108 protein-coding genes, 3 tRNA genes and 1 riboswitch (1 of these 112 running past the window's edge) are annotated in these 112,686 nt (G+C 72.5%); of the genes, 81 read left to right on the forward strand and 30 right to left on the reverse strand.

Going from position 1 to position 112,686, the window contains the following annotated elements:
- Positions 1-407 carry the 5' portion of an MFS transporter gene (locus tag SLAV_RS23095; protein WP_391470831.1) on the reverse strand. Its footprint begins 898 nt before the window's first position, so 407 of the gene's 1,305 nt are visible here — the first part of the coding sequence; its start codon is at positions 405-407; its stop codon lies beyond the left edge, outside the window.
- 97 nt (positions 408-504) lie between these two features.
- On the opposite strand from SLAV_RS23095, the gene SLAV_RS23100 reads away from it, so the two are divergent.
- The 7 genes from SLAV_RS23100 (at position 505) to SLAV_RS23130 (ending at position 6,793) form a co-directional block, all read left to right on the forward strand.
- Positions 505-1,473 carry a LysR family transcriptional regulator gene (locus SLAV_RS23100; RefSeq protein WP_030239199.1) on the forward strand — a complete coding sequence of 323 codons (969 nt, stop codon included), beginning with the start codon at positions 505-507 and terminating at the stop codon, positions 1,471-1,473.
- A gap of 96 nt (positions 1,474-1,569) precedes the next feature.
- Complete coding sequence (locus SLAV_RS23105) at positions 1,570-2,958, forward strand: nitrate/nitrite transporter (RefSeq protein ID WP_030239198.1); 1,389 nt, start codon at positions 1,570-1,572, stop codon at positions 2,956-2,958.
- 140 nt (positions 2,959-3,098) lie between these two features.
- Entirely contained in the window at positions 3,099-4,241 is a 1,143-nt protein-coding gene (locus tag SLAV_RS23110; protein ID WP_030239197.1) for a uroporphyrinogen-III synthase, read from the forward strand.
- Positions 4,242-4,281: 40 nt separating this feature from the next.
- Positions 4,282-4,824, forward strand: coding sequence for a GNAT family N-acetyltransferase (locus tag SLAV_RS23115; RefSeq protein WP_030239195.1), 543 nt, complete (start codon positions 4,282-4,284; stop codon positions 4,822-4,824).
- Positions 4,825-4,925: 101 nt separating this feature from the next.
- Positions 4,926-5,504, forward strand: coding sequence for a CGNR zinc finger domain-containing protein (locus tag SLAV_RS23120; RefSeq protein WP_030239194.1), 579 nt, complete (start codon positions 4,926-4,928; stop codon positions 5,502-5,504).
- A gap of 609 nt (positions 5,505-6,113) precedes the next feature.
- Complete coding sequence (locus tag SLAV_RS23125; RefSeq protein WP_030239192.1) at positions 6,114-6,398, forward strand: hypothetical protein; 285 nt, start codon at positions 6,114-6,116, stop codon at positions 6,396-6,398.
- Positions 6,380-6,793, forward strand: coding sequence for a hypothetical protein (locus SLAV_RS23130; protein ID WP_030239189.1), 414 nt, complete (start codon positions 6,380-6,382; stop codon positions 6,791-6,793). The genes SLAV_RS23125 and SLAV_RS23130 overlap by 19 nt, the downstream gene beginning before the upstream one ends.
- Before the next feature lie 12 nt (positions 6,794-6,805).
- Here the strand turns inward: SLAV_RS23130 and SLAV_RS23135 are convergent, their stop codons facing one another.
- A complete protein-coding gene (locus SLAV_RS23135) occupies positions 6,806-7,558 on the reverse strand; it encodes a GntR family transcriptional regulator (protein ID WP_030239187.1) in 753 nt (250 codons plus the stop codon).
- An 816-nt stretch (positions 7,559-8,374) separates the two neighbouring features.
- Between SLAV_RS23135 and SLAV_RS23140 the strand changes: the two genes are divergently transcribed.
- The 3 genes from SLAV_RS23140 (at position 8,375) to SLAV_RS23150 (ending at position 13,164) form a co-directional block, all read left to right on the forward strand.
- Positions 8,375-10,681: a HelD family protein gene (locus tag SLAV_RS23140; protein WP_030239185.1), complete on the forward strand. Its 2,307-nt coding sequence runs from the start codon at positions 8,375-8,377 to the stop codon at positions 10,679-10,681.
- 434 nt (positions 10,682-11,115) lie between these two features.
- Entirely contained in the window at positions 11,116-12,540 is a 1,425-nt protein-coding gene (locus SLAV_RS23145; RefSeq protein ID WP_030239182.1) for an NAD-dependent malic enzyme, read from the forward strand.
- A 342-nt stretch (positions 12,541-12,882) separates the two neighbouring features.
- Positions 12,883-13,164: an HU family DNA-binding protein gene (locus SLAV_RS23150; RefSeq protein ID WP_007264399.1), complete on the forward strand. Its 282-nt coding sequence runs from the start codon at positions 12,883-12,885 to the stop codon at positions 13,162-13,164.
- Positions 13,165-13,440: 276 nt separating this feature from the next.
- Here SLAV_RS23150 and murA read toward each other — a convergent pair whose 3' ends face one another.
- Positions 13,441-14,778 (reverse strand): UDP-N-acetylglucosamine 1-carboxyvinyltransferase, encoded by a 1,338-nt coding sequence (gene murA, locus SLAV_RS23155; RefSeq protein WP_030239179.1) that lies wholly within the window; start codon positions 14,776-14,778, stop codon positions 13,441-13,443.
- Positions 14,779-15,064: 286 nt separating this feature from the next.
- Between murA and SLAV_RS23160 the strand changes: the two genes are divergently transcribed.
- The 12 genes from SLAV_RS23160 (at position 15,065) to SLAV_RS23225 (ending at position 30,799) form a co-directional block, all read left to right on the forward strand.
- On the forward strand, positions 15,065-15,625 hold the full coding sequence (locus SLAV_RS23160) for a YqgE/AlgH family protein (protein WP_030239177.1): 561 nt from the start codon (positions 15,065-15,067) through the stop codon (positions 15,623-15,625).
- 29 nt (positions 15,626-15,654) lie between these two features.
- Positions 15,655-15,939 carry a DUF3039 domain-containing protein gene (locus SLAV_RS23165; RefSeq protein WP_063760367.1) on the forward strand — a complete coding sequence of 95 codons (285 nt, stop codon included), beginning with the start codon at positions 15,655-15,657 and terminating at the stop codon, positions 15,937-15,939.
- A 218-nt stretch (positions 15,940-16,157) separates the two neighbouring features.
- Positions 16,158-17,798 carry a beta-N-acetylhexosaminidase gene (locus SLAV_RS23170; protein ID WP_030239172.1) on the forward strand — a complete coding sequence of 547 codons (1,641 nt, stop codon included), beginning with the start codon at positions 16,158-16,160 and terminating at the stop codon, positions 17,796-17,798.
- 432 nt (positions 17,799-18,230) lie between these two features.
- Positions 18,231-19,151 (forward strand): FAD binding domain-containing protein, encoded by a 921-nt coding sequence (locus SLAV_RS23175; RefSeq protein WP_078950624.1) that lies wholly within the window; start codon positions 18,231-18,233, stop codon positions 19,149-19,151.
- On the forward strand, positions 19,148-21,628 hold the full coding sequence (locus SLAV_RS42550) for a 2Fe-2S iron-sulfur cluster-binding protein (protein ID WP_051841380.1): 2,481 nt from the start codon (positions 19,148-19,150) through the stop codon (positions 21,626-21,628). The genes SLAV_RS23175 and SLAV_RS42550 overlap by 4 nt, the downstream gene beginning before the upstream one ends.
- 83 nt (positions 21,629-21,711) lie before the next feature.
- The gene (locus tag SLAV_RS23185) at positions 21,712-23,961 is read left to right on the forward strand and encodes a xanthine dehydrogenase family protein molybdopterin-binding subunit (RefSeq protein ID WP_234333866.1); all 2,250 of its coding nucleotides are present in this window, start codon (positions 21,712-21,714) and stop codon (positions 23,959-23,961) included.
- Between the two features lie 165 nt (positions 23,962-24,126).
- The gene (locus SLAV_RS23190; RefSeq protein WP_234333863.1) at positions 24,127-24,651 is read left to right on the forward strand and encodes a DUF2563 family protein; all 525 of its coding nucleotides are present in this window, start codon (positions 24,127-24,129) and stop codon (positions 24,649-24,651) included.
- Positions 24,651-26,075, forward strand: a complete 1,425-nt coding sequence (locus tag SLAV_RS41085) for a WXG100 family type VII secretion target (protein ID WP_158740878.1) — start codon at positions 24,651-24,653, stop codon at positions 26,073-26,075. The genes SLAV_RS23190 and SLAV_RS41085 overlap by 1 nt, the downstream gene beginning before the upstream one ends.
- 26 nt (positions 26,076-26,101) lie before the next feature.
- Positions 26,102-27,271, forward strand: coding sequence for a type VII secretion-associated serine protease mycosin (gene mycP, locus SLAV_RS23210; RefSeq protein ID WP_234333861.1), 1,170 nt, complete (start codon positions 26,102-26,104; stop codon positions 27,269-27,271).
- Between the two features lie 28 nt (positions 27,272-27,299).
- Positions 27,300-27,713 (forward strand): hypothetical protein, encoded by a 414-nt coding sequence (locus tag SLAV_RS23215; RefSeq protein WP_030239149.1) that lies wholly within the window; start codon positions 27,300-27,302, stop codon positions 27,711-27,713.
- Positions 27,714-27,722: 9 nt separating this feature from the next.
- The gene (locus SLAV_RS23220; RefSeq protein ID WP_030239147.1) at positions 27,723-30,071 is read left to right on the forward strand and encodes a hypothetical protein; all 2,349 of its coding nucleotides are present in this window, start codon (positions 27,723-27,725) and stop codon (positions 30,069-30,071) included.
- Between the two features lie 35 nt (positions 30,072-30,106).
- A complete protein-coding gene (locus tag SLAV_RS23225) occupies positions 30,107-30,799 on the forward strand; it encodes a hypothetical protein (RefSeq protein WP_030239144.1) in 693 nt (230 codons plus the stop codon).
- Between the two features lie 57 nt (positions 30,800-30,856).
- Here the strand turns inward: SLAV_RS23225 and SLAV_RS23230 are convergent.
- Positions 30,857-30,928: transfer RNA gene (locus SLAV_RS23230), tRNA-Cys, on the reverse strand.
- Positions 30,929-31,099: 171 nt separating this feature from the next.
- Here SLAV_RS23230 and SLAV_RS23235 point away from each other — a divergent pair.
- From SLAV_RS23235 to SLAV_RS23250, 4 genes are all read left to right on the forward strand, one after another.
- A complete protein-coding gene (locus SLAV_RS23235; RefSeq protein ID WP_051841378.1) occupies positions 31,100-32,596 on the forward strand; it encodes an MFS transporter in 1,497 nt (498 codons plus the stop codon).
- Between the two features lie 35 nt (positions 32,597-32,631).
- Positions 32,632-32,832: a hypothetical protein gene (locus SLAV_RS23240; RefSeq protein ID WP_030239139.1), complete on the forward strand. Its 201-nt coding sequence runs from the start codon at positions 32,632-32,634 to the stop codon at positions 32,830-32,832.
- Positions 32,833-32,837: 5 nt separating this feature from the next.
- A complete protein-coding gene (locus tag SLAV_RS23245; protein WP_030239138.1) occupies positions 32,838-33,215 on the forward strand; it encodes a type II toxin-antitoxin system death-on-curing family toxin in 378 nt (125 codons plus the stop codon).
- Positions 33,216-33,335: 120 nt separating this feature from the next.
- On the forward strand, positions 33,336-35,120 hold the full coding sequence (locus SLAV_RS23250) for a DEAD/DEAH box helicase (protein ID WP_030239135.1): 1,785 nt from the start codon (positions 33,336-33,338) through the stop codon (positions 35,118-35,120).
- A gap of 97 nt (positions 35,121-35,217) precedes the next feature.
- Here the strand turns inward: SLAV_RS23250 and SLAV_RS41575 are convergent, their stop codons facing one another.
- Entirely contained in the window at positions 35,218-36,357 is a 1,140-nt protein-coding gene (locus tag SLAV_RS41575; RefSeq protein WP_030239134.1) for a hypothetical protein, read from the reverse strand.
- 368 nt (positions 36,358-36,725) lie between these two features.
- Here SLAV_RS41575 and SLAV_RS23260 point away from each other — a divergent pair, with 368 nt between their 5' ends.
- Positions 36,726-37,367, forward strand: coding sequence for an IclR family transcriptional regulator (locus tag SLAV_RS23260; RefSeq protein ID WP_008742627.1), 642 nt, complete (start codon positions 36,726-36,728; stop codon positions 37,365-37,367).
- Positions 37,368-37,693: 326 nt separating this feature from the next.
- Positions 37,694-38,491, forward strand: a complete 798-nt coding sequence (locus tag SLAV_RS23265) for a S16 family serine protease (RefSeq protein WP_030239128.1) — start codon at positions 37,694-37,696, stop codon at positions 38,489-38,491.
- Here SLAV_RS23265 and SLAV_RS23270 read toward each other — a convergent pair.
- The 4 genes from SLAV_RS23270 to SLAV_RS23285 all read right to left on the reverse strand — a co-directional run bounded on the left by SLAV_RS23270 (position 38,421) and on the right by SLAV_RS23285 (position 41,188).
- Positions 38,421-39,722 (reverse strand): MFS transporter, encoded by a 1,302-nt coding sequence (locus SLAV_RS23270; RefSeq protein ID WP_030239126.1) that lies wholly within the window; start codon positions 39,720-39,722, stop codon positions 38,421-38,423. The two genes, SLAV_RS23265 and SLAV_RS23270, sit on opposite strands and share 71 nt — an antisense overlap.
- Positions 39,719-39,955, reverse strand: a complete 237-nt coding sequence (locus tag SLAV_RS23275) for a hypothetical protein (protein ID WP_030239123.1) — start codon at positions 39,953-39,955, stop codon at positions 39,719-39,721. Before SLAV_RS23275 ends, SLAV_RS23270 begins: the two co-directional genes overlap by 4 nt.
- Before the next feature lie 56 nt (positions 39,956-40,011).
- Positions 40,012-40,626, reverse strand: coding sequence for an ArsR/SmtB family transcription factor (locus SLAV_RS23280; protein ID WP_030239120.1), 615 nt, complete (start codon positions 40,624-40,626; stop codon positions 40,012-40,014).
- Positions 40,627-40,717: 91 nt separating this feature from the next.
- Complete coding sequence (locus SLAV_RS23285; protein ID WP_030239119.1) at positions 40,718-41,188, reverse strand: Lrp/AsnC family transcriptional regulator; 471 nt, start codon at positions 41,186-41,188, stop codon at positions 40,718-40,720.
- 129 nt (positions 41,189-41,317) lie between these two features.
- Between SLAV_RS23285 and hppD the strand changes: the two genes are divergently transcribed.
- On the forward strand, positions 41,318-42,472 hold the full coding sequence (gene hppD / locus SLAV_RS23290; RefSeq protein WP_030239116.1) for a 4-hydroxyphenylpyruvate dioxygenase: 1,155 nt from the start codon (positions 41,318-41,320) through the stop codon (positions 42,470-42,472).
- A gap of 60 nt (positions 42,473-42,532) precedes the next feature.
- On the opposite strand, the gene SLAV_RS23295 is transcribed toward hppD, so the two are convergent.
- Positions 42,533-44,134 (reverse strand): tetratricopeptide repeat protein, encoded by a 1,602-nt coding sequence (locus SLAV_RS23295; RefSeq protein WP_158740876.1) that lies wholly within the window; start codon positions 44,132-44,134, stop codon positions 42,533-42,535.
- A gap of 9 nt (positions 44,135-44,143) precedes the next feature.
- On the opposite strand from SLAV_RS23295, the gene SLAV_RS23300 reads away from it, so the two are divergent.
- Positions 44,144-45,601 (forward strand): FAD-binding oxidoreductase, encoded by a 1,458-nt coding sequence (locus SLAV_RS23300; RefSeq protein WP_234333859.1) that lies wholly within the window; start codon positions 44,144-44,146, stop codon positions 45,599-45,601.
- Positions 45,602-45,639: 38 nt separating this feature from the next.
- Here SLAV_RS23300 and SLAV_RS23305 read toward each other — a convergent pair whose 3' ends face one another.
- Positions 45,640-46,119, reverse strand: a complete 480-nt coding sequence (locus SLAV_RS23305) for an SsgA family sporulation/cell division regulator (protein WP_030239108.1) — start codon at positions 46,117-46,119, stop codon at positions 45,640-45,642.
- Between the two features lie 280 nt (positions 46,120-46,399).
- Here SLAV_RS23305 and SLAV_RS23310 point away from each other — a divergent pair, with 280 nt between their 5' ends.
- Positions 46,400-47,815 (forward strand): RDD family protein, encoded by a 1,416-nt coding sequence (locus SLAV_RS23310; protein ID WP_063760366.1) that lies wholly within the window; start codon positions 46,400-46,402, stop codon positions 47,813-47,815.
- 88 nt (positions 47,816-47,903) lie between these two features.
- Positions 47,904-48,632, forward strand: a complete 729-nt coding sequence (locus SLAV_RS23315) for an RDD family protein (protein ID WP_030239104.1) — start codon at positions 47,904-47,906, stop codon at positions 48,630-48,632.
- Between the two features lie 84 nt (positions 48,633-48,716).
- On the opposite strand, the gene SLAV_RS23320 is transcribed toward SLAV_RS23315, so the two are convergent.
- Positions 48,717-49,007: a hypothetical protein gene (locus tag SLAV_RS23320; protein WP_030239101.1), complete on the reverse strand. Its 291-nt coding sequence runs from the start codon at positions 49,005-49,007 to the stop codon at positions 48,717-48,719.
- 448 nt (positions 49,008-49,455) lie between these two features.
- Between SLAV_RS23320 and SLAV_RS23325 the strand changes: the two genes are divergently transcribed.
- Positions 49,456-51,813: an immune inhibitor A domain-containing protein gene (locus SLAV_RS23325; RefSeq protein ID WP_037688624.1), complete on the forward strand. Its 2,358-nt coding sequence runs from the start codon at positions 49,456-49,458 to the stop codon at positions 51,811-51,813.
- 112 nt (positions 51,814-51,925) lie between these two features.
- Positions 51,926-52,231, forward strand: coding sequence for a hypothetical protein (locus tag SLAV_RS23330; RefSeq protein ID WP_100660949.1), 306 nt, complete (start codon positions 51,926-51,928; stop codon positions 52,229-52,231).
- A 208-nt stretch (positions 52,232-52,439) separates the two neighbouring features.
- Here SLAV_RS23330 and SLAV_RS23335 read toward each other — a convergent pair whose 3' ends face one another.
- Positions 52,440-53,039: an isochorismatase family protein gene (locus SLAV_RS23335; protein ID WP_030239095.1), complete on the reverse strand. Its 600-nt coding sequence runs from the start codon at positions 53,037-53,039 to the stop codon at positions 52,440-52,442.
- Between the two features lie 103 nt (positions 53,040-53,142).
- Positions 53,143-54,471 carry a nicotinate phosphoribosyltransferase gene (locus SLAV_RS23340; RefSeq protein WP_030239092.1) on the reverse strand — a complete coding sequence of 443 codons (1,329 nt, stop codon included), beginning with the start codon at positions 54,469-54,471 and terminating at the stop codon, positions 53,143-53,145.
- Between the two features lie 81 nt (positions 54,472-54,552).
- Between SLAV_RS23340 and clpS the strand changes: the two genes are divergently transcribed.
- The 7 genes from clpS to SLAV_RS23370 all read left to right on the forward strand — a co-directional run bounded on the left by clpS (position 54,553) and on the right by SLAV_RS23370 (position 59,299).
- Positions 54,553-54,867 carry an ATP-dependent Clp protease adapter ClpS gene (gene clpS / locus SLAV_RS23345; RefSeq protein WP_030239090.1) on the forward strand — a complete coding sequence of 105 codons (315 nt, stop codon included), beginning with the start codon at positions 54,553-54,555 and terminating at the stop codon, positions 54,865-54,867.
- On the forward strand, positions 54,867-55,466 hold the full coding sequence (locus SLAV_RS23350; protein WP_030239087.1) for a DUF2017 domain-containing protein: 600 nt from the start codon (positions 54,867-54,869) through the stop codon (positions 55,464-55,466). The genes clpS and SLAV_RS23350 overlap by 1 nt, the downstream gene beginning before the upstream one ends.
- Before the next feature lie 318 nt (positions 55,467-55,784).
- The gene (locus SLAV_RS23355) at positions 55,785-57,239 is read left to right on the forward strand and encodes an amino acid permease (RefSeq protein ID WP_030239084.1); all 1,455 of its coding nucleotides are present in this window, start codon (positions 55,785-55,787) and stop codon (positions 57,237-57,239) included.
- Between the two features lie 138 nt (positions 57,240-57,377).
- Positions 57,378-57,800, forward strand: coding sequence for a M67 family metallopeptidase (locus SLAV_RS23360; RefSeq protein WP_030239081.1), 423 nt, complete (start codon positions 57,378-57,380; stop codon positions 57,798-57,800).
- Positions 57,801-57,877: 77 nt separating this feature from the next.
- Positions 57,878-57,985: a putative leader peptide gene (locus SLAV_RS43385; RefSeq protein ID WP_311736929.1), complete on the forward strand. Its 108-nt coding sequence runs from the start codon at positions 57,878-57,880 to the stop codon at positions 57,983-57,985.
- An 85-nt stretch (positions 57,986-58,070) separates the two neighbouring features.
- Positions 58,071-58,349, forward strand: coding sequence for a MoaD/ThiS family protein (locus tag SLAV_RS23365; protein WP_030239079.1), 279 nt, complete (start codon positions 58,071-58,073; stop codon positions 58,347-58,349).
- Entirely contained in the window at positions 58,349-59,299 is a 951-nt protein-coding gene (locus SLAV_RS23370) for a PLP-dependent cysteine synthase family protein (protein ID WP_030239077.1), read from the forward strand. Before SLAV_RS23365 ends, SLAV_RS23370 begins: the two co-directional genes overlap by 1 nt.
- A 157-nt stretch (positions 59,300-59,456) precedes the next feature.
- Here SLAV_RS23370 and SLAV_RS23375 read toward each other — a convergent pair whose 3' ends face one another.
- Together SLAV_RS23375 and SLAV_RS23380 are read right to left on the reverse strand one after the other, a co-directional pair.
- Positions 59,457-59,798 carry a DUF488 domain-containing protein gene (locus SLAV_RS23375; protein WP_030239075.1) on the reverse strand — a complete coding sequence of 114 codons (342 nt, stop codon included), beginning with the start codon at positions 59,796-59,798 and terminating at the stop codon, positions 59,457-59,459.
- Positions 59,795-60,214 carry a hypothetical protein gene (locus SLAV_RS23380; protein WP_030239073.1) on the reverse strand — a complete coding sequence of 140 codons (420 nt, stop codon included), beginning with the start codon at positions 60,212-60,214 and terminating at the stop codon, positions 59,795-59,797. The genes SLAV_RS23375 and SLAV_RS23380 overlap by 4 nt, the downstream gene beginning before the upstream one ends.
- 195 nt (positions 60,215-60,409) lie before the next feature.
- On the opposite strand from SLAV_RS23380, the gene SLAV_RS23385 reads away from it, so the two are divergent.
- Entirely contained in the window at positions 60,410-61,162 is a 753-nt protein-coding gene (locus SLAV_RS23385) for an MBL fold metallo-hydrolase (RefSeq protein WP_030239070.1), read from the forward strand.
- 79 nt (positions 61,163-61,241) lie between these two features.
- Here the strand turns inward: SLAV_RS23385 and SLAV_RS23390 are convergent, their stop codons facing one another.
- Together SLAV_RS23390 and SLAV_RS23395 are read right to left on the reverse strand one after the other, a co-directional pair.
- Positions 61,242-62,489, reverse strand: a complete 1,248-nt coding sequence (locus tag SLAV_RS23390) for a PTS transporter subunit EIIC (RefSeq protein ID WP_030239068.1) — start codon at positions 62,487-62,489, stop codon at positions 61,242-61,244.
- Positions 62,490-62,778: 289 nt separating this feature from the next.
- The gene (locus SLAV_RS23395; RefSeq protein WP_030239065.1) at positions 62,779-64,080 is read right to left on the reverse strand and encodes a PTS transporter subunit EIIC; all 1,302 of its coding nucleotides are present in this window, start codon (positions 64,078-64,080) and stop codon (positions 62,779-62,781) included.
- A gap of 215 nt (positions 64,081-64,295) precedes the next feature.
- On the opposite strand from SLAV_RS23395, the gene SLAV_RS23400 reads away from it, so the two are divergent.
- The 4 genes from SLAV_RS23400 (at position 64,296) to rdgB (ending at position 66,592) form a co-directional block, all read left to right on the forward strand.
- The gene (locus SLAV_RS23400; protein ID WP_030239062.1) at positions 64,296-64,529 is read left to right on the forward strand and encodes a PTS sugar transporter subunit IIB; all 234 of its coding nucleotides are present in this window, start codon (positions 64,296-64,298) and stop codon (positions 64,527-64,529) included.
- A gap of 95 nt (positions 64,530-64,624) precedes the next feature.
- On the forward strand, positions 64,625-65,359 hold the full coding sequence (gene rph, locus SLAV_RS23405; RefSeq protein WP_030239061.1) for a ribonuclease PH: 735 nt from the start codon (positions 64,625-64,627) through the stop codon (positions 65,357-65,359).
- A gap of 92 nt (positions 65,360-65,451) precedes the next feature.
- Positions 65,452-65,850 carry a hypothetical protein gene (locus SLAV_RS23410; RefSeq protein WP_030239058.1) on the forward strand — a complete coding sequence of 133 codons (399 nt, stop codon included), beginning with the start codon at positions 65,452-65,454 and terminating at the stop codon, positions 65,848-65,850.
- A 109-nt stretch (positions 65,851-65,959) separates the two neighbouring features.
- Positions 65,960-66,592: an RdgB/HAM1 family non-canonical purine NTP pyrophosphatase gene (rdgB, locus tag SLAV_RS23415; RefSeq protein ID WP_051841376.1), complete on the forward strand. Its 633-nt coding sequence runs from the start codon at positions 65,960-65,962 to the stop codon at positions 66,590-66,592.
- Positions 66,593-66,648: 56 nt separating this feature from the next.
- Here rdgB and SLAV_RS23420 read toward each other — a convergent pair.
- Together SLAV_RS23420 and bcp are read right to left on the reverse strand one after the other, a co-directional pair.
- A tRNA-Leu gene (locus tag SLAV_RS23420) sits at positions 66,649-66,732 on the reverse strand.
- Between the two features lie 140 nt (positions 66,733-66,872).
- Positions 66,873-67,340 carry a thioredoxin-dependent thiol peroxidase gene (bcp, locus tag SLAV_RS23425; RefSeq protein WP_030239052.1) on the reverse strand — a complete coding sequence of 156 codons (468 nt, stop codon included), beginning with the start codon at positions 67,338-67,340 and terminating at the stop codon, positions 66,873-66,875.
- A 117-nt stretch (positions 67,341-67,457) separates the two neighbouring features.
- On the opposite strand from bcp, the gene SLAV_RS23430 reads away from it, so the two are divergent.
- The 3 genes from SLAV_RS23430 (at position 67,458) to SLAV_RS23440 (ending at position 68,647) form a co-directional block, all read left to right on the forward strand.
- On the forward strand, positions 67,458-67,775 hold the full coding sequence (locus tag SLAV_RS23430) for a DUF3618 domain-containing protein (RefSeq protein ID WP_030239049.1): 318 nt from the start codon (positions 67,458-67,460) through the stop codon (positions 67,773-67,775).
- A gap of 46 nt (positions 67,776-67,821) precedes the next feature.
- Positions 67,822-68,163, forward strand: a complete 342-nt coding sequence (locus SLAV_RS23435) for a GroES family chaperonin (protein WP_030239046.1) — start codon at positions 67,822-67,824, stop codon at positions 68,161-68,163.
- Between the two features lie 65 nt (positions 68,164-68,228).
- Positions 68,229-68,293, forward strand: a riboswitch (guanidine-III (ykkC-III) riboswitch).
- 33 nt (positions 68,294-68,326) lie between these two features.
- Complete coding sequence (locus SLAV_RS23440; protein WP_030239043.1) at positions 68,327-68,647, forward strand: DMT family transporter; 321 nt, start codon at positions 68,327-68,329, stop codon at positions 68,645-68,647.
- Positions 68,648-68,653: 6 nt separating this feature from the next.
- Here SLAV_RS23440 and SLAV_RS23445 read toward each other — a convergent pair whose 3' ends face one another.
- The gene (locus SLAV_RS23445) at positions 68,654-71,155 is read right to left on the reverse strand and encodes a transglycosylase domain-containing protein (RefSeq protein ID WP_078950621.1); all 2,502 of its coding nucleotides are present in this window, start codon (positions 71,153-71,155) and stop codon (positions 68,654-68,656) included.
- A 319-nt stretch (positions 71,156-71,474) separates the two neighbouring features.
- Here SLAV_RS23445 and SLAV_RS23450 point away from each other — a divergent pair, with 319 nt between their 5' ends.
- The 5 genes from SLAV_RS23450 to SLAV_RS23470 all read left to right on the forward strand — a co-directional run bounded on the left by SLAV_RS23450 (position 71,475) and on the right by SLAV_RS23470 (position 76,479).
- Positions 71,475-72,260 (forward strand): ABC transporter permease, encoded by a 786-nt coding sequence (locus tag SLAV_RS23450; protein WP_030239039.1) that lies wholly within the window; start codon positions 71,475-71,477, stop codon positions 72,258-72,260.
- Positions 72,261-72,330: 70 nt separating this feature from the next.
- Positions 72,331-73,164: an ABC transporter permease gene (locus SLAV_RS23455; protein ID WP_391283644.1), complete on the forward strand. Its 834-nt coding sequence runs from the start codon at positions 72,331-72,333 to the stop codon at positions 73,162-73,164.
- Positions 73,122-74,126 carry an ABC transporter ATP-binding protein gene (locus SLAV_RS23460; protein ID WP_051841375.1) on the forward strand — a complete coding sequence of 335 codons (1,005 nt, stop codon included), beginning with the start codon at positions 73,122-73,124 and terminating at the stop codon, positions 74,124-74,126. Before SLAV_RS23455 ends, SLAV_RS23460 begins: the two co-directional genes overlap by 43 nt.
- A 52-nt stretch (positions 74,127-74,178) precedes the next feature.
- Positions 74,179-74,985: a DUF1707 SHOCT-like domain-containing protein gene (locus SLAV_RS23465; protein ID WP_030239032.1), complete on the forward strand. Its 807-nt coding sequence runs from the start codon at positions 74,179-74,181 to the stop codon at positions 74,983-74,985.
- A gap of 114 nt (positions 74,986-75,099) precedes the next feature.
- Complete coding sequence (locus tag SLAV_RS23470; protein WP_030239029.1) at positions 75,100-76,479, forward strand: DUF445 domain-containing protein; 1,380 nt, start codon at positions 75,100-75,102, stop codon at positions 76,477-76,479.
- A 350-nt stretch (positions 76,480-76,829) separates the two neighbouring features.
- Here the strand turns inward: SLAV_RS23470 and SLAV_RS23475 are convergent, their stop codons facing one another.
- Both SLAV_RS23475 and SLAV_RS41090 read right to left on the reverse strand, forming a co-directional pair.
- On the reverse strand, positions 76,830-77,129 hold the full coding sequence (locus SLAV_RS23475; protein WP_030239028.1) for a hypothetical protein: 300 nt from the start codon (positions 77,127-77,129) through the stop codon (positions 76,830-76,832).
- 76 nt (positions 77,130-77,205) lie between these two features.
- Entirely contained in the window at positions 77,206-77,382 is a 177-nt protein-coding gene (locus SLAV_RS41090) for a hypothetical protein (protein ID WP_158740874.1), read from the reverse strand.
- A gap of 200 nt (positions 77,383-77,582) precedes the next feature.
- Here SLAV_RS41090 and SLAV_RS23480 point away from each other — a divergent pair, with 200 nt between their 5' ends.
- Together SLAV_RS23480 and SLAV_RS23485 are read left to right on the forward strand one after the other, a co-directional pair.
- Positions 77,583-78,125, forward strand: a complete 543-nt coding sequence (locus SLAV_RS23480; RefSeq protein ID WP_037689428.1) for an N-acetyltransferase — start codon at positions 77,583-77,585, stop codon at positions 78,123-78,125.
- Between the two features lie 29 nt (positions 78,126-78,154).
- Entirely contained in the window at positions 78,155-79,156 is a 1,002-nt protein-coding gene (locus tag SLAV_RS23485; RefSeq protein ID WP_051841575.1) for a hypothetical protein, read from the forward strand.
- On the opposite strand, the gene SLAV_RS41095 is transcribed toward SLAV_RS23485, so the two are convergent.
- Entirely contained in the window at positions 79,150-79,431 is a 282-nt protein-coding gene (locus SLAV_RS41095) for a hypothetical protein (protein ID WP_158741056.1), read from the reverse strand. The two genes, SLAV_RS23485 and SLAV_RS41095, sit on opposite strands and share 7 nt — an antisense overlap.
- 746 nt (positions 79,432-80,177) lie before the next feature.
- On the opposite strand from SLAV_RS41095, the gene SLAV_RS23495 reads away from it, so the two are divergent.
- From SLAV_RS23495 to SLAV_RS23510, 4 genes are all read left to right on the forward strand, one after another.
- Positions 80,178-80,858, forward strand: a complete 681-nt coding sequence (locus SLAV_RS23495) for a KpnI family restriction enzyme N-terminal domain-containing protein (RefSeq protein WP_030242001.1) — start codon at positions 80,178-80,180, stop codon at positions 80,856-80,858.
- A gap of 82 nt (positions 80,859-80,940) precedes the next feature.
- The gene (locus SLAV_RS23500; protein ID WP_030241998.1) at positions 80,941-82,353 is read left to right on the forward strand and encodes a ParB N-terminal domain-containing protein; all 1,413 of its coding nucleotides are present in this window, start codon (positions 80,941-80,943) and stop codon (positions 82,351-82,353) included.
- Positions 82,350-84,182, forward strand: coding sequence for a DEAD/DEAH box helicase (locus tag SLAV_RS23505; RefSeq protein WP_030241995.1), 1,833 nt, complete (start codon positions 82,350-82,352; stop codon positions 84,180-84,182). Before SLAV_RS23500 ends, SLAV_RS23505 begins: the two co-directional genes overlap by 4 nt.
- A gap of 121 nt (positions 84,183-84,303) precedes the next feature.
- Positions 84,304-85,515, forward strand: a complete 1,212-nt coding sequence (locus tag SLAV_RS23510; protein ID WP_030241993.1) for a DNA cytosine methyltransferase — start codon at positions 84,304-84,306, stop codon at positions 85,513-85,515.
- Here the strand turns inward: SLAV_RS23510 and SLAV_RS23515 are convergent.
- The 4 genes from SLAV_RS23515 to SLAV_RS42555 form a co-directional block, all read right to left on the reverse strand.
- Positions 85,512-85,979: a very short patch repair endonuclease gene (locus tag SLAV_RS23515; protein WP_030241990.1), complete on the reverse strand. Its 468-nt coding sequence runs from the start codon at positions 85,977-85,979 to the stop codon at positions 85,512-85,514. The two genes, SLAV_RS23510 and SLAV_RS23515, sit on opposite strands and share 4 nt — an antisense overlap.
- A complete protein-coding gene (locus tag SLAV_RS23520) occupies positions 85,969-86,769 on the reverse strand; it encodes a NaeI family type II restriction endonuclease (RefSeq protein ID WP_158741054.1) in 801 nt (266 codons plus the stop codon). Before SLAV_RS23520 ends, SLAV_RS23515 begins: the two co-directional genes overlap by 11 nt.
- Positions 86,770-86,864: 95 nt before the next feature.
- A complete protein-coding gene (locus SLAV_RS23525) occupies positions 86,865-87,881 on the reverse strand; it encodes an SEC-C metal-binding domain-containing protein (protein WP_030241986.1) in 1,017 nt (338 codons plus the stop codon).
- A gap of 23 nt (positions 87,882-87,904) precedes the next feature.
- Positions 87,905-88,072, reverse strand: coding sequence for a hypothetical protein (locus SLAV_RS42555; RefSeq protein WP_244225301.1), 168 nt, complete (start codon positions 88,070-88,072; stop codon positions 87,905-87,907).
- Between SLAV_RS42555 and SLAV_RS23530 the strand changes: the two genes are divergently transcribed.
- From SLAV_RS23530 to SLAV_RS23545, 4 genes are all read left to right on the forward strand, one after another.
- A complete protein-coding gene (locus SLAV_RS23530) occupies positions 88,067-88,792 on the forward strand; it encodes a class E sortase (protein WP_341869041.1) in 726 nt (241 codons plus the stop codon). The two genes, SLAV_RS42555 and SLAV_RS23530, sit on opposite strands and share 6 nt — an antisense overlap.
- A 112-nt stretch (positions 88,793-88,904) precedes the next feature.
- Positions 88,905-89,240 carry a DUF6412 domain-containing protein gene (locus SLAV_RS23535; RefSeq protein ID WP_051840767.1) on the forward strand — a complete coding sequence of 112 codons (336 nt, stop codon included), beginning with the start codon at positions 88,905-88,907 and terminating at the stop codon, positions 89,238-89,240.
- Positions 89,241-89,398: 158 nt separating this feature from the next.
- Positions 89,399-90,166, forward strand: a complete 768-nt coding sequence (locus SLAV_RS23540; protein ID WP_051840770.1) for a membrane protein insertase YidC — start codon at positions 89,399-89,401, stop codon at positions 90,164-90,166.
- Between the two features lie 176 nt (positions 90,167-90,342).
- Positions 90,343-91,200, forward strand: a complete 858-nt coding sequence (locus tag SLAV_RS23545) for a fumarylacetoacetate hydrolase family protein (RefSeq protein WP_030229372.1) — start codon at positions 90,343-90,345, stop codon at positions 91,198-91,200.
- A gap of 97 nt (positions 91,201-91,297) precedes the next feature.
- Here SLAV_RS23545 and SLAV_RS23550 read toward each other — a convergent pair whose 3' ends face one another.
- On the reverse strand, positions 91,298-92,410 hold the full coding sequence (locus tag SLAV_RS23550; RefSeq protein ID WP_030229375.1) for a Gfo/Idh/MocA family oxidoreductase: 1,113 nt from the start codon (positions 92,408-92,410) through the stop codon (positions 91,298-91,300).
- 55 nt (positions 92,411-92,465) lie between these two features.
- On the opposite strand from SLAV_RS23550, the gene SLAV_RS23555 reads away from it, so the two are divergent.
- The 13 genes from SLAV_RS23555 to SLAV_RS23620 all read left to right on the forward strand — a co-directional run bounded on the left by SLAV_RS23555 (position 92,466) and on the right by SLAV_RS23620 (position 105,932).
- A complete protein-coding gene (locus SLAV_RS23555; protein WP_234333555.1) occupies positions 92,466-93,581 on the forward strand; it encodes an ROK family transcriptional regulator in 1,116 nt (371 codons plus the stop codon).
- Between the two features lie 442 nt (positions 93,582-94,023).
- Positions 94,024-94,932 carry a hypothetical protein gene (locus SLAV_RS23565; RefSeq protein WP_051840772.1) on the forward strand — a complete coding sequence of 303 codons (909 nt, stop codon included), beginning with the start codon at positions 94,024-94,026 and terminating at the stop codon, positions 94,930-94,932.
- Between the two features lie 49 nt (positions 94,933-94,981).
- Positions 94,982-95,752 carry a GntR family transcriptional regulator gene (locus SLAV_RS23570; protein ID WP_388095105.1) on the forward strand — a complete coding sequence of 257 codons (771 nt, stop codon included), beginning with the start codon at positions 94,982-94,984 and terminating at the stop codon, positions 95,750-95,752.
- A gap of 147 nt (positions 95,753-95,899) precedes the next feature.
- Positions 95,900-97,021: a TIGR03364 family FAD-dependent oxidoreductase gene (locus SLAV_RS23575; protein ID WP_030229385.1), complete on the forward strand. Its 1,122-nt coding sequence runs from the start codon at positions 95,900-95,902 to the stop codon at positions 97,019-97,021.
- 5 nt (positions 97,022-97,026) lie between these two features.
- Positions 97,027-97,737: a phosphonatase-like hydrolase gene (locus SLAV_RS23580; protein WP_030229387.1), complete on the forward strand. Its 711-nt coding sequence runs from the start codon at positions 97,027-97,029 to the stop codon at positions 97,735-97,737.
- Entirely contained in the window at positions 97,734-98,783 is a 1,050-nt protein-coding gene (locus SLAV_RS23585; protein WP_030229389.1) for an ABC transporter ATP-binding protein, read from the forward strand. The genes SLAV_RS23580 and SLAV_RS23585 overlap by 4 nt, the downstream gene beginning before the upstream one ends.
- On the forward strand, positions 98,776-99,741 hold the full coding sequence (locus SLAV_RS23590) for a 2-aminoethylphosphonate ABC transporter permease subunit (protein WP_100660953.1): 966 nt from the start codon (positions 98,776-98,778) through the stop codon (positions 99,739-99,741). The genes SLAV_RS23585 and SLAV_RS23590 overlap by 8 nt, the downstream gene beginning before the upstream one ends.
- On the forward strand, positions 99,728-100,525 hold the full coding sequence (locus SLAV_RS23595) for an ABC transporter permease (RefSeq protein ID WP_030229395.1): 798 nt from the start codon (positions 99,728-99,730) through the stop codon (positions 100,523-100,525). Before SLAV_RS23590 ends, SLAV_RS23595 begins: the two co-directional genes overlap by 14 nt.
- Before the next feature lie 53 nt (positions 100,526-100,578).
- Positions 100,579-101,664 carry a 2-aminoethylphosphonate ABC transporter substrate-binding protein gene (locus SLAV_RS23600; protein WP_030229397.1) on the forward strand — a complete coding sequence of 362 codons (1,086 nt, stop codon included), beginning with the start codon at positions 100,579-100,581 and terminating at the stop codon, positions 101,662-101,664.
- Positions 101,665-102,009: 345 nt separating this feature from the next.
- A complete protein-coding gene (locus SLAV_RS23605; RefSeq protein ID WP_030229400.1) occupies positions 102,010-103,596 on the forward strand; it encodes an alkaline phosphatase family protein in 1,587 nt (528 codons plus the stop codon).
- 133 nt (positions 103,597-103,729) lie between these two features.
- Positions 103,730-104,509, forward strand: coding sequence for an HAD-IIA family hydrolase (locus SLAV_RS23610; protein WP_030229401.1), 780 nt, complete (start codon positions 103,730-103,732; stop codon positions 104,507-104,509).
- 113 nt (positions 104,510-104,622) lie between these two features.
- Complete coding sequence (locus SLAV_RS23615; RefSeq protein ID WP_051840775.1) at positions 104,623-105,273, forward strand: hypothetical protein; 651 nt, start codon at positions 104,623-104,625, stop codon at positions 105,271-105,273.
- Positions 105,270-105,932 carry a class F sortase gene (locus SLAV_RS23620; RefSeq protein ID WP_030229406.1) on the forward strand — a complete coding sequence of 221 codons (663 nt, stop codon included), beginning with the start codon at positions 105,270-105,272 and terminating at the stop codon, positions 105,930-105,932. Before SLAV_RS23615 ends, SLAV_RS23620 begins: the two co-directional genes overlap by 4 nt.
- An 82-nt stretch (positions 105,933-106,014) precedes the next feature.
- Here SLAV_RS23620 and SLAV_RS23625 read toward each other — a convergent pair.
- Positions 106,015-106,088, reverse strand: a tRNA-Lys gene (locus SLAV_RS23625).
- Positions 106,089-106,316: 228 nt separating this feature from the next.
- Here SLAV_RS23625 and SLAV_RS23630 point away from each other — a divergent pair.
- From SLAV_RS23630 to SLAV_RS23645, 4 genes are all read left to right on the forward strand, one after another.
- On the forward strand, positions 106,317-107,645 hold the full coding sequence (locus tag SLAV_RS23630) for a peptidoglycan-binding protein (RefSeq protein ID WP_030229408.1): 1,329 nt from the start codon (positions 106,317-106,319) through the stop codon (positions 107,643-107,645).
- A gap of 11 nt (positions 107,646-107,656) precedes the next feature.
- Positions 107,657-110,137 carry an SPFH domain-containing protein gene (locus SLAV_RS43205; protein WP_263459222.1) on the forward strand — a complete coding sequence of 827 codons (2,481 nt, stop codon included), beginning with the start codon at positions 107,657-107,659 and terminating at the stop codon, positions 110,135-110,137.
- A 168-nt stretch (positions 110,138-110,305) separates the two neighbouring features.
- Positions 110,306-110,923 carry a lytic polysaccharide monooxygenase auxiliary activity family 9 protein gene (locus SLAV_RS23640; RefSeq protein ID WP_199922153.1) on the forward strand — a complete coding sequence of 206 codons (618 nt, stop codon included), beginning with the start codon at positions 110,306-110,308 and terminating at the stop codon, positions 110,921-110,923.
- A gap of 26 nt (positions 110,924-110,949) precedes the next feature.
- Positions 110,950-112,665, forward strand: a complete 1,716-nt coding sequence (locus SLAV_RS23645) for an AMP-binding protein (RefSeq protein WP_030229413.1) — start codon at positions 110,950-110,952, stop codon at positions 112,663-112,665.
- Positions 112,666-112,686: the final 21 nt, after the last annotated feature.

The raw sequence follows: 112,686 nt of genomic DNA on the forward strand, positions 1-112,686 counted from the left end.
CAGACGACCAGGCAGAGCGAGCCGAGGGCCGCGATCACGGTCGCCGGCACCGCGATCCGGGCCTGGCCGTGGCGGTCGACCAGCCGGGCCGTCCACGGCGCGACCACGGCGGTGGCGGCCAGCCCCGTCGCGGTGACCGCGCCGGCGAGGGCGTACGAGCCGCGCTGTCCGGCGATCATCATGACCGCGCTGATCCCGAACATCCCCATGGGGAGGCGGGCGAGGAGGTTCCCGGCGGTGAAGCCGCGGGTGCCGGGGAGGGCGAAGAGGCGGGCGTACGGGCCGCGGGTACGGGCGGGGGAGGGGCGGACGGGGGCGGGGGCGGAGGCGGAGGCGGGGGTGGAGGTGGGGGCGGCCAGGACCAGGGTGCTGCCGGTCACGGCCATCAGCGGGGTTCTCTGCGGCATGCCCCGATCCTGTGGCCGGGCCCGTACGGCGGTCCAACACCTGTTCCGGGGCCATTCACACACCCGTGTTGTCAATCCGCGTTGTTAGTCTCCGCGGGTGAACTCCCGTGACGTCGACCCCCGGCTGCTGCGCGGCTTCCTCGCCGTGGCCGAGGAGCTGCACTTCTCCCGCGCCGCCGCCCGGCTCTACGTCGCCCAGCAGGCCCTGAGCCGCGATGTGCGCCGCCTCGAACAGGCACTGGGCTCAGCGCTGTTCGTCCGCACCACCCGGGCGGTGGAACTCACCCTCGACGGGGAGAGGCTGGTGCCCCACGCCCGCGAGGTGCTGCGCGCCCACGAGGAGCTGGCCGCCGCCTTCGCGGGTCCGCCCCGGGCCCTGCTCGTCGACGTCAACACCGACGGGCCCGGCACCGGCCGCCGGGTCCTGGAGCACGCCCGCGAACTCGCCCCCGGCTGCGAGCTGATGGCCCGCTTCGAGAGCGGGCTCACCCACGCCGCCGCCGAGATCGCCGCCGGCCGGCTCGACGTCTCCTTCGGGTACGCGGCCGGGCTGGCCCCCGCGCTGCGCTCCCGCCTCGCCCACCGGCCCGTCCGCTACGAACCCCTCGCCGTACTGCTGCCCGAGGACCACGCCCTGGCCGGCCGCGCCGAGGTGCCGCTGGCCGCGCTGGCCGGGGAGAGCGTGTACGCGGGCGCCGGGAACCCGCGGACCCTGGAGTGGACCGGGCTGGCCCGCGAGCTGTTCGCCGGGCGGGGCATCGCGCTGGCGCCGCCCGCGCCGGTGGCGGTGGGCAAGGAGGAGTTCGGGCGGGTGATGGCCAAGACCCGTACCCCGGTCCTGGCGACCGTCGACTTCGTCGAACTGCCCGGCTGCGTGAAACGGCCCCTGGTGGACCCCGTACCGCTGTCCCCGCTCGCCCTGGTGTGGCGCCGGGACCTGCGCCATCCCGGCCTGGACGCCCTCCAGCGGGCGGCCGAGGGCCTCGCCGCCGCGCACGGCTGGCTGGACGTCCCCGCGGGCAGCTGGCTCCCGGCGGCGCTCACACCGGGCGCCGCCCCCGGGTGAGCGGGAGGTTTCCCGCCGGTCATCCGGCGGGGACCGGGGCCGAAACGGGCCGTTCCTACCGTCGTTCCCAGGACGCGACAGCCGGGGAGGCGTGTGATGACCCGTACCACCGCACCACGCGAGGGGGGCCGCTGGATCCAGCGGTGGGACCCCGAGGACGAGACGTTCTGGCGGGAATCGGGCGAGCGGATCGCCCGCCGCAACCTCCTCTACTCGGTCTTCTCCGAGCACATCGGCTTCTCCATCTGGTCCCTGTGGTCCGTGATGGTGCTCTTCATGGGCCCCGGCTACGGGATCGACCCGGCCGGCAAGTTCTTCCTCATCGCCACCGCCACCTGCGTCGGCGCCCTGGTCCGGATCCCCTACACCTTCGCCGTCGCCCGCTTCGGCGGCCGCAACTGGACCGTCGTCAGCGCCCTGCTGCTGCTCGTGCCGACCGTGGCCGCCCTGGTGGTCATGGAGCCCGGCACCCCGTACGGGACCTTCCTGGCCGTGGCCGCGCTCACCGGCGTCGGCGGCGGCAACTTCGCCTCCTCCATGACCAACATCAACGCCTTCTTCCCGCTCCGCAAGAAGGGCTGGGCGCTCGGCCTCAACGCGGGCGGCGGGAACATCGGCGTCCCCGTCGTCCAGCTCGCCGCGCTCCTCGTCATCGCCACCGCCGGGGCCGGACACCCGCGCCTGCTGCTCGCCGCCTACCTCCCGCTGATCGTGGCGGCGGCCGTGCTGGCCCTCGTACGCATGGACAACCTGGCACCCGTGCGCGCCGACGCGGGCGCCGTACGGGAGGCGGCCCGCCAGCCCCACACCTGGATCATGGCCTTCCTCTACGTCGGCACCTTCGGCTCCTTCATCGGCTACGGCTTCGCCTTCGGGCTGGTCCTGCAGACCCAGTTCGGGCGCACCCCGCTCCAGGCCGCCTCGATGACCTTCCTCGGCCCGCTGCTCGGCTCCCTGTCCCGGCCCGTGGGCGGGGCGCTCGCGGACCGGTTCGGCGGGGCGCGGATCACCCTCGCCGCCTTCGTGGCGATGGCCGCGGCCACCGGGGTGGTGGTCCTGGCCTCCGTACGCGAGTCCCTGCCCGTGTTCCTGGCCGGCTTCGTCGCCCTCTTCGCGCTCAGCGGGGCCGGCAACGGCTCCACCTACAAGATGATCCCGGGGATCTTCCACGCCAAGGCCCTGGCCCGGGGCCTGGAGGGCGAGGAGGCGGCCGCGTACGGGCGGCGGATCTCCGGGGCCGCCATGGGCCTGACCGGCGCCGTGGGGGCGCTCGGCGGGCTCGGCATCAACCTGGTGTTCCGCCGGGCCTTCCAGGACTCCGGCTCCGGAACGGCCGCCTTCGTCACCTTCCTCGCCTTCTACGCGGCGTGCTGCGCCGTCACCTGGGCGGTATACCTTCGCCGGCCGCGGCAGCAGACCCCGGCCGCCCCCGGAGCCCCGGGAGCCCCCGGCACCACGGCGAAGGCGCAGCTCACCTCCGTGTGACGCACCTGCGGTGCCGGGTGCGTTACGGCACCGAAATACGGCGGAACCGAGCCCGACACGACCCCTTGACAGGCTCGGTCCCGCGACGTGACACCCGCCCGGACCCCGGGCGGAACGGCAGCCGAGGCAGGTCACCCACGATGGACGAAGCAACGCACGGCCCCCTGGCGGGCTTCACCGTCGGCGTGACCGCCGCCCGGCGCGCCGACGATCTGATCGCCCTGCTGCGCCGGCGCGGCGCGAGCGTGGTGCACGCGCCCGCGCTGCGGATCGTTCCCCTCGCCGACGACGGCGAGCTGATGGCCGCCACCAAGGAACTCATCGACAGCCCGCCGGACGCGGTCGTCGCGACCACCGCCATCGGGTTCCGGGGCTGGATCGAGGCCGCCGACGGCTGGGGCATCGGCGAGGGGCTGCTGGAGCGGCTGCGCACCGCCGAACTGCTGGCGCGCGGACCCAAGGTGAAGGGGGCCGTACGGGCCGCGGGGCTGGTGGAGGACTGGTCGCCGGGGTCCGAGTCGCTCGCCGAGGTGCTGGACCGGCTGCTGTCCGGCGGGGTCGCGGGGCGGCGGATCGCGCTGCAGCTGCACGGGGAGCCGCTGCCCGGGTTCGTGGAGGCGCTGCGCGCGGGCGGGGCCGAGGTGGTGCCGGTGCCGGTGTACCGGTGGATGCCGCCGCAGGACCTCGCGCCGCTGGACCGGCTGCTGGACGCGGTCGCCGTCGGGGCGCTGGACGCCGTCAGCTTCACCTCGGCGCCCGCCGCGGCCTCGCTGCTGTCCCGGGCCGGGGAACGGGGGCTGCGGGAGGCCGTCGTGGAGGCGCTGCGCGGGCCGGTGCTCAGCGCCTGCGTCGGGCCCGTGACGGCGCTGCCGCTCCAGGCCGAGGGGGTACCCACCGTGGCGCCGGAGCGGTTCCGGCTGGGACCGCTGGTGCAGCTGCTCTGCCAGGAACTCCCCGGCCGGGCCCGGGTGTTGCCGGTCGGGGGCCACCGGCTGGAGATCCGGGGCCGGGCGGTGCTCGTCGACGGCGCCCTGCGGCCGGTGCCGCCCGCCGGGATGGCGCTGCTGGCGGCCCTCGCCCGGCGCCCGGGGTGGGTGGTGTCGCGGGCGGAACTGCTGCGGGCGCTGCCGGGGGCGGGGCGCGACGAGCACGCCGTGGAGACCGCGATGGCCCGGCTGAGGGCGGCGCTGGGGGCGCCGAAGCTGGTCCAGACGGTGGTCAAGCGGGGGTACCGGCTGTCGCTGGACGCCGGGGAGTGCGGAGGCGGTGCTTCCGCCCGCTGAGGGGGTGCGCCGCGCCGAGGGGGTCGGTTAGCGTGCTCGGATGATCATTGACGGAGTGGAGATGAGGGGCGTCACGGTCGACGACGCCGCCGCGCTGGCCGACGTGGTGACCCGCAACCGGGAGGCCATGAAGCCCTACGAGCCCTTCCGGCGCGAGGAGTTCTACACGGAGGCGGGCCAGCGGGCCCGGATCGAGGCGCTGCTCGCGGAGCGCGAATCCGGCCTCACCCTCCCGTTCCTGCTGGTCGCGGGCGGGACCCCGGTCGGCTCGATCAACCTCGGCTCCATAGCCCTCGGCCCCCTGCGCAGCGGCGGCATCGGCTACTGGGTCGACCGGGACTGGCACGGCAAGGGCCTGGCCACCGCCGCCGTCGAGGAGGTCTGCCGGATCGCCCGCGAGGAGGTCGGCCTGCACCGGATCGAGGCCGGGACCCTGCTCGACAACTACGCCTCCCAGCGGGTCCTGGCCAAGACCGGCTTCACCGAGTTCGGCGTCGCCCCCCGCTACCTCCACATCAACGGCGCCTGGCGCGACCACCGCCTCTTCCAGCGCCTCCTGCACGACGACCCGCCGCCGATGTAACGCACGGGGGCTTCGGTTCGGGGGGTTCCGCAACGCACGTGGCGACGGCACTCTGGGGAGGCGACCCACGGGGGCCCACGGCGACCGAGGCGGTGACCGGCATGTGGTTCGACTCCGGGCGGGTCTGTCTTGACCTGCTGGCCACCTCCGCGCCCCACGGGGACGCGGAGGGCATCGGTGACACCGACGAGCTGAGGCTGTGGCTGGTCGGCGCCGGACTGGTGCCCGACCGGACCCCGCTCGCCCGGCTGGGGCCCGACTGGGTGGCCGCCTTCCGCCGGCTGCGCGCCGACGTGGACACCCTCGTACGGGCCGCCCTGGCCGGGGCCGGCCCCGAGGAGGGCGCCCTCGCCCGGGTCAACGCGGCGGCCGCCGGGCCGCCCCCGGGCCTGTGCGCCGTACGGGACCGGGAGGGGCACCTGGTACGGGAGTTGTGCGGCGGGGTCGAGTGCGCGGGGCTCCTGGCGGCGGTGGCCCGGGACGCGGTGGAACTCCTCACCGACCCCGGCGACCTGGCCCTGCTGCGCACCTGCGAGGGCGACGGCTGCGCCCGCGTCTACCTCGACACCTCCCGGGGCCACCGCCGCCGCTGGTGCTCCAGCGAACTGTGCGGCAACCGCGAACGCGTGGCCCGCCACCGCAGGCGCGTCCGCACGGCGGTGGGCGCGGGGGAGGGGTAGGGCGGGGGCCGGGGTCGGGCGCCCGCGGCGCGGGCCCGCCATCTCCCCCTCGACCCCGCGTGGCCGCCCGGCGCCTGCCCACCGGCCTCCCGGGTGCGGGCGGGGGCTGGGGAGGGGCTCGGCTCTGGCGGCTCGCGGAGACCCGGCAGGGGCTGCGCTGCGGCGGGATCCGTGCTGGTCCGCGTCAGGGAGGGTTTGGGGGTTTCCCGTCAGTCTCATCGTCTCTCCGCGTCGGGCCGGTCCCTCAAGGGCGCTCCTTCGTCGCGTCGCTTCGCGATGGCCTTCGGCCACCCTTGACCGACCGACCCGCCACGGAAATCCGAAGACTGCCGGGAAACCCCCAAAAGAACGGTCCACGGGTTCATGAGCGAGGGACGGGCATCGCAGCGATGTGCGAGCCCTCTCCGCCCAGTCCCCCATACCGGCCCCGAACAGCCATCGGCCCGAGGCCCGGGGCGGCCCAGACCACCCGACACGACGACCACAACGACCAACGGACCCCAGGACGCGTCAGATCGCTACGCGCTTCGCACGGCATGGCGTCCGACGGCCGTCCGGGGCTGATATCCGCACACAGCGGCTTTCCCACTCCTTTGATACTTTGGAGGGGTGTCTGAGACGACGTACGGAATCGGCGAGGGCCCTGCCGCCAGGGTGAGCCTGTCGCTGCCCGAAGGCACGGCCGAGGCGATCCGCGCTCGCGTGGGCAAGCGGGAGTTCTCCGCCTTCGTCACCGCGGCGGTGGAACGAGAGCTGCGGGGCCAGATCCTGGACGAGTACCTGGCCGACTACGAGCAGCGGCGCGGCCCCCTGTCCCCCGAATCCCAGCAAGCGGCACGGCGGGTCTTCGACGAGGTCTTTGCGGAGGACGGGGAATGGCCCGCCGCAAGCTGACCCACGAGGGGACCTTGCTCCTGGACAGCGAGGGACTGTCGAAACTGCTGGACGACGAAGAACCGGTGGTTGCCCTCGTCGCCGAGGCGCGCAGTCGTGGCATGGAAGTCGTGATCTGCGCGTTGACGATCATCGAGGCCGTACACGCGTGTACGAACAAGGCGCGCTTGAGCTGGATCCTCTCCGGCGTGCGCGTCACCTCCGTGGGAGACGAAGAAGCCCGTGCCGCGTCCGCCCTCCTGATGGAGTCGGGCCTCCACGGCCACAAGTACGCCATCGACGCGACTGTCGCAGAAGCCGCCTTGCGCCAGCGCCGCCCCGTCGTCCTCCTGACCTCCGACGTCGACGACATGACGAAGCTGTGCGGCGACCGGATCCACATCGTCGGCGTCTGACACGGCGGCGGTCTAGGCGTCGAACTCGTACTCCAGGACGTAGGAGGCGGAGTCCAGGGTCATCTCGTTGACTTCGACGGCCCGACCGCCCTCGGCGAACGCGGTGCGGACGATCTGGACGACCGGTGTGCCCAGCGAAAGGGAGAGGCGCTCGGCTTCGTCGGCCGAAGGCATCCGACAGCGGATCTCCTCACGGAAGTGAACGGGCTCGTGGCCCAGTTCGGCCAGCCGGGCGTACGTTCCACCGGGGCCGGTGTCGGCCCGCGTGATGGCGGAGTCGGCGACCACGTCGGACGGCAGGTACGACGTCGCGAAGAGGACGGGCTTGCCGTCGAGCACGAAACGGCGGCTGCGCACCCACACCCGGGACCCGGCGGAGAGGCCGAGAGCGTCGGCGAGGCGGCCGACCGCCTCCTCCCGTACCTCGACCCGGTTGACGACGAGTTCCCGGTCCTCGGTGTCGGCGGACCAGACGGAGCGCCCCGAGCCCCACCGCTCCCGCGCCAGCCGCTCGATGCCCCGGCGCCGCAGGGGCTTGAACGTCCGCACGAAGACCCCTCCGTCCTGCGCTTGTGCGAGGCCTTCGCTCTGGAGCACTCCGAGGGCCTGACGGGCGGTCATCCTGGCGACGTCGTAGGTGGCCATGAGGTCGTTCTCACCCGGCAGGCGGTCGCCCGGGCCGTATTCACCCGACTGGACGGCCGTCCTCAGCGCATCAGCGATCCGCTGGTACTTCGGCTGGCCGGTGCTGCCCTGGCTGGTCATCGAACCGATCACTCCTTCCGCTGCCCGGCCGTGTGCCGGCCGGCTGGGAGCGGTTCCCCGACTCCTTCGAAACGGTGTCCCTTGATTGAGTACCCAGGACGGGCCGCAGACGCCGCGGAATGAGGAGCGCGTAGCGATCTGGCGCGTCCGGGGGCTCCGCAGGGCGCTCTGGTCGTCCTTTGGCGCGGGTAGCAGCCCCGGACGGCCGGCGGACGCCATGCCGTGCGAAGCGCGTAGCGATCTGGCGCGCGTGGGGCCCGTTGGTCGCTGTGGTCGTCGTATCGGGCGGTTGGGGCGGCCCGGGCCGAGGGCCGATGGAATGTCGGGCCGGAATGCGGGACTGGGCGGAGGCGGGTCTCGCTTCGCTGAGGTGCCCGCTCCTCCCTCTCCTCCCCGTGGACCGTTCTTTTGGGGGTTTCCCGGCAGTCTTCGGATTTCCGTGGCGGGTCGGTCGGTCAAGGGTGGCCGAAGGCCATCGCGGAGCGACGCGACCGAAGGGAGCGCCCTTGAGGGACCGGCCCGACGCGGAGAGACGATGAGACTGACGGGAAACCCCCAAGCCCTCCCTGACGCGGACCAGCACGGATCCCGCCGGGGCGCAGCCCCCGCCCGCACCCGGGAGGCGGGTGGGCAGGCGCCGGGCGGCCACGCGGGGTCGAGGGGGATGGCGGGCCCTCGCCGTGGGCGCCCCGTGCCCCCCCGCTCCGTACCCGTACGTATCCGTGCGATTCGTCCGGCGCGCGGAACCGGCGTGCGGACAGGGCCTGGGTTCGCGTACGGTTGACGGTCGCCCATGCACGTCAGAAGGGGGCCTTGGTGGCCGCGCAGAATGCCGCTGTCGACAGCACGGCGGATTCCGTCCGCGATCGGGAGATCGCGGCCGAGCAGACGCATCTCGATCAGGTGTACCGACGCCTTGAGGAGAAGATCCACGAGGCCGAGTTCCTGATGAACGACGCCGCCAAGCGGGGGCAGGTCGGTACACCCGGCGCCCTCGCCGAGCGCGACGCGCAGGTCTTCCGCGCCGGGATCCACCTCAACCGGCTGAACAACGAGTTCGAGGACTTCCTCTTCGGCCGCATCGACCTCGTGCTGGGGAAGGACGGCGAGCGCGGCCCCGACGGCGCGTACACCTCCGTCGAGCCCGCCGACGACGCGATCCGCCCCGACCTCACCGCCGAGATCGCCGAGACCCTGCACATCGGGCGGATCGGCGTGCTCGACACCGACTACGCGCCGCTCGTCATCGACTGGCGCGCCCCGGCGGCCGCGCCCTTCTACCGCTCCACCCCCAAGGACCCCGGCCGCGTCGTGCGCCGCCGGGTGATCCGCTCCAAGGGCCGCAAGGTGCTCGGCGTCGAGGACGACCTGATGCGCCCCGAGCTGACCGCCACCCTGGACGGCAAGGAGCTGCCCGCCATCGGCGACGGCGCCCTGATGGCCGCGCTCGGGCGGGCCCGTACGCACTCCATGCGGGACATCGTCTCCTCCATCCAGGCCGAGCAGGACCTGGTGATCCGGGCGCCCGCCGCCTCCGTCGCGGAGGTCGCCGGCGGGCCCGGCACCGGGAAGACGGCCGTCGCCCTGCACCGGGCCGCGTACCTGCTCTACCAGGACCGGCGGCGCTACTCCGGCGGCATCCTGATCGTCTCCCCGACCCCCCTGCTCGTCGCCTACACCGAGGGCGTCCTGCCCTCCCTCGGCGAGGAGGGCCAGGTCGCCATCCGCGCGCTGGGCTCCCTCGTCGACGGGGCCGAGGCGACGACGTACGACGACCCGCCGGTGGCGCGGATCAAGGGCTCCTCCCGGATGCTCAAGGTGCTCCGCAAGGCCGTGCGCGGCGCGCTGGAGCTCGGGAACGCCCCCGAGCGGCTGCGCGTCGTGGCCTTCGGGCGGCGCCAGGAGCTGGAGGCCCCCGAGCTGGAGCGGATCCGCCAGACCGTGCTCAGCGGCACCGCCCCGGTGAACCTGCTGCGCCCGCGCGCCCGCAGGCTGCTGCTCGACGCCCTCTACGCGAAGTCCGGCCAGTCGGGCCGGCACAGCGATCCGGAGCTGGCGGCGGAGCTGCGTTCCGCGTTCGACGAGGACATCTCCTCCGAGGACGACTTCATCTCCTTCCTGAACGCCTGGTGGCCGGAGCTGACCCCGCGCAAGGTGCTGGCCGCCATGGCGGACGAGCGGCGCCTGGGCCGCTGGTCGCGCCGGGACCTGAACCCCCGCGAGACCCGCCAGCTGGCCCGTTCGCTGCGCCGGGTGGGCCCGGACGGCAAGGGGCCCCTGTCGGTGCACGACGTGGCCCTGCTGGACGAGCTGCACCAGCTGCTCGGCGCGCCCGCGCGCCCGAAGCGCAAGCGGGAGATGGACCCGCTCGACCAGCTCAGCGGGCTGGAGGAGCTGATGCCGACCCGCGAGGAGACCCAGTGGGAGCGGGCCGAGCGGATCGCGGCCGAGCGCACCGAGTACGCGCACGTGATCGTGGACGAGGCCCAGGACCTGACGCCGATGCAGTGGCGGATGGTGGGCCGGCGCGGCCGGTCGGGCACCTGGACGGTGGTCGGCGACCCGGCCCAGTCCTCGTGGACGGACCCCGAGGAGGCGGCCGCCGCCCGTGACGAGGCCCTGGGGCGCCGCCCGCGCAGGCGGTTCACCCTGACCGTGAACTACCGCAACCCGGCCGAGGTGGCCGAGGTGGCCTCCCGGGTGCTGAAGCTGGCGGCGCCCGGCATGGAGCCGCCGACCGCGGTGCGCTCCACCGGCCTGGAGCCCCGTTTCGCGGCGGCCGGGGAGGACCTGGGCGCGGCGGTCCGGGAGGAGACGCGGCGGCTGCTGGAGCAGGTGGACGGCACGGTCGGCGTGGTCGTGGCCATGGACCGGCGCGCGGAGGCCGCGGGCTGGCTCGCGGACCTCGGCGGGCGGGCGGTGGCGCTGGGCAGCCTGGAGGCCAAGGGACTGGAGTACGACGCCACGGTGGTGGTCTCCCCGGCGGAGATCGCCGAGGAGTCCCCGGCGGGCCTGCGGGTGCTCTACGTGGCCCTGACGCGTGCGACGCAGCAGCTGACGGTGGTCTCGGCGGCGGGCGACCGGGCGGGCGAGGACGGCGTGCCGGAGCTGCTGCGGCCCTGACGGGTCCGGGTGGGGCCGGATGGCCCGCGGCCAGGCGCGTGAGCCGGGAGACCGACTCGTGGGAGGGGGGATCACATCCGGCGATCCTTTGTTAGCCTGGGTACGACACCGGCTCGATCCAAGCCCCCGGGCCCAACCTTCGTCGCCTAGAGCGACCACTTGCCGCGAGGCGAGCATGGCGGGTCGGTGTCATCAGTCTTAGCGGGAACACCAGGTCCGCGCCCTCCACCCAGTGGGGGGCGCGGACCTGTTTCGTATTAACCCACCATTCCAAGGGCCCCCGATATCTCGTATGGTGGAAGAGTTCTTCCGAAGTTTGTAGCTGGTTACCTCGTACCGGCTGGTAGGTGGGACGATCGGACAACGGGTCCGTCCACGCTTGCCGTGCGCGGGCCCCTGTACAGCGAAATCAGGGACAGAAGAGGAACACGGCCATGGCAACGGCGCCCAGCGTCTCGTATTCGATGACGGTCCGCCTGGAAGTGCCCGCGAGCGGAACCGCGGTCTCCCAGCTCACCACCGCCGTGGAGTCTTCCGGAGGCTCGGTCACCGGCCTCGACGTGACCGCATCGGGTCACGAGAAGCTCCGTATCGACGTCACCATCGCCGCCACCTCCACCGCGCACGCCGACGAGATCGTCGAGAAGCTGCGCGGCATCGAGGGCGTCAGCCTCGGCAAGGTCTCGGACCGAACCTTCCTGATGCACCTCGGCGGCAAGATCGAGATGTCGTCCAAGCACCCCATCCGCAACCGTGACGACCTCTCGATGATCTACACCCCGGGCGTCGCCCGCGTGTGCACGGCCATCGCCGAGAACCCCGAGGACGCGCGCCGCCTCACCATCAAGCGCAACTCCGTCGCAGTCGTGACGGACGGCAGCGCCGTGCTGGGCCTGGGCAACATCGGCCCGATGGCCGCGCTGCCCGTCATGGAGGGCAAGGCGGCCCTCTTCAAGCGCTTCGCCGGCATCGACGCGTGGCCGATCTGCCTCGACACGCAGGACTCCGACGAAATCGTCGCGATCGTCAAGGCCATCGCCCCGGGCTTCGCCGGCATCAACCTGGAGGACATCTCCGCGCCGCGCTGCTTCGAGATCGAGGCCCGCCTGCGCGAGGCCCTCGACATCCCCGTCTTCCACGACGACCAGCACGGCACCGCCATCGTCGTCCTCGCCGCCCTCACCAACGCGCTTCGCGTGGTGGGCAAGGCAGTTGGCGACGTCAAGGTGGTCATGTCGGGCGCCGGCGCGGCCGGTACCGCCATCCTCAAGCTGCTCCTCGCGGCCGGCGTCAAGAACGCGGTCAGCGCCGACATCCACGGCGTCGTGCACGCGGACCGCCCCGACCTCGTCGACGCGGCCCCGGACTCCCCGCTGCGCTGGATCGCCGACAACACCAACCCCGAGGGCTACACCGGCACCCTGAAGGAGGCCGTGGTCGGCGCCGACGTCTTCATCGGCGTCTCCGCCCCGAACGTGCTGTCCGGCGAGGACGTCGCCGCCATGGCCCAGGGCGCCATCGTGTTCGCGCTCGCGAACCCGGACCCGGAGGTCGACCCGGCCGTGGCCCGTCAGACCGCCGCCGTCGTGGCCACCGGCCGTTCCGACTTCCCGAACCAGATCAACAACGTGCTGGTCTTCCCGGGCGTCTTCCGCGGCCTCCTCGACGCCCAGTCGAGGACCGTGAACACCGACATGATGCTGGCCGCCGCGACCGCCCTGGCCGACGTCGTCGGCGAGGACGAGCTGAACGCCAACTACATCATCCCGTCCGTCTTCAACGACAAGGTCGCGGGCGCGGTCGCCGGAGCGGTCCGCAAGGCCGCCTCCGCTCCTGTGACGGCGCCCACGTCCGTCTGATCCGGCGCGTCGCGGGGTGTGGGCCGGGCAGGGCGCCTCTAGGGTTGCGGGGATGCCCGCGTGGCCCGCGGTCCGCATCCACGGCGGTCCGACGGGTCCACCCGACCCACGGGACCGCTGAAGCCTTCGATGCGGACGGAGCGTCACCGCGGCGTGACTGTGGCGCTTTTCGTGTGACCCTGGCGGGTGCCGGATTGGCTTTCCCGCCGCTGGTGGGGGCAGGATGCGTAACCGGGCGAGAGGGTCTGACGTTCAGACCCGGGTCCGGGGACTGTCCGAGGGCCCTGGCAGCATCGGCTTCGATCTCACGCCTCTAAGGCAAGTTGAACACGGGAGTACAACATGAACCGCAGTGAGCTGGTGGCCGCTCTGTCCGAGCGCGCCGAGGTGACCCGCAAGGACGCCGACGCCGTTCTGGCCGCGCTCGCCGAGACCGTCGGCGAGATCGTCGCCAAGGGCGACGAGAAGGTCACCATCCCCGGCTTCCTGACCTTCGAGCGCACCCACCGTGCCGCTCGCACCGCGCGCAACCCGCAGACCGGCGACCCCATCCAGATCCCGGCCGGCTACAGCGTGAAGGTCTCCGCGGGCTCCAAGCTCAAGGAAGCCGCCAAGGGCAAGTAGTACGCCCTTGTGCCGGGGGCCGCACAGGCCCCCGGGACGGCAGTAGTACGTACGACGAAGGGCGGCCACCCCACGGGGGTGGCCGCCCTTCGGTCGTGTCCGGGGCCCGTCCGGGGCCCGTCCGGAACCCGTCCGGATCCCGTCCGGGTCGTGCCCGGCCCTCGCATGGCCCCCAGGAGGGCCTCACGGGCCCTTCCAGGGCCCTGTGGGGCCCCGGAAGGGCCCGGTCCGGACCGGGACCCCCGTCGGGTCTCAGGATCCGGACCGGGAGCCGTCTCAGACGAGGTCGCCGTTCGGCAGCTCGACCTTGGCGCCGAGCTCGACGAGCTTCTCCATGAAGTTCTCGTAGCCGCGGTTGATCAGGTCGATGCCGTGCACGCGCGAGGTGCCCTCGGCCGCCAGCGCCGCGATCAGGTACGAGAACCCGCCGCGCAGGTCGGGGATGACCAGGTCGGCGCCCTGGAGCTTGGTCGGGCCGGAGACGACCGCCGAGTGCAGGAAGTTGCGCTGGCCGAACCGGCACGCGCTGCCGCCCAGGCACTCGCGGTACAGCTGGATGTGAGCACCCATCTGGTTGAGCGCCGAGGTGAAACCGAGCCGGGACTCGTAGACCGTCTCGTGGACGATCGACAGGCCCGACGCCTGCGTCAGGGCGACGACCAGCGGCTGCTGCCAGTCCGTCTGGAAGCCGGGGTGCACGTCCGTCTCCAGCGCGATGGCCTTCAGCGGGCCGCCCGGGTGCCAGAAGCGGATGCCCTCGTCGTCGATCTCGAACGCGCCGCCGACCCGGCGGAACGTGTTCAGGAAGGTCATCATCGAGCGCTGCTGCGCCCCGCGGACGTAGATGTTGCCGCCGGTCGCCAGGGCCGCGGACGCCCAGGAGGCGGCCTCCAGACGGTCCGGGAGCGCCTTGTGGTTGTAGCCGCTGAGGCGGTCCACACCGGTGATGCGGATGGTGCGGTCGGTGTCGACGGAGATGATCGCGCCCATCTTCTGCAGGACGCAGATGAGGTCTTCGATCTCCGGCTCGACGGCGGCGTTGCTGAGCTCGGTCACGCCCTCGGCCAGCACGGCCGTCAGCAGGACCTGCTCGGTCGAGCCGACCGACGGGTAGGGCAGGCGGATCTTGCATCCGCGCAGGCGCTGCGGGGCCTCCAGGTACTGGCCGCCCTCGCGCTTCTCGATGGTCGCGCCGAACTGGCGGAGCACGTCGAAGTGGAAGTCGATCGGCCGTCCGCCGATGTCGCAGCCGCCGAGGCCCGGGATGAAGGCGTGGCCGAGGCGGTGCAGCAGCGGGCCGCAGAAGAGGATCGGGATCCGGGAGGATCCCGCGTGCGCGTCGATGTCGGCGACGTTGGCGCTCTCGACGTGGGTCGGGTCGAGGATCAGCTCGCCCGGCTCCTCGCCGGGCCGCACGGTCACGCCGTGCAGCTGGAGCAGCCCGCGCACGACCCGCACGTCACGGATGTCGGGAACATTGCGCAGCCGGCTCGGCTCGCTGCCGAGCAGGGCGGCGACCATGGCCTTCGGCACGAGGTTCTTCGCGCCGCGGACACGGATCTCGCCCTCAAGCGGGGTTCCGCCGTGGACAAGCAGGACATCGTTGCCGGTCATGGATCTCGCGTTCCGGAGAGGATGGGCAGGGGATCAGTGAAAAGGGTAAGGGTCACTACCCCCTTGTTTGTATGGCCGACGTGGCCGTAGGACTGTCATGAATTCGGTACAGCACCCTGTGTGTGCGACAGGTGGCGGAGTGTCGCGTTCCGGGGGCTGTTCCGGGTGTCGTCCCGGGTGCTGTGAAGGCGCGCGCTCCTTCCTGCCGCAGTGCGCCCTGAGCTGCGCGTGATCGGTTGCCGCCGTCCGCTCCCCCTGGAGGGCGATTGTGCGAGATCATGTCCGCATGACCGAGGTGTCCTCCCTCACAGGGCGGCTGCTCGTGGCCACCCCCGCCCTCGCGGACCCGAATTTCGACCGTGCGGTCGTGCTGCTGCTCGACCACGACGAGCAGGGCTCCCTCGGCGTGGTCCTCAACCGGCCCACCCCGGTGGACGTCCGCGACATCCTGCTGCCGTGGGCGCCGCTGGCCGGAAACCCCGGCGTGGTCTTCCAGGGCGGCCCCGTCGCGCTGGACTCCGCCCTGGGGGTCGCCGTGATCCCGGGCGAGGAAGGGCCGCTGGGCTGGCGCCGCGTGCACGGCGCGATCGGGCTCGTCGACCTGGAGACCCCGCCCGAGCTCCTCGCCGCCGCCCTCGGTGGCCTGCGCATCTTCGCCGGCTACTCCGGATGGGGCCCCGGCCAGCTGGAGGCCGAGCTGGGCGACGGCGCCTGGTACGTGGTCGATTCCGAGCCCGGGGACGTCTCCTTCCCGGACCCCGAACGCCTGTGGCGGGCGGTGCTGCGCCGCCAGCGCAGCGAGCTCGCGATGGTCGCCACCTATCTGGACGACCCGTCGCTGAACTGACCCCGGCGGGGTTCAGTACCCTGGATTTCATGAGCACTCTTGAGCCCGAGCGCGGGACTGGTACGGGGACCCTCGTAGAGCCGACGCCGCAGGTGTCCCACGGCGACGGCGACCACGAGCGCTTCGCCCACTACGTCCAGAAGGACAAGATCATGGCGAGCGCGCTCGACGGCACCCCCGTCGTCGCGCTTTGCGGCAAGGTCTGGGTGCCGGGCCGCGATCCGAAGAAGTACCCGGTTTGTCCCATGTGCAAGGAGATCTACGAATCCATGGGCTCCGGCGGAGACAAGGACAAGGGCGGCAAGGACAAGTAACCGGGTCCCGGGTCCCGGGTCCGGTGGTTCCGGGTTCCGGGTCCGGTCGGTCCCGGGGCCGGAAGTCCCCACCGTCGAGGCGAAGGCCCTCGGTGCGCGTGATCGCGCCCGGGGCCTTTTGCGTGCCCCGGGGGCGGGCTAGGGTCGGCCCGAAGAGCACGCTGTGAAACGAGCGTTGCGCAGGGTGCAACAGGCTCGCTGCTGCGAAGGGCTGACGCATGGACCTGATCCCCGTACCCCAGCACGCCACCGTGGACGAGGAGGGCCGCCGCTACGCGTTCGGCCCGCGGCCGGTGCTCGCCGCCGGACCCGGCGCCGAGGGGGTCGCGCGCTGGCTGCGCCGCGAGCTCGGCGCCGCCACCGGGTGGGAGCTGCCGGCCGCGGGGGCCGGCGCGCGGGGCGACGTACGCCTGGCCGTCGACCCCGGGCGGGCGGAGGCCGACGGGCCGGAGTCCTACCGGCTGACCGTGGACGCGGACGGGGTGGAGCTGACGGGGGCCGACGCGGCCGGACTGCTCTGGGGCGCGCAGACGCTGCGTCAGCTGCTCGGGCCGGCCGCGTACCGCAGGGCGCCGCTGGCCGGCCCGGCCGGCTGGAGCCTGCCGTACGTCGGCGTCGCCGACGCCCCCCGCTTCGGCTGGCGCGGGATGCTGCTCGACGTGGCCCGGCACTTCATGCCCAAGGAGGGGGTACTGCGGTACATCGACCTCCTCGTCGCCCACAAGCTGAACGTGCTCCACCTGCACCTGACGGACGACCAGGGCTGGCGGATCGAGATCGCGCGCCACCCGAGGCTCACCGAGGTGGGCGCCTGGCGCCCGCGCAGCCGCTGGGGCCACCGGGCCTCGCCGCTGTGGAACGACACCCCGCACGGCGGCTTCTACACCCGGGACGACATCCGCGAGATCGTCGCGTACGCGGCCGAACGGCACGTGCGGGTGGTCCCCGAGATCGACATCCCGGGGCATTCGCAGGCCGCGATCGCCGCCTACCCCGAGCTGGGCAACCGCGACGTCGTGGACACCGCCGCGCTCGGCGTGTGGGACGACTGGGGCGTCAACGAGAACGTGCTCGCCCCCACCGAGGACGTACTGCGCTTCTACGAGGAGGTGTTCGAGGAGGTCCTGGAGCTGTTCCCGGTGGAGGTCTCGCCCTTCGTGCACGTGGGCGGCGACGAGTGCCCCAAGGCCCAGTGGCGGGCCTCCCCGGCGGCCCGGGCGCGGATCGAGGAGCTGGGGGTGGACGGCGAGGACGGGCTCCAGGCCTGGTTCATCCGGCACTTCGACGGCTGGCTCGCCGCGCGCGGGCGCCGGCTTGTCGGCTGGGACGAGATCCTGGAGGGCGGGCTGGCGGACGGCGCCGTCGTCTCCTCCTGGCGCGGCTACGGGGGCGGGATCGCCGCGGCCGAGGCCGGGCACGACGTGGTGATGTGCCCCGAGCAGCGGGTGTACCTGGACCACCGTCAGGCGGACGGCCCGGAGGAGCCGATGCCCATCGGGTACGTGCGCTCGCTGGAGGACGTGTACCGCTTCGAGCCGGTGCCGCCGAAGCTCTCGGCGGAGGCCGCCGCCCACGTGCTGGGGGCGCAGGCCAACGTGTGGACCGAGGTGATGGAGAACCAGGCCCGCGTCGACTACCAGGTGTTCCCGCGGCTGGCCGCCTTCGCGGAGGCGGTGTGGTCCCGGCTGCCGGAACCGGAATCGAGGGACTACGAGGGTTTCGAGGCCCGGATGGCGGCGCACTACGCACGGCTCGACGCCCTCGGCGTCGGCTACCGGCCACCGGCGGGACCGTTGCCGTGGCAGCGTCGGCCGGGGGTGCCGGGGCGTCCGCTGGAGGGCGCGCCCCCGATCGTGTGACCCGGGGGGCGTGCCGTCCGCCCGGCCGTCGTCGCGCCGTCGTTGACCGGAAGCGGAACTCTTCGGAAACCTTTGGAACTCTGCCTCTAATCAGAGCGATACGGGGGAAAACGGGCGTTCGGGAGGTAGGGGAAACAGGTGGTGCGAGGCCGGCGGCGACGGCGTCCGTGCGAGGTCCGGGCGAGGTCCGTGCGAGGTACGGACGGGGCGCGCGGCCGGGTGCGGGGCCCGGCCGGGTGCGGCACCCGCGGCCCCTCCCGGCCGCCGTACGGGCCGGACCGGGGGGTGCGACCCGGCGGAGGCGCCCGGGAGACCCTCGCGCGGGGCGGTCCCGAAGATGTGCCAGAGTTGCCACGTCCCGGCGGTGAGCACGTACCGTACGGCGGACAGGCGTGAGCGCCGGGACCGGGACATCGGGAAGGGGCAGCTGGGTTGACCACGCACGCACCGCACGCATCGCATTCGACTCAGGGGTCGCAACCACCGCAAGCGGCCCGGACGGCGCAGTCCGTGACGCTGCCGGTCTCGCTCGACGAGGCCGTGGCGGCGCTCACCGCCATGCCCGCGGCCGTGCCCGTGGCGGGCGGCACCGACCTCATGGCCGCCGTCAACGCCGGGCTGCTGCGGCCCGCCGCGCTGGTCGGCCTGGGGCGCATCAACGAGATCCGCGGCTGGCAGTACCAGGACGGGCACGCGCTGCTCGGCGCCGGACTGACGCACGCCCGGATGGGGCGGCCGGATTTCGCCGCTCTGATCCCCGCGCTCGCCGCCGCCGCCCGGGCCGCCGGCCCGCCGCAGATCCGCAACGCAGGCACCCTCGGCGGGAACATCGCGACGGCCGCGCCGACCGGTGACGCCCTGCCCGTGCTGGCGGCGCTGGAGGCGATCCTGGTCATCGTCGGCCCCGGCGGCTCGCAGCGCGAGATCCCGGTCTCCCACCTGCTCGCCGGCCGCGAGATGCTGCGGCCGGGCGAACTGATCGGCTTCGTGCGCGTCCCGCTGCTGCACGCCCCGCAGGTCTTCCTGAAGGCCACCGGGCGTACCGGGCCGGGCCGCGCGGTGGCGTCCGTGGGGCTCGTACTGGATCCCGCGCGCCGGGGCGTGCGGTGCGCCATCGGCGCGGTGGCCCCGATGCCGCTGCGGCCGCTGGAGGCCGAGCAGTGGGTGGCCTCGCTGATCGACTGGGACGGGGACCGCAGCCTGGCCCCCGAGGCGCTGGAGGCCTTCGGCGAGTACGTCGCGGCTGCCTGCGTGCCCGACCAGGGGGAACCGGTGTCCTCCGGAGTACTGCATCTGCGGCGGACGGTGGCCGTGCTGGCGCGCAGGGCCCTGGGGAGGGCGCTGACCTCATGAGTGAGAACGAGAACGTGAGCGGAACGACGGGGAACGCGGGCGGCGCGGGCAACGGCTGGGGCTGGGAGCCCGTACCGCAGGGCGGCGAGTACGACTCCGAGGCCACGGCCTTCGTGAAACTCCCGCAGGACATGCTGGACGCCCTCGACAACGGCGAACCCCTCGCCGCGCCCGGCCACGGGTACGTGCCGCCGCCGATGATCGTGCCGCTGGGCTCGGCCAGTACGGACCCCACCGCCACGGGCACCTGGACGATGCCGGTGCAGTGGCCCGAGGCGGGCACGGACCGGGCTCCGGCCGAACCCGCGCCCGCGCGGGGGCCCATCCCGGCCTCCATCCCGCTGCCGCCTTCGGTGGCGGCGGCCTTCGCGGAGCCCGCGGGCGGCGTGGGAGGCGGGGAGCAGGACCAGGGGGCGACGGCCGAGTGGCAGTTCCCCGAAGCGGTGCACCAGCCCGACGAGCGGGCGGCCACCGGGCAGTGGACCCTGCCGACGGCCGGTGAACCGCAGCAGGGGACGGGCGAGTTCCCGGCCGGCGCGTTCGCGGGCGACGGGTTTGCCGCCGGTGGGTTCCCGGCCGGCGGGTTCCCGGCCGACGGGTTTCCGGGCGACGGGGGCGTGGCGGCGGGCGACTGGAGCCAGGCCCCGGCGACGCTGCCGGGCGGGGCGGCGGCTCCGTGGGCGCAGCCGGGGGCGCTGGACGGTGGTTCCGGCGCGGCGGGCGCTGCCTTCGGGACCGAGACGCTGATGAGCTCCGGCGTGCTCCCGGGCGAGGGGCCCGGGGCCGGCGCGCTGGGACGCGGCCCGAGGGTGCTGGGCGGGCCCGGGGTCGGGACCCCGCTGCCGGAGGGCTACGCGCACCCCGGCACGGAGCCGGAGGGCGTGCTGCACGCCGCCCCGGACATCGACGCCGCCCACGGCCCGGCGCAGCCGCCGGTCGATGAGCAGCGGCCGCGCCCGGTGGAGGCCGAGACGGAGACCGGGCCCGGGGGGCACGGATCCGAAGGGCACGGGCAGGAGCGGGCCTTCGCGGAGCCGGCCGCCCCGGCCGCCGCCACCGAGCAGGCGGGCCCCGGTGCCGATGCCGATGCCGCTTCGGAACCTGATCCCGCATCCGATCCCGGTGCCGATCCCGATGCCGGTCCCGGTCCCGATGCCGGTCCCGGTCCCGATGCCGATCCCGTGCCCGTCGCCGAAGCGGGGGCCGCGGATGTGCCGGGTGAGGACACCGCCGACAGCGGTGTGACACCCCCGGCCGTGGGGGGCGGCGAAGGGGCGCCGGTGCAGGAGGAGACGTACGAGGAAGAAGGACTTCCCGCCGTCGCCCATCACGAGCACCCGGCGGCTTCCTACGTCCTGCGCGTCAACGGCGCCGACCGGCCCGTCACCGGCGCCTGGATCGGCGAGTCGCTCCTGTACGTGCTGCGCGAGCGCCTCGGCCTGGCCGGCGCCAAGGACGGCTGCTCGCAGGGCGAGTGCGGAGCCTGCGCGGTGCAGGTCGACGGGCGGCTCGTCGCCTCCTGCCTGGTCCCCGCGGCGACGGCGGCGGGCAGCGAGGTCCGCACCGTGGAGGGTCTCGCGACCGGCGGGCAACTGTCCGACGTACAAGAGGCCTTGTGCAGGTCGGGCGGCGTGCAGTGCGGCTTCTGCGTACCCGGCATGGCCATGACCATCCATGACCTGCTGGAGGGCAACCACGCCCCCAGCGACCTGGAGACCCGGCAGGCGCTGTGCGGCAACCTCTGCCGCTGCTCCGGCTACAAGGGCGTCGTCGAGGCGGTCCGCGAGGTCGTCGCGGAGCGCGAGGCGACGGCGGCCGAGGCCGCGGCGGCCACCGCTGCCGGGGACCCCGCCACGGCCGAACCCCGCATCCCGCACCAGGCACCGCCCGGCGAGGGCGGAGTCCACGGCGGCCCCGGAACGTACGGAGCCCACGACACGCTGGGCGGCGACCAGACCTTCCCGGGCGGTCACGACTCCCTGGGCGGCGGCCAGACCTTCCCCGGTGCCCACGACACCATGGGCGGCGGCCAGGTCCTGCACGGCGGTCACGACACGCTGGGCGGCGGCCAGACCTTCCCGGGTGTCCACGACTCCCTCGGCGGCGGCCAGGTCCTCCAGGGCGGCCACGACACCATGGGCGGCGGCCAGGTCCTGCACGGCGGCCACGACACGATGGGCGGCGGCCAGGTCCTCCAGGGCGGTCACGACACACTCGGCGGCGGCCAGCCCTTCCCCGGTGTCCACGACACCATGGGCGGGGACCAGGCCTTCCTCCCCGGTGTCCACGACACGTACGGCGGCGCCCAGGGCCTCCCCGGCCTCCACGACACCGTCGGCGGCCACGACCCCCACCACGGCGGTCACCACGACCCGCACCACGACCCGCATCACGACCCGCATCACGATCCGCACCAAGACCCCCACCACGGCGGTCAGGGCATCCACGGGATCCAGCACAACGGAGGCATGGCGTGAGCGGGCAGGACGCGGCCACGGCGACGACGGCCGTCACCACGGTCGGCGCGGCGGCGGAGGGGGAGCCGCCGACGTCGCCGCGCATGCGCGGAATCGGCGCTTCCGTCCCCTCCGCGGACGTCCGCGCCAAGACCGAGGGCACGTTCCCGTACGCCGCGGACCTGTGGGCCGAGGGCCTGCTGTGGGCCGCAGTGCTGCGGTCCCCGCACGCCCACGCCCGGATCCTGTCCATCGACACCTCCGCCGCGGCCGAGATGCCCGGCGTCCGGGCCGTGATCACCCACGCCGATGTCCCCGGGGCGACCACGCACGGCCGCCGGATCGCCGACCGGCCGGTCTTCGCCCACGACGTGGTCCGCCACCACGGCGAGCCCATCGCCGCCGTCGCCGCCGACCACCCCGACACGGCCCGCCTCGCCGCCGCCGCCATCACCGTCGAGTACGAGCTCCTCGACGCCGTCACGGACCCCGAGCAGTCCTTCGGCGCCGCCCCCCTCCACCCCGACGGCAACCTCATCCGGCACATCCCGCTGCGCTACGGCGACCCCGAGGCGACCGGCGAGGTCGTCGTCGAGGGCCTCTACCGCATCGGCCGCCAGGACCCCGCCCCCATCGGCGCCGAGGCCGGCCTCGCGGTGCCGCGCCCCGACGGCGGGGTGGAGATCTACACCGCCTCCACCGATCCGCACACCGACCGCGACCTCGCCGCCGCCTGCTTCGGCCTCGACCCGGACCGCGTCCGCGTCGTCGTCACCGGGGTGCCCGGCGCGACGGCCGACCGCGAGGACCCCGCCTTCCAGCTCCCGCTCGGGCTGCTCGCGCTGCGCACCGGCTGCCCGGTCAAGCTGGCCGCCACCCGCGAGGAGTCCTTCCTCGGCCACGCCCACCGCCACCCGACGCTGTTGCGCTACCGCCACCACGCGGACGCGGAGGGCCGGCTGGTCAAGGTCGAGGCGCAGATCCTGATGGACGCGGGCGCCTACGCCGACTCCTCCGCGGAATCCCTCGCGGCGGCGGTGGCGTTCGCGTGCGGCCCGTACATCGTCCCGCACGCCTTCGTGGAGGGCTGGGCGGTCCGCACCAACAACCCCCCGTCCGGCCACGTGCGCGGCGAAGGCGCCATGCAGGTCTGCGCGGCGTACGAGGGCCAGATGGACAAGCTCGCGGCCGCCCTCGGCATCGACGGCGCGGAAGTGCGGATGCGCAACGTCCTGTCGACGGGCGACCTCCTGCCCACCGGGCAGACGGTCACCTGCCCGGCCCCGGTCGCCGAACTCCTGCGGTCCGTACGCGACTTCCCGCTCCCCTCCCTCCCGAAGGACACCCCGGAGGAGGAGTGGCTGCTGCCCGGCGGCCCCGAGGGCGCGGGCGAGCCGGGCGCGGTGCGGCGCGGGGTCGGCTACGGCGTGGGCATGGTCCACATGCTCGGCGCCGAGGGTGCGGACGAGGTCTCCACCGCCACCGTGAAGGTGGTCGGCGGCACGGCCACCGTCATCTGTGCGGCCGTCGACACCGGCCAGGGCTTCGCGACCCTCGCCCGGCAGATCGTCCAGGAGGTCCTCGGCGTGGACGAGGTGGCGATGGCCCCCGTCGACACCGACCAGCCGCCGGCGGGCCCGTCGGCGCACGGCCGCCACACCTGGGTGTCGGGCGGGGCGGTGGAACGCGCGGCCAAGATGGTCCGCACCCAGCTCCTCCAGCCGATGGCCCACAAGCTGGGCATGTCCACCGAGCTCCTGCAGATCCAGGACGGCCGGATCACCTCCTACGACGGCGCCTTCTCGACGACGGTCGCGGAGGCGATCGAGGGCAAGGAGCTCTGGGCGACGGCCCAGTGCCGCCCCCACCCGACGGAGCCGCTGGGCGCGGACGGCCAGGGCGACGCGTTCGTGGGCCTCGCCTTCTGCGCGATCCGCGCGGTGGTCGACGTCGACATCGAGCTGGGCTCGGTACGCGTCGTGGAACTCGCCGTCGCCCAGGACGTGGGCCGGATCCTCAACCCCCGCCAGCTGGAAGCCCGTATCGAAGCGGGCGTCACCCAGGGCGTGGGCGCGGCGCTGACGGAGAACCTCCGCTCGGTCGCAGGCCTGGTACGCCACCCCGACCTGACCGGCTACGCCCTGCCGACCTCCCTCGACGCCCCGGCCGTGCGCATCGTCCGGCTGGTGGAGGAGCGCGACGTGGTGGCCCCGTTCGGCGCGAAGGCGGCGAGCGCGGTGCCGGTGGTGACCACCCCGGCGGCGATCGCGTCGGCGGTCCGGGCGGCGACGGGACGGCCCGTGAACAGGATCCCGATCCGGCCATCGGCGGCGGTGGCGGTGCCCAACTCGTAACCGTGTGACCCGCATTGCACGTGCAACCCGAGCTTGGGCCGGTCGCCGCCGATCGATAGAGTGATCGGCGGCACCCGGAACGTGCGGGTGCGAACGGGGACGGGGAGCGGCACCGGAGACGGGTGCCGCGCTACCCGCGGGGAGACGGGGAACGGGGAGGCCGGCGTGGCAGAGGACAACGGGCCGATGCTGTTGGGGGGCAACGTCAGCGCGAGCGTGGCGGACGCCATCATGAGCCAGGCGCAGGCCCTTCAGGTCGAGTACGAGTCGATGACCGGCTACAAGAAGCTGGTCGACGCCCTCCTGAAGAAGCTCGACGGCTCGGACGCGGACGAGAAGAAACTCGCCGACGGCACCCTGCCGGCAGGCACCCTCGGCACCGGCTTCGCCGAGGCGGACACCCTGTTCAAGGCGTACTCGACGGTCCACTCGGAGCTGCAGAAACTCTCCCAGGGCCTGGCATCCCAGATCGAGGCCCTCGGCATCGCGGTCCTCACGGCGGGCAAGGGTTATGCGGGGGTGGACGAGGACACGCAGGCGCGGATGCGCGCCATCATCCGGCAGTCGAAGCAGGACTACGTCCGGGACCGCGACCCGCAGGTCCGCGAGGACGAGCAGGCCCGCCAAAAGGCGGCGGCCCAGCAGGGCACTCCGACTCCCACCCCCAGCAAGTCGGGAGGTTCTTACTGATGGCGACGGACTTCGAGGCCTACACGCACGAGCAGTTGCTCGCGATGATCGCCTCTCTGGACTCGGCGACGGTCGTCGCGCGCGCCACCCAGCTGCAGGGTGCGGCGGTCGCGATCAAGGACATCGGCGAGAGCCTGCGGAAGCACCAGGTGAAGGGCTGGGAGGGCGAGGCGGCCGACAGGTTCCAGGAGTGGGTGACGCGGGCGGGCAACGCGACGCTGCGGCTGGCGGACTACAGCGAGGAGGGCAGCAAGTGGATGACGCACGCTGCCCAGACGATGGTGGAGGTCAAGACCAACACCCCGAAGTACGACGCGTCGGCGGCGGCGGACCTGGCGGCGGCACACAAGTTCCACAACGACCCGGACGCCCAGCAGATGGGCCGCACGGCGAACTCGAAGCTGAACGGTGACCGCCAGGAGGCGATCCAGCAGCTGACGAAGCTGGCGCAGTCGTACGAGGCGTCGGCGACCCAGCTGAACAAGGCGGAGATCCCTACGTTCCCGCCGCCGCCGGGAACGTTCGAGCCGGAGAGTAGCTACGGCAGTGTCTACGTGGACCGGTCGAACGGTGAGGCTGGTGGAGGCTTCAGCTCTGCTGGCTCGTCCCATGTCTTGCCGTCGTCGGGGAGCGGAGCTGCATCGACTGGACCTGATGGGGCGTCTTCGGGGCAGCCGCCGCGGGACAACAGCCTCCGCCCGGTTGGTGGCCCCTCGCAGACACCAGTCATTCCGGACCGGAGCGTCGATGTGGGCCTCGATCATGTTGCGACGTTGCCGGACAGGGTATTGCCTCCAACGACTGGTGTGCCGGGTCCGGGCCCAATCGCGCCGGGTGTCCCCAGCTCGCTGCCAGGGGTGCCGCTGCCGCCGATCGGGGGCAGTCCGATGCCGGGCGGTGGTGTACCGCTGCCCAGCGCGAGGCCTCCGGTTGGCATCGGTGGTAAGGGGAGCGGTATTCCGGTTCTGCCTCCGCGTGACGCCGGAATCGTGGGCGGCAAGCCTCTAACCCCTGGCAGTCCGACCTCGGGCATTCCGCGTGGCACGGTCATCGGCGCGGAGGGGACGCAGGCGGCAGGAAGGGGCGGAGTGATGGGTGGCGGTGGCCTTGGTGGCCCGCACGGTCCTTCGGGTGGTGGTTCGGCGGTCGGCCGTCGGCTGGCGATGGAGCCGGGCGGGGTGGTCGGAGGGCGCCAGCCCACTGCGGGCAGCCGTTCCGGGACAGGCGGTCCGCCCTTTACCCAGGGGGGTTCCGGGCTGGTGCGCGGTGGTTCAGGGGCTGGAGCGCTGGGTCACGGCGGTGCCGGCGCCTCGGCTCCCGGCAACCGTCGTGGAGGCGTTGGGGTCGGACGCCCCGATTATCTGTCTGAGGACGAAGAGACCTGGCAGGGTGACCGTCGTGTCGTTCCGCCAGTAATCGACTGAGTGGATCGGACGTGCACGGGATGCGCATGCGCAAGGTGACCTCGACCCTGGTGGGTTTTGTGCTGGCTGGGGTCGCCGCGACTCCTGCGCATGCGCAGACCATTCGAGAGAGGCAGTGGCACCTCGATGCCATGAAGGCCGACGACATCTGGAAGATCAGCACGGGTAAGGGCGTCACCGTCGCGGTTATCGACACCGGAGTGGAGAGGATCGCGGAACTCGAAGGCCAGGTCCTCCCGGGCAAGGATTTCGCAGCCGGATATACGGGGTACAAGGGGGATGAACGTACCGACTTTGATGCGCACGGAACTGGCATCGCCGCAATGATTGCCGGTTCGGGCATCCACCCAAGCGGTGACGGTTCATTCGGGCTGGCGCCCGGCGTCAAGATCCTGCCCATTCGCGTGCCGTATGAGACGGACCCCACTACCCCGTCTTGGGTTGCTGCAATCCGATACGCCGCAGACTCGGACGCCAAGGTCATCAATATTTCGCTGGGCGTCGATGGCACGGCAATGCAAGATCAGGCGAGGTCGGAGGCTGTGAAGTATGCGCTTTCCAAAGGGAAGTTGATCTTCTCTGCGGTAGGGAACGACGGTGACACCGTCAACAGGGTGGAGTATCCGAGCGCAACGCCAGGAGTCGTCGGCGTTGGAGCAGTGGATGCAGAGGGCAGCGCTACCAAAGAATCACAGCACGGCTCACAGGTAGATCTGTCTGCACCAGGTATCGACATTCTTACGGCCTGTGCAGGCAAGACCGAACTCTGTAACACCCACGGCACCAGTGACGCGACCGCCCTCGCCTCCGCCTCCGCCGCCCTCCTCTGGTCCGCGCACCCCGACTGGACCAACAACCAGGTCCTCCGGGTCCTGCTGAACACCGCCGGGAAGCCGACCGATGGCTCAGCGCGGAACGACTACGTCGGCTACGGCGTCGTGCGGCCGCGGGTTGCCGTTCCCACGCCCGGGGATCCGGGGCCCGCGGACGTCTATCCGCTTCCCGATCTGGCGGCGGCCGGCGCCGCTGGCGGGAAAACGGCGGAAACTGGCGCGTCCAAGCCCGTACCGCAGCCCGAGGCGGGCGTTAAAAAGAGTGACGGCAGTAGCCTTCCGTGGATCGCCCTCGGGCTGGGTGCCTGCGTCGTCATCGGCGGAGCCGTTACCGCCGTCGCCGTACGTCGCAACCGTCGCTGAACCGAACCGACCGCCCCTGGAGGCCCGGATGTCGTTCGACGAGGAATGGGCCGCCGCGCGCACCACCGCAGCGGCCAGCGTCTCCATGCGGCTCAACCAGGCGGCCCCGGGCACCGGCGGTCAGGACCTCGAACTCAACCAGGACCACATCGGCGCCATCGGCACCGAGGCCCACATGCTGCACTCCCGCCTCCAGACCGACGGCAAGCACGCCGCAGCCGCCACAGCCGAAGCTGCCGGTGCGCTCGGCAAGGAGGGCTTCGCGAGCGGGGCGGCCCTGACAAGGCTCAACTCCCGCTGGGAGAGCCAGGTGAAGACCCTCGGCGCCGCCTGCGCGCAGATCTCCAACGGCCTGAACTACTCCCTCTCCTCGCACGACAAGGAAGAGCAGCGGCTCTACGCCGAGTTCACGACCTCGAAGCTCGACGAGTACCTCAAGTAGGCGGCGCCCGTGCTGACGTACGAGAACGTCCTCAACGCCCCGGTCGACAAGCTCCAGACGGCGGCCACCGACTGGCAGGCGATGGCCGCGAAGCTGGAGGAGCTGGCCGAGGCGGCTCGCAACGGTATGAAGGCCAAGGCCGACAAGGCAGAGTGGAGCGGGGTCACGGCCGGGGTGGCGCGGCCGTTCGTGGCGAAGACGGCCAAGGAGTTCGAAGACGCCGCCAAGGAGGCCAAGGGCATCCACCAGGCGCTCACCCAGGCCCACGCCACGTTCACCTCGTCCCGCGACCGGCTGAAGAAGCTCTCCGAGGAAGAGGTGCCCGCCGCGGGCTTCCGGGTGGACGCCAAGGGCAAGGTGCAGGCCGCCCCCCTCGCCACCGAGGAGGAGCGCTACGCGGCCCGGCACGACCCCGACTACCAGGAGTCCATCCGCGTCAACCTGCCCCAGTGGCAGGCGAAGATCGACGCGGCCGTCGACGCCTGCGACGACGTCGACCAGTCGCTCGCCCGCCTCCTGGGCGCCAACGTCGCCGAGGACCACAACTTCAGCGCCCCGAAGTACGCCGGCCTCGCCGCCGAGCAGGCCGGCCACGCCGCCGCCCTCGCGAAGAAGGGCCGGGACCTCTCCCACGCCGAACTCGTCGAGCTGAACGAGCTGCTGGCGGACAACGCGAAGGTCGCGGACTTCTCGACGGCCTTCTACCAGGAGCTGGGACCCAAGGGCGCGCTCCAGTTCTTCGGCTCCATGTCGACCGACACCCAGGAGTGGGGCAAGGTCGACGAACAGCGGCTCAAGGACGTCCGGGAACTCCAGAAGAACCTGGGCCTGAACCTCGCGACGGCGACCCGCTCCACGTCCGAGCCGCACCTTCCCGACAGCTACGCGCAGGAGCTGCGCAAGCTCGGCACCCAGCACATCCCGCTGGCGAAGTACGACCAGAACCCGCCCTACGGCTACCAGCTGCTTGGCGGGATCATGCGCTACGGCAACTACGACCCCAAGTTCCTGGTCCCCATCGCCGAACACGCCACCCAGATCCACGCGAAGGACCCCGACTTCTTCAACGGGACCCGCCGCCTCGACGGTCTCGGCAAGAACCTGTTGAACCCCTCCGGGATCAACGGCGCCGGATACGACCCGGTGGTCAGCTTCCTGGAGGCACTGGGGCACAGCCCGGAGGCGTCGGCCGCGTTCTTCGACCCCGAACGGCCTCCGCACGCCTACAACCAGGACGGCACGGAGAAGCCCGGCGTCGCGAACCTGGGCAAGGACGCCAAGGGCACGCCGATCACCGGCTACCTCGATTTCTTCGCCCGGGAGGACTACGACTGCACCATCGACATGGAGGGCACGAACTTCGACGACCTCAAGAAGGTCGAGAAGCACATGCCGGATGCCCTGGGCCATGCCCTGGAGGCGGCCGCCCTCGGTCATGCCTGGGACGACCCGAAGCCTGAGCTCCACCGGACCGAAACCGGCGCGGCGGTCATGGCGGCGGCCGCGGCCAAGTACGGCGGCGACGCCGGACTCCTCCATCACCAGGACGTCCTGGCCGACAGCCTGGGCAATATGACCGCCGGGTACATCGACGACGTCAACCGCGCGCTGAGCTCGGACCCCGACCACAGCGTCTTCGCCCCACGGGACGGGGACGATCAGGCCCATGTGAAATTCGAGCGCGACGGCGCCCGTGACCTGCTGGCCGTGCTCGGGCAGCATCCCGATGCATACGCCACCGTCTCCACCGCAGAGCGTGTCTACTCCGCGAGCGTGCTGGAAGGCCAGGCGGAGCACGACGGAAAGATCGACGAGGGCCGGGCCCGTTCGACGATCCGGACCACGGCGGAGGTGCAGGGCATCCTCGACGAGTCCAGAGCGGGACAGGTCCAGGGCGTCGGGGAGAAGAAGCACGAGGAATACGAGAAGGCGCACGAACAGCAGTCCGCCTGGGTCGAGTTCGGGACGACGGCGGCCATCGCGGGCGGTGTGGCCTTCCTGCCCGCCACGGCCGCAGCAGCGGGAGCGGCGGCGGTCGTCGTTCCGCTGGCCATCGATCTCGGCAGTGGTGCTGCCGAGCAGGCGGTCTCAGGCGTCGTGGGAGAGTGGTCGGACGAGGTCAAGGAAGAGCACAAGGACAAGATCGACGGCGCGACACACGACAGCAACAAGGCCATGTTCCAGGCGGGTGAGCACAGCGCCGAGGCGCCCATGCGGAAGTTCATGGAGCGCCATCGCATCGATCCGGACAGTGACTTCGGGAACGATTTCGTCGAGTCGATGCGCATCGGGTACGAAGCCGGCAACTCCGTCGCCCGTCAGCAGGGCCATGAGGCCCAGACCAAGGGTGTCGAGTGAGCCGGGGCCCGATACCGCGGCGGCCGGTTGCCCTGATGCTCTGGGGGGCGGCCTTCGGCACGGCGGTGGTGGGCTGCTCTGCCGCCGAGCCGGAGCCCGCCGGCCCGCCCACCGCTGGGCCGCTGCTCTCCGTCAGTCAGATCTGTGCCGGGCTCTTCACGGGCGACGGAGGGAAGGCGCTGGAGCGGATCCTTGAGTCCACGGAGTTCCAGATACGGGACGAGAAGGGGAATCCGGAGGCCGGGGCGGTCGCGCGGGCAATGGAGGGTGCCTACCGGTCCGGAGCAAAGATCCATGACGCGCCCCAGCCGGTCTGCAGGATCGTAGGAACGGCCAAGGACGGTTACCGTCCCACGGCGCATGTCATGTTCACCGCTTACAGCAAGTACGACGCAGATCCGGCCGATCTTCCAGGAGCGAGCGCTCGGGGGCCGAGGGTCTGGAGGCAGGGGAAGTCGGTCGACGTCACGTTCGACTGCGTCAGTGTGCGCGTCGGCTCGACCTCTGACATTCCCTTGCAGGTCACCGCGGCGTTCCAAGAGCAGTGGCAGGGGAGCAAGGGGCCGACCGCCCTCGGCCAGGACTACCTGGCCGTCACCCACTCGGCGGCGCTCGCCGTCGCCAAGGCGCTCGGGTGCGTGGATGACGGCGGGCTCCCCGCCCGGGCGCAGGAGCTGCCGCCGGCGGCCGGTGCCGGCTCGGCGCCCGCCGGACGCCCCGCCCCGTAGGGCCCGCACACCGGCGAGGCCGCCCGGGGGACGGATCCCCCGGGCGGCCTCGGTGAGAAGCCGTGACCGGAATCGAACCGGCGTAACTCGCTTTGCAGGCGAGTCCCTCAACCACTCGGGCACACGGCTGTGTCGTGGTGACGTGTACGACGCTACGGGGGGCCCGTCGGGTGGGGAAGGGTGGCCGGTGGGGTGCAATGTGACTGCCATGTCGCGTTCACAGTCCTAGGTCCCGGGGCCGAGGAGGGATCAGCCCAAAAGACAGGGGCGTCAGCGCGGTGTGGGCCTTACTCTGGGGCGATGAGCGCCCTTGAACCCCGGATATCCGTGCCCGACGCCGCCCCGCCTCCGCAGGGCGGCGTCCTCGGGCCCGCGTACCGGACGCTCAGCGTCGGGATGATCTCCGTCATCTTCCTGATCGCCTTCGAGGCCACCGCCGTAGGGACGGCCATGCCCGTCGCCGCCCGGGAGCTGGACGGGATCGGCCTCTACGCCTTCGCGTTCTCCGCCTACTTCACCACCAGCCTCTTCGGGATGGTCCTCTCCGGGCAGTGGTCCGACCGGCAGGGCCCGCTGCGGCCGCTCACCGTCGGGATCGGGGCCTTCGCCGCCGGGCTGGTGTGTTCCGGGACCGCCGCGACCATGGGGGTCTTCGTCCTCGGGCGGGCCGTGCAGGGGTTCGGGGGCGGGCTGGTCATCGTCGCGCTCTACGTGGTGGTCAGCCGGGCCTACGAGGAGCGGCTGCGGCCCGCCATCATGGCCGCCTTCGCCGCGAGCTGGGTCGTGCCGTCCATCGTCGGGCCGCTGGCCGCCGGGACGGTCACCGAGCACCTCGGCTGGCGGTGGGTGTTCCTCGGCATCCCGGCGCTGGTCGTCGTACCGCTGGTGGTGGCCCTACCCGCGATCCGGCGGACCGCCTCCGGGCCCGTCGACCCCGGGGCGGCCGTCGCGTTCGACCGGCGCCGGATCGGGTTCGCCCTCGGGATCTCGCTGGGCGCGGGGCTGCTCCAGTACGCCGCCCAGGACCTGCGCTGGCTCTCGCTGCTGCCCGGCCTCGCGGGCGTGGCCCTGCTGGTGCCCGCCGTGCGGGCGCTGATGCCGCGCGGGACGTACCTGGCCCGGCGCGGTCTGCCGTCCGTGGTGCTGCTGCGCGGGGTCGCGGCGGGAGCCTTCATCGGGGCCGAGAGCTTCGTGCCGCTGATGCTGGTCACCCAGCGGGGGCTGAGCCCCACGATGGCCGGCTTCTCGCTGGCGCTGGGCGGGGTGACGTGGGCGCTCGGCTCCTGGGTGCAGTCCAAGGGGCGCACGGCACCGTACCGGGAGCGGCTCATGGTCGCCGGGATGGTGATGGTGGCCTTCGCCATCGCGGCGGCCCCGGCGGTGCTCATCGAGTCCGTCCCCGTCTGGACCGCCGCGCTCGCCTGGGGGGTGGGCTGCCTCGGCATGGGACTGGTGATCGGCTCCACGAGCGTGCTGCTGCTGAAGCTGTCGGCCCCGGAGGAGGCGGGGGCGAACTCCGCCGCGCTGCAGATCTCCGACGCCCTCGCGAACGTGGTGCTCCTCGCCGCCGTGGGCGCCGCCTTCGCCGGGCTCGGCGGGGGAGCGGTGGGGTCCGCCGGGCACACCCTGACCGAGGGCGCCGCCTCCGCCTCGCACCCCGCCGCCTTCCTGGCGGTGTTCCTGCCGATGGCGTGCGTGGCACTGGCGGGGGCCTGGGTCGCGACCCGGCTGGACCCCGCCCCGGCCGCGACGGGCACCGACCCCGCCCCGGCCGGGACGGGTACCCGGAAAAGCTGAGGGGGCGGAGGGCCCGAGGGGATAGGTTCGGCGGCATGCACGAGCTGAACGTCCCCCTTTCCGACGCCGAGCGCGCCGAGCTCTCCGACCTGGCCGACGCCACCGGCCGCACGCCCGAGGAACTCGCGCTGGAGGCCGTACGCGCGCACCTGCGGGCGGAGCGCGAGCGTGTCGGGGAGGCCGCCGCGCGCCTCGCCCGCGCCCACGCCCCGCTGCTGGAGAGGCTCGGACGGTGATCCCCGTGCGCCACCTCACCCTCGCCGAGGTCCTCGACCTCGCCCGGCACGCCTGCCTGGCCCAGGACCAGCCCGTGGAACTGCGCGCCCCCGGACTGCTGGAGTCCGCCGTGCACCGGCCGCGGGCCCGCATGTTCGGCGTGCCCGCCTACGAGGACCCGTACGAGCAGGCGGCCGCGCTGCTCCACGGGATCGCCGCGAACCACCCCCTGGTCGACGGGAACAAGCGGACGGCCTGGCTGGCCGCCGCGACCTTCCTCGCCGTGAACGGCGTGGACCTCTCGGCGGTGGACCAGGACACGGCGTACGACCTGGTCATCGACGTGGCCGCCGGCCACGAGGCCGACGTCGCCGTGATCGCGGAGCGGCTGCGCGCGATGTGACGCTCGCCGCACCCGCCGAGGTCACAGGCCTGTCCCTCCGGGAGGGGCGGGCGGGGGCCGGTAAGGTGGCCCGGTTGTCCTACGTACGACCGCGACCGTGACTGAGACGAACCGGAGACCGTGACTACTACCGCCTCCCACCACCTCTCACCCGCCTTCCCCGGCCGCGCGCCGTGGGGCACCGCCAGCAAGCTGCGTGCCTGGCAGGAGGGTGCCCTGACCCGGTACATCGAGACGCAGCCGCGCGACTTCCTGGCGGTCGCGACCCCCGGAGCCGGCAAGACCACCTTCGCGCTGACCCTCGCGTCCTGGCTGCTGCACCACCACGTGGTGCAGCAGGTGACCGTCGTCGCGCCGACCGAGCACCTGAAGAAGCAATGGGCGGAGGCGGCGGCCCGGATAGGCATCCGGCTCGACCCGGAGTACTCCGCCGGGCCGCTGAGCAAGGACTACCACGGGGTCGCCGTCACCTACGCGGGTGTCGGCGTGCGCCCGATGCTGCACCGCAACCGCTGCGAGCAGCGCAAGACCCTGGTGATCCTCGACGAGATCCACCACGCGGGCGACTCGAAGTCCTGGGGCGAGGCCTGCCTGGAGGCCTTCGACCCGGCGACCCGGCGCCTGGCCCTGACCGGTACGCCCTTCCGGTCCGACACGAACCCGATCCCCTTCGTCACGTACGAGGAGGGCAACGACGGGATCCGCCGGTCCTCCGCGGACTACACGTACGGCTACGGCAACGCGCTCGGCGACGGCGTCGTGCGGCCGGTCATCTTCCTCTCCTACAGCGGCAACATGCGCTGGCGCACCAAGGCGGGGGACGAGATCGCGGCCCGCCTCGGCGAGCCGATGACCAAGGACGCCATCTCGCAGGCCTGGCGCACCGCGCTGGACCCGCGCGGCGACTGGATGCCGAACGTGCTGCGCGCCGCCGACCAGCGCCTGACGGAGGTCAGGAAGGGCATCCCGGACGCGGGCGGCCTCGTCATCGCCTCCGACCAGGACTCGGCCCGCGCGTACGCCAAGCTGATCCGCGAGATCACCGGGACGAAGGCGACCCTGGTGCTGTCGGACGACACGGGCGCCTCGAAGAACATCGACACCTTCAGCGGGAACGACGACCGCTGGATGGTCGCGGTCCGCATGGTGTCCGAGGGCGTCGACGTCCCGCGCCTGGCGGTCGGCGTGTACGCGACGACGATCTCGACGCCGCTGTTCTTCGCGCAGGCGGTCGGGCGTTTCGTGCGATCGCGCAGGCGCGGCGAGACGGCGTCCGTGTTCCTTCCGACGATCCCCTACCTCCTCGGCTTCGCGAACGAGATGGAGGTCGAGCGCGACCACGTCCTCGACAAGCCGAAGAAGCAGGGCGAGGAGGACCCGTACGCCGAGTCCGAGAAGGAGATGGACGAGGCGAACCGGCAGGAGGACGAGGACACCGGCGAGGACGAGCAGATGTCCTTCGAGGCGCTGGAGTCCGACGCCGTCTTCGACCGGGTGCTGTACGACGGCGCCGAGTTCGGCATGCAGGCGCACCCGGGCAGCGAGGAGGAGCAGGACTACCTCGGCATCCCGGGGCTGCTGGAGCCGGACCAGGTGCAGATGCTGCTCCAGAAGCGGCAGTCGCGGCAGATCGCGCACAGCCGGCGCAAGCCGGACTCGGAGGCGGACCTGCTGGAGCTGCCGGCCGACCGGCGGCCGGTGGTTTCCCACAAGGAGCTGCTGGAGCTGCGCAAGTCGCTGAACACGATGGTCGGCGCGTACGTCCACCAGAGCGGCAAGCCGCACGGGGTGATCCACACGGAGCTGCGCCGGGTGTGCGGCGGACCGCCGAGCGCGGAGGCGACGGCGGGGCAGCTGCGGGAGCGGATCAAGAAGGTGCAGGAGTGGGCCACTCGGATGCGGTAGCGCGTCCGCGGGGGGTGTGACACGCGGAACGGGGTCCGTGCGCTGCTGCGCACGGACCCCGTTCTCGTACTGCCTACTGGCTGTTTACTGCCTGCCGTCAGGCGCCGACGCGCCGACGGCGGCCGTTGCCCGCGACGAGGGCCGCACCCATGGCGAGCGCGACGCCGCCGGCGCCGAGGGCCCAGGTGGTGGCCGCGTCGGTACCGGTCTCGGCGAGCTGACCACCGGCGTTGGTGGTGGTGCCCGTGGAGACGGCGGTGCCGGTGCCGGTGCCGGTGTTGTGGTCGACGATCGGCGTGGTGGAGGTGCCACCGTTCGGCTTGGTGCCGCCACCGGTGTGGCCGGTGTGGCCGCCGCCGGTGTTGCCACCGGTGTTGCCACCCTGGTTGGCGCCGGACTTGATCTCGGAGTGGGCGAAGTTGGCGTCGGAGAAGATCTCCTCACCCTCGACGTTGCTCCAGCCCACGGGGGCGACGGCGAACTCCGTCGCCGGAGCGTCCTTCGAGAACTTCAGGCGGAGCTTGATGTCGAACTTGTCATCCTTGGCGATCGAGCCCCGGCCGAGGTCGATGCCGAAGGCGTCCTCGGTGCCGCTCGCCTCGGCCGGCCACCACTTCCAGTTGCCCTTCGCGTCGGGGAGGTAGACCTCAAGGGCGATGTACCCGTCCTTGAACTGGGTCGTGCGGGTGAGCAGGTTCAGACCGAGCGAGTAGTCGCCGAGGTCCTTGCCGCCGGTGTTGTCCACCTCAAGGGTGAACTCCTGCCAGCCGCCACCGGGCTTGAAGGAGGACGGCAGGTCCTTCACCGCGAGCTTCGGACCGTTGGCGACCCACTCGGCGCCGTCCTTGGCGTCGGCCGCGTCCGCGGCCTTCGCGGCCGGAGCCGGGGTCTGGGCGGCGGGCTTGGCGTCCGCGGCGGGCTTGGCGGCGTCGGCGGCCGGGACCGCCGGGGTCTCCGCGGCCGGCTTCGCGGCGTCGGCGGCCGGGGTCTCGGCGGCGGGCTTCGCGGCCGGGGTCTCGGCGGCCGGGGCCGGGGTCTCCGCGGCGGGCTTGGCAGCCTCCGCCGGGGTCGCCGGGGCCTCCGCGGCCGGCTTGGCGGCGGCGTCGGCGGCCGGAGCCGCGTCCGGCGTGGTGATCGCCGGGTTCTGGACCTCGTCCGCCATGGCGGGCGTGGCCATGAGGACCGTCGGGCCCACCACGGCAGCGGCGGCGACGATGGCCATGCGCTTCAGCTTCACTTGTACTTCTTTCCCCTACGTGGGCACGGCGTCGCACGCCCTGCCCACCCCCAAAAATCTTTTTGAACGTGATCAGACTAAGGGGGCTGTAAAGCGGTTTTCGCTTGAGGAACATTACGAATTGGCACAGGCGTCAGCAGAAAAGGACACAAACCGACAGCAGGCGCCCGGATTCTGGACGAGGCCTTCCGCTGAGCGAACCCGCTCGCTACTGTCCCCGCATCGAACGCCCCGTGGCAGCGCCGCCGCGGGAGCGCAGCCGGTGCCATGGCCGCTACCGGCGGCCTCTCCGTGCGTCGCCGAGGGACCGGCAGCGCTCCACCCCGTGAGAGTCACCGCCGCCCACCCGAAGGAGAGGGAGAGGCGTCGTGACCGCGGAAACCTCCCAGACTCTCGATCGAGGGCTGAGAGTCCTCAAGCTGCTCGCCGACACCGACCACGGTCTGACTGTCACCGAGCTCTCCAACCGCCTCGGTGTCAACCGCACCGTGGTCTACCGACTGCTCGCGACCCTCGAACAGCACGCCCTGGTCCGCCGCGACCTCGGCGGCCGGGCCCGCGTCGGGCTCGGCGTGCTGCGGCTGGGGCGTCAGGTCCACCCGCTCGTGCGGGAGGCGGCGCTGCCCGCGCTGCGTTCGCTCGCCGAGGACATAGGCGCCACCGCGCACCTGACCCTCGTCGACGGCACCGAGGCGCTCGCCGTCGCCGTCGTCGAGCCGACCTGGACCGACTACCACGTCGCCTACCGCGCCGGTTTCCGTCACCCCCTGGACCGCGGTGCGGCCGGCCGGGCCATCCTGGCCGCCCGCCAGGGCACGCTCATCGAGCCCGGCTACACCCTGACCCACGGCGAACTCGAAGCGGGCGCCAGCGGCGCCGCCGCCCCGCTGGTCGGCATCACCGGGCTGGAGGGCAGCGTCGGCGTGGTGATGCTGGCCGACGCCGTACCGGAGCGGGTGGGTCCGCGCGTGGTCGACGCCGCCCGCGAGGTCGCCGACGCCCTGCGCTAGCCGGTTGCCGCCGCCGGTGTTCCCCGGCGAGGGCACCGCCCGGGCCGCGGCCCGCCGCCGGGGAGCCCCCCCCGGCGGCCCCGCGCTCGGCGGCCCCACGCCCGGCGGCCCCACGCCCGGCGGCCGCGCGCCCGGACGACAGCGCCTCCACGGCCGCATGGTCCGGGGCCGCACCCCCTGGCCGGCCCCGCCCCGGCGGCTGCGCTCCCCCGGGATGCCCGCGCCCCCCCCGGACACGGGAGCCCCGGACGCCCGAGCCCCGGAACATCGGCGCCACCGGCGCACGGGCACGCGGGCACCGCTGTGCGGCCCGATAGATTGGCCGGGTGCTCTCTCGCCTCACACGTCTGCCGCGTCCCGCCGCCCTGGCCATCTGCGCCGCGCCCGTAGCCGCGCTGTTCGCGGTGGCCGCCCTCGCGCCACTGCCCTTCGTGATCGCCCAGCCGGGCCTCACGGCCGACGTGCTCGGTGCCCGTGACGGCAAGCCCGTCATCACCGTCACCGGTGCGCCCACCCGGGACACCAAGGGCCAGCTGCGGATGACCACCATCCAGGCGACCGGCCCCTCCAGCACCGTCACCCTTCCCGAGCTGATCGGCAACTGGTTCGACAGCACCCGGGCGGTCATGCCGAAGGGGGCCGTCTACCCGTCGGGCGGAAGCGACAAGGAGATCGAGCAGCACAACCTGGAGGAGATGACGCAGTCCCAGTCGGCCGCCGCCCAGGCCGCCCTCGGATATCTCCACAAGGACCCGAAGGCGGTCAAGGCCGACCTCAACCTCGCCGACGTCGGCGGTCCCAGCGCCGGACTGCTCTTCTCCCTCGGCATCGTCGACAAGCTCGACGGCGACGGCAGCGGCGGCGACCTCACCGGCGGGCGCACCATCGCCGGTACGGGAACCATCACCGCCGACGGGACGGTCGGCGCCGTCGGGGGAGTGGGCCTGAAGACCCAGGCGGCCCGCCGCGACGGGGCGACGGTCTTCCTCGTCCCGAAGGCGGAATGCTCCGACGCCAAGGCCGAACTCCCCCAGGGGCTGCGGCTGATCCCCGTCACCTCGCTGTCGGGCGCGGTGGACTCCCTGCGGGCGCTTCAGCGGGGCGGGGAGGTTCCGGCCTGCTGACGGGCCCGGACGGGGTGTGGTCGAGGCCGCGCCAGGCGGGGAAGAGGAGGGGGGTCAGGGTGGTCAGGAAGTAGGCGGCGCCGAAGGCCAGGAGGGCGTGGGCGATGCCGAAGCCGTCCACCAGGAGGCCCGCCGTGAGGCCGCCCAGGGGCATCACCAGCTCGCAGCCCGCCATGGTCACGCCGGAGACGCGGCTGCGCAGTTCCTCGGGGACCAGTTCGTACATCACCGTGCCGAGGATCGGGTTGAGCATGCCCGCCCCGAGGCCGGAGAGGGCCATGACGACCGCCAGCGGTGGCGCGGTGTCGGTGAGGGCGGCCGTCACGTAGCGGGGGGCGCCGCACAGGAGGAAGGCCACCGCGAACACCGCCCGGCGGGGGAAGCGCTCGCCCCACGCCCCGTAGAGCAGGGCGCCCAGCAGGGCGGAGCCGCCGAACAGGGAGATCATCAGGCCGACCGCGCCGGCGCTGCCGAGGTCCTCGCGGCCGTGGACGGGCAGCAGGACCGAACTCCAGCCCTGGTCCAGCCCGTTGGTCATCATCACCATCAGGGTGACGCCCATCAGGAGCCGGGAGCGGGTCAGGAAGCGCCAGCCCTCGGCCATCTCGGCCCGGTAGGCGCCGAACGTCACCTTCTCCGGGGAGGGTTGCGGGTCGGCGGCGGCGACCCCGCGCACGAACGCCGTCATCAGCAGTGCCGAGACGGCGAAGGAGGCCGCGTCCAGGAGCAGGACGGTCTCGGCGCCGACGAACGTGATCAGCAGGCCGGCCGTGGCGGCCCCGAGCATGCGGGCTCCGCGCGAGACGGCGTCGTAGAGGCTGGACGCCCGGCCGATGGTGGTGCCGGCGTGCCCGGCGAGGGCGGGGAGCAGGACGTTGCGGGCGGTCAGGCCCGGGGTGTGCACGAGGCCGCTGACGGCCATCAGCGCGCACAGCATCCAGAACTCCAGCAGGCCCGCGTAGTGGAGCAACGGGATCGCGCCGACCGCGAGCGCGCAGATGAGGTCGGAGGCCGCGGAGACGCGGCGGCGGCCGATCCGGTCGATCAGCGGGCCGCCGACGAGCGCGGCGACGATCACGGGCAGGGTGGCGCAGAAGGCGACGACCCCGGCCCGGCCGGCGCTGCCCGTGGTCTGGAGCACGAACCACGGGACGCCGATCAGGGTGAGTGAACTGCCGGCTATGGAGATGGTGTTGGCGGCCAGGAGTGCGGTGAGGGGGCGCCTGCTCATGCCGCGTGCTGCCGGACGCGGGCGTGGACGTGGGCCGGTTCCATCAGGCGCAGTCCGGCACTGATCAGGGCCTCGCCGAGCCGGTTGCGCAGGGCCGGGACGGCGTGGACGGCGGGGGCCCCGGGGGCGGCGCTCTCGTGCGCGAGGTGCCAGGCGGCGGCCTCGGCGGCGAGTTCGGCGGTACGGGCGGCGTGGATCTCGGCGTGGATCTCGGCGTACGGGAAGGCGTGCATGGCAGGACTCCTTCGGTGGTGGTGTCGCTCGGGAGGGAGTGGGGCGGGCCCGGGGCCTACGCGCCGTCGCGGCGCGGGAAGGCGTGCGTGTGGACGCGGACCGTCTCGGTGCCCTCGGACTCCGGCAGGTCGCGGTAGCCGTTGACCAGGTCGTGCATCCTGTGGATCAGTTCGAGGGTCTGCTCGGCCGTCAGTCGCAGGGTGAAGTCGCTGATGTCCGAGCCGCGCCGCCATTCCTGCGGCCAGCCCTCGGCGGTGCCGAGCCAGGCGTTCATCTCCTGGGTGTGGATGGTCGCGATCTCGTGCAGGAAGAGCTCCGCCGCGCCGCGGGTGGCCGGGTCCTCGTCCTGGAGCAGTGACTCGTCGAACCGCGTGCCGTCGTGCGTGGCCTTCCACCAGCGTTCGCGGCCCTTGCCGTACTCCGGGGCGTCCTCGACGAAGCCGTGCGCGGCGAGCTGGCGCAGGTGGTAGCTCGTGGCCCCGCTGGACTCCCCGAGCTGCTCCGCCAGCTGCGACGCGGTGGCGGGGCCGTTGCGGCGCAGGGAGGCGAGGAGCCGGATGCGCAGGGGGTGGGCGAGGCCGCGCAGGGAGCGGGCGTCGAGGGTGCGGACGTTGGGCTCGGCCGCGGGCGTCTGCTGCGGGGCGCCGGATGCGGCGTTCTTCTCGGGCATGGCTCAACAGTAGAGTTGCAAAGAATCCTATGCAAGGGTTTCTTTGCAAGGTCTTCTTTGGAACTCCCCGGACGGCTCAGCCCCGGACGGCTCAGCCCTCGTGCGCCGCCTGCTCCACCAGGGGGATGATCCGCAGCGGCACCGGGTTCTCCATCACGATCGCCGTCGACGCCCGCACGATCCCCTCGAAGCCGACGACCCGGTCGATCACCCGCTGGAGGTCGGCGTTCGAGCGCGCCACGAGCCGGCACAGCATGTCCCCGGTGCCGGTGGTCGTGTGCAGTTCCAGCACCTCCGGCACGCCCGCCAGGTGGGCCCGTACGTCCGAACCCTGGCCCTGCTTGATCTCCAGCGTGGCGAAGGCCGTCACCGGGTACCCCAGGGCGGCCGGGTCGACCTGCGGGCCGAAGCCGCGGATGACCCCGTTCGACTGGAGCCGGTCGAGGCGGGCCTGCACCGTGCCGCGGGCCACGCCCAGCCTGCGCGAGGCCTCCAGGACCCCGATCCGCGGTTCGCGCGCGAGCAGGACGATGAGCCTGCCGTCGAGTTCGTCGATGCCCATGGGAGCCTTCCCTCGTTCGGCTGGTCATACTGCACAGATCTCGCAGTCATCCTGCGACGGTGCTGGGCATTCTGTACAGCAGAAACGGAAACTATTGCGCAGCTTGTGGAAGGGCGGGACTCTGCGCTCATGACTGAGTCTCTGGTGAACCTCGAAACCACCCCGCACACCGCGCGTGAGGCCGACCCCTTCCCGGTGAAGGGCATGGACGCGGTCGTCTTCGCCGTGGGCAACGCCAAGCAGGCCGCGCACTACTACTCCACCGCCTTCGGCATGAAGCTCGTCGCCTACGCCGGACCGGAGAACGGCAGCCGTGAGACGGCCAGCTACGTCCTCACCAACGGCTCCGCGCGCTTCGTCCTCACCTCGGTCATCAAGCCGACGACCGACCACGGCCGCTTCCTCGCCGAGCACGTCGCCGAGCACGGCGACGGCGTCATCGACCTCGCCATCGAGGTCCCCGACGTCCGCGCGGCGTACGCGTACGCCGTCGAGCAGGGCGCCCGCGGGCTGGACGAGCCGTACGAGGTCAAGGACGAGCACGGCACCGTGGTGCTCGCCGCCATCGCCACCTACGGCCAGACCCGCCACACGCTGGTCGAGCGCACCGGCTACGACGGCCCGTACCTGCCCGGCTACGTGGCCGTCGAGCCGATCGTCGCCGCGCCCGCGAAGCGGACCTTCCAGGCCATCGACCACTGCGTGGGCAACGTCGAGCTCGGCCGGATGAACGAGTGGGTGGCGTTCTACAACAAGGTCATGGGCTTCACGAACATGAAGGAGTTCGTGGGCGACGACATCGCGACCGAGTACTCGGCGCTGATGTCCAAGGTGGTCGCGGACGGCACCAAGAAGGTCAAGTTCCCGATCAACGAGCCGGCGATCGCGAAGAAGAAGTCGCAGATCGACGAGTACCTGGAGTTCTACGGCGGCCCCGGCGTCCAGCACATCGCGCTCGCGTCGAACGACATCGTGGCGACCGTGCGCACGATGCGGGCGGCGGGCGTGCAGTTCCTGTCCGTGCCGGACTCGTACTACGACACGCTGGGCGAGTGGGTCGGCGACACGCGCGTGCCGATCGACGAGCTGCGCGAGCTGAAGATCCTGGCGGACCGCGACGAGGACGGCTACCTGCTGCAGATCTTCACCAAGCCGGTGCAGGACCGCCCGACGGTCTTCTTCGAGATCATCGAGCGGCACGGGTCGATGGGCTTCGGCAAGGGCAACTTCAAGGCGCTGTTCGAGGCGATCGAGCGGGAGCAGGAGAAGCGCGGCAACCTGTAGGCCGTCGAGCGGCGGGCCCGGGTCCCAGGGGCCCGTGCCCGCCGCCGCACCCTTCCCCCGTCAGGTGGCCGAGGGCTTCGGCTTCGGCTTCGCCGGTGCCGGCTTCGGCGGGGGCTTCGGCGGGTTGGGCTTCGGGAGTTCGGGGGCCACCCACGGGGTGCGGGGCTGCATGTTCTCCGGGCCGCCCGAGGGGGGCTGGCCGATCGTGGCGAGGGCCTCCTTCGCGAGGGGGCCGCGGACCGGGGAGAAGCCCGGGTTCGTCCGCAGGGCCTCCTGGAGGTGGCGACGGGCCGCCGCCTCGTCGCCCAGGCCCCGCTCGATCATCGCCCGGTGGTAGGCGAACTCCGCGCTGCGCAGCCCCAGCTCGGTGGCCTTCTTCGCGTGCTCCAGTGCCGCCGTGTCCTCCCCGCCGCGGTGCAGAGCCCAGCCCAGGGCGTCGGCCACCTGCACGCTCTTGTGCCGCTTCCACTCCGCCGACAGGCGGCGTACGGCGGCCCCCGCGTCCCCGTGGTCGGCCTCGAACAGGCCCAGGACCACCGCCTCGTTGACGCCGTTCGCCTCGCCGCGGGCCGCCAGCACCGACACGGCCTCGTACTGGACCCGGGCCTCCTCCGGCCGTCCCAGCGAGTCCAGCAGCTCGCCCAGCTCCAGCGCCAGGCCCGGCGCCGGCGTACGGCCCAGCGCCATCCGGTAGTCCCGTACCGCCTCCCCGCCCCGGCCCAGCGCGGCCAGCGCCCGCGCCCGGCCGCCCAGGGCCTCCGCCCGCGCCGGGTCCGTGCGCAGCGCGGCCTCCTGCTGGCGCAGCGCCTCCGCCGCGTCACCCCGCTCGAAGGCGAGCTCCCCGAGCCGGTACAGCACGTACGCCTTCTCCGCCGGCGCCTTCGCCGCGCCCGCCGCGTGCTCCAGGGACACCACCGCGTCCTCGCGCCAGCCGCGGTCCCGGTAGACCTGGGCGGCCCTCAGGTGCGCGGCCAGCCCTTCGCGGAGCTCCGACAGCTGCTCCAGAGCCTTCTGGGCGGCCTTGTAGTCGCCGAGGCCCGTGTACGCGTCCACGAGGACCGGGTACGCCGTCCAGCGCCGCGGCGCCTGGGCCCGTACGAGCTCGCCCCACTTCTTCGCCGTCCCGAAGTCCGCGCGGGCGTTGGCGAGGGCGCCCATGCCCGTCATCGCGTCGAAGTTGCCCTTCTCCGCGGGCCGGGCCTCCAGGGACCGCTTGAGCGCCTTCTCCGCCTTCGGATACCAGTCCGATTCGGCCGTCCGCCGGGCCTGTTCGAGGTACGCGGACCCGAGCACCGCCCACGAAGCGTCGTCGTCGGCGTGCGCGGCGACCCACTTCTCCCGGTCCGCCACCAGCGCCGTCAGGTCCACCGCGGCCGCCGGGGCGCCCACGCCGACCGCCGACGCGGCCCGTTCGCTCGGCCCCGGCGGGCGGGCGTCGTCGCCCGTGCGGGCCGGGCGGATCAGCAGGGCCGCGGCGATCAGGACCACCGCCACCGCGGCCGCCACCACCGTCTTGCGGCCGGTGAAGGTCACGGGCGGCGCGGGCTGCTGCGAATGCTCGTCGAAACCGTCCATGCGCTCACTGTGCGTCAATATGAAGAGTTCGCCGAGGTGTCCGAAGCCGGTCGCGGCCGTGTTCACACCGATGGCCCCGGCTGTCACGCTGGCCCCATGGATGACGATCTGTCGGCACGGCTTTCCGAGCGGTCCCCCGAGCGGTCCCCCGAGCAGTCCACCCAGCCGCCCCCCGAGTTCCCCTCCGCGCAGGGGCTCGTCGAGCGCCTGCGCGAGGGGCTCCCGCCCGAAGCCGTCCTCACCGACCCGCAGGTCACCGCCTCCTACGCCACCGACATGGCGAGCTTCTGCGCCGCCGGCACGCCCGCCGCCGTCGTCCTGCCCCGCACCGTGGACCAGGTACGGCACGTGATGCGCACCGCGACCGCCCTACGCGTCCCGGTCGTCCCCCAGGGCGCCCGCACCGGCCTGTCGGGCGCCGCCAACGCCTCGGAGGGCTGCATCGTGCTGTCCCTCGTGAAGATGGACCGGATCCTGGAGATCTCCGCGGTCGACCGGATCGCCGTCGTCGAGCCGGGCGTGGTCAACGCGGTCCTCTCGCGGGCCGTGGCCGAACAGGGCCTGTACTACCCGCCCGACCCGTCCAGCTGGGAGCAGTGCACCATCGGCGGCAACATCGGCACCGCCTCGGGCGGGCTGTGCTGCGTCAAGTACGGGGTCACCGCCGAGTACGTGCTCGGCCTCGACGTGGTCCTCGCCGACGGGCGGCTGCTGCGTACGGGCCGGCGTACCGCCAAGGGGGTCGCCGGATATGACCTGACCCGCCTCTTCGTGGGCTCCGAGGGCAGCCTCGGCGTGGTCGTGGGGGCCGTGCTGGCGCTGCGGCCCGCGCCGCCCCGGCAGCTGGCGCTGGCCGCCGAGTTCCCCTCCGTCGCGGCGGCCTGCGAGGCGGTCTGCGCCGTCATGGAGGCGGGGCTGGCGCCCTCGCTGCTGGAGCTGATGGACCGGACGACCGTCCGCGCCGTCAACGCCCTCGGCCGCATGGGTCTGCCCGAGAGCACGGAGGCGCTGCTGCTGGCCGCCTTCGACACCCCGGACGCGCCCGACGGGCTCGCGGCCGTCGGCCGGCTGTGCACCGCCGCCGGGGCCACCGCCGTCGTGCCCGCCGAGGACGAGGCGGAGTCGGAACTGCTGCTCCGGGCCCGCCGGATGTCCCTGACCGCCCTGGAGGCGCTGAGGCCCGCGACGATGATCGACGACGTCTGCGTACCCCGGTCGCGGCTCGCCGAGATGCTCGACGGCACGGCCGCCGTCGCGCGGGAGTACGGGCTGCTCATCGGCGTCTGCGCGCACGCTGGGGACGGCAACACCCACCCGGTGGTCTGCTTCGACCCCGCGGACGAGGACGAGGCGCGGCGGGCCCGGGCGTCCTTCGGCGCCATCATGGCGCTGGGTCTGGAGCTCGGCGGGACGATCACCGGCGAGCACGGGGTCGGGGTGCTGAAGAAGGAATGGCTCGCCCGCGAACTCGGGCCGGTCGGCCTGGAGATGCAGCGCAACGTCAAGCGGGCCTTCGACCCGCTCGGGCTGCTCAATCCCGGCAAGCTCTTCTGAGGAGGGGGTCCCGGAGGTGCGGTCGTCGGGCGTGCGCGTCACAGGTCACCGTCCGCCGACTCGTCCGAGGGCCACGGGTCGCGCAGCCACAGCTCGTCCGCCGGGGTCGGGGTCAGCAGCTCCGCCAGCGCCGCGTCCAGTCCGAGCCGGTCCGCCTCGGTCCCCGGCGGAACCACGCGCAGGGTCCGCTCCAGCCAGGCCGACACCGATCCGGCCGGGGCCTCCAGGAGGGCGTCGCCGTCGGGAGAGCTGAGCGCCATGCACAGGACCGCCCTGCTGTCGATCTTCGTGGGCCAGATCCGGACGTCTCCGTGCCCGCACGGGCGGAACACCCCCTCGACGAGCAGCTCGCGCGCGAAGGTCCAGTTGACCGGGGTGTCGGAGCCGGTGTGGAAGGTGACGTGCACGGCGAACGGGTCGTCCGTGAGGTACAGCAGCTTGGCGGGGACGGGGACGCTCCGCTCGGGTGACAGGACCAGCTTGAGTTCCAGTTCGCGTTCGATGACGGGGTGGTGCATGGCGGCCTCACTTCGGTGCTTCGCGTGCGGGTGCGGGCGCCGGAACGGCCCCCACACCCGCAGAGAGCGCGGGTGTGCCCGGGTATGACGCGACTTTCGGCACCGAATGCGAGGTTGGCCGAAATCTCTCGGCTGGCCGAAAACAATCGGATGGGGTGACGTTCGCCCGAAGGCTTGGAATCTCCCGTTACCGGACCTGTCGGGAGGGGGTTCTTGGCTATGGTCCTCCCCTTGGGTCCTCCCCTGCACAATCCTCAAGCCACGATCGGAGTTGGGGACATTGACGGCCTCCCCTGGTGACGGCGAGCACGCGGCCCGCGAGGGCTACTACCCCGATCCGTCCATCCCCGGGTACGTCCGGTACTGGAACGGCGCTGCCTGGGTCCCGGGTACGAGCCGCCCCGCCGCGTCCGCCGCCCCGGCCTCCGCCCCCGCCGCGGCGTTCGCGTCGGCTTCCGCGTCGCCGTCGCCGTCGGCTTCGGCATCGGCTTCGGCCTCCGCGTCGGTGTCCCGAGTCGTTCCCGTGGACGAGACGGGGCCGGTGTTCCTGGACGAGACCTCCGCGACCGAGGCGCTGACCGGGCCCGGACCGGACGCCGATCCGGCCGGCTGGCAGGCGGACCCCCTCCACCAGGCGGGCTTCGGCGGCCCCCGCGACGTGCGCGTCTCCTGGGGCGGCCCGGCGGAACCGGAGCCCCGCCCCGGGGGGATCTCCCTGGCCCGGCCCGCCCCCGCCCCCGCCCCCGCGCCGGTTCCCGCGGCTCCCGCCGCCCCGGCCCGGCAGGCCCCGGCGCAGGCCGCGGCGGAGGGCGCGGGCATCCTCTCGGCCCGCCCGCCGGCCTGGCCCGACGCGCCGGGGGCCGGCACCTCGGGTCTCACCTCCAGCTGGCCGGAGGCCACCGCGTCCGCACCGCGGCCCGCGCGCGTGGCGCCCGAGGCGGAACCGTACGGAGGGTGGCCCCCTGCGACCCCGTCCGCGACGGCAGCCCCCACGGCTCCGCCGGCCCCTCCAGCCCCCGCACCCCCCTCGACCCCCTCGGCGTTCGAGCCGCGGGACGCCGGCCGGAGCGCCGGGAGCGCCCCGGCCCCGGGCGAGGCCGCGCCCCCCGCCGCGCCGCGCCCCGCGCCCCGCAGCGCCGACGGCGCCCCCGCCGCCACTCCCGCCACTCCCGCCCCGGTCCCTCCCGGGGAGGCGACCCGGGCCGTCTTCGAGCGGATGGCCGAGCACGCCGTACGTCCCGCCGGGCTGATCCGCCGGATCCTGGCCCGCGCCCTGGACTCCCTCGTCCTCGCCGGGGTCGCGACGGCCGTCGCGCTGCCCCTCGTACCGCGGGCGACGGCCCACGTTCAGGTGAAGGTCGACGGGGCGCGGGCGAGCGGGCGCACCACCACGGTGTGGCTGCTCGACGGCACCATCACCGGCTACCTGGGCCTGGTCCTGGCGGCCGTCCTCGTCTTCGGGGTGTTCTACGAGGCCCTGCCCACCGCCCGCTGGGGCCGCACCCCGGGCAAGAAGCTGTTCGGGGTCCGCGTCCTGGCCGCCGCCACCCTGCGTCCGCCGGGTTTCGGGGCGGCCCTGCGGCGCTGGCTGGTGTACGCCCTGCTGGGTCTGCCGGGGAGCCTGTGGGCCCTGCTGGACCGCCCCCGCCGGCGGGCCTGGCACGACCGGGCCGCCGGGACGTACGTGGCCCGCTGACGCCGCGGCGGGGCCGCCTCCGGGGGCCGGTACCCCGAACGGACTCCGTCCCGTTGCGGACCCCGCGGACCCGGGTTCGACTCGGGCCATGAGTACCGACCAGCCGCCGCCGGGCCAGCCGCCCGAGGACGACCCGTTCCTCAAGAAGCCCCAGGAACCGACGCCTCCGTCGGGCGGTTCGCCGTACGGCTCACCGCCTCCGCCGCCCGGCGGCGGCAGCCCGCCCCCGCCGCCCCCGCCCCCCGGCGGCGGGTACCCCCCGCCCCCGCCCCCGTACGGCGGCGGCGGGGACCCGTATGGCGGGGGAGGCGGCTACGGCATGCCCGACCCGCTCGCCGGGATGCCCCCGCTCGCCGACTTCGGCAGGCGGCTGACGGCGCGCATCATCGACCTGTTCATCGTCGGGGTGCCGCTGTTCCTCATCCAGCTGGCGTTCGGCAGGAACCGGTACGTGGTGGACACGGGCAAGGGGGAGGACGTCAGCGAGGTCATCACGAAGTCGTACAACGGCTCCGGTCTGCTGTGGACGCTCATCTCGATCGTCGCGTACGTCGGCTACGACTGGTGGCTGACCAAGCAGAGCGGCCGGACGGTGGGCAAGAAGATCATGGGCCTGCGCGTCGCGATGCTCAACGACGGCAGCGTGCCCCCGTCGAACGCCTCGCTCGGCCGCGCCGCCGTGCTCTGGATCCCGACCCTGGTGTGCTGCTTCTGCCTGTGGCCGCTCGCCCTGATCGTGTCGATGCTCGTCGACAAACCGTACCGGCAGGGCCTGCACGACAAGGTGGCCAAGACCGTTGTGGTCAAGGTCACTTAGCGGCGTACGCGTACGGGTCCGCGCGGGCGGCCGTCCCCCCGGGGGTGGCCGCCCGCTCCGGTGTGTCCGCTCCGGCGCGCCCGCTCAGTGGTGGACGGGGTGCTCGGCGGGGGCCGTCCGCGGTTCGGGCACCCGGTGGGCGTCCGGGGCGGTGGCGGTGGCGGCCGCCTGCCCCGTCCGCCCGGCGGCGTGCCGGCCGCGCCGGCGCGGCTGCGGCACGGTGAGGGCGACCAGCAGCCCGAGGGCGAGCGCGGCCGCGGAGATGACGGCCACTCCGAGCCCCGTGCTCGTCTGCGAGAGCAGCAGCATGGCGATCGTCGACACGATGACGGTGGCGGAGCCGTAGGCGAGCTGTGCGGCAGTCGGACGCGGCATGGCGTGTTCCGTCCTCAAGGCGGGGAGGGGGAGCCGGCCCGACCGGTCGCGCGTCGGGTGACTCCAGGACGGCATGCCCGAGCCGCACCAGAAGTAAGCGTGACCTTACCCACGGTGTCGCAGCACGGGGGGCGCACGGGCTCACGTGATGCGCCGTCACCGGCCTCCCCGGAGCGCCCTTCGCCCTGGATGGCCCCCGTTGGCGGCGGAACGTCCGAATAGCGGAACTCCTTGACCGCATAGTGCAGTTGTAAGGAAGAAGTCAAGGTCTGTCTTTTCTTTAGACTCTCCGGTCAAATGTCGTCACTTGAGACGCGCGCCGCGCGGAACCCCCCGCTCCTATGGAGACGTTCCGACCTACGTTGCGGCCGCGGGAGGGGAACGACATCAAGTGACCGGCAATTCCGTCAGACGACGCACCCTGCGCACCCTGGCCATCGGTGTGACCATGGCCGCCTGCGCGACCAGCGCCACCTTCTTCACCGTCACCGCGGCCCAGGCGGACGACAAGGGCCCCGGCGTCGCCGCTTCCGACCGGCAGGACCCGACCGCTCCTGCCAAGCTCGTCGACCACGACCTCAAGGGTCCGTTCAGCGAGCAGCAGGAGAAGCAGAAGAAGGCCGCCCTGGAGCAGGTGCTGAGCGGCAAGAAGGACGTCGAGCAGCGCGGCGCCTCGAAGGTCGTCAAGCTCGACGACAAGAAGTACGTCGAGCTCGGCCGCGAGAAGACCGACAAGATCTTCACCATCCTCGTCGAGTTCGGCGACCAGGTCGACAACACGACCATGTTCGACCCGGACGGCCCCGACGGCCCGAAGCCGCCCGTGCCGAAGTACGGCGGCACCCCCGGCCCGCTGCACAACCAGATCGCGCAGCCGGACCGCGCGACCAACAACAGCACGGCCTGGCAGAAGGACTACAGCCGCCAGCACTTCCAGGACCTGTACTTCGGTACCGGTCAGGGCAAGGACTCGCTGAAGACCTACTACGAGAAGACCTCCTCGGGCCGCTACTCCGTCGACGGCCAGGTCGCCGACTGGGTCAAGATCCCGTACAACGAGGCCCGTTACGGCTCGAACTACTGCGGCCAGACCAACTGCTCCAACGTGTGGGACACCGTCAAGGACGGCGTCAACGCGTGGGTGGAGGCCCAGAAGAAGGCCGGTAAGACCGACGCCGAGATCAAGGCCACGCTGGCGCAGTACGACCAGTGGGACCGCAACGACTACGACGGCGACGGCAACTTCAACGAGCCCGACGGCTACATCGACCACTTCCAGATCGTCCACGCGGGCGAGGACGAGTCGGCCGGCGGCGGCGTGCAGGGCACCAACGCGCTGTGGGCGCACCGCTGGTACGCGTACGGCACCGACGCCGGCAAGACCGGCCCGGCGAACAACAAGGCCGGCGGTACCCAGATCGGTGACACCGGCATCTGGGTCGGCGACTACACGATGCAGCCGGAGAACGGCGGCCTCGGCGTCTTCGCGCACGAGTACGGCCACGACCTCGGTCTGCCGGACCTATACGACACCTCCGGCGGCGGCGACAACTCCGTCGGCTTCTGGTCCCTGATGTCGGCCGGCTCCTGGCTCGGCGACGGCAAGGAGTCCATAGGCAACGTCCCCGGCGACATGACCGCCTGGGACAAGCTGCAGCTGGGCTGGCTGAACTTCGACAAGGCCAAGGCCGCGACGAAGTCCACCCACAAGCTGGGTGTGTCGGCGTACAACACCAAGGACAAGCAGGCGCTGCTCGTCGAGCTGCCGAAGAAGCAGGTCAAGACCGACATCGTCGCTCCCGCCGAGGGTTCCTCGCAGTGGTGGAGCAACATGGGTGACGACCTCAAGAACACCCTCACCCGCACCGTCGACCTGACGGGCAAGAAGTCCGCCGCCCTTTCCCTCAAGGGCTGGTGGGACATCGAGGCCGACTACGACTTCCTCTACACCGAGGTGTCCACGGACGGCGGCGCCACCTGGACGGCGCTGCACGGCACCGCCGACGGCGCGGCCATCCCGTCCGACGCCTCCGGCAGCCCGTCGCTGACCGGTGTCTCGGGTGCCTGGAAGTCCCTGAACTTCCCGCTCGACGCCTACGCGGGCAAGAAGGTCGACCTCCGCTTCCGCTACCAGACGGACGGCGGCGCGGGCGGCAAGGGCTTCACCGCCGACGCCCTCAACCTGACCGCGGACGGCGCCACCGTCTTCGCCGACGGCGCCGAGAACGGCGACAACGGCTGGACCGCCAAGGGCTTCTCCCGCCAGGGCGCCGGCTTCACCAAGGAGTACGCGCAGTACTACCTGGCCGAGAACCGCCGCTACGTCTCGTACGACTCGACCCTCAAGGTCGGCCCGTACAACTTCGGCTTCGCCAACACCAAGCCGGGCTGGGTCGAGCACTACCCGTACCAGGACGGCCTGCTGCTGTGGCTCTGGGACACCTCCCAGAAGGACAACAACACCAGCCAGCACCCGGGCTCCGGTCTGATCCTGCCGATCGACGCCAACGCCAAGCCGATGAAGTGGTCGGACGGCACCCTGCTGCGGAACAAGATCCAGCCGTACGACGCCCCGTTCAGCGCCTACTCGACGGACGCGTTCACGCTGCACAAGAACGGTGAGGCGCTCTTCGTCAAGCCGAAGCCTGCCCAGCTGGTCTTCGACGACCACAAGGGCAAGTACTGGTACGAGGAGAACCCGACCGGTTCGGTGAAGGTCACTGACACCAACACCAAGATCAAGATCGCGAAGGAGACCTACGACGGCCTCCAGATGACGGTCGAGGTCGGCCCCGCCACCAAGTAACTCAGTAAAACCGCAGGTCAAAGCATGATCGGCCGTCGCCCTCTAGCGGGCGGCGGCCGATCGCGTTTAGATGCGGGTGCGAGTTTTCTTATTGACGGGGGAGCTGAAGATCATGCCAGGTGGAGGTTTCGTCAGACTGCCGGGCGGCAGTGTGGTGGTCGCGCTGACGCTGCCGCGCCCGACCGGAGAGGGCGGAAACGTCCGCGTGCTGGTGCACGCCGCGAACCGGGCCCGCGCCCTGACCAGGCTGCGGAACCTCGGCATGCGGGCCGTCTACCTGCGCGGCAACGCCCAGCCGCCGACCCCGGACGAGGTCACGGCCGTCCTCCACCACCCCGACGGGCTGCTGTGGCGCTGCGCACCGGACCGGGCGGCGGAACTGTGGCACCCGATCCGCGCCCTCCTGGGCAACGCCTAGCCGCGTCCGCGGAGGGGCTGGAGGGGGCGTGGGGCAGGTCTGTGGCCCCCGGGAGCGGCCTGGGGCGCCCCGGTGCCGGGGCGCGCCGTGCGCGCCCGCCAGGCGGGTCCCCGCGCCCGGCCCGTCAGGTCGCCGGCTGCCCGGGTCGGTGCGGCCGAGCGGTGCCCTGCCCTGCCCCCCCCCCCGCCCCGCCCCGCGGCCCGTCAGGTCAGCGGCCGCCCGGGGCGGTGCCCACCAGGGCCACGCCGGCCGTGCGCAGGTCGTCCAGGGCGCGGGTGGTGGTGTGGGGGGCCACGGCGGCCGTGAGGTCCAGCAGGACGCGGGTGGCGAACCCGGCGCGGGCCGCGTCCAGGGCGGTGGCCTTCACGCAGTGGTCGGTGGCGATGCCGACCACGTCGACCTCGCTCACCTCCCGCTCGCGCAGCCACTCGGCGAGCGTCACGCCGTTCTCGTCGGCCCCCTCGAAACCGCTGTACGCGGCCTCGTACGCGCCCTTGTCGAAGACGGCGGCGACCGCGCCGGAGGCGACGGCCGGGGCGAAGTTCGGGTGGAAGCCGACGCCCTCGGTCCCGGCGACGCAGTGCACCGGCCAGGAGGTCTCGAAGTCGGGCTCGGCCGGGGGCAGCGCGAAGTGCGGACCGGGGTCGACGTGGTGGTCCCGGGTGGCGACCACGTGCCGGTAGCCGGCGGTGCTCTGCCCGATCAGCTCGGTGATCGCGGCGGCGACGTCGGCCCCGCCGGTGACGGCGAGGCTGCCGCCCTCGCAGAAGTCGTTCTGTACGTCGACGACGATCAGTGCGCGGTGCATGTCACGTGCCTTTCGGCTGGTTGGTGTGCGGCGGGCCCTGCGGGGGCTTCTCCCCCGCCCCGCCCCTACCCGAAACGGGCCCGCGCCCGCTCCGTCCCGCGCTTCAGAGGTACTCCGTCGGGATGACGGCCTCGCCGCGGGAGAGCTGCGTCGCCGAGAGGGGCAGAGCGGCGCGGGCCGCCAGATGGCGGTCGCGGGCGGCCTCCAGGGGTTCGCGGGCCACGACCTCGCCCGCCTTGACGAGCTGGGTCAGCAGCTGGCGGCCGGCCAGGGCGGCCGGTACCGGGCCGGTGCCGACGACCTCGGCCTCGGCGATCCCGTCCGCGTCCACCCGGCGCGCGGCCCACTTGCGTCCGCCGATGGAGGTCTTGCCGCCGGAGGACTTCTTCGCCACCGGGGCCAGGGCGGCCTTCGGGTCGGCGGAGACCGCCCGCGCGACCAGCTTGTAGACCATCGAGCACGTCGGGTGCCCGCTGCCCGTCACCAGCTGGGTGCCGACGCCGTACGCGTCCACCGGGGCCGCCGCCAGCGAGGCGATGGCGTACTCGTCCAGGTCCGAGGTGACCACGATCCGCGTGTTCACCGCGCCCAGCTCGTCCAGCTGCTGGCGCACCCGGTGCGCGACCAGCAGCAGGTCGCCGGAGTCGATCCGGACGGCGCCCAGGTCGGTGCCCGCCACGTCCACGGCGGTGCGGACGGCCTCGGCCACGTCGTAGGTGTCCACGAGCAGGGTGGTGCCCCGGCCCAGCGAGGCCACCTGGGCGGTGAACGCGTCCCGTTCGCTGTCGTGCACGAGGGTGAAGGCGTGCGCGCTGGTGCCGACCGTCGGGATCCCGTACCGGAAGCCGGCCGCCAGGTCGGAGGTGGAGGCGAAGCCGCCCACGTACGCGGCCCGCGCCGAGGCGACGGCGGCCAGCTCGTGGGTGCGCCGGGCGCCCATCTCGATCAGCGGCCGCCCGCCCGCGGCGGAGGCCATCCGGGAGGCGGCGGCCGCGATGGCGGAGTCGTGGTTGAGGATCGACAGGATCACGGTCTCCAGCAGCACGCACTCGGCGAAGCTGCCCTCGACCCGCAGGAGCGGTGATCCCGGGAAGTAGACCTCCCCCTCCGGATAGCCCCAGATGTCACCCGAGAAGCGGTACGACGCGAGCCAGTCCAGGGTCCGCATGTCGACGACGGCCCGCTCCCGCAGGAACTCCAGCACCGCCCCGTCGAAACGGAAGTTCTCGACGGCGTCCAGCACGCGCCCGGTGCCGGCGACGACTCCGTAGCGCCGGCCCTCGGGCAGCCGCCGGGTGAAGACCTCGAAGACCGAGCGCCGCTCGGCCGTGCCGTTGGCCAGGGCGGCCTGCAGCATCGTGAGCTCGTAATGGTCCGTGAAGAGCGCTGTCGACGGCACGTCCACCGGCAGGCCCAGGTCCGCAGGGTTCATGTCACGGATGCTAGCGCACATCTCGTCAAAGTGACGAGATGTAGGGGCCCGTTTGTGCGACGGGCCCCTCGCAGTGGCAGCATGGGACAAGTGAGTGTTGCTCCCATTGAGATCGAACGCACCGAATCGGCCGAAGAGACCTTCGCGGTCCCCGAACCCGACGTCCCGTGGGTGACCCTGGTGCACAACGACCCGGTCAACCTCATGAGCTACGTGACGTACGTGTTCCAGGCGTACTTCGGCTACCCCAAGGACAAGGCGACCCGGCTGATGATGGACGTCCACCACAAGGGCCGGGCGGTCGTGTCCAGCGGCACCCGCGAGGAGATGGAGCGGGACGTGCAGGCCATGCACGGCTACGGGCTCTGGGCGACCCTCTCGCAGGACCGCTTCTGATGGGCGGCGTGTTCGAGACCCGCGCGGGCGGCGGCGCGACCGTGGCCCTGGACGGGATCGAGATCTCGATCCTGCGCTCCCTGGCCGTGCAGCTGCTGGAACTGATCGGCCCCGGCGAGCCGGAGCCCGAGGCGGACGCCGACCCGCTGGCCGTGCTCTTCGCCTCCGACGGCCCCACCGAGCCCCCCTCCGACCCGGCGCTGGCCCGGCTCTTCCCCGACGCCTACGGGGGCCCCGGCGCGGGCCCCGAGGCGGACCCGGAGGAGCTGCGGGCGCGTTCGGCGGAGTTCCGCCGCTTCACCGAGAACGACCTGCGCACCCGCAAGCGGGAGGACGCGCTGGCCGTCGTGCGCAGCCTCGACGGGCTCGCCCCGGACGGCGAGGGGGCGGCGCTGCTGGAGCTGACCGGCGAGCTGCCGCTGCGCTGGCTCGGGGCCCTCAACGACCTGCGGCTCACCATCGCGGCGCGCCTGGACATCACCGAGGACGACGAGAGCGCGGCGCTCTTCCGCCTTCCGGACGACGATCCGCGCAAGCCGATGGTGATGGCGTACCTCTGGCTCGGCGGTCTGCAGGAAACGCTCATCGAGACCCTTTAGCCGCGCATCGGTCATGTGAGGTTCGCTCAGCGGACGCTCAAATCCGGATAACGATCAGATCACCACCATGTGGTGATCTGATCTGCTCCATGCCCTATGTCCGGATTTATTTATGTCGTGCGTCACATTTCGACCCCTCGGTCACCCGTAAGCACGTGATAAATCTTCACGACCGCCGACGGGACGCCACCCATGTCCCCCGGCCTGCTTGAACCGGCTGACCGCCGGCGTGCAACTCCATCCGTATCCGGGGGGATCGAGGACCCGATCCGCAGCCAGTGAAGGCGCGGGTCGGCGTGGAGAAAGGCGCACCAAGACATGACCTCTGTGCAGGTCGAGCAGGACGACAGGACGCCCGGTGAGGGCGCGCAGGGCGAGGGCGAGGGGTACCACCGCGCGCTCGGAGCCCGCCAGATCCAGATGATCGCCATCGGCGGGGCCATCGGCACCGGCCTGTTCATGGGCGCCGGCAAGGCGATCTCCAAGGCGGGCCCGAGCCTCATCCTGGCCTACGCCATCGCGGGCCTGGTCATCTTCTTCATCATGCGGGCGCTGGGCGAGCTGCTCATGTACCGCCCCGTGTCCGGTTCCTTCTCGGACTACGCCCGCGAGTTCCTGGGCCCGTTCTGGGGGTACGCGACCGGCTGGACGTACTGGCTGTTCTGGGTGGTCACCGGCATCGTCGAGGTCACCGCGGCGGCCAAGTACATGTCGTACTGGACCCACGACAGCTTCCCGCAGTGGGCCTACGCGCTGATCTTCACGGTCATCCTCTACCTGGCCAACCTGATCTCCGTGAAGCTCTTCGGTGAGCTGGAGTTCTGGTTCTCCATGGTCAAGGTCACCGCCATCGTCGGCATGATCCTGATCTGCGCCGGCATCCTCACCATCGGCTTCTCCGACGCGGCCGACACCGCCTCCGTCTCCAACCTGTGGAACAACGGCGGCTTCTTCCCCCACGGCATCGGCGAGACGCTGATGACCCTGCAGATCGTGATGTTCGCCTTCCTCGCGGTCGAGCTGGTCGGCGTCACCGCCGGCGAGTCCAAGGACCCCGAGAAGACCCTGCCCAAGGCCATCAACACCGTGCCGTGGCGCATCGCCGTCTTCTACGTCGGCGCCCTCATCATGATCATGTCGGTCATCCCGTGGTCGAACTTCAAGGCGGGCGAGAGCCCGTTCGTGCTGGCCTTCGAGAAGATGGGCCTGGGCATCGGCGCCGCGATCGTCAACTTCGTCGTGCTGACCGCCGCGCTGTCCTCCTGCAACTCGGGCATGTACTCCACCGGCCGCATGCTGCGCGACCTCGCGCTCAACGGCCAGGGCCCGAAGTTCTTCACCAAGCTCACCAAGAGCGGCACCCCGCTCGTCGGCACCACCTTCTCCGCCGCGCTGATGCTGGTGGGCGTCTGGATCAACTACGTCGCCCCGGGCAAGGCCTTCGACTACGTCGTCTCCTTCGCCACCATCTCCGGCATGTGGGCCTGGATCATGATCCTGGTCTGCCAGATCCGCTACCGCGCCAGGGCCGACCGCGGCGAGCTGCCCCAGTCCCCCTTCCGCGCCCCCGGCGCCCCCTGGACCAGCTGGTTCGCCCTGCTCTTCATCGGCATGGTCATCGTGATGATGGGCGTCGACAAGGACTCCCGCGTCTCGCTGTACTGCGCGCCGCTGTGGGGCCTGATCCTCGGCGTCTCCTACCTCGTCCTCAAGAAGCGCAACCCGAGCGGAGCGGCCTTCAACAAGGTCGAGAAGGCCTCGCAGTCGGCCTGAGCCCCGCCCCCCCGGACTGTGGGTCCCGGCCGCCTGTCACGGCCGGGAAGCACGCCCCCGGAAGCCTCGTGTCCACCATTCGGGCCCTCCCGTACCGCTCCTCGGTACGGGAGGGCCCGTCTGCTTATCCTGTCGCTCATGCTGACCCTCACCCAGGACCTGTACGACCGGATCGTCGAGCACGCCCGCAAGGACCACCCCGACGAGGCGTGCGGCATCGTGGCCGGCCCGGCGGGCACCGGGCGCCCCGAGCGCTTCGTCCCCATGCTCAACGCGGCCCGCTCGCCCACGTTCTACGAGTTCGACTCGAAGGATCTGCTGAAGCTCTACCGCGAACTGGACGACCGCGACGAGGAGCCGGTGATCGTCTACCACTCCCACACCGCGACCGAGGCCTACCCCTCGCGCACGGACATCACGTACGCGAACGAGCCCGGAGCGCACTACGTCCTGGTCTCCACGGCCGACCAGGACGGCCTCGGGGAGTTCCAGTTCCGCTCCTACCGCATCGTCGACGGCGTGATCACGGAGGAAGAAGTGCAGGTCGTCGACAGCTACTGACCAGTATGTGAGCGGATGTGGTCCACGATGCGGGATCACACTCCAAACGGGGGACCGGGAATCGTTAACATGACCGCATGGTTTCCCACGACGTGAGCATCGAGACGCCCGGCAGGCTGCTGCTCGTGGCGCGGCTGCACGTCGACCTGTGCCGCCTCGCCAGCGCCATCTGTCCCGCCGCCTGAGCACCCCGGCCCCGCGCGCGGGGCCGCAAGAGCCGCGCGCCCGCACTTCCCTTATCTCGCCCTCCCGACACTGGAGCCCGCTGCCATGGCCATCGAGGTCCGCATCCCCACCATCCTCCGCACCTACACCGACGGCGAGAAGGCCGTGAACGGTGAGGGCGCGACCCTCGGCGACCTCCTCGCCGACCTGGAGACCCGCCACAAGGGCATCGAGGAGCGCATCGTCGACGGCGGTCAGCTGCGCCGCTTCGTGAACGTCTACCTCAACGACGAGGACGTCCGCTTCCTCGACGGCATCTCCACCGCCCTCAAGGACGGCGACAGCGTCACCATCCTCCCGGCCGTGGCCGGCGGCTCGAAGTAATGCGCTACGACTCCCCGCTCGCGGCGGTCGGCAACACCCCGCTGGTCCGGCTGCCGCGACTGTCGCCCTCGGCGGACGTCCGCATCTGGGCCAAGCTGGAGGACCGCAACCCGACCGGCTCGATCAAGGACCGCCCCGCGCTCCACATGGTCGAGCAGGCGGAGAAGGACGGCCGCCTCTTCCCCGGCTGCACCATCCTGGAACCCACCTCCGGCAACACGGGCATCTCGCTCGCCATGGCCGCGAAGCTCAAGGGCTACCGGATCGTGTGCGTGATGCCGGAGAACACCTCGCAGGAGCGCCGGGACCTTCTCGCGATGTGGGGAGCCGAGATCATCTCGTCGCCGGCGGCGGGCGGTTCCAACACCGCCGTGCGGGTGGCCAAGGAACTGGCGGCCGAGCACCCCGACTGGGTGATGCTCTACCAGTACGGCAACCCGGACAACGCGGGCGCCCACTACGCGAGCACCGGCCCCGAGATCCTGACGGACCTCCCGTCCATCACCCACTTCGTGGCGGGCCTCGGTACGACCGGCACCCTGATGGGCGTCGGCCGCTACCTGCGCGAGCACGTCCCGGGCGTGAAGATCGTCGCCGCCGAGCCCCGCTACGACGACCTCGTCTACGGCCTGCGCAACCTCGACGAGGGCTTCGTCCCGGAGCTCTACGACGCCTCGGTCCTGACGACCCGCTACTCGGTCGGCTCCGCGGACGCGGTCACCCGCACCCGCGACCTGCTCCGCGAGGAGGGCATCTTCGCGGGCGTCTCCACGGGTGCGGCGCTGCACGCGGCGATCGGCGTGGGCCGCAAGGCGGTCGCGGCGGGGGAGACGGCGGACATCGTCTTCGTCGTGGCCGACGGCGGCTGGAAGTACCTGTCGACGGGCGTCTACACGGCGGCCACGACGGAAGAGGCCATCGAGGTCCTCCAAGGCCAGCTCTGGGCGTAGCCCTCTCGGCCCGCGCCGCGCGAGGCCGGAATTTCGCCGCGCGAGATCCAGCCCGCGCGGCGTTCGAGCGCGACGGGGTCCGGGGCGTGCCCCGGGGAACGGGCGAAGGGCGGGCAGGGGAGCCGGCTGCACGCAGCGGCACGCACCGCTGCGGCCGTCACCCCGCGAGGTGCTCCGCCAGGATCGCCGCGTGGCCGGCCTCCGGGTCCTTGACGGCGGTCAGCAGCGTCAGTGGCCCCGCCAGGCTCCGCAGCCGCTCCAGCTCCGCCACCGCCTCCGGCTCCGCCAGCTCCGCCTCGTAGCGCCGCCGGAACTCCCCGGCGGAACCGCCCCCGTGGAACCACTTGCGCAGCTCCGCCGACGGCGTGACCGCCCGGGGCCACTCGTCCACCGCGGCCGCCGCCTTCGACAGCCCCCGCGGCCACAACCGGTCCACCAGCACCCGCACCCCGTCCGCCCCCGGCTCGGGGGGATCGTAGACGCGCCGCAGCCGGATCACCCCGCCCCGCCGCCCAGCCCCTTCGCCTCGTCCCACACCACCGGGTCCACCGTCCCCGTCCGCGTCCCGAACTCCCACAGCGACACCTCCTCCGGCCGGTCCGCCTCCAGGAAGGAGACGCGCCCCTGCGAGCCCACCACCCCGGGCGGCAGCGGGATCACCCCGGGGCGCCGGTCGTCGTACTTCCCGGTGATCCACGCGACCCGCGCCCGCTCCCCGTGCCGGGGCACGGACAGCACCAGGCACGGCCGCCCGTCGGCCAGACACCACAGCTCACCGGCCCGTACGGAGGGCGGCGGCCCCGGCCCGTGGGGGGCGCCCGGGGCCCGGCGGACCGACCGCGCCCGCCGTGGGATCAGCACCACCACCGCCACGGCGACCGCCGCGAGCACGGCGGGCCACCAGGACGTGTCCATATTCCGACCGTAGTCGCGCCCGGGGGCCCCGGCGCGGCAACGCCCGTCCGCCCTGTCGCTCCCCTGGGTGACAGCGCAGGTGATTCCCCCCACAACGGCCTGCCGCGGAGGAGCGACCGGAGGTTTCGCGCCTTACGCTCGACCCACGCACGGCCCGCATTCCGTCCACGGACCGTCCACGGAGGTTCACGCTCCATGAAGCTCACCGTCGTCGGCTGTTCGGGGTCCTTCCCGTCCGCGGATTCGGCATGTTCGAGCTATCTCGTCGAGGCCGACGGCTTCCGGCTGCTCCTCGACATGGGCAACGGCTCCCTCGGCGCGCTCCAGCGCCACTGCGGTCTTTACGACCTCGACGCGATCTTCCTGAGTCACCTGCACGCCGATCACTGCATCGACATGTGCGCGTACTTCGTCGCCCGCTACTACCGGCACGAGGGCGGCCGCTGCGGAGCCCTCCCCGTCTACGGCCCCGAGGGCACCGAGCAGCGGCTGACCACGGCCTACGAGGACGTCCCCGACGAGCGCTCCATGAGCGAGGTCTTCGACTTCCGCACCCTGAAGCCCGGCGGCTTCGAGATCGGCCCGTTCACGGTCCGCACCGAGCGGGTCAGACACCCGGTGGAGTCGTACGGCATCCGCGTGGAGCACGGCGGCCGTTCGCTGGTGTACTCCGGGGACACGGGTGCCTGCCCGGAGCTGGCGGCGCTGGCCGAGGGTGCCGATCTCTTCCTGTGCGAGGCCTCCTTCACGCACGGCAAGGAGGACGTCCCCGACCTGCACCTCAACGGGCGCGAGGCCGGCGAGTACGCGCACGGCGGCCGCGTGGGGCGGCTCGTGCTGACGCACATCCCGCCGTGGACGGACGCCGACCGCAACCTCGCCGACGCGCGGGCGGTCTACGACGGCCGCGTGGACCTCGCACGGCCGGGCGCCGTCTACGAGGTCTGACCGCCTCCCGCTCGACGCGAAAGCCCCCGCCCTCCCTTCCGGGAGAGCGGGGGCTTTCGCGTCGCGGGGCGCGTGCGGCCTACTTGGCCTCGGCCTTCAGCAGCTCGGCGAGCTCCTCGTCGGACTCGCGGCCCGGCGTCGGGAGGTTCCACTTGGTGATCGCGAAGCGGAAGACCACGTAGTAGACCGCTCCGAAGGCCAGGCCGATCGGAATGATCATCCACGGGTTGGTGGCGAGCTTCCAGTTCAGCAGGTAGTCGATCAGACCGGCCGAGAAGCCGAAGCCGTCGTGGACGCCCAGGCCCCAGGTGACGGCCATGGAGATACCGGTCAGGACGGCGTGGACCGCGTACAGCAGCGGCGCGAGGAAGAGGAAGGTGAACTCGATCGGCTCGGTGACGCCGGTGACGAAGGAGGTCAGGGCCAGCGAGATCATCATGCCCATCACGACCTTGCGGCGCTCCGGGCGGGCGCAGTGCGCGATGGCGATGGCGGCGGCCGGCAGGCCGAACATCATGATCGGGAAGAAGCCGGACATGAACTGGCCGGCGGTCGGGTCACCCGCGAAGAAGCGCGGGATCTCACCGGTGACGATGCTGCCGTCGGCCTTGGTGAAGGAGCCGACCTGCTGCTGGAAGAAGGTGTTGAGGAACTGGTGCATGCCGACCGGGATCAGACCGCGGTTGAACACGCCGTAGATGCCGGCGCCGACCGAACCGAGGCCGATCAGCCACTCGCTGAAGCTGCCGAGCGCGTCACCGATCGGGCCCCAGGCCAGGCCGAAGAAGACGCCGAAGAGGGTGCCGACGAAGGCCATGATGATCGGGACCAGGCGGCGGCCGTTGAAGAAGCCGAGCCAGTCGACCAGGCGGGTCTTGTGGTAGCGCTGCCAGATCATCGCGCTGACGAGACCGATGATGATGCCGCCGAGCACGCCCGGGTCCTGCGGCTTGCCCTTGGGCAGCAGCGCGGTGACGCTTCCGTCCATGGGGAACGCGGTCAGCACGTTCTTGTAGACGAGGAAGCCGACGAGGGCGGCGAGGGCGGTGGAGCCGTCGGCCTTCTTGGCGTAGCCGATCGCCACACCGACGCAGAACAGCAGCGCCAGGTTGGAGAAGACGGCGTCACCGGCGGAGGCGAACACCGTGGCGACCTTGCCCCAGTGGAGGCCGTCCTTGCCGAACACGTCGTCCTGGCCGAGGCGCAGCAGGATCGCCGCCGCCGGCAGGACGGCGACGGGCAGCTGCAGGGCCTTGCCGACCTTCTGCATGCCCTGCAGCAGCGCGGCACCCGGCTTCTTGACGGGTGCGGCGGTAGCCGTAGTCATCAACTTCCTCCATTGGGCAAGGCGTCGCCGGCGGACAATGAAGAACGGGGGACGGCGACGTCTCAGAGAGAGTGACCACGGCTGCTCGGCAGGCGCATGGTCTACACCATTCGGTGGTGTAGACCAGTTGTAGCACGGTGGGGGTTAGATAAGGAACCTTCGATTTCCTGTGCTCTCGACCACGTGACGAAGGTCCCCCGGATCGAAGGATCCGGAGGACCTGGAGGCCTGGTGCGCAAGGCCCGGGCGCAAGGCCCGGACGCCGCCGCCCGCGCCCGGCGCGGGCGCCCTAGGCCTTGGTGTTCTCCGCCTGCATGGCGGCGATCTCCTCGTCCGATTCCCGGCCCGGGGTCGGCACGTCGAACTTCGTGATCACGAAGCGGAAGACGGCGTAGTAGACGACGCCGAAGGCCAGGCCGATCGGAATGATCAGCAGCGGCTTCGTCGCCAGCCCGAAGTTGATGAGGTAGTCGATCAGGCCCGCCGAGAAGCTGAAGCCGTCGTGCACCCCCAGCCCCCATGTCACCGCCATCGACACGCCCGTCAGCAGCGCGTGGATCACGTACAGCACCGGCGCGACGAAGAGGAAGGAGTACTCCAGGGGCTCGGTGATCCCCGTGACGAACGAGGTCAGCGCCACCGACAGCATCAGGCCGCCGACCTCCTTGCGCCGCTGCGGCTTCGCGCAGTGCGTGATCGCCAGCGCCGCCGCCGGGAGCGCGAACATCATGATCGGGAAGAACCCGCTCAGGAACTGGCCCGCGTCCGGGTCGCCCGCCAGGAACATGTTGATGTCGCCGTGCACCGTCGTCCCGTCCGGCTTGGTGTAGCTGCCGAACTGGAACCACACCGGCACGTTCAGGAACTGGTGCAGGCCGATCACCAGCAGCGCGCGGTTGGCGACGCCGAAGATGCCCGCGCCCCAGGAGCCCAGCCCCACCAGCCAGTCGGAGAAGCTCTCCAGCGCGCTGCCGACCGGCGGCCAGATCCACAGGCACAGCGCCGCGAAGAGGATCGCGACGAACGACATGATGATCGGGACCAGTCGGCGGCCGTTGAAGAAGCCCAGCCAGTCGACCAGCTTCACCCGGTGGAAGCGCTGCCAGAACCAGGCGGACAGCAGGCCCATGATGATGCCGCCGAACACCCCCGGGTTCTGGTACGTGAACTCCACGAACGTGTTGTCCGGCCCGATGCAGCCGCCGCCGATGGTCCTGGTGCCGGCCGGGCAGTCGTTGGGGAAGGCGTGCAGCACGCCCCGGTAGACGAGGAAGCCCGCCACCGCCGCGAGGGCCGTGGAGCCGTCCGCCTTCTTGGCCATGCCGATCGCGACGCCGATGCAGAACAGCAGCGGCAGGCCCAGGTCCGCGTTGAGCAGCGCGCCGCCCGCGGCCACCATCACCTTGGACACGATCGTCCAGTTCAGGCCCTCGGAGCCGAAGACGCCAGGCTGCCCGAGTCCGTTGAGGAGCCCGGCCGCCGGGAGGACCGCGATCGGCAGCTGGAGGCTCCGCCCCATCTTCTGCAGCCCCGGGTACAGGCCGCTCCACCACTGCTTCCTCGGCGCTTCCGCGGCGCTGCTCGCGCTCATCGCGTCCTCCCTGGCCCGGCCCGTTTTGGCAGTCGCAACACTTGCGGCACACTGGTGTAGACCAGTCGCGGGCAGGCTGCTGCTGATCGTCATCATTCGGCAGAAGTCCGGCTCGTGCTCGCGTGGATAGGCCAACCGTGAGCTAACGTGACGAAGCGGACGGTGTTGGTCACGGCCGCCGAGACTCGTTCTTCGTAACACCCAGGGAGAAACGCATGGCCACCAAGGCTGAGAAGATCGTCGCCGGGCTCGGCGGTATCGAGAACATCGAAGAGGTCGAGGGCTGCATCACCCGCCTGCGCACCGAGGTCGTCAACCCCGACCTCGTCGACGAAGCCGCGCTGAAGGCCGCCGGCGCCCACGGCGTCGTCAAGATGGGCACCGCGATCCAGGTCGTCATCGGCACCGACGCCGACCCGATCGCCGGCGAGATCGAAGACATGATGTGAGCTGAGCCCCCCGGCTCGACACGGCTCCGCGAGGACCCCGTACCGCACGGCGGACGGGGTCCTCGCGTACGTGCGCACCGACTAGGCTCACAGGCATGTCTCGCATCGACGGCCGTACGCCCGAACAGCTCCGCCCGGTCACCATCGAACGCGGATGGAGCAAGCACGCCGAGGGCTCCGTCCTCATCTCCTTCGGAGACACCAAGGTCTTCTGCACCGCCTCCTTCACCGAAGGCGTCCCGCGCTGGCGCAAGGGCAGCGGCGAGGGCTGGGTCACCTCCGAGTACTCGATGCTGCCCCGCTCCACCAACACCCGCGGCGACCGCGAGTCCGTCCGCGGCAAGATCGGCGGCCGCACCCACGAGATCTCCCGCCTCATCGGCCGCTCGCTGCGCGCCGTCATCGACTACAAGGCCCTCGGCGAGAACACCATCGTCCTGGACTGCGACGTCCTCCAGGCCGACGGCGGCACCCGCACCGCCGCCATCACCGGCGCCTACGTCGCCCTCGCCGACGCCGTGACCTGGGGCCAGAAGAAGAAGCTGATCAAGGCCGGCCGCAAGCCGCTCACCGGCACCGTCGCCGCCGTCAGCGTCGGCATCGTCGACGGCGTCCCGCTCCTCGACCTCTGCTACGAGGAGGACGTGCGCGCCGAGACCGACATGAACGTCGTCTGCACCGGCGACGGCCGCTTCGTCGAGGTCCAGGGCACCGCCGAGGGCGAGCCCTTCGACCGCAAGGAGCTCAACGCGCTCCTCGACCTCGCCGCCGGCGGCTGCGCCGACCTGGAGGCCCTCCAGCTCGGCGCCCTGGAGCTGCAGCTCCCGTAGAACCGCCGGACGCGGGCACGCGTCTACGCCGGTACGGGCGCACGGTGTCGAAGCCGTGCGCCCGTCCACGCATCCGAGCCCCGGGGGACCGCATGAAGACACAGCCGAAGCCGAAGCACCGCCTGGCCGCCGTCGCGCTCACGGCCGTACTGGCCGTCCCGGCCCTCGCCTCCTGCGACGCCATCTCCACCGCCATGGACTGCGCCAACACGGCGGTGGCCATAGCCAACAGCGTGGACCAGCTCCAGCAGGCCGTCTCCCAGGCCGGGAACAGCGTCCAGGACACCCAGAACGCGCTCACCCAGATCGAGACGAACCTCAAGCAGATCAAGGACTCGACGGGCAACGCCGACCTCTCCAAGGCGGTCGACTCCATGACCACCGCCGTCAAGAACGTCCGCACCTCCGTGGAGAACGGCAACACCGCCCCCGACGTCCAGCCCGTCGCGGACGCCGCCAAGGAGATCTCCAAGGTCTGCACCCCGGGCTGACCGGGCCGACCGGGCTGACCGGGCCGGACGGGGGCGATCGGGCCGGACGGGGGCGATCGGCGCCGGCCGGGCGGTCGGTGCCGCCCGGTCGGCGGAAATAATGGGGGGCATGACTTCCACGCCCACGTCTCCCCAGCCGCCCCGCCGCCTGGTCCTGGCCACCCGCAACCCCGGCAAGGTCACCGAGCTCCACGCGATCCTGTCCGAGGCCGGCCTGCCCTTCGAGCTGGTCGGCGCCGACGCGTACCCGGAGATCCCGGACGTGAAGGAAACCGGCGTCACCTTCGCCGAGAACGCCCTCCTCAAGGCCCACGCCCTCGCCCAGGCCACCGGCCTGCCGGCCGTCGCCGACGACTCCGGGCTCTGCGTGGACGTCCTGAACGGCGCCCCCGGCATCTTCTCCGCCCGCTGGGCGGGCACCCACGGCGACGACAAGGCCAACCTCGACCTCCTCCTCGCCCAGCTCGGCGACATCGCCGACGAGCACCGCGCGGCCCACTTCTTCTGCGCGGCCGCCCTCGCCCTCCCGGACGGCACCGAACGCGTCGTCGAGGGCCGCCTCCTGGGCACCCTGCGCCACACCCCGTCGGGCGACGGCGGCTTCGGCTACGACCCGGTCCTCCAGCCCCTGGGCGAGTCCCGCACCTGCGCGGAACTGACCCCGGCCGAGAAGAACGCCATCTCCCACCGCGGCCAGGCCTTCCGCGCCCTGATCCCGGTGGTCCGCGAACTCCTGGGCTGAGCGGCGCTGCGCCGAGGGCCCCGTACGCGGCTGCGTACGGGGCCCCCGGCTTGACGTGCGGTTGGGGGGACTCGAACCCCCACGGGTTTTACCCCACTGGGACCTAAACCCAGCGTGACTGCCAATTCCACCACAACCGCGACATTCGACCCGAAACGGACATCGAGTCCGGCCGGGCTGTGCCCAGTCTACGGGGCGGTGGTTCCGGTGCCACGCGTCCGTAGGGTAGTGGCAGTTGGGGCGGGCGCGGCGGCCCGGGCGGGTCGGATGCCCGGGTGGGTCAGATGCCCAGGTCCTTGATGATCTTGGCTACGTGGCCCGTCGCCTTGACGTTGTAGAAGGCGTGCTCGACCTTGCCCTCCTCGTCGACGACCACCGTGGAGCGGATGACCCCGGTCACCGTCTTGCCGTACAGCTTCTTCTCGCCGAAGGCGCCGTACGCCGTCAGGGTCTCCTTCTCCGGGTCGCCGACCAGGGTGACCTTCAGGTGCTCCTGCTCGCGGAACTTCGCGAGCTTCTCCGGCTTGTCCGGCGAGACGCCGATCACGTCGTAGCCGGCGGCGGCCAGGAGGGAGAGGTTGTCGGTGAAGTCGCAGGCCTGCTTGGTGCAGCCCGGGGTCAGGGCCGCCGGGTAGAAGTACACGATCACTTTGCGCCCCTTGTGGGCGGCCAGCGAGACCTCGTTGCCGTCCGCGTCGGGCAGGGTGAAGGCGGGGGCGGTGTCGCCCGGCTGGAGTCGCTCGCTCATCGGTAGGTCTTCTCCTCGGGAGGGGAACGGTACGCCACGAGACTAAGCTGACAGACTGTCCAGGGCGGAGTACGCCCCAGACGACCACGAGCACGACACGACGACGGAGGCAGCGCGGTGCCGGAAGCCAGGACCCCCGCACAGATCGAGGCGGACATCGTCCGCCGCCGCGAGCAGCTCGCCGAGACGCTCGACGAGATCGGCGTACGCGTGCACCCGAAGACGATCATCGGGGACGCGAAGGCCAAGGCGGTCGGGGTCGTGGACCACACGGCCGGCCGTGCCTTCGCCGCCGTCAACCGGCTGGTCACGGATGTGAAGGACAGCCTGCGCGACGAGGACGGCGCACCGCGGGTGGACCGGATCGTGCCCGTCGCGCTCTTCGCGGCCGGCGTCGTCGGGCTGATCGTCGCCACGGCGCGGCGCAAGCGGTGAGCACCCTCCGGCGTGCGGGGCGTGCGGCGGCAGGTAGGTTCGGGTCGTGAGCGAGAACACCACCCACGACAAGCTGCCCATCCGCATGCTCCACGACCGCGTGCTCGTGAAGTCCGACCTGCCCGAGGGCGAGCGGCGCTCGGGCGGCGGCATCCTGATCCCGGCGACGGCCGCGGTGGGCAAGCGGCTCGCCTGGGCCGAGGTGGTCGCGGTCGGGCAGAACGTACGCAGCGTGGAGCCGGGTGACCGGGTCCTGTACGACCCCGAGGACCGGGCCGAGGTCGAGGTGCGCGGGGCGACGTACGTGCTGATGCGCGAGCGGGACCTGCACGCCGTGGCGGCGGAGCGGCTGGAGGGGTCCAAGGACTCCACCGGGCTCTACCTCTGAGCCGCTGATCCATCCCCGAAAGGGCCGGTGACCGAGGTCACCGGCCCTTTTCGATGCCTTTTGCTACGGTGGTGGGGAACCCCCGACGAGACGCGCCGTACCGGGTAGCAGGACGCAAAGACGACGCACCCCCTTTCCGTTCTCGTCCCGGAGGTACCTCGTCATGGCATGGGTTCTTCTTCTCGTCGCCGGCCTCATCGAAGTCGCCTGGTCGATCGGCATGAAGTTCACCGAGGGCTTCACCCGGCTCTGGCCGTCCGTGTTCACCGGCGCCGGCATCGTCGCCAGCATGGTGCTGCTGTCCATCGCGGCCAAGACCCTGCCCATCGGTACGGCGTACGGCGTCTGGGTCGGCATCGGCGCCGCGGGTGCGGCCGTGCTCGGGATGGCGGTGCTGGGGGAGCCCGTCACCGCCTCCCGGATCTTCTTCATCTGCCTGCTGCTGGTCGCCGTGGTGGGGCTGAAGGTCACCTCCGGGCACTGACCCGGCTCACTCCAGGAGATCGGCCGACGGGCGGCGGCCGCGGGCGGTTCCTTCCGCGCTCTCGCCGCCGGTCGTCCGGCCGTCCGGGGTCTGGCCGCCCGTGGTCTGTCCGCCCTGGTTCTGACCGCCTTGGGTCCGGCCGTCCGGGGTCTGGCCGCCCGTGGTCTGTCCGCCCTGGGTCTGACCTCCCTGGGTCTGACCTCCCTGGTTCTGGCCGCCCTGCGTCCGGCCCCCTTGCGTCTGGCCGCCCTGGTTCTGCCCGCCCTGGTTCTGGCCGCCGTTGTCCCGGCCGCCGGTGTCCTGACCGCCCTGGTCCCGGCCGCCCTGGGTCTCGCCGTCCGTCGGCGGGTTCGGCTCGGAGGGCGGCCGGCTGCCCTGGGGCTGCTGCGGGGTGGTGGGCGCGACGGGCGGCGGGGGCGGGGCCCCGCCCGGCTGGAGGTCCAGGTCGAAGTCCACCGGGTCCGTGTCCTCAAGAGCCTTCTTCGTGTAGGCCGCCCAGATCCGGGCCGGATAGCCGCCGCCCCCGATGCGGGCCTCGCCCAGTGCCCCGTAGAGGGACTGCAGGGTGCCCGTGTCCGGGTCCTGGCCCATCATCGCGACCACCGTGACCAGGTCCGGGGTGTACGCCGCGAACCACGCCGAGCGGTCCAGCTCGGCCGTGCCCGTCTTCCCGGCGGCCGGATGGCCGGCCGCGAGGGCGGCCGTACCCGTGCCGTTGTCCACAACGCTGACCAGCATCGAGGTGGTCGTGTCGGCGGCCTCCCGGCTGATGGCCTGGGTCGCGGCGCGGTCGGGGAGACGGATGGTCTCGCCCCCCTTGGTGATCTTCTCCAGGAAGGTATAGGGGGTGCGCCGCCCGTGGTCGGCGAGGGTCGCGTACGCCTGCGTCATGTCCAGCACGCTGGCCTGCATGGTGCCCAGCGCGATGGCCGGGCCCGCGTCGAAGTTCGGGGTGTTCTCCGGGATGCCCAGGGCGATGGCGGTCGACTTGACCTTGGCCCCGCCCACGTCGACGGCCATCTGCGCGTACACCGTGTTGACGGAGAGGTCGGTGGCGGTGTTGACGGTGATCGGGCCGTACGACACCTGGCCCTCGTTCTCGGGGGCGAAGCGGATCCGGCCGCCGACGACGGGGCGCTTGTTGTCGCCGTTGTAGACGGTGTTCGGGGTGATGCGGCGGCCGTCCTGGGTGCCGGATTCGTTCTCGACGGCGGACGCGAAGACGAACGGCTTGAAGGTGGAGGCCACCTGGTAGTCGTGCCGGGTCGCGTTGTTGACGTACTGCTTCGTGTAGTCGATGCCGCCGTAGAGGGCGACGACCTTGCCGGTGGCCGGGTCGACGGAGGCACCGCCCGCGCGCACCAGGCGGTCCGCGGGCCGCGCCGCCGGGTCGAGCTTGTCGACCATCTGCTTGCGGACGGCGTCGACGAACTCGCCCTGGCGCTTCCTGTCGATGGTGGTGGTGATCCGGTAGCCGCCCTCGGCGAGGGTCTTGTCGTCGAGGATCCCGTGTTCGGTGATGTAGTCCTTGACGGCTTCCACGAGGTAGCCGCGCTGTCCGGACAGCCCGGCGGCCGGGCGGACCTTCCCGGGCTCGGGGAAGCGGACGGCCGCGCGTTCGGCGGGGGACAGCCACTTCTTCTTGACCATGCCGTCGAGCACGTAGTTCCAGCGGGCCACGGCGCGGTCGCGGCTCTGGGGGTGCGAGACGACGTCGAAGGCACTGGGGGAGTTGAGGAGGGTGGCGAGGTAGGCGCCCTCGGCGGGGGTGAGCCGGGTGACGTCCTTGCCGTAGTAGGCCTGGGCGGCGGCCTGGATGCCGTAGGCGTTGCGGCCGAAGTAACTGGTGTTCAGATAGCCCTCAAGGATGTAGTCCTTGGACTTCTCACGACCGAGTTTGATCGCGATGAAGAACTCCTTGGCCTTGCGCTTCAGGGTCTGTTCCTGGCCCAGGTAGTAGTTCTTCACGTACTGCTGGGTGATGGTCGATCCGGACTGGGTGCCCTTGCCGGTCGCGGTGTTCCAGGCGGCGCGCAGCATCGCCTTGGGGTCCACGGCCCGTTCGGAGTAGAAGTCGCGGTCCTCCGCGGCGAGTACGGCTTCCTGGACGCTCCGGGGGACCTGCGAGAGCGGGACGTTGACGCGGTTGACCTCGCCGTCCCGGGCGATCTGGGAGCCGTCGGAGTAGAGGTAAACGTTGGACTGCGCGGTGGCGGCGGCGTTGGCGGGCGGGATGTGGACCAGCAGGTAGCCAGCCACGAGGACGCCGCCGACGAGCAGGGCGAGCAGCAGGAGGCCGCCCAGGAGCATGCGCCAGGTGGGCAGGGCGCGACGCCATCCGGTGCGCCGGCGCCCGCCGGGCGCGGCGGGCGCGGCGGGCGCCGGTTTCCGGCCCGGGGGTGGCGGGGCGCCGGGCGGCCCGGCGGCCGGGGCGCCGTCGCCGGGGGGTTCCGGTGGGGTGTCCGGGTCGCGAGGGGGCCAGCCCGGGGGTGGTGACTGGTCGCTCATCGCCGGGACTCCTCGTAACCGTGCGAAACATCCACTTTCCGTACCTCATGGTGTCTACCCGATGGCCGTTGGATCCGCTCCGGACGGGCATAAAACGGTCGCGTGGCTCGCCCCTCCGCACTAAGCTCGCGCGCTTTGGCCGACGTAGGAACGACGTGGGAAACGGAGGGATACGGTGCGTCAGAGAGCGGGTCGCGGCGCGACCCGGCGCGAGGGCCTCCGCGAGGGCCCCGGCGGGGGTTCCGGCGAGGGTTCCGGCGGGGGTTCCGGCCGCGGCGGTGCCGGGGGCGAGGGGCACAGGCCGGGGCTCTACGCGGCCGTGGCGGCGGGCGGCTTCCGGCGGTACGCCACCTACGGCACGGCCACGGCCGCCGGGGTCTTCACCAACACCGTCTTCGGCTTCATCGTCGCGTACACGTACATCGCCCTGTGGGACGAGCGCCCGGGCCTCGGCGGGTACGACCAGGCGCAGGCGCTCACCTTCGTCTGGGTCAGCCAGGCCATGCTGGCGGCCGCCTCGCTGCTCGGCGGCGGTTTCCAGGAGGAGGTCCAGGAGCGTATCCGTACGGGTGACATCGCCGTCGACCTCTACCGTCCGGCGGACCTCCAGCTGTGGTGGCTGGCGGCCGACCTGGGCCGGGCCGCCTTCCAGCTGCTGGGGCGCGGGGCGGTGCCCCTGCTGGCGGGTGCGCTCGCCTTCCGGCTGGCGCTGCCGGCCGATCCGGCGCGCTGGCTGCTGTTCGCGGTGTCCGTCGTCCTCGCCCTCACCGTCAGCTTCGCGGTGCGCTACCTGCTGGGGCTGGCCGCCTTCTGGCTGATGGACGGCGCCGGGATCAACATGATGGCCGCCGTCGTGACGATCTTCTTCTCGGGGATGCTGCTGCCGCTCACGGTGTTCCCGGGCGGCTTCGGCGAGCTGGTGCGGCTGCTGCCGTGGTCCGCGATGCTCCAGGTCCCGCTGGACGTGCTGCTCGGCACGCACGCGGGGGCGGGCGGCGCCGCGCGGGCGCTGGCGTTCCAGGCCGGGTGGGCGCTCGTCCTGCTGGGCGCGGGGCGGCTGGTGCAGTCGGCGGCGACGCGGAAGGTGGTGATCCAGGGTGGCTGACGTGACCGGGGTGGGTGGAGAGGCGGTTGAGGTCCGTGTCGTCTCCGGGGACGTGCGGGACGTGCGCGAAGTGCGGGGCGTCGTGCCGTGGGGCGGGAGGGCCCGCGAGGGGCTGCGCGGCTACCGGCTGATCGTGGCGATGTGGATCCGCTCGACGATGGCGTACCGGGCGTCCTTCCTCCTCGCCGCCTTCGGGAACGCGGTGATCTCCCTGCTGGACTTCGTCGCGATCGCCGTCATGTTCTCCCACATCGACGCCCTCGGCGGTTTCACGCTGCCCGAGATCGCCCTGCTCTACGGCTCCTGCTCGGTCTCCCTCGGCCTCGCCGACCTGTTCCTCGGCAACACCGACCGGATCGGCGTCCGGATCCGCGACGGCTCCCTCGACACCATGCTGGTGCGCCCCGTACCGGTCCTCGCGCAGGTCGCCGCCGACCGCTTCGCGCTGCGCCGGCTGGGGCGGATCACGCAGGGGCTGGCGGTGATGACCTGGGGCATCTCCGTGCTGGAGGTGGACTGGACGGCTGGGAAGGTGCTGTTGGTCCCGGTGATGGTGGTGGCCGGGGCGGCGATCTTCGCGGCGGTGCTGGTGGCCGGGGCGGCGTTCCAGTTCATCGCCGGGGACGCGGCGGAGGTGCAGAACTCCTTCACCTACGGGGGCTGCACCATGCTCCAGTACCCGCCGACGGTGTTCGGCCGGGACCTGCTGCGCGGGGTGACCTTCGTCGTCCCGCTGGCCTTCGTCAACTGGCTGCCCGCGCTGTACGTGCTGGGGCGGCCCGTCCCGCTGGGGCTGCCGCAGTGGACCGCGTTCCTGAGTCCGCTGGTGGCCTTCCTGCTGTTCCTGCCCGCGTCGCTGGCGTGGCGCGCGGGAGTCCGTTCGTACCGAAGCACGGGGAGCTAGTCGTGGCGGATCCGCTGATCTCGTTGGACGGGATCGAGAAGGTTTTCGACGTACGCCGTCGAGTGGGGCTGATGCGGAGAGAGAAACGGCAGGTCAGAGCCGTCGACGGGATCAGTTTCGAGGTCGCCCGGGGCGAGGTGGTCGGCTACATCGGGCCCAACGGCGCGGGGAAGTCCACCACCATCAAGATGCTGACGGGCATCCTCACCCCGAGCGGCGGGCGGCTGCGCGTCGCGGGCATCGACCCGGCGCGGGAGCGGATGCGGCTCGCGCACCGGATCGGGGTGGTGTTCGGGCAGCGCACCACGCTGTGGTGGGACCTGCCGCTGAAGGACTCGTACGGGCTGATGCGGCGGATGTACCGGATCCCGCCGGCGCGCTTCGAGCAGAACATGGAGCGGTGCGTCGAACAGCTGGACCTGGCCGCGCTGCTGGACGTGCCGGTGCGTCAGCTGTCGCTCGGGCAGCGGATGCGCGGGGACATCGCGGCGGCGCTGCTGCACGATCCGGAGGTGCTGTACCTGGACGAGCCGACGATCGGGCTGGACGTGGTCAGCAAGGCGAGGGTACGGGCCTTCCTGCGGCAGCTGAACGAGGAGCTCGGGACCACGGTGCTGCTGACCACGCACGACCTCCAGGACATCGAGCAGTTGTGCGAGCGGGTGATGGTGATCGACCACGGGCGCCTGATGTACGACGGTGCGCTGGGCGGGCTGCACGCGATGGGGGAGGGCGAGCGGACGCTGGTGGTCGACCTGGAGCGGGAGCTCGCGCCGGTCGAGGTGCCGGGGGCGCGGGTGGTGAAGGTGGAGGGGGCCCGGCAGTGGCTGGCGTTCCCCGCGGGGGAGTCGGCGGCGCCGCTGGTGGCGGAGGTGGCGGGGCGGTACCCGCTGCTGGACCTGTCGGTGCGGGAGCCGGACATCGAGGACGTGATCGCGCGGATGTACGCGGGGCGGGGGTGAGCGGCCTGCGGGGGCATTCAACTGGGCCGTGTCTCTGCATAGGGTGGCCCACATGAGTGACGAGCGGCCGCAGAAGCCATCGCTGGACAAGCCCTCCCCGGACGGGCCTTCGCTGGAGAAGGCGGCGGCGGAGGGGGCGGCGCCGACCGAGCCATCGCCGGAGAAGGCGGCGTTGGAGAAGGCGGCGGCGCCCGCGCGGCCGGAGGCGGCGGTGCCCGCGATGAGGGCGTCCGACGCCGACCGCGAACGGGTGGTGGAGCGGCTGCGCGACGCCGTGGCCGAGGGCCGGCTCGACATGGAGGAGTTCGGGGAGCGGCTGGAGGCGGCGTACGCGTCCCGGACGTACGCGGAGCTCGAACCGCTGACCCGCGACCTGCCGCCCGTACCCGGCTCGGCGCTGCCCGGCGCCGCTCCCGCGACCGCGCCGGCGCCGGGCGCGGCCGCCTGGCCGGGCCGGATCGGCGGCACCGGGACCTCGTCCACGGCGGTCGCCGTCATGTCGGGCTTCCATCGAAAGGGCCGCTGGGTCGTCCCGGCGCGCTTCAACGCGGTGGCCGTCTGGGGCGGCGGTGAGCTCGACCTGCGCGAGGCGGACTTCGCGGAGCGCGAGGTGGTCATCACCTGCGTGGCGATCATGGGCGGCATCCAGATCACGGTCCCGCCGGGCGTGCAGGTCGACGTCCGCGGCATCGGCATCATGGGCGCCTTCGACCACAGCGGCACCCAGACCGTGCCGCAGCCGGACGCCCCGCGGGTGATCGTGAACGGCCTGGCCTTCTGGGGCGGGGTGGAGGTCCGCACCAAGGCGCCCAAGGGTTCGAAGCCGCTGGGCGGCGACAAGCCGCGCAAGGAGCTCTAGCCGGCGTATCCGCCGTCGTACCCGCCGTCGTACGGCGCGCCGGGAACTCCCCGGGCCTCCCGGGAGTCGGATGCTATGCAGACAAAACCGGCCACCGGGGGAAGGCAGGAGCACATGGACATCGTGAAGAGCGGCGGTGACGGCGGCAGCGGCGGCGGTGACACCCCGGGTGACACCGCGGGCGGTACCCGTACGAGGGCGCGCGCGGCGCCCCCACCGGCCCGCGGCGGGTTCGTCTTCAACGCCTCGGACGAGGAGCGGCGGCGCGGCGTACGCCGGATGAAGGCCACCGCGACGGGTCTGCTGCTCCTGGTCGCGCTGGTGTACGTCCTGGCCAAGTACGCCCAGCACGCGTGGGGCGCGGGCGGCTGGGCCGGGTACGTCGCCGCGGCCGCCGAGGCCGGCATGGTCGGTGCCCTAGCCGACTGGTTCGCGGTCACGGCGCTGTTCCGGCGGCCCCTCGGCCTGCCGATCCCGCACACCGCGATCATCCCGACGAAGAAGGACCAGCTCGGCGTCTCCCTCGGGGAGTTCGTCGGGGAGAACTTCCTCTCCGCCGACGTGGTGCGCGCCCGGCTGCACGCGCTCGGGATCGGTGGCCGACTCGGCGCCTGGCTGGCCGAGCCGGAGCACGCCGACCGGGTCACGGCCGAGCTCGCCACGGCGCTGCGGGGGGCCCTGACGGTGCTGCGGGACTCCGACGTGCAGGCCGTCGTGGGGGAGGCGATCACGCGGCGCGCCGAGAGCGCGGAGATCGCGCCGGGCCTGGGCAAGACCCTGGAGCGGGTCGTCGCCGACGGCGGCCACCACCGGGCCGTCGACCTGATCTGCGCGAAGGCCCACGACTGGCTCGTCACCCACGGGGACTCGGTGATGGACGCCGTCCAGGGCGGGGCTCCCGGCTGGACCCCGCGCTTCGTGGACCGCAAGATCGGCGACCGCGTGTACAAGGAGCTGCTGCGCTTCGTCACGGAGATGCGGGACATGCCGGGCCACCCGGCGCGGGGTGCGGTGGACCGCTTCCTGACGGACTTCGCGGCCGACCTCCAGTCCGACACCGCGACGCGGGCTCGGGTGGAGCGGATCAAGTCGGAGATCCTGGCGCGGGGCGAGGTGCAGGACGTGATCGCCTCCGCCTGGACGGCCGTCCGGTCGATGATGATCTCGGCGGCGGAGGACGAGCAGAGCGAGCTGCGGCTGCGGGTGCGGTCGTCCCTGATGTCCCTGGGGGCCCGGCTGGCGACCGACGGCCGGCTCCAGGACAAGCTGGAGGGCTGGATCGAGGGGGCGGTGGTGTACGTGGTCACGACGTACCGCACCGAGATCACCTCGCTGATCACCGACACGGTGGCGGGCTGGGACGCGGAACACACCTCCCGCAAGATCGAGGCCCACATCGGCCGCGACCTCCAGTTCATCCGCATCAACGGCACGGTGGTCGGCGCCCTGGCGGGCCTTCTGATCTACACGATCTCCCAGGCCTTCGGCGCCTGACCCCGAACCCCGACAACCGCGCGAGCGACGGCCCTCGCCGGTCCCGCGTGAGCGACCCCATGAGGAGCCTGCGGGTGTGGCCCGCGCCAGCGCCCCGCAGGACCGCTCGCGCGGGCGCCGTCCCGCGGGCCCGTCCTGCAGGTGCGGTCTCGCGGGCGCCGTCCCGCGGGCCCGTCCTGCGGGTGCCGCCCCGCAGGCGCCGTCCCGAGAGCCCGTCTGCAGGTGCGGTCCCGCGGGCGCCGTCCCGCGGGCCCGCCCTGGAGGTGCGGTCCCGCAGGTGCCGTCCCGAGAGCCCGTCCCGCAGGTGCCGCTCCGCGAGCCCGCCCCGCAGGCGCCGCCCAGCCGGGGGGTCAGCCGCGGTCGGCGACCGCCCAGGACGTCGCCGCGACGACCCCGGCCGCGCCGATGACCGCCGGCCAGGCGCCGACCTTCTTCGCCAGCGGGTGCGCCCCCGCGAAGCCGGCCAGGTAGAGCGCCCCCAGCCCGGCCGCCGCCGGGGTGCCGCCCCGGCGGTGCCATTCCCGTCCGGCCACGAGCCCGGCCGTGCCCAGCACGACACCGCCCAGGGGCCGCTTCTTGGTCCAGCGGGCGACGGCGTAGCCGCCGACCAGGCCGGCGGCCGCCACCACGGAACTCGGTACCCGCGCCATGTCGAACTCCCTCGTTCTTCTTGTCTGCTGATTCGATCGTTCGGTGATTCGATGATTCGGTAGGTCGCCTACGAGGCTAACGCGGGCGCCTCGACGCCCGCCGGACACCCACCGCCCCGAGCAGGAGCACGGCCCCGCCGACCACCGCGTCCGGCACCGCCTCCCGCACCGCGCGCGGCAGCAGCGCCACGGTCCCGAGGACGAGGAGGAACGCGAGCCCGCACCGGCCCGCAGCCCGCAGCAGTCTGTCCACGGGCTGCTCAACGCCCCACCCCCGTCCGCGACACGGACGCCGCGCGGCCGATTTGTCGCACACTCGCCGCTTCTGCGCACCCACGGGAGAGGGAACCTCCTGGGCGTAGATTCGGTCTTCCAGGAGGAAACCCTCTCAACTCACCACCCCCACCCGCCCCACCCACCACCCCCACCCCACCCCTCCCAGGAGCCAACAGCGTGATCTCTTACGGACGGGCCGTCCTCGACCTCGCGGACGAGCTGGTCGACGCCTACGCGGACGTCTTCTCCTCCCCACCCTGGAACGAAGGCGAAGAAACCATTCGCCAGTTCTCGACGCGCCTCCAGGCGGACGTCCGGCGCCCCGGATTCCGTGCGGCCTTCGCCCAGTCCGCAACCGGCATCGACGGCTTCGCCACCGCATGGCTGACCGGCGCCCCCTTCCCCCGCACCCGCGCCTACCCGCAGGTCGCCGCACAACTCGGCGCGGAACGGGTCCGTGAGCTCCTCGTAGGGGCGCTGGAGATAGACGAACTCGCCGTACGCGGCTACGCGCGCGGCCACGGCACCGGCCGGGCCCTGCTCACCGAGATCACCGCGGACGCCCCGCAGCGCCGGGCCTGGCTGCTGACCTCACGGCTGGCCACGGACACGGTGGCCACGTACCGCCGCCTCGGCTGGCACGAGGTGTCCGCCCTGCCGGGCACCGAGAGCGGCGTGGTCGTCTTCCTGTCCCCCGATCACCCGGGCCGCGACAGGTAGAGCGCCGCCCGCACGGGCATACCGGGGCCATGATCACGCTCAGGGAACCCGTTCCGGTGGCCCGTCGCCAGCTCGGCCTCGCCACCCGCCACCAGCTCACCACCACCGCCGGCATCCCCGGCACCACCCTCACCTCCCGCACCCGCCCCGGCGGCCCCTGGCAACGCCTCCTGCCCCGGGTCTACCTCCTCCAGACCGGCCCGCCGGACCACCGCCAACGGGCCCTGGCCGCCGTCCTGTACGCCGCCGAGCCCGCCGCGGACCCGCTCTCCGGCGACACGGCCGCCCTCACCGGCGCCGCCGCCCTCGCCCTCCTCGGCATCCGCGACGCTCCGGCCGTCCCCGCCGACGTCGTGATCCGCGCCCCGCGCCGGCTCGCCGCGCTCCCGCAGGTCCGGCCCCGGCCCACCAGCCGCTGGCCCCGCACCCTCACGGTGTCCGGCATCCCCAGCACTCGCCCGGTCCGCGCCGCCGCGGACTTCGCCGCCCGCGCGGCCCACCCCGACCGGATCCGCTCGGTGCTGGCCCAGGTCGTCCAGGCCGGCTGGTGCCACCCGCACGACCTGCACGCCGAACTCCGCGCCTCCCGCCTCCTGGCCCGCCCCGAGATCCGCGCGGCGGCGTCGGAACTCCTCGCCGGGGTCCGCTCGGTCGCCGAGGCCCGCGCCCGCGACGTCCTCACGGGGACGGACCTCCCCACGCCCCTGTGGAACGCCCGCCTCTACACCCCGGACGGCACCTTCCTGGCCACCCCGGACGCCTACTGGCCCGACGAGGGCGTGGCCCTGGAGGTCGACTCGGCGGAGTACCACTACACCCGCGACGCCTGGCACGCCACGCTCCGGCGCCGGCTGCGCCTGGAAGCCCACGGCGTCCTGGTGGTCAGCGCGACCCCGTCGATGATCCGCGACACCCCCGCAGAAGTCATCGCGGCCCTCCGCACCCTCCTCACCCTCACCACCCCCCGCCAAACCCCACCCACAGCCCTGGCCCGCGGCCACCAACAGCTGCCGCTGCCACTGGGCTACTGAACGGATACCGCCAGCAGGTAGCTCACGTCGTCGTGCCGGCCAGCCTGTTGGAAGGCGGCGGTGACGTTGAGCACGGCTTGCCTGTCCGAACGCTCGCTGACGCTGGTGAGCACGGCGTCCGCAGCTTCGTTCAGCCCCGTGTTCCGGCAAGAGGAGACGACGTCCAGGATCTGGCTGGCCGTCATGTTCGCACCGGCCTGCCAGAGCAGGATGCCCGCGTCACGCTGCCTGTTCTGGGACAAATACCGCGTCACCGTCTCCAGTTCCGTCCACACAGGACTTCCGTCCGCTTCGGCCGCGGGGTGCCGGTCCCCTCCCGGAGGGGGGACCGGCACCTGCGCGGCGGGCGCCGCCTCAACTGACCGTGACGCCACCAAGGATCTCTTCCGTCTCGCGCGGCGCTCGTGCCGGAGCCGGTGGAGGGCAACGGAAGCCGGCGTCTCTCCGCCTGCGGCACCGGAGCCCGAGCTGCTTGTGCCCCGTCCGGAGCTGGCCGCAGCGCAGCACGCGCAGTGCCTCGTGGAGGCGCGGTGGCGATAGTCCCGCAGCTGGCCAAGGGTGAAGGGAAGCGGGCTGCCAATGGAGTCAGCCGCGGCCTGCGCAGCCGCGTAGAAGCTCTCCATCAGGGGTTCTGTGGGGACACGGGCACCGCTCAGGTGAGTCGATAACGTGCCCGGGCTGATCCCCGCGGCAGCAGCGATGGCCCGCTGGGAGAGGCCGGTCACCGCGTGGACAGCACTGAGGGCCGCCGCCAGGACGCGCTGTTCCGGGGACCTCTGGTCCGGCATCGTCGATTCCTCGGGCAACACGGCTCCCTTCTGAACGAAGATCCAACTCTTCGAAGTCTCGCCCGGTGGAGGCCCGGAGCGGAATGCCGAAGGTGTTTTCATCTGCCGGGGAATTCGGACACGGGCTGGAATGCGTCCAGTTGATCGGCAAAGGTTGAGGTGCTGGCGGGTTCCGACGGGAGCCACTGGTATCGCCAGCCATTTCCGGCTGACTCGACTGAGGGGAACTGCACATGGCTGTGCTGCCGTCGTGGACGGACACCAAGCTGGGAGCCAAGCGGCGGGCGGCGCTGTGGCTGCTGACCGAAGTCGGGGAAGGCGAGTGCTTCACCAAGGAGCAGGTACGTATCGCGTTCCCTGGAATGAGCCAGATCGACCGGCGTGTGCGCGAGCTCAGGAGCCATGGCTGGCGGATCGACACGAATCGCGAGGACAGTACTCTCAGCCAGCACGAGCAGCGCTTCGTCTCGGCTGGCGAGCCGGTCTGGGAGCAGGGCAAGGGAACGCTCCCGTCGACGGGGTACACGGACACGCAGCGCCGTGAGCTGCTGGCGAAGGACGGTCACTACTGCCGTTCGTGCGGCATCGTCCCGGGTGCTGTGTTCGCCGGCACCTACGAGTCGGCGCAGCTCGACATCGCACGTCGTCCCGTTCGGCAGCCCGACGGGACCAGCACGGTGGAGCCCGTCGTGGAGTGCAACCGCTGCCGTGTGGGAGGCAAGAAGCTGACCGCGGATCTCGCTGGCGTCCTCGTGGGGGTAAACAGGCTCGGCGCGATGGAGCTGAAGATGCTGGGAGGCTGGATGGACTCGGGGGAGCGGGACTTCGCCTTGGTCGAACGGATCTGGGCCGACATCCAGACGCTGCCGGCCGAGTCCAGGGAGAAGGTCCGGAAGGCCCTCGGCCAGGCGTAGGTCTGACAATGAGCACGACCGGGGGCCGCGACAGGGCGGCCCCCGTTCCCCACACCGACGTTGCCCTTGGAGGAGAACCAACGTGAGCTTGGACTTCGGCCGGCCGCCCCGTGCCGCCGAGAACTGGGAACTGGTCGAGCAGCGACTCAAGGAGGTCAGCGCGGGCGACCAGTTGCAGGAAACGCTGACGGTCGAGTGGCGGACGAAGCCGATCGTTGTCCAGGTCATTGACATGCCCATCGACCAGGTCTACTTCAATCCGTCGACGCACCGTATCCGCGCGCAGCGCACCTTCGAGCCCGCGCGGGACAAGGTGCTGGACACGGACTGCTGGAGCCCTGAAAGCCAGGACTATCTCCGCCACCTCCTCCAGGCCCTGCCGTCGGACCCCGCCAAGCGCGACCCGGATTTCGACCTGCTCAAGGAAAGCCTGAAGGAATACCGTCAGAACGAGCCCGGGCTCATCACCCGCGACGGTGTTCTCGTCAACGGCAATACCCGAGTGGTGGCGTTGCGTGAACTCGGCGTCAAGAGCGTCCGGGTGGGAGTCCTCCCCGAGACCTGCACTTGGGCCGACGTCAACGCGGTGGAGCTCTCCCTGCAGCTCCGCCATGACACGCGCCGGCCGTACTCGTACATCAACAGGCTGCTGACCATCGATGAGCAGGTGACCAACGGCCGGCCGGTCGAGGACGTCGCGAAGGACTTCCGCATCCGGTCCGCGACGGCTGAGCAGGACCTGTGGGTGCTGTCCTGTCTGAGGGACCTGGTGGCCCGGTCCAAGACGGGGCCGGCCCAGCTCAAGCTGATGGACTTCGAGGACGCCCAGGAGAAGCTGAGGGAGCTCCACCGGGCCTTTGCCAAGGCGGTCAAGCAGAACCCTGGCCAGGCCGACCTGTTGAAGGAGAACCGGCTGGCCCTCATCGTCATGGACTTCTCGAAGACGGACGTGCGTCTCGCCGATGTCGATTTCCGGACCAGGTACCTCCAGCGGTACCTGCCCGAACAGCTGAAGCAGGCGCCGACGCCGACCGCAGGCGTGATTCCGGGCCTCAACAGGCCCGCGTGGGGCGACAGCCCGCAGGTGGCCGCGGCCAAGGCGCTGACCGATGTGCTGCTCCAGGCCAAGGCGGTGGACCGCTCGTCAGGACGGGTCCCTCCTGAGCAGCTGCAGGAAGCCGCCCAGGTGTGGGAGCAGGCCCGGGCGGCTGTGGAAGAAGCCCTGGTGCCGGCGGGCAAGGATGCACGTGTGCGGAAGCGGAAGCAGGCGGCTCCGGACCGTATCTATGACGCGGTCCAGGACATCGAACAGTGCGTGACGGACATGTCGCTGGCGCGGGCATCGCGCAACCTGGACGAGGAAGGCCTGGACGAGGCGGTGCTGGCGCTCAAGGCAAGCCTGTCGAAGCTTGCCCGTGAAGCCGGGCGGAGCATCGGGGAACCGGGTGACGGTGTGGCCTGGCTGCTGGACGCCATGCTGCGGGAGGAGGCGTGAGCGGTCAGGCGGCGCCGTCGCTGAGGCTGATGTTCGACGTCACGCGGACGAAGGCCAGCCTCCAGGCCGGCGAACCGTACCGGGCCGAACTCGCCCGGCTGGCGTCGGGCTTCCCCCTGGGAGGGCAGCGCGGCCCCCTCACGGTGGAAGTGCCGCTGGACGACTTCCTCTCCCGTCTCAACGTCCTTACGCAATGGCCGCATCCGGAATCCGTTGAATGGGATGCGGATCTCGTCGCGCTGGTCGGCGATGTCCTGGATGACGCCGACACCGCCGCGGCGCACCTGGGCGAGGGGCCCGAAGCCAGTGCAGACCCGGACGGGACCGAAGTGCTGGCTGCTCTGGGCCCCACTTGGTGTGCGGATCTGACGGACTTTCAACTCAGGGACATCGCCCGGCTGCTGTCGATGCGGCACGGCGCCAACTTCAGCGTTCCCGGAGCGGGCAAGACCAGGGTCGGCCTCGCCGTCTACGCGGCGATGAAGGAGCGGGGCGCGGTCCGCCGCCTTCTCGTCGTCAGCCCCAAGTCGGCCTACGAGTCGTGGGACTACGAGAGCCGCGCCTGCTTCCGCGAGGCTCCGGTGACCCGCGTGATGGGCAAGCTTCCCGATCCGCATGCCGAGATCCTGATCGTCAACTACGAGCGGCTGGACCGAGCGCTCCCCGGGCTCGCCGGGTGGCTCCGCGCGGCCCCCTCCATGGTGATCCTCGACGAGGCGCACAGGATGAAGCTGGGCGCTGAGGGTATATACGGCAGCGCCTGCATGGCGCTGGGGCCTCTGAGCAGGCGCCGGCTGATCCTCACGGGGACGCCCGCGCCGAACGGCGCGCGTGACCTGGAGAATCTGCTCTCCTTCGTATGGCCGGGCCACGGCCGCAGGGTCGTCACCCAGGCCGTCGCTGGCGGAGACCTCGCCTATGCCAGCTCAGTACTGCGCCCGCTCTTCACGCGCACGACCAAGAAGGAGCTGGGGCTGCCGCCGTTCCAGCCCGTCATCCGTCCGGTACCGCTGGAGGGCTTGCACCGGGAGATCTATGACGCGCTGGTGGGCCGGTATTCGGCCCGCGCGGAGCTGGCACGGGATGATTTCGACTCCCTCGGGAAGGCGATGCTGCGGCTGCTGATGGCGGCCACGAGTCCCGCCCTGCTTGTGGAAGGGAGTACCAAGCACGAACCGGTCAGTTTTCAGGTACCTCCACTGGACATTCCGGACGGGGAGTCGCTCTACACCCTGCTGCAGAACCTTTCTCAGCACGAGCTTCCACCGAAGTACCGGGTGGTCCGGGAGATCGTGTCGGGGAATGCTGCGGTGGGCCGTAAAACACTGGTCTGGTCGACCTTCGTCCGTAGCATCACCACTTTGCAAGGGCTCTTGTCGGAGTTCGGGCCCGCGGTGGTCCACGGCGGAACGCCGGACAGGGAGGAGCAGCTCCGCCGCTTCCGGGAAGACCCGGACTGCCACGTTCTTATTTCGAACCCGGCGACCCTGGGGGAGGGGATCAGCCTCCACCACGAGTGTCACGACGCCGTCTACGTTGACCGGGACTTCATGGCGGGACGCTTCCTCCAGAGCCTTGACCGCATCCACCGGCTCGGCCTGGCGCCAGGTACTGAGACTCGCGTCACGGTGCTGGCGGCCACGGAAACGATCGACGAGATCGTGGCCACGCGGCTCGCGGAAAAACTGGAGTTCATGGGGAGCATCCTCGACGACCCTTCGGTGCGGGCGCTGGGCGATCTGCAGGAGGAACGGCAGGTGGCGAGCGGTATGGACGAGGCGGACATCCGGGCGGTCCTGGAACACGTGGGCGCTGTCCCGACCCGGTGATCCGGGGCGGCCCACGTGAACCATGAGGCAGGTGGCAGGTTCAGGGGTCGGATGTGGCGCGTTGATGTCAGCGGCAGATGCGACACTGGCCTGTCTGCATCTGCCACACCAGGAGGACTCGATGGATGCCAGCGATCACACGCTGACCTCGATTGAGATTTGCGCCGGAGCCGGAGGGCAAGCCATCGGCCTCCACCAGGCCGGCTTCAGTCATCTTGCCCTCGTCGAAATCGACCGGTACGCCGCGGCCACGCTGCGGCGCAACGTCGCCCAGCGCGACGGCTGGGAATTCGAGCGGAAGTACTGCGATGTCATCGAAGGTGACGTCAAGGAATTCAGTGAGAAAGTCCAGCTGGAAAAGCCTGTCGAATATCTTCGGGGGCACCAGCTGAAGAAGGGGGAGCTCGACCTCCTGGCAGGCGGCGTTCCGTGTCCTCCGTTTTCCCATGCGGGCAAGCAGCTGGGGAAGGACGATGAGCGTGACCTCTTCCCCGAGATGCTGACGCTCGTGGACAAGCTCCGCCCTAAAGCCGTAATGATCGAGAACGTGCGCGGCATCAAGGACGACAAGTTCGAGGATTACCGGGATTGGGTCGTGGCGCGCCTGGAGGGTGGCGAAGCCAAGGATCCACACACGAACGAGCTGCAGACCTTCAAGGGGGCTGGCTACAAGGTGTGTGGGTGGCGAGTCCTGGAGGCCAGTGATTTCGGCGTTCCGCAGCTGCGTCCCCGAGCCATCCTCGTTGCCATCCAGCAGGAGCTTCTGGCTGTTCAGGATTTCCAGTGGCCGACACCTGATGTGGAGATCACCACCGTCCGCAAGGCCCTTGAGGAGACGATGGAGGAGCGGTACAAGCCCTTCATCGCCCGGGGCGGCGATCTGGGCCGCCGGGCCCAGAGCAAGCTGGACGCATGGCGTGAGAAGGAAACCGGCGTCGCTCCCACCCTGGTGGGCGGGTCGAAGAAGCACGGTGGAGCGGACCTCGGTCCCAGCCGTGCCAAGGCGGCGTGGAAGAAGCTGGGAATCAACGCGCTCGGTGTGGCCAATTCTCCCCAGGACTGCCTCAACAAGGAGAGCTGGGAAAGGGACCTGCTCCGGGAAGAGGGACCCATGCTCACCGTCACACAGGCGGCGATCATCCAGGGCTTCCCCCCGGAGTGGGATTTTGAAGGTGACAAGTCCGAGGGTCGCCTTCCGGGCAAGACGGCGCAGTACCGGCAGGTCGGCAATGCTTTCCCACCTCCGGTAGCGCGCGCCGTGGGAGAAGCCATCGCCAAGGTCCTCCGGGCTGCCGGGCCCCAGCCGCAGGACGGCCCCGAGGGCGAGCGCTAGGAGCCCGGTGCCTGGCGGTGGCCGCGGCGCTCCTGCACGGCGGCGGCCACCGCGGCAGCGCAGACGTCAGACTGCTCGTGCTCCCAGAACCGGAGCACGAGCCAGCCTGCCTCTTCGAGCTGCCGGTCCGTATCCCGGTCCCTTGCCATGTTCCGTGCCACCTTCTCGGACCAGTAGCCCGGGTTGGTCTTCGGAGACACGTAGTGTTCCGGGCAGCCGTGCCAGTAGCACCCGTCGATGAAGACCGCTACCTTCGCTGGCCGGAAGACCAGGTCGGCCGTTCTGCGCAGACCGGGCAGAGGGCGGGCAGCGATGCGGTAGCGCAGACCTCTGGCGTGCACGAGGCGCCTGATGACGAGCTCGGGCTTCGTGTCACGGCTCCGGATCGCCTGCATGTTGCGGCGGCGGGCTGCTGAGGACGCCCAGGAACCCTCTGGAGGCTGCCAGGAACTCTCATCCGGCATCGTCCTGGTCTCCTTCCATCCGCAAGGCGACCCAGTCCTCCGGCCCCAGCGTGATCTTGTGGGCTGCCGCGAGGTCCCGCTGCTCGGGGAACTTGCCGCAGAGCAGGGTCAGCCCCTCGCGCGCGAGGCTCTTCCTGATGTTGCGCGCTCGTCGCAGAGGGTCGTGATGGCCCGCCCCGACTGTGGTGATCACGCTGCGCGGGACCACGAGCCCCTCAAGGTAATTGAACATCATCGCGAACCGGCGTTCCTGCCCCGGCCGCTTGGCGAGGACCCGGCTGGCCTGTTCTGGCGTGAGGAGTGTCAGAGGGTTGACCGGCAGCGGAGTCCAGTCGTACAGCGGCACGCTCCAGTGCTCACGGGCGTGTACGGCCAGTCCCCGCTTCCCGTCCCGGTTTCCCGAACCCCGGTAGAGCCAGGAGCGGTGCGCGCGCACCAGCCATGACCTGTGCCGGCCCCGGCCGAGCTGTATCTGGGTGCAGATGCAGAGCTGGCAGTGAGCTTCGGCTGGGACGGCCCAGTTCGCGCCGACCGTGGCCTTGAAGTCCACTGGTACGCCCGCGATCACCGTGTCGAGCGGAGGTTCTTTCGGGAGGTTGAAGGAACGCAGCACTTCGTACTCCAGCTTGGCTCCTACCGATGCCTTCTCGCCGGGGTGGACGTCTCGGGACAGCAGGTCGTATCGCCCGGTCCTGGCTCCGTCGAGTACATAGTCGATCGCGTTGGCGATCGCACCGGTGTAGAGCCCCGCGACGTCGAACGGGCGCAGCCCGCTGAGGACGGCCTGCAAGCCGTCGTCCTCAGCGGGAGTGCGCAGGGCGTGCTGGTCCGCGTCGGTATTCGCGCATGTCTCCCCCGGCCCAAGCAGTACGAGGCGCCCCCTGCTCACCCGCCGAACGCCCCGGAGGCGTCCCCGTGGCATTCCGCGTAGGGCTTGCCTGAGGTGCACCAGCAGGGGGTGGTGGGGGTGGGGGGCCAGGGGGTGGCCTTGCCGCGGGCGGCGAGGGTGGTGGCGTATTCCGCCAGGAGGGAGGGGGAGGCCGGGGAGGTCTTCTCCGAGGCGGCGAAGGCCTCGTAGGAGGGGACGCTGCCCGTGACGATGCCGAGGTTGGTGGTGCCCGACGCGGCCAGGGCGCGCAGTGAGGCCTCGGTGGCGGCGAGGTGGGCCGCGTGGGAGGGGTACTCCGCCGCGAGGGTGGGGTAGGAGGCGACGAGTTCCGAGAGCTCGCGCTGGGGCCAGTGGAGGATCGCCACCGGGAAGGGGCGCGAGAGGGCGGCCCGGCGGTCGCCCAGTTCGGCGCGCAGGCGGGCGATCTCGGCGCGCAGTTCCGCCGGGTCGTCGGAGCCCAGGGCCCAGATGCGCTTCGGGTCGTGGAGTTCGTCGAGGGGGATCGGGCCCGAGTGGCGGGTGTCGGCGACCATGTCCCACTCGTCGTGCGGGAGTCCGAGGAGGCGGCGTACGCGGTGGCGGCCGGTGAGGAGGGCGGCGGTGGCCCGGGTGAGGGGGGTGTCCTCGGAGGTGAGGAGGGTGGCCGCCTCGGTGAAGCACTCGTGCGAGGCTTCCAACTCGTCGTGGGCCTCCAGGGCTTCCGCGATCACCTCCCAGGGCGCCGGGTCCGTGGGGGCGGCGGCGCGGATGCCCGAGATCAGGGCGCGGGCCTCGGCCTCGTGGCCGTACTCCCAGAGGTTCGCCGCCTGCAGGGCCTTGATGAGGTGCGGGTTCGCGGGTGCGTCGGCCAGGAGTTGGTCGTAGAGGGTGCTCGCCCGCTCGCGTGCGTCGCCCAGTTCGAGGTGGGCCGCGGCCTGGAGGAGCAAGGGCTCCTGGTCCTCGGGATAGCGGGTCGCCGTGCGGATGAGGCGCTCGGCTTCGGCGATGTGCTCGGCAGGCGTGTCGGGGCGCATGGTTCACACCGTACTGCTGCTGGTCAGTTGAGGGGGGAGGTCTTAAGGTGCGGGCCGTGCGGGATCGCGTGCGGGTGGTGGTGCAGGGGGGCGGCCGGCGGGGGCGCGGGGGTGCCGTCGCGCGGCTGCTGTGGGTGGGCGCCGAGGTGATCACCACGGTGGGTGTGGTGGTGGCGTTGCTGGTGGTGCACCAGGTCTGGTGGACGAACCGGCAGGCCGTCGCGGCTGCTCAGGAGCAGGTGCGGGAGCTGGAGCGGGCCTGGGGGACGGGGACGGGGATGGGGGGAGGGGGCGGTGCGGGTGCCGGTGTGGGTGTGGGGGGAGGGGGCGTTGCGGGGGGTGGCGGTGGGGGTGCGGATGTGCCCGTTGTCGAGGGGGCGTCGAGTGGGGGCGGGAGTGCTCCTGTCGCTACCGGGCGGCCGGCGGGGGGTGGCGAGCGGGCCGTGCCCGATCCGGCTCCGGCTCCGGCGCGTGAGGAGGCGTACGCCGTGCTGCGCGTTCCGCGCCTCGGGCTGACCGTGCCCGTCGCCCAGGGCGTCGACAAGCGGACCGTGCTGGACAAGGGGTACGCCGGCCACTACCCGGGGACCGCGCAGCCCGGGGCGGCGGGGAACTTCGCGCTGGCCGGGCACCGCAATACGCACGGGGAGCCCTTCCGCTACATCAACCGGCTCCGGGTGGGCGACGAGCTGCTCGTCGACGTCCGGGGGCGGAGGTACACGTACGTGGTGGGCAAGGTGCTGGACGAGACCACCGAGCGGGACACCGGGGTGATCGCGCCCGTGCCGCACAGCACGGTCAGGCCCGGCGCCGGGTACACCGAAGCGGGTTCGTACATCACGCTGACGACGTGTACGCCCGAGTACACCTCCAAGTACCGGCTGGTGGTCTGGGGCACGTTGAGGTCCTAGCCCCGGGGAGTCCTGGGGCGGGGCGTTGTCGGTGCTGTCCGTTAGCATCGGTCGTGAGTACTCGGTCTCGTACGGAGGTTCGGGGCTTGCGGAAGGGGAGGGGGCGGTCCGGATGTCACGACGAGTCGACGCGCGGCCCCTGCTGTCCTTCCTGGTCTCCTCGCGGGCGGGGGCCCTGCTCGCCGCCCTGCTGGTGTTCGGCGGGATCCTCGGCCTGATGTCGGGGGAGAACCCGCTGGCCGCCGCCGTGGTCGCCCTGGCCGCGGCCGTCGCCGTCGGAGCCGCCGCGCTGGCGGCCTCCCTCGTGCGGTCCGTGCCGCCGCACCGAATACGCACCGCGATCCGTGATCGCGAGCAGCGCACGGCCTTCCTGCCGCAGCGCGATCCCGACGCCTCCGGCCGCTCGCGGCCCAGGGCTCCAGGCCGTCCCGTCCTGACGGCCGCGTAGGGGCGCGCAGTACTTTCCTCGCCTTCTGCTCACTGATCACTGTTGTCGCCCCTCGCGGGTCGTCGCGCCGAAATGCACCTTCTTCGACGTTCGACGAGACCCCTCGGAGGGCCCGCGTGTCCGTTTTCACCCATCTTGTTGCCGAGCTGGGCCGGCTCATGGAGCCGGTACTGGCCGAGTCCGCGACCGCTGCCGCGATCGTGCTGTTCACCGTGCTCGTACGGCTCGCCCTGCACCCCTTGAGCCGTGCCGCCTTCCGCGGGGCGACCCCCGTGGCCGGCTGCCTGCCGACGCTGCTGCAGCTGCCGGTGTTCTTCGTGATGTACCGGGCGTTCTCCTCCTCGGAGGTGGCCGGCGGGGCCAACGAGTTGCTGGGGCACCGGCTGTTCGCCGCCCCGCTCGGATCCCGGTGGGCCGACGCCCTCGGGGAGGGCGGTCCGTTCGGGGCGCAGGGGCTGGTGTTCCTGGGGCTGTTCGCCGCCGTCGGGGTGGTGGCCGCGTGGAGCGCGGTGCGCGGGCGGCGGGCCGCCGCGGCGGCGCCCGCGGTGCCGGTCCTGCCGGTGGCCGGTCCGCGCGGGGGCAAGGCCGTGCCTGGAGGGGCGAAGGGTGGTTCGCGCGGGGCGCGGGCGGGGGCCGGTGCGGGGCGGGCCGGGGCGCCGGCCGCGCTGAGTGCCGAGCAGCAGGCCGCGATGCGCAAGCTGGGCGGCGTACTGCCCCTGCTGTCGTTCGGGACGCTGGTCACGGCCGCCGTGGTGCCGCTGGCGGCCGGGCTGTACCTGCTGACCACCACGGCGTGGTCCGTCGCGGAGCGGGCCTGGCTGCAGCACCGCAAGGACCGGGCGGCCCGGGCGGACGGGACGGACGGGACGGACGGGACGGACGGGACTGACGGGCGGGTTGCGGCGGCCGGTCGGGTCGCGGGGTAGCCGGACGGCCGGCCGTTCCGGGTGGGTGCTGGAGGGGGGCGTTCCAGTCTGTGAACAGGGTCTTGCGGATTGGTCGGCCATCTTGGAGGATCGACCAATCCTCCGATGGCCGCAACCCATCGTCCGGCCCGGGGCATGCCCATGGGCCGACCACCCTCGACCACGGGAGAATGTCCATGAAGCTGCTGCGTGTCGGACCCGCCGGATCGGAGCGCCCCGCGCTGCTCGACCAGGACGGGACCCTGCGCGACCTGTCCGGCCTGGTCACGGATGTGGACGGGGCCCTGCTCGCCGACGACTCCGTGCTGTCCCGGGTACGGGACGCCGCGACGGCCGGTGAGCTCGCGGTCCTCGACGCGGAAGGGCTGCGCGTCGGCTCCCCGGTCGGCCGGATCGGCAAGATCGTGGGCATCGGGCTGAACTACCACGGGCACGCGGCCGAGGTCGGCGCGCAGGCTCCGCCGGAGCCCATCGTCTTCCTCAAGTCCCCGGACACCGTGGTGGGCCCGGACGACACCGTGCTGATCCCGCGCGGTAGCGTGAAGACCGACTGGGAGGCCGAGCTCGGCGTCGTCATCGGCGCCACGGCCCGCTACCTGGACTCCGCCGAGGAGGGCCTCGCGCACGTCGGCGGCTACGTGCTGGCGAACGACGTCACCGAGCGCGCCTTCCAGAACGAGCGCGGCGGCACCTGGGACAAGGGCAAGAACTGCGAGACCTTCACCCCGCTCGGCCCCTGGCTGGTCACCGCCGACGAGGTCCCGGACCCGCAGGCGCTGGACGTGCGGCTGTGGGTGAACGGGGAGCTCAAGCAGGACGGTCACACCTCGGACCAGATCTTCCCGGTCGGCGAGGTCGTGCGGTACCTCAGCCACTTCATGACCCTGTACCCGGGCGACGTGATCGTCACCGGCACGCCGGCCGGTGTGGCCGCCGGGCAGCCGGAGCCGAAGCCGTTCCTGCGGGCCGGTGACGTCGTGGAGGTGGAGATCGAGGGCCTCGGGCGCCAGCGCCAGGAGTTCAAGGGCGCCTAGCGCCGACAGGCGGACGGGAGGGGCGGGGCCGTCGGTGGCGGACCCGCCCCTTTCCGTTTTCCGTGTGCGCGCCGGGTCGTCCGTCACCCCGTCGAGGTCAGGCGGCGATGTCCACCGCCACCCCGTCGCGGGAGGACCTGCGCGCCGCCTCCAGCACCTCCAGGCACTGCGCGGCCTCGTGCGCCGTCACCGGTGCCGGGCCGCCCGTGCGCAGGGCCCGGGCGACCGCCGCGTAGTACGCCGGGTAGTCGCCGTGCTCGGTCGGCACCGGGATCCCGCCGCCGGTCAGCGGGGACTCGCCGGAGCCGAGCCGCCCCCACAGGTGCGGCGGCTCCTCGCCCCACAGCGCCCCGTCGGCGGCCCGGTCGGGGCGCAGCCCCTCGCGCAGGGCGGCCTCCTGCGGATCCAGGCCGTACTTCACGTAGCCGGCCCGGGAGCCGAGGACGCGGAAGCGCGGGCCGAGCTGGGCGGTGGTCGCGCTGACGTAGAGGTGCGAGCGGACGCCGTTCGCGTGGGTGATCGCGATGAACGTGTCGTCGTCGGTCTCGGCGCCCGGGCGGCGCAGGTCGGCCTCCGCGTAGACCCGTACGGCCGGGCCGAACAGCACCAGCGCCTGGTCCACGACGTGGCTGCCGAGGTCGTACAGCAGTCCGCCGATCTCCTCCGGGGCGCCGGATTCGCGCCAGCCTCCCTTGAGCTGCGGGCGCCAGCGCTCGAAGCGGGACTCGAAGCGCTGGACCTCGCCGAGTTCGCCGTCGGCGAGGAGGCGGCGCACGGTCAGGAAGTCGTTGTCCCAGCGGCGGTTCTGGAAGACGGACAGGAAGGTACCGGTCCGGTCGGCCAGCGCGGAGAGCTCGCGGGCCTCGGCGGCGGTGGCCGCGAGCGGCTTGTCCACGACCACCGGGATGCCGGCGGTGAGCGCGGCCGTGGCCAGCGGGACGTGGGTCTTGTTGGGGGAGGCGATGACGACCAGGCCGGGGGAGTCCTCGACGGCGCGGTCCCACAGGTCGGCGGCGGAGGCGGTGACGCGGACGTCGGGGTGGGCCTCGCGGACCTGGGCCTGACGGCCGGGGTCGGAGGTGACGACCGAGTCGAGGACGAGGCCCTCGGTCGCGGACACCAGCGGGGCGTGGAAGACGGAGCCGGCGAGGCCGTAGCCGATGAGTGCGACCCGCAGCGGGGTGGTGGGGCTGGTGGGGGCGGTGTTCATGGCTCCACTTTGGCAACAGCGTTGCGTAAGTGCAAGGAGGGTGGACAATGGGCGGGTGAACAGGGGCAAGGGCAACGTCAGCGGCGGCGGGGGCGGCGGCGATCGCGCCGGTGGACGCGGCGGGGTGAACCTGCCGGCCCTGCGCGGGTACAACGAGGCGCTGCTGCTGGACCTGCTGCGCTCGGCGGGGGCGCCGGGCCTGGGCCGCGCCGAACTCGCCGCCCGTACGGGCCTCACCCCGCAGGCCGTCAGCAAGATCACCGCCCGGCTCGCCGCGGAGGGGCTGGTGGCCGAGGCCGGCCGCGGCGCCTCCACCGGCGGCAAACCCCGCACGCTGCTGCGGCTCGTTCCGCAGGCCCGCCACGGGGTGGGGGTCCACCTGGACCGCGACCGGATCCGGGCGGTACGGGTCGACCTCGCGGGCGGCGTGGTCGACGAGTGGAGCGGACCGCTGGACTTCGGGGCGGGCCCGGACCTGGTGGTGGAGGCGGTCCTGGCGGCGGTCGTACGGGTCCGCGCGCGCGGGGCGGCCGCGCCGCCGGTCGGGGTCGGGGTGGCCGCGCCCGGGCCGCTGGACTGGCGGAGCGGGGTCCTGGGACCGGTGACGGGGTTCCCGGGCTGGGCGGGGTTTCCGCTGCGGGAGGTGCTGGAGACGCGGCTGGGGCTGCCGGTGGCGCTGGACAAGGACACCAACGCGGCCGTCGCGGCGGCCGGGGGGCCCGGGGGGACCGGCTCCTGCGTGTACCTGCACGTCGGGACGGGGCTGGGCGCGGGACTGCGGCTCGACGGGGTCGTGTACCGGGGGGCGCGTTCGGCGGCGGGGGAGTTCGGGCACCAGGTGCTGCGGCTGGACGGGCCGCCGTGCCGGTGCGGGGGTCGGGGCTGCCTGGAGGTGCTGTGCCTGGACGCGGTGGCCCGCGGCGACCTCGCGGGGGCCGCGCGGCTGCTGGGGGAGGGGGCCGCGAACCTGGTGGCGCTGCTGGACGTGGACCGGGTGTTGCTGGGCGGCCGGGTGGTGGCCGCCGAGCCGTGTGTGTTCGTGGAGGGGGTCCGGGCGGTGCTGGAGGCCCGGGCGCTGACGGGTGAACCGCCGCCGGTCGGCCTCGCGGTGGCGGGGGTGGCGGAGGGGGCGGCGGCGCTGGCGCTGGGGCCGCTGTTCGGGCACGGCTGACGCGGGGCCGCGTGACGCGGGGCCATGTGATGCGGGGCCGCTTGGCGCCGGGCAGGGCCGGGCGGGGCCGGTCGGGGGCGGGGGTGGCCGGGGTCGGTGCCGGGGTGGGGTGTCGTTCGGGACTGCATGATTTATGGCGCCCTGCCCGGGGCTCCGGTCGTGCTGGGCACCTCGCGCCAACACATCACGTTTTACGTCCCGGCCCACACCCCACCCCGTCCCCGCCCCCGGCCTGGTGGGCGTGTGCGGGGCGGCCCTCGCCCGCCGCCGGCCTGGTGGGGGTGGTCGGGTTGACCTTCGCCGCCGATCGGGCGTAAACCGGGAGGGCTCGGGCGCGGCGGTGTGAAGGGGGTTTCGCGCGCGTGGGAGGGTGCGGGCAGGGCCGGGGTGATTGTCGCCTCGTCCGATCATCATCCCGTCCGGCTAGCAGCGAAGGTCTTCCATGGGACAGCGACTGCGTACGGCCCTGCCCCCGATCGCCGGGCCCGCGATGGCGGCCGTCACCGCCGCGGCCGCCCTGCTCCTCGCCGCGGGCGCGCCCGCTCTCGCCGCCGACACCGGCGGCGGCAGCGCCGCCCGCCCCGCGCCCGCTCCCGGCGGCAACCCCGCCCGCCCGGCACCCGCGCCGCCCTCCCGCATCCAGGCCAGCTGCGGGGACGGCAAGAGCAGCGCCTTTCCCATCGGCGCCCGCATCCGCGGCGGCCCGGCCGTCTACCGGGCCGGAGCCGAGCCGCAGACCTGGCTGCTGGACCTGACCAACAGCACGAGCGGCACGTGCACCTCCATCCATCCCGTCGTCGTGTTCACCGACACCGCCCGGGCCCTGCGCCCCGCCCACCTGCGGATGGAGTTCGACGCGCCCGGCGGCACCCACCCCGTCACCCTGGAGCGCAGCGACCGCGACGAGACCATCGCCGTCTTCGACGGCGGCGACGCGTTCGCCGGATTCTCCGTCCCGGCGGGCGGCACCACGACCGTCAAGGTGCGGCTCGCCTTCGCCCCCGACGCCCCCCACGGTGACGTCCTCGCCGACGCCGCCCTGGTCCAGCGCAAGGGCGAGCACGGAGACGACGGCGACTGGGTCGGGGAGGCCGGCGGGTACCGCTTCTCGGTGCAGGGGCCGCAGGACGAGGAGCCCGTCGAGGCCGGCTCCCTGGCCCACACCGGCCCCCGGGAGTGGATCTACGGCGCCGGGGCCGTCGGCGCGCTCCTCGCCGGGGCCGGACTCCTGCTCGGCGCCCGCCGCCTGCGCGCCCCCCGGGAGCCCCGCCGCCTGCGCGCGCCCCACGGCACGCCCGCCACCCACGTGCCGACCGACGATCCGGACGCCAGGGCGCGCCGGGACCGCTGAGCCCCCCGCGCGCCGATCTCCGTACACCTGCCCCACGTACAGTCCGACCGTGGAAGAACAGATCCCGTACCCGGCCCACCGCCCCGGCTCGCCCGTCCGCTCCGGCATCCCCGAGCACGGCCGCGTCCCCAAGTACTACGCCGTCAAGGCCCAGGTCGCCGACCTCCTCGACGAGCTCGGCGAAGGCGGCGGCCTCCCCACCGAGCGCGATCTCGCCGAGCGCTACGAGGTGTCCCGGGAGACCGTCCGCCAGGCCCTGCGCGAGCTGCTGCTGGAGGGCCGGCTGCGCCGTTCCGGACGCGGCACCGTGGTCGCCGGACCCAAGCTGGAGCAGCCCCTCTCCCTCGCCAGCTACACCGAGGGCGTGCGCCGCCAGGGCCGCCGTCCCGGCCGCCGCCTGATCGGCCTGGAGCGCTTCCCCTGCCCGCCCGAACTCGCCCGTGGGATCGGCGCCGAGGCCGGCGAGCCCGTCTGGCACCTGGAGCGGGTGCTGCTCGCCGACGACGAGCGCGTCGGGCTGGAGAGCACGTACGTACGGGTCTCGCGCGCGCCCCGCCTCGACATCGATTTCCAGCCGGACTCCTCCTTCTACGGATACCTCCGCGACCACCTCGGCATCGCCTTCGGGGACGCCGACGAGAAGCTGGAGACGGTGCTCGCCACACCCCGCGAGGCCCTGCTCATCGGCACCCCGCCCGCGCTCCCGATGCTGCTCATCCACCGCTTCTCGCGGGACCAGGACGGGCGTCCGCTGGAGCGCGTCCGTTCGCTCTACCGTGGTGACCGGTTCAGCTTCACGACCCGCCTGCGGCCCGAATAGCCCCCGAGGAGACTTCCCAAAATTCTCAAAAGGGGCCTATCTTGATCACAGAAAGGTAACGGGTCTAGTCCAAGCGTCGAGGGCTGTTCACCGGCCGGTCGCCGGACCGACCTCTCCGGGACACGGGCCCCCACCACCTTGGTCGGCGTGAGAGTCATAGTCGTCGGAGGCGGCGTGGTCGGCACCATGCACGCCTGGCAAGCAGTCCAACGCGGCCACGAGGTCGTCCAGATCGAGCGCGAGGCCGAGGCCCGCGGCGCGTCACTACGCAATTTCGGCCAGATCTGGGTCAGCGGCCGGGCCGGGGGCGAGGAGCTCGACACCGCCCTGCGGGCCCGGGAGCTCTGGGAGCGGATCGGCGCGGAGGTGCCCGGCCTGGGCTTCCGCGCCATCGGCTCCCTCACCCCCGTCCGCGGCGCCCGCGAACGCGCCGTCGCCGAGGCCGCCGTGGCCCGCCCCGACGCCGCCGCCCGCGGCTACCGCCTGGTCACCGCCGCCGAGGCCCGGGAGATCAACCCGGCACTGCGCGGCGACTTCGAGGCCGCCCTGTGGTGCGAGCGCGACGCGGCCGTCGAACCGCGCACCGCCCAGCTCCACCTGCGCGACGCCCTGCGCGCCTGTGGCCGCTACACCTTCCTCCCCGGACGCGAGGTCCGCGAGGTCGCCGGCCCCGGTGCCGTGCGCGACGACCACGGCGACGTCCACCGCGGCGACGCCGTCGTCCTCGCCACCGGCGCCTGGCTGTCCGGCCTGGTCCGCGAACTCGCCCCCGACCTGCCCGTACGCCGCGTCCGCCTCCAGATGATGCAGACCGCCCCGCTCGGCGAGCGGCTCACCACCTCCGTCGCGGACGCCGACAGCTTCCGCTACTACCCGGCCTACGCGTCCCCCGCCCTCGACGCCCTCAACGCCGAACAGGAACAGGCGCCGGTCGCCGCCGCGCACAAGATGCAGCTGCTCATGGTCCAGCGCCTGGACGGCGGACTGACCATCGGCGACACCCACGAGTACGAGCACCCGTTCGCGTTCGACACCCTCGAAGACCCCTACGAGCACCTCACCGGGGTGGTCGAGGCCTTCCTGGGCCGCCCCCTTCCGAAGATCAGGCACCGCTGGGCGGGCGTGTACGCGCAGTGCACCGACACCAGCCGCGTCGTCCACCGCCAGCAGGTGGCCGACGGCGTCTGGCTGGTGACCGGACCCGGCGGACGCGGCATGACCTGCTCGCCCGCCATAGCCGAGACCACCGCGAACGAACTGGGCTGGTGAACACCATGACCGACCGCACCCACGACCTGAACCTGATCGTCCTCGACATGGCCGGTACCACCGTCGCCGACGACGGCCTCGTCGAGCGCGCCTTCGAACACGCCGCGGGCCGGCTCGGCGTCGAGCCGGGAAGCGCCGACCACGCCGCGAAGCTCCAGTACGTCCGCGACACGATGGGCGAGTCGAAGATCTCCGTCTTCCGCCACCTCTTCGGTACGGAGGAACTGGCCCGGCGCGCCAACTCCGCCTTCGAGCAGGCCTACGCGGAACTCGTCGACGGCGGCCTCGTCGCCCCGCTCCCCGGAGCCCGCGAGACCATCGAGAAGCTCCGCGCCGACGGCCGCACCGTCGTCCTGACCACCGGTTTCGCCCGCGTCACCCAGGACGCCATCCTCGACGCCCTCGGCTGGCGCGACCTCGCCGACCTCACCCTCTGCCCCGCCGACGCGGGCGGGCGCGGGCGCCCCTACCCGGACATGGTGCTGACCGCCTTCCTGCGCACCGGCGCGGTGGCCGACGTACGCCACACCGTCGTCGCCGGGGACACCGTCTACGACGTGCTCAGCGGCAACCGCGCCGGAGCGGGCATCGTGGCCGGCGTCCTCACCGGCGCCCACGACCGCGCCGCGCTGACCGGGGCCGGCGCCACCCACGTCCTCGCCGGCATCGCCGAACTCCCCGCCCTGCTCGCGCCGCTCGACGCGGAGCCGGTGTGAGCGGCATCCGCTTCGACTCCGTCTCGGTCGCCTACAACGGCACCACCGTCCTGGACTCCCTCGACCTGACCGTCGAACCCGGCGAGGTCATGGCCCTGCTGGGCCCCTCCGGCTCCGGCAAGACCACGGCGCTGCGCGCGGTCGCCGGCTTCGTGCGGCCGCTCTCCGGGCGGGTCCTGATCGGCGGCCGGGACGTCACCGCCCTGCCGCCGCACAAGCGCGGCATCGGCATGGTCGTCCAGCAGTACGCGCTCTTCCCGCACATGCGGGTCGAGGAAAACGTGGCCTTCGGCCTGCGCGCCCAGAAGGCACCCAGGGCGGAGATCCCCGCCCGGGTCGCCGAGGCCCTGGAGATGACCGGGATGGGCGCCTACGCCAAGCGCTACCCCCGCGAACTCTCCGGCGGGCAGCAGCAGCGCGTGGCCATCGCCCGCGCCCTCGCCATCCGCCCCGGGGTCCTCCTCCTGGACGAACCCCTCTCCGCCCTCGATGCCCAGCTGCGTTCCGGGATGCTGACGGAACTGGCCCGGCTGCACCGCGAACTGCCCGAGGTTTCCATCCTCTACGTCACCCACGACCAGGTCGAGGCGCTCACCCTGGCCGACCGGATCGCCGTCATGGACCGGGCCCGGCTCCAGGACTGCGGCACCCCGCAGCAGCTGTACCGCGCCCCGCGCACGGAGTTCACGGCGTCCTTCGTCGGCAACGCGAACCTGCTGCCGGTGACGGTCGCCGACGGCGGCGCGGTCTTCGCGGGCCGCCCGCTGGCCCTCGACCCGGGCCGCGCCGCGCCGGGGTCCACGGCCACCCTGTGCGTACGCCCGCACCTGCTCGGGCTCGGCGAGGGGCCGAACGCGCTGCGCGGCACGATCGCCGAGGTGCAGTGGCGGGGCTCGACGCACCGGCTCTACGTCGACGTGGACGGCCACCGCGTCAAGGCGGACCTCCCCGAGCTGCGGGAGACCCCGGCCCTGGGCGACGAGGTGACCCTCCACTTCGAACCCCGCGACGCGGTGCTCTTGTCGGCGGGGGTCTCCCATGCCTGACGCCTCGGGGCGAGCCGCCACCCAAAACCCCGCCCCTGCCGGGCCGTCGGCCCCTGTGGGGGTGGCAGTCGTCGGACGGGCGGGGGTCCCAGCCGTCGCGGGAGCGGCCCCGCGGGGGTTGTGGGGGGCTGCCCCGCAGGGGGTTCGGCGGGCGCTGTGGGTGCTGCCTCCCGTCGCCGTGCTCGCGCTGGTGTTCCTCTACCCCCTCGCGCTGGTCGTCCAGCAGTCCTTCACCCCCGAGAACGGCGGCGGCGCCTTCGACGCGTACGCCTCCGTCTTCGCCTCCGCCTCCTTCCGCGAAGCGCTCGGCACCACCGTCTGGCTGGCCGTCGGCGCCACCGCCGGCTGCCTCCTCCTCGGCTTCACGCTCGCGCTGATCATCGCCTTCGTGCCCTTCCCCGGAGCCAAGGCCGTCGCCAGGTTCATCGACGTCTTCCTCTCCTTCCCCTCCTTCCTCATCACCCTCGCCCTCCTCTTCATCTACGGAACGGTCGGCATGGCCAACGGGGTCTGGACCGACCTCTTCGGCGTGGCCGAAGGCCCCTTCCGCTTCCTCACCACCCCCTGGGGCGTCCTGCTCGCGGAGATCACGTACTTCACGCCCTTCGTGATGCGCCCGCTGCTCGCCGCCTTCTCCCAGCTGGACACCGCACAGCTGGAGGTGGCCGCCGGCCTCGGCGCCCGCCCCGCCCGGATCGTCCGGCAGGTGATCCTCCCCGAGTCCCTCCCCGCCCTCGCGGCGGGCGGCAGCCTCGTCCTCGTCATGTGCCTCAACGAGTTCGGGATCGTCCTGTTCACCGGAGCCAAGGACGTCACGACCCTCCCGATGCTCATCTACGGCAAGGCGATCCTCGAATCCGACTACGCGGCCGCCTGCGTGGTCGCCGTCGTCAACATCGCGATTTCCGTCGGCCTGTTCGGCCTCTACCGGGTGGTGGGCAAGCGTGCTGGTGCATAGCAAGGGCGGCCGCTGGGCCGCGTGGGGCCTGTTCGGCCTCCTCTTCCTGCCCCTCTTCGCCCTGCCCCTCCTCGTGGTGGTGGCCGCCTCCTTCGCCACCCACTGGTCCGGCGCCTTCCCCTCCGGCCCGACCACCGGGAACTACGCGGCCGCCGTCCGGGGCGAATCCCTCCAGGCCCTCACCACCTCCCTGGTCACCGCGGTGACCGCCAGCCTGCTGGCGCTCACCATCGGCACCTGGGCCGCGCTCGCCGCCGCCGGGCTGAAGAAGCGCGGGAAGCGCTGCCTGGACGCGCTGTTCATGCTGCCGGTCGCCGTGTCGTCCGTGGTGGTCGGCCTCGCCGTGCTCGTCGCCTTCAGCCGGCCGCCGGTGCTCCTCAACGGCACCGGCTCCATCGTCGTCCTGGCGCACACCATCCTCGTCACGGCGTTCGCCTACCAGTCGGTCTCGGCGGCGATCGTCCGCCTCGACCCCGCGTACGAACAGGCGGCGGCCTCCCTCGGAGCCCGGCCCGCCCACGTGCTGTGGCGGGTCAGGCTCCCGCTCCTGCTGCCGTCCCTCACCGCGGCCGCCGGGCTCTGCTTCGCTCTCTCCATGGGCGAGCTGAGCGCCACGATGATGCTCTACCCCCCGGACTGGATGCCCCTCCCGGTCCGGGTGTTCACCGCCACCGACCGCGGCTCGCTCTTCGGCGGTTCCGCCGTGGCCGTGGTGCTGATGGCGACCACCCTCCTGGTGCTGCTGGCCGTCTCCCGCGTCCGCACCAGGGCCTCCTACCGCTGACCCCCGCCCCATCCCCCTTCCCCGCAGACTCCCTTTCCCCGTAAGGAAGTTCCATGCCCGGCAAGCTCCTGCTCCGCGTCACCGCCTCCGTCACCGGCAGCCTCGCCCTCGCCCTCTCCCTCACCGCGTGCGGCGGCGCCACCGGCGCCTCCTCCTCCGACGGCTCCAAGGGCGGCGAGAAGACCGTCACCGTCTACAGCGCCGACGGCCTCAAGAGCGACAAGGGCGACGGCTGGTACGACAAGGTCTTCGCGGACTTCACCAAGAAGACCGGCATCGAGGTCAAGTACGTCGAGGGCGGATCCGGCGAGATGGTGCAGCGCGCCGTCCGCGAGAAGACCAACACCCAGGCCGACGTGCTGGTCACCCTGCCCCCCTTCATCCAGCAGGCCGACGGCAAGGGCCTCCTCCAGGCGTACCGGCCGCAGGGCTCCGACAAGGTCAACGGCGGGGACAAGTCCGCAGACGGCAAGTGGACCTCCGTCGTCAACAACTACTTCGGGTTCGTCTACAACAAGAAGGAGCTGACCACGGCCCCCAAGACCTGGGAGGAGCTGCTGGACGGCAAGTACAAGGGCAAGCTCCAGTACTCCACCCCGGGTGTCGCGGGCGACGGCACGGCCGTACTGATCAAGGCCATGCACGACTTCGGCGGCAAGGAGCCGGCGATGGAGTACCTCAAGAAGCTCCAGGCCAACAACGTCGGCCCGTCCTCCTCCACCAGCAAGCTCGCGCCCAAGACCGACAAGGGCGAGCTGCTCGTCGCCAACGGCGACGTCCAGATGAACTTCGCGCAGTCCAAGTCCATGCCGAACCTCGGCATCTGGTTCCCCGCCAAGGACGGCGGCAAGCCCACCACCTTCGCCCTCCCGTACGCGGCCGGCCTGGTCGACAAGGCCCCGCACACCGAGAACGGCAAGAAGCTCCTCGACTACCTGCTCTCCGAGGACGCCCAGAAGCTGGTCAGCGAGGTCGGCGGCGGCTTCCCGGCCCGTACGGACGTCAAGCCGACCGACGCCAACGCGGTCGAGCTCACCAAGATCATGGGCGGGGTCGAGGTCTTCGAGCCGGACTGGGCCGACATCGACAAGAACCTCACCGCCTACGTCGACGCGTGGAAGTCGGCGACCGGCAGCTGATCCGACACCTCCCGGTCACCCACGACCGCGAGAGTGACGAGCACATAACGGGTCTGGACCGAGGCACTCCCACGAGGCCCCTCGGTCCGGACCCTCCGCGCGCGCCCACCCCTCCCCACCACCGAGCGCACCGCACCACGACCACCCGCACCCCGTACCGCACCGCAGGCACCTCACCCGCCCCGCCCGCACCGTGCCCCACCGCACCGCAGGGGCACCGCGCCCGCACCGCAGGGGCACCGCACCCGCCCCGCGCGGCACCCGCACCACCCTCACCGCCGCGCCGCGCCCCGTACAGCGCCACGTTCCGCGCCCCCGTCTGCCCACTTGCTCCTGGAGGAGTACGTGTCCCCTGTCCTGTCCGGACGGACCCTCGCCGTGGCCGCCACCGCCACGGCCCTGCTCGCCACCGCCCTCGGCGCCACTTCCGCCCTCGCCGCCCCCCAGCCCCCCGCCACCCCGAAGGCCGCCGCCGAGGCGGCCGCGGCCCGGGCCGCGGCGGCCCCCAAGGCCGCCGCCACCACCGACAAGGTGCTCGTGATCGGCATCGACGGCACGGTCCTCGACCGCGTCAAGGCCGCCAACGCCCCCAACCTGCAAGGGCTGATGGCCCAGGGCCTCACCGCCCGCAGCACCCTCTACGCGAGCCCGATGGCCGCCACCTCCTCCGGACCCGGCTGGTCCACCATCGCCACCGGCGTCTGGCCCGACAAGCACGGCGTCAAGGACAACTCCTTCACCGGCAAGAACTACGGCGCCTACCCGGACTTCCTGACCCGCATCGAGAACGCCAGGCCGGCCCTCAACACCTACGCCGCCGCCGACTGGGAACCCATCACCTCCACCGACCAGAACGGCCCGGTCTTCTCCGCCAAGGTCGACAAGCGCCTCAGCCTCAAGGGCGACCGCGACGGCTACGGCAGCGAGGACCCTAAGATCGCAGCCGCTGCCGCCGCCGAGCTCCAGGGCCAGAACCCGGACGCCGCCTTCGTCTACCTCGGCGAGATCGACCACGCGGGCCACACCTCCGGCGCCGCCAGCCAGGAGTACCTGAACGCCATCGGCCGCGTGGACGCCCTGGTCGGCAAGCTCCTCACCGCCGTCCAGAACCGCCCGACCTACGCCCAGGAGAACTGGAAGGTCCTGGTCACCACCGACCACGGCCACACCGACGCGGGCGGCCACGGCGGCTCCACCATCCAGGAGCGCGGCACCTTCGTCATCGCCAAGGGCGCCGGGATCCCCGCCGGTTCGGTCCGCACCGACGTCAAGCTCGTCGACATCGCCGCCACCGCGCTCGCCCAGGTCGGGGTCAGCACCGCCGGAATCGACGGCGTCCCGCTGACCACCCCCGGCAACGACCCCTTCGACACCCTGCGCCCGGTCCTCCAGGCCCGCGTGGACGAGACCGGCATCCCGGCCGCCACCAAGGGCTTCACCCACACCCCGCCCGCCGGCTGGTCGGTCGACAACTCGAAGATGGGCACCGGCGGTGTCACCGAGTGGGCCGGCTGGGCCTTCGCCACCGACGAGTTCTGGAGCCAGTCGCAGCGCGACCAGTGGCGCGAGCTGAACGTCCGCTCCCGTGACGTCTTCGCCGTCGCCGACTCCGACGAGTGGGACGACAAGACCCACACCGGTACCTTCGACTCCACCCTCGTCACCCCCAAGTGGGCGGTCACCGGCGGCACCACGCGCACCCTCGCCTTCCAGACGCACTACCGTCACGAGGCCGGCCAGACCGCGCAGGTCCTGGTCTCCTACAACGGCGGCGCGGCGACCGTCGTGAAGAACTACACCGCCGACGCCGTGGCCAAGGGCGAGTCCATCGCCCTTCAGGTCCCGGCCGGAGCCACCGACGTCCAGGTCCGCTTCCGCTACAGCGGCTCCAACAACTGGTTCTGGACCGTCGACGACGTCACCCTGGGCTGACCCGCCCGGGCCCGCGCAGCGGGGCGGCCGTCCGGGCCGTGGACGCCCTCCGCGTCCACGGCCCCCGGCCGCTAGGGTGGTACAGACCAGAGGCCCCCGAGGTCAGAGGCCCCGCAGAGCGGAGAAGAGTCCCGTGGCAGAGCGCAAGCCGATCGAATCCTGGCTCACCGACATGGACGGGGTCCTCATCCACGAGGGCACCCCGATCCCCGGCGCGGATGCCTTCATCAAGCGGCTGCGCGAGTCGGGCAAGCCCTTCCTGGTGCTGACCAACAACTCGATCTACACCCCGCGCGACCTCCAGGCCCGGCTGAGCCGGATGGGTCTGGACGTGCCCGTCGAGAACATCTGGACCTCGGCGCTGGCCACCGCCAAGTTCCTCGACGACCAGCGGCCGGGCGGTACGGCGTACGTCATCGGCGAGGCGGGCCTGACCACCGCGCTTCACGACATCGGCTACATCCTCACCGACCACCAGCCCGACTACGTGGTCCTCGGCGAGACCCGCACGTACAGCTTCGAGGCCATGACCAAGGCCGTCCGGCTGATCAACGCCGGTGCCCGCTTCATCTGCACCAACCCCGACGAGACCGGCCCCTCCACCGAGGGCCCGCTCCCGGCCACGGGCGCGGTCGCCGCGCTGATCACGAAGGCGACCGGCAAGCAGCCGTACTTCGCGGGCAAGCCCAACCCGCTGATGATGCGCACGGGCCTGAACGCCATCGGCGCGCACTCCGAGAGCAGCGCGATGATCGGCGACCGCATGGACACCGACGTCCTGGCCGGGCTGGAGGCGGGCATGCAGACCTTCCTCGTGCTGACCGGTCTGACGTCGGTCGAGGACACCGAGAAGTTCCCGTACCGCCCGACGAAGACGGTGAACTCCATCGCCGACCTGGTCGACCTGGTGTAGGTCCGCCGCGCGGTCCATTGGTGCGAACGGCTGACACATACGGGCCAAGAGAGCGCCGCTCCGGATGCGGAGCGGCGCGTCGCGCGTGAATCTCCTTGTCGAGGAGGTTCACCATGCGCAGTTCTCTGATCGCACTCCGTGTCGCCGGGGTGGCCGTCGCCCTGACGGCAAGCACCGCCGTGACCGCCCCCGCCGCACTCGCGAACGAGTGGGACCGCGGCGGCGTCTCGGCGGACCCGAACCCGGCCGAACCAGGGGCGCAGGTCAAGATCCGCGTCCGTGGCTGTGACGGCGACCGGGCGATCGCGCTCTCCCCGGTCTTCGTCTCCGAGGCCCACCTGACGTCCGGCCGCGACGAACGCCGCACGCTCTACGGCGAGACGATGATCAGCTCGCACGCCCGGCCGGGCTGGCACGAGATCAAGGTGAAGTGCGCGGGCCGCGACGGCCGTGACGGCGACGGCCGTGACGGCGGACGTGACGGCGGACGGGACGACGGTCTGCGCGGCTCCATCGAGATCCGCGAGCGCGACCACCGCCCCGACCCCCACCACTCGCCGGTCTGGCCCGTCCACGCGGGCGGCGGCGGGATGGCCGCCCAGGTCGCCGAGACCACCCGGCTCGCCGCGGCCACCAAGAAGAGCCACGGCGGGGACGGTCCCGGACTGTCGCAGACCGTGATCGGCGCCGTGCTGGCCGCGGCCGCCAGCCTGGCGGTCGCCGGGCGGGCCCTGACCCTGCGCCGCCGCCGCAACGGCGAATGAGCGAGGCCAAGGCCTCCCCGGGGGGCAGGCTGCTGACCTTCGCCGCCTGGTCGGTGCTGGTCCTCGTGCTGTGGGTGTGGGGCAAGGAGATCACCGGGGTCCAGCCCGTCGCCGCGCCCGGCGGGGCCGGCGGGCCGGTGGGGCCGGGTCTTCCGGCGCCGCGGGCCCCGCTCTCGGCGGCGATGCCCGCGCGGATCGACGTACCGTTCATCGGCGTCCAGGCGCCGGTGATCGCGCGGGGCCTGGACTCCGACGGGGCGGTCGAGCCGCCCCCGTACGAGCTCCCCGGCACGGTCGGCTGGTGGGGCGCGGGCCCCGCGCCCGGGGCGGCCGGGGCCGCGCTGATGGTGGGCCACGTGGACACGAAATCCAAGCCCGCGGTGTTCTTCGGCCTGAGCACCCTCCGGCCGGGGGAGAAGATCCGCGTGGCCCGGGCGGACGGCACGGTCGCGGAGTTCACCGTGGAGGACGTACGGGTCTACGAGCGCGCGGGCTTCGACCCGCACAAGGCGTACGGGCCGCGGGTCAAGGGCCGCGCCGAACTGCGCCTGGTCACCTGCGGCGGCACCTACGACAAGGCGGCCCGGCAGTACTCGGCGAACGTGGTGGTCTCCGCCTACCTGACCGGAGCCGGAGCCAGACCGACCGCACCGGCGTAGCGGTCTGCGTCCACTGTCCGCCGTCCGGTGGAAACGAAGAAGCCCCCCGCAGCTTTCGCTGCGGGGGGCTTCCCCTTGTCTGTGCGCCGCCAGGGACTCGAACCCCGGACCCGCTGATTAAGAGTCAGCTGCTCTAACCAACTGAGCTAGCGGCGCTTGCTGACAGGGAAAACTCTACCCCACCTGCGGAGGTGCTCGTGACCAGCCGCGCCCGCGTTGTCCGATTAACCCATGTTTGGGGGGTTTGTCGTGCACGATATGTCTGGGCCGAGCCATATCTGACGTCCCGCCAGATATGTGTGCGGTCGACCACTGGACGACTACGGGAGCGGACGGAACCGCATGACGATGCAGCCTCCGGTGCATGTGCCGATGCCGACGGCGATGCCGGTGCCGGCGTTCGAGGAGTACGAGCCCGCGGGCGACTGCGTGTGCCTGGGGTGCGCGCAGCGGCGCCGGGCCCTCGTGCGCGGGCGGGCCATAGGGCGCCGCGACGGCGGCCACCCCGCCGCGCGCGGAGCCCGCCGGGCGCTGGTGCTGGCCACCGCCGCCGGTGTGGTCCTCGGCGGTGGCGGGTCGGTCGCGCTGGCCGTGAGCACGCCGGTGCCCGGCCCGGGGCCGGTCGCGCTGGACGGGTCGGACAGCCCGCAGGGCGGCCGGGCCCCGCTGCACGGCCGCCCCGCCGCCGGCCGTCCGGGCGGCCGGCCCGGAGCTCCCGCGCTGGTACGGCGCATCGACCGCACGACGATCATCAACCGGGCGAAGCTGTGGCTGGAGGCGAAGGTCCCCTACAGCATGTCCGAGTACTGGACGGACGGCTACCGGCAGGACTGTTCGGGCTACGTCTCCATGGCCTGGAACCTGGGTACGAACGAGTGGACCGGAAGCCTCGACACCTTCGCCACCAGGATCACGAAGGAGGAGCTGCTGCCGGGCGACATGCTGCTCTTCCACAACCCGGCGGACCCGAACAACGGCTCGCACGTGGTCCTCTTCGGCGGCTGGGTCGACGAGACGCGCACGCACTACATCGCCTACGAGCAGACCCGCCCGACGACGCGCAGGCAGGCCACGCCGTACGGGTACTGGAAGAACTCCGAGAAGTACCTCCCGTACCGGTTCAACGGGGTGACGGGCGGCCTCGGCCCGGAGGAGCCCGCGCCGGCTCCCAACCAGCCGGGCGCGAGCGCCTTCCCCGGCGCCGCCAAGTTCGGGCCCGGGGCCGACAACCCGTACGTGGCCGAGCTCGGCAGGATGCTGATCGGGCGGGGCGGGCTGCGGTTCTACCCCAAGGGCGCGAGCACCAAGTGGAGCGATGCCGACCGGCTGGCCACCCAGGCCTTCCAGCAGGCGCAGGGCTGGACGGGCGCCGACGCCGACGGCATCCCGGGCGAGCACACCTGGCGGCTGCTGGTGCAGCGCCAGGGCAAGGACATCCCGCCCACGCGGGCCGGCCGTCCGGGTCCGGCCGGGGTGCCGGCGTACCCGGGGGCCGCGGTCTTCCGGCCGGGGCAGTCCCACGCGGCGATCACCGCCCTGGGCCGCCGGCTGCGGGAGAAGGGCTTCGGCAAGTACTACACGTCCGGTCCCGGGCCCCGCTGGAGCGAGGCCGACCGCCGCAGCGTCGAGGCGTTCCAGCGCGCGCAGGGCTGGCGCGGCGCCTCGGCCGACGGCTACCCGGGCCCGGAAACCTGGCGCCGGCTGTTCGCATGACGGAGGCAACGATGTACCCCACGCGCACCACGTTCACGACGGGCACCTTCCACCCCTCGTCGCGCCGCCCCACGCCCGTGGCCGCCACCCACCGGACCTGGGCCACGACCCGGGCCGCGGCCCCGCAGCCCGCCACCGCCCCGCACCCCGTTGCGCCGGTGCCGGCGGCTGCTTCCCACCCGGCCGGGGATGCCGCTCCGATGGCTCCCGCGCACCCGGTGGCGGCGGGTCACCCCGGCCGGGCTGCTGCCCCCGAGCCGGTGGCGGAGTCCGACGCGGCCGGCGCCGACGCTTCCGCATCCCGCCCGGCCTGGGACACCGCCCGGGCGGTTCCCCCGTATCCGGTGGTGGCCGGTCACCCCGGCCGGTCCGCCGGCCCCGAGCCGGTGGCGGCGTCCCACCCGGCCGGGGCCGACGCCCCCGAGCCGGTGGCTGCGCCCCACCCGGCCGGCGCCGACGCCCCGGAGCCGGTGGCGGAGTCCGACGCGGCCGGCGCCGACGCTCCCGCATCCCGCCCGGCCTGGGACACCGCCCCGGCGGTCCCCCCGTACCCGGTGGCGGCGGGTCACCCCGGCCGGGCCGCCGGCCCGGAGCCGGTGGCCGCGTCCCACCCGGCCGGGGTCGACGCTCCCGCGTCCCGCCCGGCCCGGGATGCCGCTCCGGTGGCTCCCCCGTACCCGGTGGCGGCGGGTCACCCCGGCCGGTACGCCGCCCCCGAGCCGGTGGCCGCGTCCCACCCGGTCGGGGGCGACGACCCCGTGTCGCGCCCGGACCCGGTCATGGCGGGGACGCCCCACCACCCCGGCCGGTGGGGCGTCCCCGAGGGTGTGGTGGTGGGGCGGCCGGCGGGGCCCGAGGAGTCGCATTCCGCCCGGTCGGCCTCCGAGCCGGTGTTCCGGGGCGATCCCGATCCCGGGGTCGGGGAGCCGTACCCCGCCCGGGCCGTCGCCGGCCCCGAGCCGGTGGTGGGACGCCCGGCCGGCCCGGGGGAGCAGCACCCCGTACGGGCCGCGCACCCGGCCGACGCCGAGCCGGCGCTGCGGGCCGGGCACCCGGCGCAGCCGGAAGCGGTGGCGGCGGCCCGCCCCGCCCGGGCGGCCGACCCGGTGGCGGAGCCGTACGCGGCCCGCCCGGCCGACCCGGAGCCGTACCCCGTCCCCGCGGGGCACGCCGACGGGCCCGCCCTCCGCCAGGGGCGGTGGGTCGACACCGGGTGGCCGCCCGCGCGGGGCGACGTACCGGCGGCCCGCGCCGAGGTGGAGACCGACACCGAGACGGGGACGGGGGCGGAGCCCGGGATCCCGCACCCCGCCCCGCAGGGAACCGGCGTTCCCGGCCCCGGCGTGGCCGAGATCGTCGCCCAGGCCGTGGCCCGCGGCATGGACGCGCCCCGGGGCGCCTCGGGCGCGGGCGGAGAGGAGGACACGCTGGACATCCCCCTCCTGCGCCCCCCGCACGGGACCGCCGTCACCGACGTCCCCGTCCACCTCCCCTTCCGCGCGCACCACCGGCCCCCCGAGCCCCCGCGCGACCCCCGCCCGGCAGCCCCCCGCCGCCAGGCGACGCGGCCCCCCGCCGGGCGCCGCGTCCCCCGCGGCGACGACCGGCTCCGCGAGCACCGCGGGCCCGTACTGCCCGGCTGGATCGCCGTGGTCATCGGCGGACTCGCCCTCTCCGGCTGCACGGCCGTGCTCTGGCGGGCCGGGGTCGTCCCCGCCCCCCTGGTGGCCGCGTTCGGCGCGGCCCCCCGCCCCTACCGCGGGCTGCACGCCGCGCACTGGCCCCCGCTCGCCCTCCTCGGGATCGTCGCCCTCCTCGCCCTCGGCGGCCTCGGCCGCGCCCGGGCCGGCCACGCCTGGGTGCTCACCCTCTTCGGGCGCTACCGCGGCACGGTCCGCCGTACCGGCCTGACCTGGATCAGCCCGCTCCTGCTGCGCCAGCGGATCGACGTGCGCCTGCGGCACTGGCGCAGCGAGCCCATGCCGGCCGTCGACTCCGGCGGCCTCGCCCTCCGGGTGGTCGTCCAGGTCGTCTGGCAGGTCAAGGACACCGCCCGGGCCACCCTCGCCGTCGAGGACCACACCGACTACCTCGCCGAGCAGGTCGAGTCGGCCATGGCCCGGGTGCTGTCCCAGCTCCCGGCCGACGCCTTCCACGAGGACGCCCCGACCCTGCGCGACGCCGAGGCCGTCGGCGACGCGCTGACCCGGATGCTGGCGGCCGAAACCGAGGCCGTCGGGATCGAGGTGTTCTCGGCGCAGCCCACGCGGATCGAGTACGCCCCGGAGGTCGCGGAGGCGATGCGCCGCCGCCGGGTCGCCGCGATCGATGCCAAGCACCGGGACACCGTGCTGACCTCGGTCGTCGACGCCGTGGACGACACCGTCCACCGCCTCACCTCGCGCGGGATCGTCGAGCTCGACGACTACGAGCGCAAGGCTCTGGTGAAGGACCTGACCGTCGCCTTCTACACCGGGCGTGGCGAGCAGTAACACGCGCAACAGGGAAACGGGTGGCCGGTCGTGACCGGACCACCCGTTTTCACATTGGTATAGACATGGCCAACTCCCGTCAATACTGTGGGACTTGGTCTAGACCTGGAGTCATCCCCCTGCGCGCACACGGCTCCCCCTCCCGTCCCCCCACGTCCAAGGAGCACCATGCGTTCCTTCCGCATGCCCGCCCGGCCCGGCCGGGCCGGTGCCGCCGCCCTCGGCGTCGGCCTGCTCGCCGCCGTCACCCTGCTGAGCGCCCCCTCCGCCAGCGGCCACGGCTACACCGACACCCCCATCAGCCGCCAGAAGCTCTGCGCCAACAAGACCGTCGCCGACTGCGGCCCCATCCAGTGGGAGCCCCAGAGCGTCGAGGGCTACAAGGGCTTCCCGGCGGCCGGACCGGCCGACGGCCAGATATGTTCCGGCGGCCACAGCGAGTTCGCGCAGCTCGACGACCCGCGCGGCGGCAAGTGGCCCGCCACCGGCGTCACCTCCGGCCAGAGCTTCGACTTCCGCTGGCAGTTCACCGCGAACCACTCCACGACGGACTTCAAGTACTACGTCACCAAGAACGGCTGGGACCCCACCAAGCCGCTGACCCGGGCCTCGCTCGACCCCCAGCCCTTCCTCGTCGTGCCCTACAACGGCGGCCGCCCCGACATGACGACCATCCACCGCGGCACCATGCCCGCCGGCAAGACCGGACGGCACATGATCCTCGCGGTCTGGACCGTCAACGACACCCCGATGGCCTTCTACTCCTGCTCCGACGTTCAGTTCTGACGTAACGTCAGCTAACCTCCGGCGGCATGCGGATGACGACTGCACCCGAGACCGTCGCGGAGCTCATCGCGTGCCACTGGGGCGACCACCGGACCGGTCTGATGTACGGGGCCGACGCGGCCCGCGGCGTCCGGCCGGCCGTCCTCAGCCGCCACCGGTACGCACGGGAGGCCGCCGCCCGCGCCGCGCTCCTCGTCGACCTGCTGCCGCCGGGGGCGGAGCCGCACGTGGGGGTGCTGCTCGACAACACCCCCGAGTTCCCCTTCTGGCTCGGCGCGGCGGCCCTCGCCGGGGCCGCCGTCGCCGGGATCAACCCCACCCGGCGCGGCCCGGAGCTGGCCCGGGACGTCCTGCACACCGACTGCCGGATCCTGGTCACCGAGCCCGCCCACCTGCCGCTGCTGCGCGGCCTCGACCTGCCCGGCGTACGGATCCTGGTCACCGGCACCGAGTCCTACGCGGCCCTCCTCGCCCCGTACGCGGACGCCGGGCCCGGCGGGGCGACCGTCCGCCCGCCCGGCCCCGGCAGCCGGCTGCTCCTCTACTTCACCTCCGGGTCCACCGGCGCCCCCAAGGCCGCGATATGCAGCCAGGGCCGGCTCGCCGCGGCCGGCCACTCCCTGGCCCGCTCCTTCCGGGTGGGCCCGGACGACGTCCACTACGTCTGCATGCCGCTCTTCCACGGCAACGCCGTCATCGCCGACTGGCTCCCCGCCCTGTGCGGCGGGGCCGCCGTCGCCCTGCGCCCCCGCTTCTCGGCCTCCTCCTTCCTGGACGACGTCCGCGCCTACGGGGCCACCTACTTCACCTACGTCGGCCGGGCCGTGCAGTACCTCCTGGCCACCGCCCCCCGCCCCGACGACCGCGCGCACCGCCTGCGCCTCGGCTTCGGCACCGAGGCCGGAGCGGTGGACGCGGCGCGCTTCACCGAACGCTTCGGGGTCCGCCTGGTGGAGGGCTACGGGGCCACCGAGGGCGGCGCCTCCGTCCAGCGGACCCCCGACATCCCGCCGGGCGCGCTCGGCCGGGCCGGCGCCGGGGACGACCTCGCCGTGATCGACCCGGAGACCGGTCTCGAATGCCCCGCGGCCGTCCTCGACGCCGACGGCCGCCTGACCAACGGCGCCGAGGCCATCGGCGAACTGGTCAACCGCGGCCGCAGCCTCTTCGAGGGGTACTGGCGCAATCCGGCCGCCGAGGCCGCCCGCACCCGCGACGGCTGGTACTGGACCGGCGACCTCTTCTTCCGGGACCCCGAGGGCTTCCTCTACTTCGCCGGCCGCACCGACGACCGGCTGCGGGTCGACAGCGAGAACCTGGCCGCCGCGGTGATCGAGAACATCCTGGCCCGCTGGGACGCCGCGGCCGCCGTCGCCGTGTACGCGGTCCCGGACGAGGTCGCCGGGGACCAGGTCATGGCCGCCCTGGCCCTGCGCGAGGGGGCCTCCTTCGACCCGGACGCCTTCGCGGCCTTCCTCGCCGCCCAGCCGGACCTCGGCACGAAGATGGCCCCGCGTTACCTGCGGGTCCTCGACGCCCTGCCCGTCACCGCCACGAACAAGATCCACCGGGTCGCCCTGCGCCGGGCCGGTTTCCTGCCCCCGCCCGCGGGCGGCTCCCGCCCCGCTCCCGTCTGGCACCGCACCGGCGCCGGCTACCGCCCGCTCGACGCGGAGTCCCTGGCCGCGCTGCTGGCGGCGTACGAGGACCGGGGGCGCCGGGAGCTGCTGGACCGGGGGTGACGGTTTGGAGCACCCCTGCGG

Origin of the sequence: Streptomyces lavendulae subsp. lavendulae (assembly GCF_002803845.1) — a bacterium.
GTDB lineage: Bacteria > Actinomycetota > Actinomycetes > Streptomycetales > Streptomycetaceae > Streptomyces > Streptomyces lavendulae.

Bases quoted from the DNA above. Each gene is read 5' to 3' on its own strand.
- SLAV_RS23105 (WP_030239198.1), top strand. From the start codon at position 1,570: ATGACCCGTACCACCGCACCACGCGAGGGGGGCCGCTGGATCCAGCGG.
- SLAV_RS23110 (WP_030239197.1), top strand. From the start codon at position 3,099: ATGGACGAAGCAACGCACGGCCCCCTGGCGGGCTTCACCGTCGGCGTG.
- SLAV_RS23115 (WP_030239195.1), top strand. From the start codon at position 4,282: ATGATCATTGACGGAGTGGAGATGAGGGGCGTCACGGTCGACGACGCC.
- SLAV_RS23120 (WP_030239194.1), top strand. From the start codon at position 4,926: ATGTGGTTCGACTCCGGGCGGGTCTGTCTTGACCTGCTGGCCACCTCC.
- SLAV_RS23130 (WP_030239189.1), top strand. From the start codon at position 6,380: ATGGCCCGCCGCAAGCTGACCCACGAGGGGACCTTGCTCCTGGACAGC.
- SLAV_RS23135 (WP_030239187.1), bottom strand. From the start codon at position 7,558: ATGACCAGCCAGGGCAGCACCGGCCAGCCGAAGTACCAGCGGATCGCT.
- SLAV_RS23145 (WP_030239182.1), top strand. From the start codon at position 11,116: ATGGCAACGGCGCCCAGCGTCTCGTATTCGATGACGGTCCGCCTGGAA.
- SLAV_RS23150 (WP_007264399.1), top strand. From the start codon at position 12,883: ATGAACCGCAGTGAGCTGGTGGCCGCTCTGTCCGAGCGCGCCGAGGTG.
- murA (WP_030239179.1), bottom strand. From the start codon at position 14,778: ATGACCGGCAACGATGTCCTGCTTGTCCACGGCGGAACCCCGCTTGAG.
- SLAV_RS23160 (WP_030239177.1), top strand. From the start codon at position 15,065: ATGACCGAGGTGTCCTCCCTCACAGGGCGGCTGCTCGTGGCCACCCCC.
- SLAV_RS23165 (WP_063760367.1), top strand. From the start codon at position 15,655: ATGAGCACTCTTGAGCCCGAGCGCGGGACTGGTACGGGGACCCTCGTA.
- SLAV_RS23170 (WP_030239172.1), top strand. From the start codon at position 16,158: ATGGACCTGATCCCCGTACCCCAGCACGCCACCGTGGACGAGGAGGGC.
- SLAV_RS42550 (WP_051841380.1), top strand. From the start codon at position 19,148: ATGAGTGAGAACGAGAACGTGAGCGGAACGACGGGGAACGCGGGCGGC.
- SLAV_RS23185 (WP_234333866.1), top strand. From the start codon at position 21,712: ATGCGCGGAATCGGCGCTTCCGTCCCCTCCGCGGACGTCCGCGCCAAG.
- SLAV_RS41085 (WP_158740878.1), top strand. From the start codon at position 24,651: ATGGCGACGGACTTCGAGGCCTACACGCACGAGCAGTTGCTCGCGATG.
- mycP (WP_234333861.1), top strand. From the start codon at position 26,102: ATGCGCAAGGTGACCTCGACCCTGGTGGGTTTTGTGCTGGCTGGGGTC.
- SLAV_RS23215 (WP_030239149.1), top strand. From the start codon at position 27,300: ATGTCGTTCGACGAGGAATGGGCCGCCGCGCGCACCACCGCAGCGGCC.
- SLAV_RS23225 (WP_030239144.1), top strand. From the start codon at position 30,107: ATGCTCTGGGGGGCGGCCTTCGGCACGGCGGTGGTGGGCTGCTCTGCC.
- SLAV_RS23235 (WP_051841378.1), top strand. From the start codon at position 31,100: ATGAGCGCCCTTGAACCCCGGATATCCGTGCCCGACGCCGCCCCGCCT.
- SLAV_RS23240 (WP_030239139.1), top strand. From the start codon at position 32,632: ATGCACGAGCTGAACGTCCCCCTTTCCGACGCCGAGCGCGCCGAGCTC.
- SLAV_RS23270 (WP_030239126.1), bottom strand. From the start codon at position 39,722: ATGAGCAGGCGCCCCCTCACCGCACTCCTGGCCGCCAACACCATCTCC.
- SLAV_RS23275 (WP_030239123.1), bottom strand. From the start codon at position 39,955: ATGCACGCCTTCCCGTACGCCGAGATCCACGCCGAGATCCACGCCGCC.
- SLAV_RS23280 (WP_030239120.1), bottom strand. From the start codon at position 40,626: ATGCCCGAGAAGAACGCCGCATCCGGCGCCCCGCAGCAGACGCCCGCG.
- SLAV_RS23285 (WP_030239119.1), bottom strand. From the start codon at position 41,188: ATGGGCATCGACGAACTCGACGGCAGGCTCATCGTCCTGCTCGCGCGC.
- hppD (WP_030239116.1), top strand. From the start codon at position 41,318: ATGACTGAGTCTCTGGTGAACCTCGAAACCACCCCGCACACCGCGCGT.
- SLAV_RS23300 (WP_234333859.1), top strand. From the start codon at position 44,144: ATGGATGACGATCTGTCGGCACGGCTTTCCGAGCGGTCCCCCGAGCGG.
- SLAV_RS23305 (WP_030239108.1), bottom strand. From the start codon at position 46,119: ATGCACCACCCCGTCATCGAACGCGAACTGGAACTCAAGCTGGTCCTG.
- SLAV_RS23315 (WP_030239104.1), top strand. From the start codon at position 47,904: ATGAGTACCGACCAGCCGCCGCCGGGCCAGCCGCCCGAGGACGACCCG.
- SLAV_RS23320 (WP_030239101.1), bottom strand. From the start codon at position 49,007: ATGCCGCGTCCGACTGCCGCACAGCTCGCCTACGGCTCCGCCACCGTC.
- SLAV_RS23325 (WP_037688624.1), top strand. From the start codon at position 49,456: ATGGCCGCCTGCGCGACCAGCGCCACCTTCTTCACCGTCACCGCGGCC.
- SLAV_RS23330 (WP_100660949.1), top strand. From the start codon at position 51,926: ATGCCAGGTGGAGGTTTCGTCAGACTGCCGGGCGGCAGTGTGGTGGTC.
- SLAV_RS23335 (WP_030239095.1), bottom strand. From the start codon at position 53,039: ATGCACCGCGCACTGATCGTCGTCGACGTACAGAACGACTTCTGCGAG.
- SLAV_RS23340 (WP_030239092.1), bottom strand. From the start codon at position 54,471: ATGAACCCTGCGGACCTGGGCCTGCCGGTGGACGTGCCGTCGACAGCG.
- clpS (WP_030239090.1), top strand. From the start codon at position 54,553: ATGGGACAAGTGAGTGTTGCTCCCATTGAGATCGAACGCACCGAATCG.
- SLAV_RS23350 (WP_030239087.1), top strand. From the start codon at position 54,867: ATGGGCGGCGTGTTCGAGACCCGCGCGGGCGGCGGCGCGACCGTGGCC.
- SLAV_RS23355 (WP_030239084.1), top strand. From the start codon at position 55,785: ATGACCTCTGTGCAGGTCGAGCAGGACGACAGGACGCCCGGTGAGGGC.
- SLAV_RS23360 (WP_030239081.1), top strand. From the start codon at position 57,378: ATGCTGACCCTCACCCAGGACCTGTACGACCGGATCGTCGAGCACGCC.
- SLAV_RS43385 (WP_311736929.1), top strand. From the start codon at position 57,878: ATGGTTTCCCACGACGTGAGCATCGAGACGCCCGGCAGGCTGCTGCTC.
- SLAV_RS23365 (WP_030239079.1), top strand. From the start codon at position 58,071: ATGGCCATCGAGGTCCGCATCCCCACCATCCTCCGCACCTACACCGAC.
- SLAV_RS23370 (WP_030239077.1), top strand. From the start codon at position 58,349: ATGCGCTACGACTCCCCGCTCGCGGCGGTCGGCAACACCCCGCTGGTC.
- SLAV_RS23380 (WP_030239073.1), bottom strand. From the start codon at position 60,214: ATGGACACGTCCTGGTGGCCCGCCGTGCTCGCGGCGGTCGCCGTGGCG.
- SLAV_RS23385 (WP_030239070.1), top strand. From the start codon at position 60,410: ATGAAGCTCACCGTCGTCGGCTGTTCGGGGTCCTTCCCGTCCGCGGAT.
- SLAV_RS23390 (WP_030239068.1), bottom strand. From the start codon at position 62,489: ATGACTACGGCTACCGCCGCACCCGTCAAGAAGCCGGGTGCCGCGCTG.
- SLAV_RS23395 (WP_030239065.1), bottom strand. From the start codon at position 64,080: ATGAGCGCGAGCAGCGCCGCGGAAGCGCCGAGGAAGCAGTGGTGGAGC.
- SLAV_RS23400 (WP_030239062.1), top strand. From the start codon at position 64,296: ATGGCCACCAAGGCTGAGAAGATCGTCGCCGGGCTCGGCGGTATCGAG.
- rph (WP_030239061.1), top strand. From the start codon at position 64,625: ATGTCTCGCATCGACGGCCGTACGCCCGAACAGCTCCGCCCGGTCACC.
- SLAV_RS23410 (WP_030239058.1), top strand. From the start codon at position 65,452: ATGAAGACACAGCCGAAGCCGAAGCACCGCCTGGCCGCCGTCGCGCTC.
- rdgB (WP_051841376.1), top strand. From the start codon at position 65,960: ATGACTTCCACGCCCACGTCTCCCCAGCCGCCCCGCCGCCTGGTCCTG.
- bcp (WP_030239052.1), bottom strand. From the start codon at position 67,340: ATGAGCGAGCGACTCCAGCCGGGCGACACCGCCCCCGCCTTCACCCTG.
- SLAV_RS23440 (WP_030239043.1), top strand. From the start codon at position 68,327: ATGGCATGGGTTCTTCTTCTCGTCGCCGGCCTCATCGAAGTCGCCTGG.
- SLAV_RS23445 (WP_078950621.1), bottom strand. From the start codon at position 71,155: ATGAGCGACCAGTCACCACCCCCGGGCTGGCCCCCTCGCGACCCGGAC.
- SLAV_RS23465 (WP_030239032.1), top strand. From the start codon at position 74,179: ATGAGTGACGAGCGGCCGCAGAAGCCATCGCTGGACAAGCCCTCCCCG.
- SLAV_RS23470 (WP_030239029.1), top strand. From the start codon at position 75,100: ATGGACATCGTGAAGAGCGGCGGTGACGGCGGCAGCGGCGGCGGTGAC.
- SLAV_RS23475 (WP_030239028.1), bottom strand. From the start codon at position 77,129: ATGGCGCGGGTACCGAGTTCCGTGGTGGCGGCCGCCGGCCTGGTCGGC.
- SLAV_RS23485 (WP_051841575.1), top strand. From the start codon at position 78,155: ATGATCACGCTCAGGGAACCCGTTCCGGTGGCCCGTCGCCAGCTCGGC.
- SLAV_RS23495 (WP_030242001.1), top strand. From the start codon at position 80,178: ATGGCTGTGCTGCCGTCGTGGACGGACACCAAGCTGGGAGCCAAGCGG.
- SLAV_RS23510 (WP_030241993.1), top strand. From the start codon at position 84,304: ATGGATGCCAGCGATCACACGCTGACCTCGATTGAGATTTGCGCCGGA.
- SLAV_RS23515 (WP_030241990.1), bottom strand. From the start codon at position 85,979: ATGCCGGATGAGAGTTCCTGGCAGCCTCCAGAGGGTTCCTGGGCGTCC.
- SLAV_RS23525 (WP_030241986.1), bottom strand. From the start codon at position 87,881: ATGCGCCCCGACACGCCTGCCGAGCACATCGCCGAAGCCGAGCGCCTC.
- SLAV_RS23535 (WP_051840767.1), top strand. From the start codon at position 88,905: ATGTCACGACGAGTCGACGCGCGGCCCCTGCTGTCCTTCCTGGTCTCC.
- SLAV_RS23540 (WP_051840770.1), top strand. From the start codon at position 89,399: ATGGAGCCGGTACTGGCCGAGTCCGCGACCGCTGCCGCGATCGTGCTG.
- SLAV_RS23545 (WP_030229372.1), top strand. From the start codon at position 90,343: ATGAAGCTGCTGCGTGTCGGACCCGCCGGATCGGAGCGCCCCGCGCTG.
- SLAV_RS23550 (WP_030229375.1), bottom strand. From the start codon at position 92,410: ATGAACACCGCCCCCACCAGCCCCACCACCCCGCTGCGGGTCGCACTC.
- SLAV_RS23565 (WP_051840772.1), top strand. From the start codon at position 94,024: ATGGGACAGCGACTGCGTACGGCCCTGCCCCCGATCGCCGGGCCCGCG.
- SLAV_RS23580 (WP_030229387.1), top strand. From the start codon at position 97,027: ATGACCGACCGCACCCACGACCTGAACCTGATCGTCCTCGACATGGCC.
- SLAV_RS23590 (WP_100660953.1), top strand. From the start codon at position 98,776: ATGCCTGACGCCTCGGGGCGAGCCGCCACCCAAAACCCCGCCCCTGCC.
- SLAV_RS23600 (WP_030229397.1), top strand. From the start codon at position 100,579: ATGCCCGGCAAGCTCCTGCTCCGCGTCACCGCCTCCGTCACCGGCAGC.
- SLAV_RS23615 (WP_051840775.1), top strand. From the start codon at position 104,623: ATGCGCAGTTCTCTGATCGCACTCCGTGTCGCCGGGGTGGCCGTCGCC.
- SLAV_RS23620 (WP_030229406.1), top strand. From the start codon at position 105,270: ATGAGCGAGGCCAAGGCCTCCCCGGGGGGCAGGCTGCTGACCTTCGCC.
- SLAV_RS23630 (WP_030229408.1), top strand. From the start codon at position 106,317: ATGCCGGTGCCGGCGTTCGAGGAGTACGAGCCCGCGGGCGACTGCGTG.
- SLAV_RS43205 (WP_263459222.1), top strand. From the start codon at position 107,657: ATGTACCCCACGCGCACCACGTTCACGACGGGCACCTTCCACCCCTCG.
- SLAV_RS23640 (WP_199922153.1), top strand. From the start codon at position 110,306: ATGCGTTCCTTCCGCATGCCCGCCCGGCCCGGCCGGGCCGGTGCCGCC.
- SLAV_RS23645 (WP_030229413.1), top strand. From the start codon at position 110,950: ATGCGGATGACGACTGCACCCGAGACCGTCGCGGAGCTCATCGCGTGC.